This window comes from Streptococcus cristatus (assembly GCF_003944225.1).
GTDB lineage: Bacteria > Bacillota > Bacilli > Lactobacillales > Streptococcaceae > Streptococcus > Streptococcus cristatus_K.
Genome location: NZ_RJPN01000010.1, coordinates 1 through 82053, shown reverse-complemented (window position 1 = coordinate 82053; position 82053 = coordinate 1). Strand labels below are relative to the sequence as shown.

The 82053-nt window shown below is 43.4% G+C and carries 74 protein-coding genes, 4 tRNA genes, 3 pseudogenes and 1 riboswitch; of the genes and pseudogenes, 69 read left to right on the top strand and 12 right to left on the bottom strand.

Annotation, left to right across the window (positions count from 1 at the left end):
- Window position 1: 1 nt before the first annotated feature.
- The 7 genes from D8797_RS09150 to ldcB all read left to right on the top strand — a co-directional run bounded on the left by D8797_RS09150 (window position 2) and on the right by ldcB (window position 4309).
- A tRNA-Gly gene (locus D8797_RS09150) sits at window positions 2–62 on the top strand.
- Between the two features lie 8 nt (window positions 63–70).
- A tRNA-Leu gene (locus D8797_RS09145) sits at window positions 71–156 on the top strand.
- An 18-nt stretch (window positions 157–174) separates the two neighbouring features.
- A tRNA-Arg gene (locus D8797_RS09140) sits at window positions 175–248 on the top strand.
- A gap of 48 nt (window positions 249–296) precedes the next feature.
- Window positions 297–370, top strand: a tRNA-Pro gene (locus D8797_RS09135).
- A 273-nt stretch (window positions 371–643) separates the two neighbouring features.
- Window positions 644–1774, top strand: coding sequence for a DUF6574 domain-containing protein (locus D8797_RS09130; protein ID WP_125380385.1), 1131 nt, complete (start codon window positions 644–646; stop codon window positions 1772–1774).
- A gap of 18 nt (window positions 1775–1792) precedes the next feature.
- Complete coding sequence (locus tag D8797_RS09125) at window positions 1793–3517, top strand: TcaA second domain-containing protein (protein WP_125380382.1); 1725 nt, start codon at window positions 1793–1795, stop codon at window positions 3515–3517.
- 9 nt (window positions 3518–3526) lie between these two features.
- Window positions 3527–4309 carry an LD-carboxypeptidase LdcB/DacB gene (gene ldcB, locus D8797_RS09120; RefSeq protein ID WP_045500990.1) on the top strand — a complete coding sequence of 261 codons (783 nt, stop codon included), beginning with the start codon at window positions 3527–3529 and terminating at the stop codon, window positions 4307–4309.
- A 195-nt stretch (window positions 4310–4504) separates the two neighbouring features.
- Here the strand turns inward: ldcB and D8797_RS09115 are convergent, their stop codons facing one another.
- Both D8797_RS09115 and D8797_RS09110 read right to left on the bottom strand, forming a co-directional pair.
- Complete coding sequence (locus tag D8797_RS09115) at window positions 4505–5299, bottom strand: peptidylprolyl isomerase (RefSeq protein ID WP_125380379.1); 795 nt, start codon at window positions 5297–5299, stop codon at window positions 4505–4507.
- Window positions 5300–5354: 55 nt separating this feature from the next.
- On the bottom strand, window positions 5355–5774 hold the full coding sequence (locus tag D8797_RS09110) for an NUDIX hydrolase (RefSeq protein ID WP_125380377.1): 420 nt from the start codon (window positions 5772–5774) through the stop codon (window positions 5355–5357).
- A gap of 586 nt (window positions 5775–6360) precedes the next feature.
- On the opposite strand from D8797_RS09110, the pseudogene D8797_RS09105 reads away from it, so the two are divergent.
- The 3 genes and pseudogenes from D8797_RS09105 to gloA2 form a co-directional block, all read left to right on the top strand.
- Window positions 6361–6525: pseudogene (locus tag D8797_RS09105) on the top strand (PspC domain-containing protein); the annotation flags it as partial.
- Window positions 6526–6596: 71 nt separating this feature from the next.
- Window positions 6597–8900 carry a DNA translocase FtsK gene (locus D8797_RS09100; protein ID WP_125380372.1) on the top strand — a complete coding sequence of 768 codons (2304 nt, stop codon included), beginning with the start codon at window positions 6597–6599 and terminating at the stop codon, window positions 8898–8900.
- 115 nt (window positions 8901–9015) lie between these two features.
- Window positions 9016–9402 (top strand): SMU1112c/YaeR family gloxylase I-like metalloprotein, encoded by a 387-nt coding sequence (gene gloA2 / locus D8797_RS09095; protein WP_125380370.1) that lies wholly within the window; start codon window positions 9016–9018, stop codon window positions 9400–9402.
- A gap of 106 nt (window positions 9403–9508) precedes the next feature.
- Here the strand turns inward: gloA2 and D8797_RS09090 are convergent, their stop codons facing one another.
- On the bottom strand, window positions 9509–9856 hold the full coding sequence (locus D8797_RS09090) for a DUF3397 domain-containing protein (protein WP_125380369.1): 348 nt from the start codon (window positions 9854–9856) through the stop codon (window positions 9509–9511).
- Between the two features lie 149 nt (window positions 9857–10005).
- On the opposite strand from D8797_RS09090, the gene rplK reads away from it, so the two are divergent.
- The 7 genes from rplK (at window position 10006) to D8797_RS09055 (ending at window position 16136) form a co-directional block, all read left to right on the top strand.
- Complete coding sequence (gene rplK, locus D8797_RS09085) at window positions 10006–10431, top strand: 50S ribosomal protein L11 (RefSeq protein WP_001085808.1); 426 nt, start codon at window positions 10006–10008, stop codon at window positions 10429–10431.
- 97 nt (window positions 10432–10528) lie between these two features.
- Window positions 10529–11218: a 50S ribosomal protein L1 gene (gene rplA / locus D8797_RS09080; RefSeq protein WP_001085675.1), complete on the top strand. Its 690-nt coding sequence runs from the start codon at window positions 10529–10531 to the stop codon at window positions 11216–11218.
- Between the two features lie 131 nt (window positions 11219–11349).
- Window positions 11350–12798 carry an APC family permease gene (locus D8797_RS09075; RefSeq protein ID WP_125373747.1) on the top strand — a complete coding sequence of 483 codons (1449 nt, stop codon included), beginning with the start codon at window positions 11350–11352 and terminating at the stop codon, window positions 12796–12798.
- A 310-nt stretch (window positions 12799–13108) separates the two neighbouring features.
- A complete protein-coding gene (locus tag D8797_RS09070; protein WP_005589432.1) occupies window positions 13109–14044 on the top strand; it encodes a manganese-dependent inorganic pyrophosphatase in 936 nt (311 codons plus the stop codon).
- Between the two features lie 87 nt (window positions 14045–14131).
- Window positions 14132–14644, top strand: a complete 513-nt coding sequence (locus D8797_RS09065) for a YiiX/YebB-like N1pC/P60 family cysteine hydrolase (protein ID WP_125373696.1) — start codon at window positions 14132–14134, stop codon at window positions 14642–14644.
- Window positions 14637–15290 carry a DUF1803 domain-containing protein gene (locus tag D8797_RS09060; RefSeq protein ID WP_125380367.1) on the top strand — a complete coding sequence of 218 codons (654 nt, stop codon included), beginning with the start codon at window positions 14637–14639 and terminating at the stop codon, window positions 15288–15290. Before D8797_RS09065 ends, D8797_RS09060 begins: the two co-directional genes overlap by 8 nt.
- 96 nt (window positions 15291–15386) lie before the next feature.
- Window positions 15387–16136 carry a CPBP family intramembrane glutamic endopeptidase gene (locus tag D8797_RS09055; RefSeq protein WP_125380365.1) on the top strand — a complete coding sequence of 250 codons (750 nt, stop codon included), beginning with the start codon at window positions 15387–15389 and terminating at the stop codon, window positions 16134–16136.
- Window positions 16137–16160: 24 nt separating this feature from the next.
- Here the strand turns inward: D8797_RS09055 and D8797_RS09050 are convergent, their stop codons facing one another.
- Window positions 16161–17606, bottom strand: a complete 1446-nt coding sequence (locus D8797_RS09050; RefSeq protein WP_125380363.1) for a UDP-N-acetylmuramoyl-L-alanyl-D-glutamate--L-lysine ligase — start codon at window positions 17604–17606, stop codon at window positions 16161–16163.
- 86 nt (window positions 17607–17692) lie between these two features.
- Between D8797_RS09050 and D8797_RS09045 the strand changes: the two genes are divergently transcribed.
- The 5 genes from D8797_RS09045 (at window position 17693) to mgtA (ending at window position 25521) form a co-directional block, all read left to right on the top strand.
- Window positions 17693–19321: a putative polysaccharide biosynthesis protein gene (locus tag D8797_RS09045; protein ID WP_125380361.1), complete on the top strand. Its 1629-nt coding sequence runs from the start codon at window positions 17693–17695 to the stop codon at window positions 19319–19321.
- 151 nt (window positions 19322–19472) lie between these two features.
- A complete protein-coding gene (locus D8797_RS09040) occupies window positions 19473–20567 on the top strand; it encodes a cystathionine gamma-synthase (protein ID WP_125380359.1) in 1095 nt (364 codons plus the stop codon).
- 1 nt (window position 20568) lies between these two features.
- The gene (locus tag D8797_RS09035) at window positions 20569–21735 is read left to right on the top strand and encodes a MalY/PatB family protein (RefSeq protein ID WP_125380358.1); all 1167 of its coding nucleotides are present in this window, start codon (window positions 20569–20571) and stop codon (window positions 21733–21735) included.
- A 52-nt stretch (window positions 21736–21787) separates the two neighbouring features.
- Window positions 21788–21943: riboswitch (M-box (ykoK) riboswitch) on the top strand.
- A gap of 148 nt (window positions 21944–22091) precedes the next feature.
- Window positions 22092–22703: a glutathione S-transferase family protein gene (locus tag D8797_RS09030; RefSeq protein WP_125380357.1), complete on the top strand. Its 612-nt coding sequence runs from the start codon at window positions 22092–22094 to the stop codon at window positions 22701–22703.
- Between the two features lie 157 nt (window positions 22704–22860).
- On the top strand, window positions 22861–25521 hold the full coding sequence (gene mgtA, locus D8797_RS09025) for a magnesium-translocating P-type ATPase (protein ID WP_125380355.1): 2661 nt from the start codon (window positions 22861–22863) through the stop codon (window positions 25519–25521).
- 68 nt (window positions 25522–25589) lie between these two features.
- Here mgtA and zwf read toward each other — a convergent pair whose 3' ends face one another.
- The 5 genes from zwf to D8797_RS09000 all read right to left on the bottom strand — a co-directional run bounded on the left by zwf (window position 25590) and on the right by D8797_RS09000 (window position 30584).
- Window positions 25590–27053, bottom strand: coding sequence for a glucose-6-phosphate dehydrogenase (gene zwf, locus D8797_RS09020; protein WP_125380353.1), 1464 nt, complete (start codon window positions 27051–27053; stop codon window positions 25590–25592).
- A 121-nt stretch (window positions 27054–27174) separates the two neighbouring features.
- Window positions 27175–28539, bottom strand: a complete 1365-nt coding sequence (locus D8797_RS09015) for an MFS transporter (protein ID WP_125380351.1) — start codon at window positions 28537–28539, stop codon at window positions 27175–27177.
- 193 nt (window positions 28540–28732) lie between these two features.
- On the bottom strand, window positions 28733–29548 hold the full coding sequence (locus D8797_RS09010) for a TIGR03943 family putative permease subunit (protein ID WP_125380349.1): 816 nt from the start codon (window positions 29546–29548) through the stop codon (window positions 28733–28735).
- Entirely contained in the window at window positions 29545–30450 is a 906-nt protein-coding gene (locus tag D8797_RS09005) for a permease (protein ID WP_125380347.1), read from the bottom strand. Before D8797_RS09005 ends, D8797_RS09010 begins: the two co-directional genes overlap by 4 nt.
- Window positions 30447–30584 (bottom strand): SPJ_0845 family protein, encoded by a 138-nt coding sequence (locus D8797_RS09000; RefSeq protein ID WP_125380345.1) that lies wholly within the window; start codon window positions 30582–30584, stop codon window positions 30447–30449. The genes D8797_RS09005 and D8797_RS09000 overlap by 4 nt, the downstream gene beginning before the upstream one ends.
- A 171-nt stretch (window positions 30585–30755) precedes the next feature.
- On the opposite strand from D8797_RS09000, the gene D8797_RS08995 reads away from it, so the two are divergent.
- The 9 genes from D8797_RS08995 (at window position 30756) to D8797_RS08955 (ending at window position 37973) form a co-directional block, all read left to right on the top strand.
- Entirely contained in the window at window positions 30756–32888 is a 2133-nt protein-coding gene (locus D8797_RS08995; RefSeq protein ID WP_125380343.1) for a Tex family protein, read from the top strand.
- Window positions 32875–33333, top strand: coding sequence for a SprT family protein (locus tag D8797_RS08990; RefSeq protein WP_125380341.1), 459 nt, complete (start codon window positions 32875–32877; stop codon window positions 33331–33333). The genes D8797_RS08995 and D8797_RS08990 overlap by 14 nt, the downstream gene beginning before the upstream one ends.
- Window positions 33334–33426: 93 nt before the next feature.
- Window positions 33427–33699 (top strand): PspC domain-containing protein, encoded by a 273-nt coding sequence (locus tag D8797_RS08985; RefSeq protein WP_015605217.1) that lies wholly within the window; start codon window positions 33427–33429, stop codon window positions 33697–33699.
- A 141-nt stretch (window positions 33700–33840) separates the two neighbouring features.
- Window positions 33841–34332 (top strand): NUDIX hydrolase, encoded by a 492-nt coding sequence (locus D8797_RS08980; RefSeq protein WP_125380339.1) that lies wholly within the window; start codon window positions 33841–33843, stop codon window positions 34330–34332.
- A gap of 143 nt (window positions 34333–34475) precedes the next feature.
- Complete coding sequence (gene hprK / locus D8797_RS08975; protein WP_015605214.1) at window positions 34476–35411, top strand: HPr(Ser) kinase/phosphatase; 936 nt, start codon at window positions 34476–34478, stop codon at window positions 35409–35411.
- On the top strand, window positions 35404–36183 hold the full coding sequence (gene lgt, locus D8797_RS08970) for a prolipoprotein diacylglyceryl transferase (RefSeq protein ID WP_125380337.1): 780 nt from the start codon (window positions 35404–35406) through the stop codon (window positions 36181–36183). The genes hprK and lgt overlap by 8 nt, the downstream gene beginning before the upstream one ends.
- Before the next feature lie 12 nt (window positions 36184–36195).
- Complete coding sequence (locus D8797_RS08965; RefSeq protein WP_061910099.1) at window positions 36196–36591, top strand: DUF948 domain-containing protein; 396 nt, start codon at window positions 36196–36198, stop codon at window positions 36589–36591.
- Between the two features lie 15 nt (window positions 36592–36606).
- The gene (locus tag D8797_RS08960; RefSeq protein ID WP_061423198.1) at window positions 36607–37050 is read left to right on the top strand and encodes a YtxH domain-containing protein; all 444 of its coding nucleotides are present in this window, start codon (window positions 36607–36609) and stop codon (window positions 37048–37050) included.
- Between the two features lie 80 nt (window positions 37051–37130).
- A complete protein-coding gene (locus D8797_RS08955; RefSeq protein ID WP_125380335.1) occupies window positions 37131–37973 on the top strand; it encodes a C39 family peptidase in 843 nt (280 codons plus the stop codon).
- Between the two features lie 51 nt (window positions 37974–38024).
- Here the strand turns inward: D8797_RS08955 and D8797_RS08950 are convergent, their stop codons facing one another.
- Window positions 38025–38312: a DUF3270 family protein gene (locus tag D8797_RS08950; RefSeq protein WP_061910092.1), complete on the bottom strand. Its 288-nt coding sequence runs from the start codon at window positions 38310–38312 to the stop codon at window positions 38025–38027.
- 129 nt (window positions 38313–38441) lie between these two features.
- Between D8797_RS08950 and D8797_RS08945 the strand changes: the two genes are divergently transcribed.
- Entirely contained in the window at window positions 38442–39371 is a 930-nt protein-coding gene (locus D8797_RS08945; protein ID WP_125380333.1) for a peptidase U32 family protein, read from the top strand.
- Between the two features lie 130 nt (window positions 39372–39501).
- On the opposite strand, the gene D8797_RS08940 is transcribed toward D8797_RS08945, so the two are convergent.
- Window positions 39502–40065, bottom strand: coding sequence for a TetR/AcrR family transcriptional regulator (locus tag D8797_RS08940; RefSeq protein ID WP_125380331.1), 564 nt, complete (start codon window positions 40063–40065; stop codon window positions 39502–39504).
- A 142-nt stretch (window positions 40066–40207) separates the two neighbouring features.
- Between D8797_RS08940 and D8797_RS08935 the strand changes: the two genes are divergently transcribed.
- The 7 genes from D8797_RS08935 to D8797_RS08905 all read left to right on the top strand — a co-directional run bounded on the left by D8797_RS08935 (window position 40208) and on the right by D8797_RS08905 (window position 47296).
- The gene (locus D8797_RS08935) at window positions 40208–40909 is read left to right on the top strand and encodes an ABC transporter ATP-binding protein (RefSeq protein ID WP_125380329.1); all 702 of its coding nucleotides are present in this window, start codon (window positions 40208–40210) and stop codon (window positions 40907–40909) included.
- 1 nt (window position 40910) lies between these two features.
- Window positions 40911–43634 carry an FtsX-like permease family protein gene (locus tag D8797_RS08930; protein WP_125380327.1) on the top strand — a complete coding sequence of 908 codons (2724 nt, stop codon included), beginning with the start codon at window positions 40911–40913 and terminating at the stop codon, window positions 43632–43634.
- Between the two features lie 94 nt (window positions 43635–43728).
- Window positions 43729–44577: a metallophosphoesterase family protein gene (locus D8797_RS08925; protein WP_125380325.1), complete on the top strand. Its 849-nt coding sequence runs from the start codon at window positions 43729–43731 to the stop codon at window positions 44575–44577.
- 56 nt (window positions 44578–44633) lie between these two features.
- Window positions 44634–45086: an Rrf2 family transcriptional regulator gene (locus D8797_RS08920; protein ID WP_125380323.1), complete on the top strand. Its 453-nt coding sequence runs from the start codon at window positions 44634–44636 to the stop codon at window positions 45084–45086.
- Between the two features lie 124 nt (window positions 45087–45210).
- A complete protein-coding gene (locus D8797_RS08915; RefSeq protein ID WP_125380321.1) occupies window positions 45211–45840 on the top strand; it encodes an NAD(P)-dependent oxidoreductase in 630 nt (209 codons plus the stop codon).
- A gap of 56 nt (window positions 45841–45896) precedes the next feature.
- Window positions 45897–46754 (top strand): VOC family protein, encoded by an 858-nt coding sequence (locus D8797_RS08910; RefSeq protein WP_125380319.1) that lies wholly within the window; start codon window positions 45897–45899, stop codon window positions 46752–46754.
- Between the two features lie 35 nt (window positions 46755–46789).
- On the top strand, window positions 46790–47296 hold the full coding sequence (locus D8797_RS08905) for a methylated-DNA--[protein]-cysteine S-methyltransferase (RefSeq protein WP_125380317.1): 507 nt from the start codon (window positions 46790–46792) through the stop codon (window positions 47294–47296).
- Window positions 47297–47347: 51 nt separating this feature from the next.
- Here the strand turns inward: D8797_RS08905 and D8797_RS08900 are convergent, their stop codons facing one another.
- On the bottom strand, window positions 47348–48430 hold the full coding sequence (locus D8797_RS08900) for a M24 family metallopeptidase (protein ID WP_125373724.1): 1083 nt from the start codon (window positions 48428–48430) through the stop codon (window positions 47348–47350).
- A gap of 262 nt (window positions 48431–48692) precedes the next feature.
- Here D8797_RS08900 and yycF point away from each other — a divergent pair, with 262 nt between their 5' ends.
- The 30 genes and pseudogenes from yycF to D8797_RS08735 all read left to right on the top strand — a co-directional run.
- Window positions 48693–49394 carry a response regulator YycF gene (gene yycF, locus D8797_RS08890; protein WP_005589489.1) on the top strand — a complete coding sequence of 234 codons (702 nt, stop codon included), beginning with the start codon at window positions 48693–48695 and terminating at the stop codon, window positions 49392–49394.
- On the top strand, window positions 49387–50751 hold the full coding sequence (gene vicK, locus D8797_RS08885; protein WP_125373726.1) for a cell wall metabolism sensor histidine kinase VicK: 1365 nt from the start codon (window positions 49387–49389) through the stop codon (window positions 50749–50751). Before yycF ends, vicK begins: the two co-directional genes overlap by 8 nt.
- Window positions 50744–51544, top strand: a complete 801-nt coding sequence (gene walJ / locus D8797_RS08880) for an exodeoxyribonuclease WalJ (RefSeq protein ID WP_048763295.1) — start codon at window positions 50744–50746, stop codon at window positions 51542–51544. Before vicK ends, walJ begins: the two co-directional genes overlap by 8 nt.
- Window positions 51545–51869: 325 nt before the next feature.
- On the top strand, window positions 51870–52229 hold the full coding sequence (locus D8797_RS08870) for a YbaN family protein (RefSeq protein WP_125373727.1): 360 nt from the start codon (window positions 51870–51872) through the stop codon (window positions 52227–52229).
- A 145-nt stretch (window positions 52230–52374) separates the two neighbouring features.
- The gene (gene rnc / locus D8797_RS08865; protein ID WP_125373728.1) at window positions 52375–53064 is read left to right on the top strand and encodes a ribonuclease III; all 690 of its coding nucleotides are present in this window, start codon (window positions 52375–52377) and stop codon (window positions 53062–53064) included.
- Window positions 53064–56600 (top strand): chromosome segregation protein SMC, encoded by a 3537-nt coding sequence (gene smc / locus D8797_RS08860; RefSeq protein WP_125380315.1) that lies wholly within the window; start codon window positions 53064–53066, stop codon window positions 56598–56600. The genes rnc and smc overlap by 1 nt, the downstream gene beginning before the upstream one ends.
- Before the next feature lie 366 nt (window positions 56601–56966).
- Window positions 56967–57651 (top strand): annotated as a pseudogene (locus tag D8797_RS08855) (AI-2E family transporter); the annotation flags it as partial.
- The gene (locus D8797_RS08850) at window positions 57638–58933 is read left to right on the top strand and encodes a hypothetical protein (protein ID WP_015605191.1); all 1296 of its coding nucleotides are present in this window, start codon (window positions 57638–57640) and stop codon (window positions 58931–58933) included. The pseudogene D8797_RS08855 and the gene D8797_RS08850, both read left to right, overlap by 14 nt.
- A gap of 4 nt (window positions 58934–58937) precedes the next feature.
- Window positions 58938–59165, top strand: a pseudogene (locus D8797_RS08845) (nucleoside deaminase); the annotation flags it as partial.
- Window positions 59166–59497: 332 nt separating this feature from the next.
- Window positions 59498–60289 (top strand): Cof-type HAD-IIB family hydrolase, encoded by a 792-nt coding sequence (locus D8797_RS08840; protein WP_015605189.1) that lies wholly within the window; start codon window positions 59498–59500, stop codon window positions 60287–60289.
- Window positions 60289–61107 carry a Cof-type HAD-IIB family hydrolase gene (locus D8797_RS08835; protein ID WP_015605188.1) on the top strand — a complete coding sequence of 273 codons (819 nt, stop codon included), beginning with the start codon at window positions 60289–60291 and terminating at the stop codon, window positions 61105–61107. The genes D8797_RS08840 and D8797_RS08835 overlap by 1 nt, the downstream gene beginning before the upstream one ends.
- Before the next feature lie 3 nt (window positions 61108–61110).
- Window positions 61111–62619 carry a signal recognition particle-docking protein FtsY gene (ftsY, locus tag D8797_RS08830; protein ID WP_125380310.1) on the top strand — a complete coding sequence of 503 codons (1509 nt, stop codon included), beginning with the start codon at window positions 61111–61113 and terminating at the stop codon, window positions 62617–62619.
- A 144-nt stretch (window positions 62620–62763) separates the two neighbouring features.
- On the top strand, window positions 62764–63393 hold the full coding sequence (upp, locus tag D8797_RS08820; protein WP_015605186.1) for a uracil phosphoribosyltransferase: 630 nt from the start codon (window positions 62764–62766) through the stop codon (window positions 63391–63393).
- Window positions 63394–63564: 171 nt separating this feature from the next.
- Window positions 63565–64155, top strand: a complete 591-nt coding sequence (locus D8797_RS08815; RefSeq protein WP_125380307.1) for an ATP-dependent Clp protease proteolytic subunit — start codon at window positions 63565–63567, stop codon at window positions 64153–64155.
- Between the two features lie 87 nt (window positions 64156–64242).
- Window positions 64243–64512 (top strand): DUF2129 domain-containing protein, encoded by a 270-nt coding sequence (locus D8797_RS08810; protein ID WP_015605184.1) that lies wholly within the window; start codon window positions 64243–64245, stop codon window positions 64510–64512.
- Window positions 64513–64611: 99 nt separating this feature from the next.
- Window positions 64612–65772 (top strand): ABC transporter substrate-binding protein, encoded by a 1161-nt coding sequence (locus tag D8797_RS08805; RefSeq protein ID WP_061911462.1) that lies wholly within the window; start codon window positions 64612–64614, stop codon window positions 65770–65772.
- 139 nt (window positions 65773–65911) lie between these two features.
- Window positions 65912–66793, top strand: coding sequence for a branched-chain amino acid ABC transporter permease (locus D8797_RS08800; RefSeq protein ID WP_005589506.1), 882 nt, complete (start codon window positions 65912–65914; stop codon window positions 66791–66793).
- 3 nt (window positions 66794–66796) lie between these two features.
- Window positions 66797–67750 carry a branched-chain amino acid ABC transporter permease gene (locus tag D8797_RS08795; RefSeq protein ID WP_125380304.1) on the top strand — a complete coding sequence of 318 codons (954 nt, stop codon included), beginning with the start codon at window positions 66797–66799 and terminating at the stop codon, window positions 67748–67750.
- Window positions 67750–68514 (top strand): ABC transporter ATP-binding protein, encoded by a 765-nt coding sequence (locus tag D8797_RS08790; protein WP_005589509.1) that lies wholly within the window; start codon window positions 67750–67752, stop codon window positions 68512–68514. The genes D8797_RS08795 and D8797_RS08790 overlap by 1 nt, the downstream gene beginning before the upstream one ends.
- A complete protein-coding gene (locus D8797_RS08785; RefSeq protein WP_005589511.1) occupies window positions 68514–69224 on the top strand; it encodes an ABC transporter ATP-binding protein in 711 nt (236 codons plus the stop codon). Before D8797_RS08790 ends, D8797_RS08785 begins: the two co-directional genes overlap by 1 nt.
- Window positions 69225–70155: 931 nt before the next feature.
- The gene (locus tag D8797_RS08780; protein ID WP_125380301.1) at window positions 70156–70998 is read left to right on the top strand and encodes an NAD(P)H-hydrate dehydratase; all 843 of its coding nucleotides are present in this window, start codon (window positions 70156–70158) and stop codon (window positions 70996–70998) included.
- Window positions 70999–71220: 222 nt separating this feature from the next.
- Window positions 71221–71445 carry a helix-turn-helix domain-containing protein gene (locus D8797_RS08775; protein WP_125373738.1) on the top strand — a complete coding sequence of 75 codons (225 nt, stop codon included), beginning with the start codon at window positions 71221–71223 and terminating at the stop codon, window positions 71443–71445.
- Between the two features lie 100 nt (window positions 71446–71545).
- Window positions 71546–72886 (top strand): exodeoxyribonuclease VII large subunit, encoded by a 1341-nt coding sequence (gene xseA / locus D8797_RS08770; RefSeq protein ID WP_125380298.1) that lies wholly within the window; start codon window positions 71546–71548, stop codon window positions 72884–72886.
- Window positions 72864–73076 carry an exodeoxyribonuclease VII small subunit gene (locus D8797_RS08765; protein ID WP_125373740.1) on the top strand — a complete coding sequence of 71 codons (213 nt, stop codon included), beginning with the start codon at window positions 72864–72866 and terminating at the stop codon, window positions 73074–73076. Before xseA ends, D8797_RS08765 begins: the two co-directional genes overlap by 23 nt.
- Window positions 73073–73948: a polyprenyl synthetase family protein gene (locus tag D8797_RS08760; RefSeq protein ID WP_125380296.1), complete on the top strand. Its 876-nt coding sequence runs from the start codon at window positions 73073–73075 to the stop codon at window positions 73946–73948. Before D8797_RS08765 ends, D8797_RS08760 begins: the two co-directional genes overlap by 4 nt.
- Entirely contained in the window at window positions 73941–74765 is an 825-nt protein-coding gene (locus D8797_RS08755; protein WP_061911448.1) for a TlyA family RNA methyltransferase, read from the top strand. The genes D8797_RS08760 and D8797_RS08755 overlap by 8 nt, the downstream gene beginning before the upstream one ends.
- Window positions 74749–75180: an arginine repressor gene (locus D8797_RS08750; RefSeq protein ID WP_061911447.1), complete on the top strand. Its 432-nt coding sequence runs from the start codon at window positions 74749–74751 to the stop codon at window positions 75178–75180. Before D8797_RS08755 ends, D8797_RS08750 begins: the two co-directional genes overlap by 17 nt.
- A gap of 8 nt (window positions 75181–75188) precedes the next feature.
- Window positions 75189–76847, top strand: coding sequence for a DNA repair protein RecN (gene recN / locus D8797_RS08745; RefSeq protein WP_125380293.1), 1659 nt, complete (start codon window positions 75189–75191; stop codon window positions 76845–76847).
- Window positions 76848–76899: 52 nt separating this feature from the next.
- A complete protein-coding gene (locus D8797_RS08740) occupies window positions 76900–77628 on the top strand; it encodes a metallophosphoesterase (protein ID WP_125380290.1) in 729 nt (242 codons plus the stop codon).
- 288 nt (window positions 77629–77916) lie between these two features.
- Window positions 77917–82053 (top strand): SHIRT domain-containing protein (locus D8797_RS08735; protein ID WP_125380287.1); only part of this gene is annotated, 4137 nt, incomplete at its 3' end.

Sequence of the window (82053 nt, the reverse complement as noted above, 5' to 3'; positions counted from 1 at the left end):
TAGTTCAGTGGTAGAACACCACCTTGCCAAGGTGGGGGTCGCGGGTTCGAATCCCGTCGTTCGCTTTGAGGCCGGGGTGGCGGAACTGGCAGACGCACAGGACTTAAAATCCTGCGATTGGTAACGATCGTACCGGTTCGATTCCGGTCCTCGGCATAGCGGATATGCGACAGGGCACCCTTAGCTCAACTGGATAGAGTACCTGACTACGAATCAGGCGGTTAGAGGTTCGACTCCTCTAGGGTGCATGAAGGGAAACGAGGTCATATGACTCCGTTTTACTTATGACTTATGATCGGGAAGTAGCTCAGCTTGGTAGAGTACTTGGTTTGGGACCAAGGTGTCGCAGGTTCGAATCCTGTCTTCCCGATATGCTAATTCATAAAAGACAACGGCTATATGCTGTTGTTTTTTATTTTATGGGTTCTGGTTTTTTGCTTTTCCATAATGTCTCTATAATTTATAAGTTTTCGTAAATTAGATAGTATCCATATAGGATGTGGTCTTTTTACTTTTTGATTAAAGTATTTGGCTTACTTCATATTTTTTGCTATTTATGCGTGCCTATTGCCTTGATTGAATTTTTACCTGATTTTTTGTATACTAATATGAGGATAATCATTTATTGATGGGAGACTTTTATATGTTAAAGCAAGATTGGCTCGAATATTTTGAAGCTGTGAATGGTCGTTCAGCAACGGATACAGAAATTTCTCAAGCTTTGCTGGCTGGTGAATTTGTGGAACCTGAGGTGACAAGTACGAACCAAGTTGGAAGTGAAACTGGCTCAATCATATCAGACTCTGTTCCAGCACAAGGAGGAGCTTCAAACGGTGAATATTATGTTCAGCCGCAAAATAGTTTTAAGGAACAGAATGGGCAGGCATCGTCCACTCAGCCAACTGGGCAGCAATATCAAGAGCTTCCTCAGCAACAGCTTAACCAAAATCAATTTGCTAATCAAATACAATCATTTGCCCAGCAGAGCCATCCTTATCAACAGCCAAATGGTGGGCAACCTAACCAGTTTGTTGGACAGCCTCAATCTTCTGGTCCGCAAAGCTTTAACCAGCAAGTCTATCAAAACAATCAGCAAAGTCAGTTCAATGGGCAGAATTTTCAGCACGGGTCACAGGCATATTACAGTCAGCAACAGCCGGCGCAACCAAGTGAATTTTCTAAAACAATGAAAGGTTTCTGGGCTTGGCTTGTTTCTGCTTGGAAGTCGCCAACTTCAGAAGTTGAAAGTAATAAATTAAATGGCTATTTTTCCCTAGGATTGACTGTTTTCTTTGCAGCTATTGTGGTGAATTATAATTTTTATAATATTATTTCTTCGGTGAGTTTTGGCTTTTACAGTGGTCCGACTTTTGATTTTAGACTTTTCTTGGTCTCACTGATAGCGGCAGCCCTCGTTCTTTTCTCCATTATTTTAGGAGGCTTTGCTGTAAAACGCATGGTCTATAAGGATGGAAGCTTTAGCTTTAATAAGGCATTTGACTGGTATGGCAGACTCTATGCGATTGTCTTACCTTTTGTGGCTCTTTCTGCTTTATTTAGCTTACTTGGGATTATGTCTGTATCCCTCTTCCTAGCATGGATTGGCTTAGTGTTAATTGGGGTCGGTGCAACCTTTGCTTTGATTTATTCAAAATCTAGCACGTCAATGGATCCTTTTTATAAATATTTACTGGCAATTATTGTCAATAGTGTGATTACATTTATCTTTACTTTCATCGCTTTCTCATTACTGATGAGTCTTATGATGATGTAAAGTTCTGGGAGGTGATTTATGGCAACGAAAGAAAAATGGGTTGAGCTTTTTGAGCAAGTCATTGGTAGAAAGCCAACCGCAGATGAGTTTTTAGAAGGAAAACGTTCTGACTTTGATCCCAAGAAGATTATTTCTATTGCGGCTCCTGCAGGACAAAGTAACGATAGGCTAGCTGAAGAGAAGCAAAGCTCGGTGACTCAGGAACAAAATTTGGGGCAAGAGGAGCCAGCTGTAGAGTTTCTCAAAGAAGAATTTGTTGAGGCTTCTCCTAAAGAAGAAAAGCAAGAGATTTCAGAATCGGATCAATACCAAGAGCAACGGGAAAATTGGCTACAAGCTTTCGAGACGAATATTGGTAGAAAGCCGACTAAAGAGGAATTTTTAGAAGCACGAAATCAAGGTTTTCTTAATCTACCTATTCGCTCTGAATTACTGGATTCGGAATTACCACAGAAAGCAATAAAAAAAGCAGAAAAAAGAATGTCGAAGAAGAAGGCCGTGATGATTGCTTTTCCTCTTATTCTACTTTTTGTTTTGTTGGCAGCCTTTCTTTATTTGAGCTCAGTGACAGGTGTTAAAGTTGTTACGGATGATTTTGCAAAAGCGGTTACTAAAAAAGATTATGATGGAATCGCAGACCTTCTCTCTACGAATTCAGATAAGTGGACACGTGCAGATGCGAGGGCTTTAGTCGAGCACTTAGAGAGTCAAGAAATCAATATTGAGACCGAGCTGGACAACATTGCTAAGTCAAAGGGAAAATCAGCCTATATTGATGACAATCAGAATAAACTTTTAGGTGTAACTGAAAAAAGCAAAAAATTTGGGATTTTTCAGGAATATCAAATAGTGGCCTATCCAGTAGAGGTGAAGGTTAACACGAACTTAGACAATGCGAGCATCAAAGCAGGAGATAAGAAAAGCCTTCCTTTGAGTAATAATGCTGAGACGAATATTGGCAAATATCATTTTATCAAGCAGGAATTTACCCTGAAAGGGAAGACGGAAGTCGGAGAGATTGAGAGTAAGATCCAGCTTGATTTAGCAACTGCTAAGAATAATGAAATTAAATTGGATCTTAAGTCTGAAAAGAAACGATTGAAGGTTACTATGCCAGCAGAAGCTTCAAATGCAACAGACCTTAAAATTGTTGTAAATGGCAAGGAAATTGGTAGTAGCTTAGAAACAGATATTCAAGTTGTACCACATCAAGAACTGGAAGTTTATGCTAAGTTTGTTGTTGCTGATAACACTTTTGTAACCAACAAGGAAAGTATTGTTGTCAAGGGAGACACGCTTGATGTTGCTTTATCTTTACCTAAAGAAGTGACAGATAAGATCAAAGAAAAGGACGAAGAAGCTAAAAAGGTAGAAGCTAACAAGGCAAAAATCACTAATTTCCTTAGCGAATATCGCACGGCTGTTTTCAGATCGGTCTCTAATCGTTCTAATTATTATGCTCAATATTATGACACTTCTAGTCCATCATACAAAGAGATGGTTGAGTGGACTACAGGTGGTGGTGTCAAGAAGGCGAAAATTGATTATTACGATCCAGGAGCTTTGGATATCCGTGAAGTGAGAGAGGAGAACGGCTCTTATATTGTGACGACTTATGAGGACTATACAGTTCACTATATTGATAGTACTCCAAATAGTGTCAATCGAAAAAATAAAACTTACTATTTGAAGCCGACTGGAAATTCCTTTGCAATCTACAATATTGAAGTTTCAGAAAGTTAGTGGAATACAATGAAATATAATAAAGTTATTTTTCTAGCAATGGCAGTCTTGCTTTTAAGTGCTTGCTCAGCAGCCAAAGACAAGACTGAAAGTAGTACAAACAAGCAGGCAAGTAGCTCAAAGGTATCTGTTGAAAAAAAAGAGGCTGAAAAAGACCGGTCATCTAGCCAAGATACAAGGAGTGAATCGGATAGTGCGGAGTCTAAGAAGGAGCAAAAGCAGGACGTAACTGTTGATAAAAATGTTTCTTACAACGGAAGCTACTATAGCGTTCAAGGGAAATATGACGAAATAGTCATCGCCAATAAACACTATCCATTATCAGCTGATTACAATCCAGGTGAGGATCCGACTGCTAAAGCAGAACTACTTAAGTTAATCGCAGATATGCAGTCCAAAGGTTATCCTATCAGCAACCAATATAGCGGTTTTCGTAGCTATCAAACTCAGGTCGGCCTTTATCAAAGTTATGTGAATCGAGATGGACTAGCTGCGGCTGATCGCTATTCGGCAAGACCAGGCTACAGCGAGCACCAAACTGGTTTAGCATTTGATCTGATTGATAGTAGCGGCAATCTGGTTGAAGAAGCTGGAGCTAGTCAGTGGCTCTTGGACAATGCCTATAAATATGGTTTTGTAGTACGCTATCCTGTTGGCAAGGAGGGGTCTACTGGCTATGTGCCTGAAAGTTGGCATTTACGCTATGTAGGAAAAGAGGCCAAGGAAATTTCCGAATCTGGTCTCACACTGGAAGAGTATTATCATTTTACAGGTGGTAATTATGTCCAGTAAAATCTAAGTGCAGACTCAGCGTCTACCTTATTCTCAAAAGTTAGAAGCTACATATCTCACTTTAAAAGTGGAGTTGAGCTGCTGTATGATTAGAAAAATACATAGTAAAACCAGTCCTCTTTTGGGGACTGGTTTTTTGTTTTGTTGACACTAAGACCTAACTCATAAGATGAGAGAACTCGAGTTGACTTTTTCCTATTCTTTTATAATTTCAATCTTTTCGATTTTAATATCTGTTTTGGGTTTATCTTTATCGCCAGTTTCTGTGGCAGCGATTTTGTCTACTACGTCCATTCCTTCAATAACTTGACCAAAGACGGTATAGCCGCCGTCAAGGCTTGGATTTCCGCCGTTTTTGTAAGCTTCAATGATTTTAGCTGGGAAGGTGTCGGTCGGTAATTGTTTGGATAAGTCTTTCTTGCTTTGGTTGATGAAAAATTGACTGCCGTTGGTGTCTTTTCCAGCATTAGCCATGGCTAGTGCACCGCGCAAGTTGTAGAGGTAAGGAGAATATTCATTCTTGAAGCCATTTCCTGAGTCAATAGACTCATTCTTGCCTTTCCAAATGGATTCGCCACCTGTGCCATCTCCTTTAGGATCGCCTGTCTGAATCATGAAATCATTGATAACGCGGTGGAAAATCACACCGTTATAATAGCCTTCCTTAGCATGTGTCAGAAAATTTTCGACAGCTAAAGGAGCGTATTTAGGAAACAGCTTGAGGCGAATGTCTCCTTGTGTTGTGATAATCTTGACTTCAGCTTCATCTTCAGCAACTTCTGTAGATAGTTGTGGGAAGTTGGCATTCTCATTGGTCATGGCATCCTTATACTGTTCACGGAGTTTTTGAGCTTCAGCTGCCTCAGAGCTGGTATCGGTAGCAGAAGACTGCTTAGGAGCGCTGGAGGACTTGGTAGTAGAATCTTCTTTAGCGGAGCAGCCCGTCAGAGCAAGTGCAGATAAAAGACTAAAAAGAATGATTTTTTTCATAAATAACCTTTCTATGCATAAGTTTATGAACTATTGCTATTTTACTATAAGTGCTTTAGTTTTTCAAACTTTCCTGCGTCAGTAATTCCAAGAGTAGAGATTTGAGGCTTTTTGGACGCAGATTGTGGTTGTAAAGTTCTTGCAAGCTGATCCATTCGGGCTGGTAAATGTTTTGGAGACTACTGCGCTCGAGCTCTTCGCCTTGCATGAGGGGAGTCTCAGCCGTACTTAGACTGGTGTAGAAATAATACTCCTCTTTTCCCTGATTGTTAAAGGAAAAAGCTGTGTGCAGCTGGTCAGCAGAAAAGCTAAGATTGACTTCTTCTTTCATTTCCCGTAAGGCGGCTTCTAAAGGTCCTTCTCCAAGTTCGATAGTTCCACCGGGAATCACGAAATACTCTTGCCCATTCTTCCAGCGGTGAATCAGCAAAATCTTGTCCAAGAAAGGATTGTAGACAATCACACCTGCTCGCATACTATTCTCCTTTCCGATATTTTCTTCTAAATAGTCTAGCAAAAATAGCTAAGGATTACCAATTTGAGATATAGAAACACTTTCTTGAAATTTCTGCTTGTTAGAAAAAATATATGTGTTAGAATGAATGTGATACATCAGGAATGGAGCACTTGTGTCTAGAAATTTTTAGGAAGCTATGTTGTTCATCTAGTTTTATAGCGGCCTTTCAAATAGATGTTCTTTTAGTGGGACCATTGGTCAAAGATCTGCTCTTTCGTTTTTTGAAAGATCATCATAAGTGCTGGCAAAATATTGGGGTGCATCCTTGTGAATGGAACGTTATTTGGGAGCTTGGGGAACAAATCTTTTAATGTCTGTTTCCCTTAACATTCTCTTGGTTGGCTCATTCTCGTGTTTTATACTAAGGGTATGTTCAGAAACTTTTCTCGAGTGAAGAAAGGGTCGGAAATTTTGAGGATGATGATGAAATTTCGAAAATTATTTTAGGGAAAATTATGGTAGAATAGGATAAGAATCATTCGTTTAATCTAACAAAAACTTGTAATGTATCTGAAGGGAGTTTGATTATGGTAAGCGTTTAACAAGAAGTGCTGATGATAAAATCATTGCGGGAGTTTGCTCCGGCTTGGCTCGGTATTTTAATATAGATCCGGTCATTATCCGTGTTATCTGGGGAGTTTCCTTTTTTGCTTATGGGATTGGACTTCTTCCCTACCTCATTTTCTGGGTGATTTTGCCAGAAGAATAAAGCAGAAACTAGTTGCAAAAGGCAGCTAGTTTTCTCTTTAGAAGATCTTAAAATATGGTATAATGAAAGTTATGGCAAATAAGAAAAATACAAAAAACAGTCGGACTACGAGACGGCCGACAAAAGCGGAATTAGAAAGACAAAAAGCGATTCGACGAATGATAGTCACCTTTGTTTTGGCTATCGCTTTGTTGTTTGCTGCTTTAAAGCTGGGAGCTTTTGGAGTCACCATTTATAACTTAATTCGGGTTCTAGTAGGGAGTCTGGCTTATGTGGCGATTCTAGCTGCTTTGTTTTATCTCTTTTTCTTTAAGTGGCTGCATAAATATGAAGGAAAGATTTCAGGCTTCATCAGCTTTTTCTTAGGACTCAGCTTAATTTTTCAAGCCTATTTTGTTCATGTTTTGCATTTGAAAGGGCAGGTTTTATCTACAACGCTTACAAGAGTTCTGACAGATTTGTTGGCCTTTAAAGTGTCCTCATTTGCTGGCGGGGGGCTGATTGGGGCGGCTCTTTATGCTCCGATTTCTTTTCTTTTTTCAAATATCGGCTCTTATTTTATCGGGCTGCTCCTGATTTTGCTGGGTGCTCTGCTCATGAGTCCATGGTCGCTTTACGATCTTGCCGAGAAATTTAGCCTGGCTTTCCAAAACTGGAGGGAAAAAGAGGAAGAAAAACGTCAGCTTCGTTTTCTTGAGCAGGAGGAGAAAGCTGCACAGGCAGCTATGCAAGCCATTGAGGTAGAGCAGGCAGAAGCTGAAGTGGATCCTGAAACGGGGGAGATTTTAGATGGTGAGGACTTGTCTTACTCGCCTATGGACTTTGATGAGGCGGACTATGCTGAAGAGGGAGAGTATGATTCTCATGAGCCCCTGGACTTTGACAGCGAAGAGGAAATAGAAGAAGCAGAGGCAGATACAGATGTAGAAGTGGATTTTACAGCTAAAGAAAATCTAGACTATAAACTACCGACTATCAATCTCTTTGCGCCTGACAAGCCCAAAAACCAGTCCAAGGAAAAGAGGATTGTCCGAGAGAATATCAAAATTTTGGAAGAAACCTTTGCTAGCTTTGGGATTAAGGTTACTGTAGAGCGAGCTGAAATCGGGCCTTCTGTCACCAAGTACGAAGTCAAGCCAGCTGTCGGCGTTCGGGTCAATCGGATCTCCAATCTGGCGGATGACTTGGCTTTAGCCTTAGCTGCTAAGGATGTGCGGATTGAAGCGCCGATTCCTGGAAAGTCTCTTGTTGGGATCGAAGTACCCAACTCTGAAATTGCGACCGTGACCTTCCGAGAACTTTGGGAGCAGTCTAAGACCGATGCTAGCAAGCTCCTAGAAATCCCACTCGGTAAAGCTGTCAACGGCTCTGTCCGCTCCTTTGACTTGGCTAAGATGCCTCACCTCTTGGTGGCGGGCTCTACTGGCTCTGGTAAATCTGTGGCCGTCAACGGGATTATCGCCAGCATTCTCATGAAAGCCAGACCAGATGAAGTCAAGTTTATGATGGTGGATCCTAAGATGGTGGAGCTGTCTGTTTATAATGACATTCCCCACTTACTTATCCCAGTCGTGACTAATCCTCGCAAGGCTAGTCGTGCATTGCAGAAGGTCGTGGATGAGATGGAAAACCGCTATGAACTCTTCTCCAAGGTCGGTGCTCGTAATATTGCTGGTTATAATGCTAAGGTCGCTGAGTACAATGCTCAATCTGAGTACAAGCAGGTGCCCCTGCCTTTAATCGTCGTCATCGTGGACGAGCTGGCAGACCTTATGATGGTGGCTAGCAAGGAAGTGGAAGACGCTATTATACGTCTGGGACAAAAAGCGCGTGCGGCTGGGATTCACATGATTCTGGCTACCCAGCGGCCATCTGTAGATGTTATCTCAGGTCTGATTAAGGCCAATGTACCCTCTCGAATTGCCTTTGCTGTATCCAGTGGGACAGACAGTCGGACCATTCTGGATGAAAATGGAGCAGAAAAGCTCTTGGGTCGAGGAGACATGCTCTTTAAGCCTATTGATGAAAACCACCCAGTTCGTCTGCAGGGCTCCTTTATCTCGGATGAAGATGTGGAGCGAATCGTAGCCTTTGTCAAGAATCAAGCTGAAGCTGACTATGACGATAGCTTTGATCCTGGTGAAGTATCTGAAAGTGATATGGAGTCTGGCGGTGGCGACGATGAAGGTGATCCGCTCTTTGAAGAAGCCAAGGCCTTGGTTATCGAGACTCAGAAAGCCAGCGCTTCGATGATCCAGCGGCGACTCTCGGTCGGCTTTAATCGGGCTACTCGTCTTATGGAAGAGCTGGAAGCAGCAGGTGTTATCGGACCAGCCGAAGGAACGAAGCCGAGAAAAGTGTTGCAGACAAGTTAAACATTTTCCCGAGCAGTTGGTTAACAAGAATAATGTCCTGTAATACAAATCTGCCAGCAGTCAGCCGGCAGATTTTCTCTACTGAAGAATGAAAGGAAAAAGTAAGGAAAAAGTTATGAAACTAGATAGCATTCACCATATTGCGATTATTGGCCATGATTATGCCAAGACCAGGGATTTTTATGTGGAAAAGCTGGGCTTTGAACAGCTGGATGAGCACCACCGGCCAGACAAACAGGACATTCTCTTTAATGTCCGCAAAGGAAATCTGACGCTGGAAATTTTCATCAAGGAAGAGGCTCCTAAGCGGCCAGCCCTGCCTGCTCCAGAGCATACTGGTCTGCGGCATCTGGCTTTCCGAGTAACAAATGTTGAAGAAATGCTAGCGGAATTTGACCGATTGGAGATTCCCCATACCGAGCTGCGCTATGACGACTTTGATGGTCGTAAGATGGCTTTCTTCTTTGATCCCGATGGTCTGCCTCTGGAGATTCACGAATAAGACTAAGAGAATCGGAAGATATTTGTTTCTCAGTAAAAACATGACTTGTAAGTTCCGCATACGAAAACCCCATCGGCTATAACCAATGGGGGCGTGTCTTACGTTGTTACAAAAAGAGACCGATGACCATGGCTAGGTACATAAAGAAAGTCAAGATAAAACCAGCTCGCCAGAAGAATTTAAAGAACTTGGGATAGTAGAAAGTCCGTTTTTTCCTGAGAAAATAAGCTGTGATAGCGATAGACAGGCCAGACAAGACGAATAATAGGTGGGGTAAAAGACTATGGTAGAAGGCTTTGTCTGAAATGATATACAACTCTATAGCAAAAAAAGGGAAAGCCAAATCTGCAAAATTCAAGCCAAATTTTCTTAGCTTGAAGACCTTCACCGCGATAATCGATAAGATAAGTGTTAAAAAAATAAATAATACAGAAGCAATTTTTAATAATACCATGTAACCATTTTACCATAAAAATAAGAAAATATAAGAATTTTTCTTGCATTTTGAAAAGATTAGTGTATAATAGAAAAGTATGCAAAAAGCATACTTGTGGGAGGTAAAAATCTCTAATTACCGCCAAAACCACAAAGGAGGATTTAAAAATGGCTAAAAAAGTCGAAAAACTTGTAAAATTGCAAATCCCTGCTGGTAAAGCTACTCCAGCTCCACCGGTTGGACCTGCTCTTGGTCAAGCTGGTATCAACATCATGGGATTCACAAAAGAGTTCAACGCTCGTACAGCTGATCAAGCTGGTATGATCATTCCAGTTGTTATCTCAGTATACGAAGATAAATCATTTACTTTCGTTACAAAGACACCACCAGCTGCTGTTCTTTTGAAAAAAGCTGCAGGTGTTGAAAAAGGATCAGGTACACCTAACAAAACGAAAGTTGCTACAGTTACTCGTGCACAAGTACAAGAAATTGCAGAAACTAAGATGCCAGATTTGAACGCAGCAAACATTGAGTCTGCAATGCGTATGATCGAAGGTACTGCTCGTTCTATGGGATTCACTGTTGTTGACTAATCAATAACACCCCCAATATAACCCGCAAGACTTCATCATTTCGAGGAGTGACGTGGGAGATGAAAATCGATTGAACCACTTACAAGGAGAATAGAAAATGGCTAAAAAAAGCAAACAACTTCGTGCTGCTCTTGAGAAAATCGACAGCACAAAAGCATACAGTGTAGAAGAAGCTGTAGCACTTGCAAAAGAAACTAACTTTGCAAAATTTGACGCAACTGTAGAAGTTGCTTACAACTTGAACATCGACGTTAAAAAAGCTGACCAACAAATCCGTGGCGCAATGGTATTGCCAAACGGTACTGGTAAAACTTCACGCGTTCTTGTTTTCGCACGTGGTGCAAAAGCTGAAGAAGCAAAAGCTGCAGGTGCAGACTTCGTTGGTGAAGATGACCTCGTTGCGAAAATTAACGACGGTTGGTTGGACTTTGATGTAGTTATCGCTACACCTGACATGATGGCTCTTGTTGGACGTCTTGGACGTGTCCTTGGACCACGTAACTTGATGCCAAACCCTAAAACTGGTACTGTAACGATGGATGTTGCTAAAGCAGTTGAAGAGTCTAAAGGTGGTAAGATCACTTACCGTGCTGACCGTGCAGGTAACGTTCAAGCAATCATCGGTAAAGTATCATTTGAAGCTGAAAAATTGGTTGAAAACTTCAAAGCTTTCAATGAAACAATTCAAAAAGCAAAACCAGCTACAGCTAAAGGAACTTACGTAACAAACTTGACAATCACAACTACTCAAGGTGTTGGTATCAAGGTTGACGTGAACTCACTTTAAGAATTGAATTTGAGCTACCTACGGGTAGCTCTTTTTTTTGGACAAAATATGCTGAAGACGGTTACAAAAAATGTAAAAACATGGTATAATTTTATGGAGCTATTTATTTTATATTCAAAGGAGATGAAATGATGAAAAAAGATCAGAACCAGCTGACTTGGCTGATGGTGTCCCTGATTGCCTTTAATATGGTTTGGGGTCTGGGAAATGTGGTCAACAACTACTCCCAACAAGGGATTTCAGTCGTTGTTTCTTGGATTCTTATCCTGGCCATTTACTTTATTCCCTATGCCCTTATCGTGGGGCAGCTAGGCTCGACCTTCAAGGAGAGCGGAGGTGGTGTCAGCGACTGGGTGGAGAAGACCTCTACCAAGCGCTGGGCTTATTTTGCGGCTTGGACTTACTGGGTGGTGCATATTCCCTACTTGGCTCAAAAGCCACAGGGAGTTCTGATTCCTTTAGGATGGGCTATACAAGGAAATGGCGATTTTTTGAGCAGTCTTGATATTCACTGGATTGTTATTCTTAGTTTGCTGATTTTCGGTGCCTTTCTCTACTTATCCACCAAGGGGCTGTCCACACTTAAAGTGATTGGGGGCTTGGCTGGAAGTGCGATGCTGATTATGTCCTTCCTTTTTGTTCTATTAGCGGTCGGTGCGCCTTTTATCAAGCCGGATATGCAGTTCGCAACGGCTAATATGGACAAGCTCAGTACTTATATTCCTAATTTTGATTTTTCATATTTTACGACTATCTCGCTCTTAGTCTTTGCAGTCGGTGGGGCTGAGAAGATTTCGCCTTACGTTAACCAAACTCGCAATCCAGCTAAGGAATTTCCAAAGGGCATGATTATCATGGCTGTAATGGTTGGGGCATCTGCTATTCTAGGCTCTCTAGCCATGGGTATGCTCTTTGACGGTAGCAATATTCCTGAAGATTTGATGCGCAATGGTGCTTATCAAGCCTTCCAAATGCTGGGTAACTACTGGGGTGTAGGTAATGTACTGGTAGTCATCTATGCCCTGACTAATATGGTCGGACAGATTGCAGCCTTGGCCTTCTCAATTGACGCGCCTCTACAAATCTTGCTCAATAATGCAGACGAAGAATTTGTTCCAAGCTGGCTACGTAAGCGGACATCAAAAGGTGTACTGATTAACGGTTATATCCTGACAGGGATTTTGGTAAGTTTCCTGATTGTCCTACCAATCTTTGGAATCAAGGAAATTGACGGTCTGGTTAAATGGATGACTAATCTTAACTCCATCGTTATGCCGATGCGTTATCTTTGGGTATTCGTGGCTTATATGTTGCTCAATAAAGCTTGGAAGAAATACAAGGATGCGGAATACAAACTTACTAAAAATCCAAAATTTGGCTTTATCATCGGAGCTTGGTGCTTCCTTTTCACAGCTTTTGCTTGTATTTTAGGTATGGTTCCCAAAGTAGACTATGCGGTTGATCCAGCTGGTTGGCGCTTCTCTCTGATGACAAATATCTTGACACCGATTGTCTTGATTAGTTTAGGCGTCATCTTGCCTCTATTGGCTAAACGGGAGAAGAGACAGTCACTTAAATAGTAGTGATGATCGCCTCTATCAATAACTTGATAAATTTTTCAGTCCTATCTTATGATAGGGCTATTTTTAGGAAAAAATTCCTTTCACAGGAAATAAAAATGATAAAGCAAGCGTTTCTTCTGGGGGACTTTCATAAGAGATGGTACTTGTATCGACGGTTAAGGTTGGATGATTATTTTGAAGGTTCAGCTTAGCCCTCTATTGCAAAGCTACAATTTTCTCAAGAAAATATCCTTCTCCTTTTGTGAAATACCCATAATTGTGGTAAAATAAGTGGAATAAATATTATTAAAAACAAAGAGGTATTATAATGTCTAAGATTCTAGTATTTGGTCACCAAAATCCAGACTCAGATGCCATCGGGTCATCTGTAGCTTTTGCTTATCTTGCAAAAACAGCTTACGGTTTGGATACAGAAGCAGTAGCTCTTGGGACTCCAAATGAAGAAACAGCCTTTGTATTGAACTATTTTGGTGTAGAAGCACCACGCGTGATCACATCCGCTAAAGCAGAAGGTGCAGAGCAAGTTATCTTGACTGACCACAATGAATTCCAACAATCTGTTTCAGATATTGCTGAAGTGGAAGTTTATGGCGTTGTGGATCACCACCGTGTAGCTAACTTTGAAACTGCAAGCCCACTTTACATGCGTTTGGAACCTGTTGGGTCAGCGTCTTCTATCGTTTATCGTATGTTTAAAGAACACGGTGTGGCAGTTCCTAAAGAGCTTGCTGGTTTGATGTTATCTGGTTTGATTTCAGATACACTTCTCTTGAAATCTCCAACGACACACCCAAGTGATAAGGATATTGCTCCTGAGTTGGCTGAGTTAGCAGGTGTGAACTTGGAAGAATACGGTCTCGCTATGCTGAAGGCTGGTACAAACTTGGCCAGCAAGTCTGCAGAAGAATTGATTGACATTGATGCTAAGACTTTTGAACTCAACGGAAATAATGTCCGTGTAGCGCAAGTCAACACTGTTGATATTGCTGAAGTTTTGGAACGCCAATCAGAAATCGAGGCAGCAATGCAAGCAGCTATTGCAGCAAATGGCTATTCTGACTTTGTTTTGATGATTACAGACATCGTCAACTCAAACTCAGAAATCCTTGCAATTGGCGCAAACATGGACAAGGTAGAAGCAGCTTTCAACTTCAAACTTGAAAATAACCATGCCTTCTTGGCTGGTGCCGTTTCACGTAAGAAACAAGTCGTGCCTCAGTTGACTGAAAGCTTTAATGCTTAATATCTTAAATGACAACTATAAGATAGGAAACACTGGTTTTCCGCACATGTAAAGGAGTTTCGGCTCCTTTTTTGATAGACGAGAGAAATGAAGATTCAAGATTTACAAAATGGTGATCTATTGTTTACAGTTGGGAAATCCGATATGGCAGCAGCGATTCGGACAGCTACGGGCGCCTATAGCCATGTGGGCATCGTTTTTGATGGTGAGATTTACCATGCGACGCAGGAAAAGGGAGTGGCCCATCAGCCCTTGAGCCAGTTTTTGGAAGAAGAGGACAGGTATCATGTCTTTGCTTATCCAGAGATAGATGCCTCTGCTGCCTTCAAAGAAGCCAAATCCCATCTGGGAAAGTCCTATAATGCTAGTTTCTATCCTGAGAGCGAGGGATTTTACTGTTCGGAATATATTGCTCAGATTTTGCCAATTTTTGAGACCATTCCCATGCAGTTTGGAGATGAGGAAAACTTGATTTCTAATTTTTGGCAAGTTTACTATGAGGACTTGGTCTTAGCAGTGCCTGTAGGACATCCTGGAACCAATCCCAGTCAGTTGGCTCAATCAGCCAAGCTTATCTATAAAGGAGAGCTCCATGATTAAAATTCTCAATCCGACTCGGCTGACACGACAGCCCTTATTTGAAAAACTAATCAATTATCTGGATCAGCAGGATGATGTGATTTTAAGAGAAATCAAACGTGAATTTGCGGGCTTTCCCAATCTAGATCGCTTCATGGAGGAATGTATCAAGGCGGGCTATATTCGGCGGGAGAATAAGCGCTATTATCAGCAGGTTCCGCTTTTGGAGAATCTAGAAAATCTATCTTTGGATCAGGAAATCTTTATTCGAGATGATAGTCCGATCTATCAGGAATTGCTGAATTTGCGCTTTGAGACTCAGCTTGCTAATCAGACTAATGCGGCTATTCTGCTGGAAAAGACCAATTTTCAGAGAGATAAACTGACCTTGTCCAATTTTTTTTATAAAATGCAGCGACAGTATCCGCTGTCTGAGGAGCAGGAGCCCCTTTATGCTATTTTAGGAGATGTGAATCCAGAGTATGCCCTCAAGTATATGACGACATTCCTCCTCAAGTATGTCCGTAAGGATGAGCTCCTGCAGAAGCGTCGAGACATTTTTGTCGATAGTCTGGTGATTCTAGGTTACATTCGTCAGAATGAGGCTGGCAAGTATGAGTTGAAGGCTAGCTTTGATAAAGAGCGCCTAGTCTTCCAATTGGACTGATAGTTTTTAGAATGAGGGAAAAATTAGACAGCCCCACCTGTCATTTTGCCATATTCTGTGCTATAGTAGTATATAGAATTTGGGAAAGGAATTAGAATGACAATGTTGAAAAAAATCTATCCCGAGCAACCACTAGAGAACCTTAGGTGGTTCGATATGTTGATTTTAGCAATTATTATGTTTGGTCAATTTATTTACTCCTCAACAATAAATTGGCTGACGATGTCCAGCTCTGTAGGACAAGCAATCGTGCCCAGACCAGAGGATGAAAATTTTGCCTTGCTGAGCAATTTGAAATTGCAAGTTTTCCTGCTGGTGTTGGCACTTGTCTATCTAGGCATCCGTCATTATGATTTCAAACAGCTGAAACTACGCTTGTCTTGGTCTATTCTTTGGGCGCCCTTGATTTTTGCGGTTGTCGGTCTGACTTCTGATGTGATAGCAGCTTTAGTCGGTTCCTATAATTATTTTGACTTAGAAATCTTGCAGCATATCGACTGGACCTTTGTCGAAGTTTTTCGCAAACTAGCTGCACTGGGACCTGTCGTCATTCTTTATTCCCTCTTCAATGGTGTTTATGAGGAATTCTTTTTCTTAGGCTTGCTAACATCAGTAAAAGAAGAGAGCAAATGGTGGGTTTTAGGCTTTTCAACGCTGGTTCGCTTTTCTGTCCATACCTATCAGGGGCTAGTCTCTGCTTTTCTGATTGGCGTGGTCTTCGGTCTATTCTATTATTTCTTTTATAAATACAAGGTTAAAAACTTGTTGCCTTTCTTTTTGGCACACGCCTTTGCTGATATGGTAGGCAGCAGCTTGCTCTACGTCTTAGTGATGTGGAATGGATAATAAAAAGGACTCGAAAGTCCTTTTTTATATGTATTTTTCTGCCAGTGTATAATCACCGGGATAAGGAACCTTTTGGTCATTGATGATTTGGTAGGTATCTGCTCCCTTGCCAGCTAGAATGACTGCATCGCCTTTAGCATTGGTTAGGCTGAGGGCTTTTTTGATAGCTTCTTCGCGGTCAGCAATCATATCCACCTCAAAGGAAATGTAGCTAGCAATTTCTTTTGCGATAGCAATTGGATCTTCGCGATTTGGATCATCTGCGGTCAAAATGACTTTGATTTCAGGATGCTGATTGAGTAGGAGGCCAAAGTCCTTGCGTCGACTTTCTCCCTTATTGCCAGTAGCCCCTAGTACAAGTATAGTCTGTCCTTTTTGATGTTCTTGAACGACAGACAGCAACTTAGCCAAACTGTCGCCGTTGTGGGCGTAGTCCACGAAGACCTTGGCGCCGTTTGACTGGGTCAAGACCTCCATGCGTCCTGGCACTCGTGTCTGGGCAATACCAGCTTGAATATCTTCCAATGAAGCTCCAAGTCGTAGGCAGGCTAGGCCAGCAGCAATGGCATTTTCCTGATTGAAGCGACCAATCAGCTGGACATCGTAGGAACCAGCCAACTTTCCTTGCGCTTCAAAGGAGAAGGCTTGCAATTGCAGGATGCTATTGGCGGAGTCTGCTCCATAGAAGTCGTGGTCGTAGTTGGCCACTTGCTCAGCTAAAACTTGAAAATGATCCATGCCACTATTGACGACAACAGCTCGGCTATTGTCCATCAAGAGTCGCTTGTGGTAGAAGTAGTCTTCAAAAGTCGGATGCTCAATCGGGCCGATATGGTCAGGGCTGATATTGAGGAAGACACCTACATCAAAGGTCAGGCCGTAGACCCTCTTTTTAAGATAGGCTTGGCTGGAGACTTCCATGATGAGATGGGTTCGACCATTGGCTACAGCTTGAGCCATCATCTCAAAGAGGTCTAAGCTTTCAGGAGTGGTCAGGGTTGATTTAAAGAAAGTTTTGCCGTCCAGAGTGGTATTCATAGTAGAAAGCAGGGCTGGTTTGTGGCTTTGTTTTAAAATATTATAAGCGAAATAAGCCGATGTGGTCTTGCCCTTGGTACCAGTGAAGGCCAAAAGTTTGAGTTTTTGCTCTGGGTGACCGTAAAATTCCATAGAAATGAGACTCATGGCTTGTTTAATATCATTGACCAGAAGCACTGGAATTCCGACTTCGAGGTCAGTCTCACTCAGGTAAAACTCTAGTCCAGCTGCTACAGCTTTCTCTAAAAATTCCCGCTTGAAATGCTCGCCCTTGACAAAGAAGAGAGTTCTACTATCTGCCTTGCGACTATCATAGCTAATCTTATCAAAGGTCAAGTCCTGATAGTTGAAGTAGTAGTCTCCATCAGCGATGATTTCACGAAAATTTTGGTCTTTTTTTAAAATATCTAGTATTGATTCAATTTTTATCATATCTCTATTGTAAACCGAAAGGCTATGTTTTACAAGAGGCAAGGAAAAGTTTATAATAAAAGAAGAACAAATAGAAGAGGTTTTCTATGAGCCAAGAAACAACAAGCCAGCAGCAGCAAATGCTAAGAGGGACTGCCTGGCTGACTGCTAGTAATTTTATCAGCCGCCTTCTTGGGGCTGTTTATATCATCCCTTGGTACATCTGGATGGGCCAGCACGGGGCAGAGGCCAATGGTCTTTTTACCATGGGCTATAATATCTATGCTTGGTTCCTTTTGGTTTCCACAGCAGGAGTGCCGGTGGCTGTTGCAAAGCAGGTTGCTAAGTACAATACGATTGACAAGGAGGAACACAGCTTTGCTCTCATTCGAGAGTTTCTCAAGTTCATGCTGGTATTGGGATTGATCTTTGCAGTCATCATGTACTTGATGGCACCGGTTTTTGCCTCAATGTCTGGTGGCGGGGCTGACTTGATTCCAGTCATGCAGAGTTTGTCTTGGGCTGTGCTCATTTTTCCGTCTATGAGTGTCATTCGGGGCTTCTTCCAAGGGTTTAACAATCTGAAACCATATGCCATCAGCCAGATTTCGGAGCAGGTAATTCGGGTGATCTGGATGCTACTGACAGCTTATTTCATTATGAAAATCGGTTCAGGTGACTATGTTGAAGCCGTGACCCAGTCTACCTTTGCTGCTTTTGTCGGGATGCTGGCAAGTATGCTCGTCTTACTTTTCTATCTAGCAAAAACGGGTATGCTACGCTCTATCCTGAGAAAGCCAAAAAAATCTGCGGGAATTAGCGGTCGCTCCCTTCTCTGGGATACGATACGAGAAGCCATTCCCTTTATCATTACAGGCTCTGCTATTCAGCTTTTCCAGATTATTGACCAGGCGACCTTTATCAACATTATGACCCAGATTAGCGATTATACGAAATCAGAGCTCCTAGTGCAATTCGCCTATTTCTCAGCTAATCCGAATAAAATCACCATGATTTTAATTGCGGTGGCAACTTCTATCGGTGGTGTCGGGATTCCTCTCTTGACCGAAAATTATGTCAAGGGTGACTTTCGCTCGGCTGCTCGCCTAGTGCAAGATAATCTTAGCATGTTGCTCTTCTTTATCTTTCCGTCAACAGTGGGAGCAGTTCTGGTGGCTAGTCCGCTCTATACCGTTTTCTATGGTAAGCCAGATAGTCTAGCACTGGGGCTTTTCATCTGCGCTATGTTGCAGACGATCATTCTCAGCACCTATACAGTTCTGGCTCCGATGATTCAAGCTCTGTTCCAAAACAAGAAAGCGATTCTCTACTTCTTTTATGGAGTTCTTGTCAAGCTCAGTCTGCAGGTGCCGATGATCAATCTCTTCCATGCTTATGGTCCCTTGATTTCAACGACCGTCGGCCTTTTACTGCCAATCTTCTTCATGTTTAGAGAAATTCGCAAGGTTGTTGGTTTGAATCCTAAGAACCTCTTGAAGCGTTTGCTGTTGAGTATGATTCTCACAATTGCCATGGTGATCTTGGTTCTGCTTGTCGAGTATCTACTAAGCTTTATCTTCCAGCCAACTAATCGGATGTACAGCTTTATCTATGTCGCTGCCGTTGGAGGAGTCGGAATGCTCGTCTATATCGTACTGTCTCTCAAAGTTCGGCTCATAGACCGTTTTATCGGACAAAAGGCAGATAGTTTGCGCCAACGATTAAGAATGAAATAAGAAACGAAGAGTCGTTCAGCGACTCTTTTTTTATGGATTGTTACTCTATAGTTTCAGACTATAGCTAGCTCTTGAAAAGAAAAAAGCTCAAGACTTTCTTAAGATGTTACAATAGAAAGGTAGAATATTTTTAAAAAAGAGGAACGGTTAAATGGAGAGAGAGCGGAAATTAAATACCTTGTTGGCTCAAGCGGGAGTAAAAACAGACACAACAACGGGTGCCTTAACAACACCCCTGCATTTTTCAACGACCTACCAGCACCCTGAGTTTGGCCAGTCCACAGGATATGACTATACTCGAACCAAGAACCCTACACGGGCTAGCTTGGAAGAGACTCTAGCTGCTATCGAAAGTGCAGATTATGCCCTAGCGACTAGCTCTGGTATGTCGGCTATTGTGCTAGCCTTTAGCGCCTTTCCAGTTGGCAGTAAGGTTTTGGCTGTTCGAGATCTCTATGGTGGCTCTTTCCGCTGGTTTGCTCAGGTCGAAGCGGAAGGACGCTTTAGCTTTACCTATGCTAATACGGAAGAAGAACTCCTGAACAAGCTAACAGAGGATATAGATATTGTCTATATCGAGACACCGACCAATCCTCTTATGGTAGAGTTTGACATTGCCCGCATTTCCCAAGCGGCTCATGAGCGAGGAGTAACTGTCATTGTGGACAATACCTTTTACAGTCCTATTTACCAAAGACCGCTGGAGGATGGAGCTGACCTTGTCCTGCACTCTGCGACCAAGTATCTGGGCGGGCACAATGATGTCTTGGCTGGAGCTATCATGACCAATGATACTGCCATTTATGACAAGCTGTTCTATAATCTCAATACAACTGGAGCAGTCCTGTCTCCATTTGACAGCTATCTGCTTTTGCGTGGTCTCAAGACCTTGGCTCTCCGCATGGAGCGCTCTACTCAGAATGCGCAAGAAGTAGTTGCATTTCTGAAGTCATCTCCTGCAGTAAAAGAAGTTCTCTATCCAGGTAAGGGAGGCATGATTTCCTTTAAAGTTGTTGATGAAAGCAAGATTCCTCATCTCTTAAATAGCCTGAAAGTCTTTACCTTTGCAGAAAGTTTGGGTGGAGTAGAGAGTTTGATTACCTATCCAACGACCCAGACTCATGCAGATATTCCTGTTGCAGTGCGCCATTCCTATGGCTTAACTGATGATTTGCTGCGCCTGTCAATTGGGATAGAAGATAGTCGAGATTTGGTAGACGATTTACGAGCAGCCTTGGAGGACTAATATGGGAAGTTATAACTTTGAAACAGCGCCCAATCGGATTAGTCAGCATACTTATAAATGGAAAGAGGCGGAGAAAGACAGTCAAGTCCTGCCAGCCTGGATTGCGGACATGGATTTTGAAGTCCTGCCTGAAATCCAGCAAGCCGTCCATGACTATGCGGATCAGTTAGTCTATGGCTATACCTATGCTAGTGAGGAGTTGATCAATGCTGTTCTAGCTTGGGAGCGGGATGAGCATGGCTATACCTTTGACAAGGAAGCCTTGGTCTTTATTGAGGGAGTTGTTCCTGCTATTTCGACGGCTATCCAAGCCTTTACCAAGGAAGGTGATGCCGTTCTAATCAATACTCCTGTTTACCCTCCTTTTGCCCGCAGTGTCAAGCTTAATAATCGTCAGCTGATTACTAATTCCTTGATAGAACAGGACGGTCTTTTTCAGATTGACTTTGAACAGCTGGAGCGGGACATCGTAGACAATGAAGTCAAGATTTACGTGCTTTGCAATCCGCATAATCCTGGCGGTCGAGTTTGGGAAGAGGACGTTTTAGACAAGATTGGTCGTCTCTGCCAAAAGTACGGCGTTCTCGTGGTTTCAGATGAGATTCACCAAGATTTGACCCTGTTTGGACATAAACACCAGTCTTTCAATACTGTTTCACCTGACTTTAAGGACTTTAGCCTGATTCTAGCCAGTGCGACTAAGACTTTTAATATTGCTGGGACAAAAAATTCCTATGCAGTGATTGAGAATCCTAGCTTGCGACAAAAGTTTCAAAAGCGCCAACTGGCCAATAACCAGCATGAAATTTCGGGTCTTGGATTTCTAGCGACGGAAGCTGCCTATCGTCATGGCAAAGCTTGGTTGACTGAGCTCAAGGTTGTCTTAGAGGAAAATATTGATTTTGTAGTCGATTATTTTGCTAAGGAAGCACCACGTCTGCGGGTCATGAAACCTCAAGGGACTTATCTGGTTTGGCTGGATTTTTCAGATTATGGGCTGACAGATGACCATCTTTTTCACTTGCTTCGAGAAGAGGCTAAGGTTGTCCTGAATCGGGGAAGTGATTTTGGCCAAGAAGGCAAAGGACATGCTCGTCTCAATACAGCTGCACCGAAGACTATGATCAAAGAGATTTGTCGACGGATTGCGGAAGTTTTACCAAAATAAAATAAAAATAGCTCTCTTTATTGACAATCTTTCTAAAGAGGAGTATAGTAATAGTGTCAATCGGTAGGTGAGGCTACCATAAGGATACGGATGACTACCGCAAAGCAGTGGAGACACTACTCGTTGGTCAACAGTCCTGATCGCAAAGGTCAAGACTAAGCTCATTTCATCGCCTTATGGAGTTAAAGCTTGAACGGTGAATGCTTGTTTTATCTGTGTTTAAAACAATGAAGCGAATAACCTGACATGCAAACGACCCTGTCGAGAATTGGCAGGGTCTTCTTTTTTGCTGAAAATATTTCAAGAGTAGAAATAGTTGATTGCCTGCCTCTTAAGAAAAAGAAGGAGGAATAGTAATGAAATTATGGTATTCTAGTACCAGTCCTTTTGCGCGTAAAGTCTATGCTATAATTTTACACCATCATTTAGAGGAGCAAGTGGATATTCAGAAAGTTCAGGTGGCTTTCGACAAAAATTCACCGCATAATCAAGATAATCCTTTGGGTAGAATTCCTGCTTTTCAAGCTTCCAATGGAGAATGGTTGTATGGTAGTGATTTAATTTCCCAATATTTAGACGAGCTAGGTCAGGAAACTCCGCTTTTTCCTAATGGAATAGAGAAGTGGCACATTTTAAACATACTGTCCGTTGCTGAAGGAATTTTGGAAAACACAATGCCGATGGTTGCGGAAAAAATTTTCCATGAAAAAGAGCATTGGTGGAAAGACAGACATCAGCAAATTGAAGAGAGAAATGTCCGGAGTTTGGCTTTATTAGAGAAACTTGCTACTGAGCAAGGACTTTCTTTGAATATTGCAACAATCCAAGTAGTTGCTCTTGTAGATTGGTGGAATTTACGTGAAGAAGTCATTGGATTTTCTTTGAAAGAAAATTTTCCCGACTTGCAAGAATGGACCCAGAAGATGAATGCTACTTTTGATGTCTTGCAGGCATCTTGGGATTATTAACTACATTTATAAACTAAGAAAGGAGAAGTACGATGCAAATTGACGATCATCCGGAACCGCACATACACAGCCAATCGCTGATTTGTGTCGTTCTGTCCTCATAAAGTGATTGGTCCCTGTGTATGAAAATTATCAATCATACATAAAGGAGAAACCAATGAAAACAGTAAAAGAAAGATTAGTTGCTGCTCTGCAGTTTCCTATAAAAGAAACCCTGGCATTTTACAAGAGTTCCTTTCGGGGCCTGACAGAAGAGCAGGTCGAAGAAAATCGTGATCTCTATGGTGAAAATATCATCACAAAGGGTCAGGAAGACTCTATTTTCAAGAAAATTTACGAGTCCATCATTAACCCCTTTACAGTCATCTTATTGGTGATTGCCCTCGTGTCTTTAGTTACTAATGTCTGGCTGGCTAAGCCTGGTGAGGAAGATCCGACGACTTCCATCATCATTGTTGTTCTGGTGCTGATTTCCGGTGGCATTCGTTTTATTCAGGAACTGCGGAGCGACCGCGCTGCTAGCAATCTGTCTCGGCTGATTGTCAACACAGCTACAGTCATTCGAGAAGGAGTAGAGCAGGAACTGCCCATTGATGAGCTTGTTGTAGGAGATATCATCAAGCTCAGTGCTGGAGACATGATTCCTGCAGATGTGCTGCTGCTGGACTCGCGTGATTTCTTTGTTCAGCAGTCCGGCCTGACAGGGGAAAGTGATGCAGTAGAAAAGATCTGTTTGACCAAGGCGGATGGGCAAAATCTCGATAGCCTTTTAGAAACAGAGTCGCTGGCCTTTATGGGAACCAATGTTATTTCCGGAAGAGCTACAGCTCTGGTGCTGGTGGTTGGCGATGAGACCATGATGGGAGCCATTGAGCAGACGCTTAATACCTATGATGAGCCGACCTCTTTTGAGCGCGAGATGAATAGTATTTCCTGGCTCTTGATTCGTCTGATGCTGGTCATGGTTCCGGTCGTGTTCTTCATCAACGGTCTGACAGACGGCGACTGGCTGGAAGCAGGTGTCTTTGCCCTCAGTGTTGGGGTCGGCCTGACCCCAGAAATGCTGCCTATGATTATCACAGCGAGCTTGGCTAAAGGTTCCATTATTATGGCTCAGGAAAAGGTCGTGATTAAGAAGCTGAACGCTATTCAGGACCTAGGAGCTATTGATATCCTTTGTACGGATAAGACGGGCACACTGACTCAAGACGAGATTGTATTGGAATACCCGCTGGATATTCATGGTGATTTGGACTTGGCAGTGCTCCGTCGTGCTTTTCTCAATTCCTATTATCAAACGGGCCTTAAAAATCTCATGGATCGGGCTATTATCAATCGGACGGAGAAAGAAGCGGAAAAGCATGAGATTGTTCGTGATTTAGACCAAACCTTTAAGAAAATTGATGAGCTGCCCTTTGACTTTGAACGCCGCCGCATGAGTGTCATCGTCAAGGATGATGAGGATGTCATCAGCATGGTAACCAAGGGGGCCTTGGAGGAAATGCTGGCCATCTCTAGCTATGTAGAATACAAAAATCGCATTACAGAACTGACTGAGGAGATTCGTCAGGAAATCCTTGCGGAAGTGGCTCAACTCAATGAGCAGGGGCTGCGCGTGCTTGGTGTTAGCTACAAGTCAGACCTAGAAGAAGATTATGAGTATGAAGTAAAGGATGAGTCCGATATGATTTTGACGGGCTATCTGGCCTTTCTAGATCCACCTAAGTCATCCGCAGCTCCAGCTATTGAAACTTTGGCTGAATACGGTGTTGCCACTAAGATTTTGACGGGTGATAATGATAAGGTAACCCAAGCAGTCTGTGAAAAAGTTGGCTTAGATGTAGACAATATCTTGCTAGGTGTAGAGGTAGATGCTCTATCTAATGAGGAATTGAGTCAGGCAGTGGAGAACACGACAGTCTTTGCCAAGCTCTCACCTGACCAAAAAGCTCGGATCATCCTCCAGCTCAAAGCCAATGGCCACAAGGTTGGCTACATGGGTGATGGCATCAATGATGCGCCTTCTATGAAGGTAGCAGATGTTGGTATTTCTGTTGATACGGCAGTCGATATAGCTAAGGAAACAGCAGATGTCATTTTGCTGGACAAGGATCTCATGGTTCTGGAGAAAGGGCTGGTAGAAGGTCGCAAGGTCTATGCCAACATGACCAAGTATATCAAGATGACGGTCAGTTCCAACTTTGGGAATATCTTTTCTCTTCTTTTTGCCAGTATCTTTTTGCCATTTCTGCCTATGGCACCAGTTCATCTGATTGTCCTCAATCTAGTTTATGATTTGTCTTGTATCGCTCTGCCCTTTGATAATGTAGATAGTGAATTTCTTAAGAAGCCTCATATTTGGTCAGCTAGCTCCATTACCCGTTTTATGGCTTGGATCGGGCCAATCTCATCTGTTTTTGATGTTTTGACTTATCTGGTGCTTTACTTTATCATCGTGCCTATGATCACAGGAGGCAGCTATCAAGCTGGTACTGAACAGGCAGTGACCTTTATCACTCTTTTCCAAACAGGCTGGTTTATTGAGTCTATGTGGACCCAGACCATGGTCATCTACATGCTACGCTCGCCTAAGCTGCCTTTTGTGCAAAGCCGTCCTGCTCTTTCCGTCATTGTGACGACCATGGCGGCTGCGCTCTTTGTTACTTCCTTGCCATATAGCCTCTTTGCGTCAGTTCTGAAGACAGCTCCGCTGAATGTCACCTATTTCCTTTGCCTTTTCTTGATTATCGTGCTTTATATGGTTAGCGTAACCCTTGTGAAAGGCCTTTATATCAAGCGTTACAAGGAATGGCTGTAATAGAAGGGCTAGCAGAGTTTTAAGAGTTAAAAAAAGATTGGAAAATTTTCCAATCTTTTTTGCATGCATTATTCTTTATCAGGTTGCCATTGCCAGTTTGCTCCAAATTGGGCGAGTAACTCGAAGGAGGCTTCTGGTCCCATAGATCCGACAGGATATTCATGGAGTGGTACTTGATTTTGGCTCCAGAGTTCTTCGATGCGATCGATGAGCTCCCAGCTGGCTTTTACTTCGTCCCAATGACTGAAATTAGTTGAGTCGTTATTAAGGACATCAAAAATTAATTTTTCATAAGGGTCTGGAGAAGCTCCTGAAGCTGTGGCATCTGTCCGATAATCCAATGAGATAGGAGCTAGATTAAAGAGTTCTCCAACTTCCTTGCCATTGAGGCTGAGTGAAATCCCCTCAGTTGGCTGGATATAGATGGTTAGGACATTTGGTTTGAGAGGCTCACCAAAGATGGAGTCCATTTGCTTGAAGACGATATTGGCATGGGTTCCTTTTTTGGTGAGGCGCTTCCCTGTTCGGAAGAAGAAGGGAACGTCACGGAAGCGGTCGCTATCAATGAAGAAAGCACCAGAGGCAAAGGTCTCAGTAGTAGACTCAGGATTGACATTTGGTTCGCTACGGTAAGAAATATATTTTCGACCGTTGATTTTGCCAGACTTGTACTGGCCGCGAATGAAGAAACGTTTCAAATCTTCTTCGCTTGGCTGAACGAGGCGCTCAAATACCTTGGCCTTTTCTGCTCGGATATCGTCTTTGGTAAAGCTTTTTGGCTTATCCATGGCCAATAAGGAGAGGAGCTGCAAGGTGTGGTTTTGCACCATATCACGGAGGGCACCGGATTGATCATAGTAGCCACCGCGTTCTTCAACGCCCAACTTTTCAGCAAAGGTAATCTGTACATTATCAATGTATTGGCGGTTCCAGATATTTTCAAACAGCAGATTAGCAAAGCGGATGGCAAAAATCTTTTGAATCATTTCCTTGCCCAGATAGTGGTCGATACGGAAAATCTGTTCCTCGTCAAAGGTTGCCAGTAGATCTTCGTTAAGTTTGCTGGCAGTTGCCAAATCTATCCCAAAGGGTTTTTCGACAATCAGGCGTTCAAATCCCTTTCCATCAACGATTTGCTCAGACTTGAGATGCTTAGCAATGGTTCCGAAAAATTGTGGCGCCATAGAAAGGAAGAAGAGTTTATTATTTTCTGCCTGGTATTGCTCGTTAAGCTTGTTTTGCAACTTGCGCAATTCGATATAATGCTCGGTATCTTGCACGTCATGGCTTTGATAATAAAAGTGGCTGGCGAACTCTTGAGCCTGCTCTGCACTGTCGGCTAGGTCTGAGATTGATTCGACAACGACTGACTCGAAATATTCCTTGCTCCAGGGTCTGCGGGCAGTTCCAATTACGGCAAAATGTTGCGAAAGATTGCCAGATTTATAAAGTCGAAAGAGGGAAGGATAAAGCTTTCTTTGAGCCAAGTCTCCGCTGGCACCAAAAATTGTAATAATAACTTTTGAAGACATGATACTTATTACCTATCTAAATGTGATTGTCTCTATTTTATCACAATTTTCAGAAAAATTGTATTTGAAAAATCTGGATCTGGCCAAAGAAAATATCCCGAGGAGAAGTCGGGATAGAAATTTAGGCTTCTTTCTTCTGATGAATTGCTCGAAATAGGAAATAGTAGAAAATAAAGTTGCCTATTGCGAGAAGGAGAAGTAGGCTAAAGACATTGTGGGCACCGCTTGTCGTATCGGGTGCTTGATTGAGCAGGACGGCTGCGATTGCCGTTCCCAAGGCACCAGCAAAGGTTTGCGCTAGTTGAAAGAGGGCAGTCACATCCGCCGTTTTATCTTTACTGACTTGAGAAGCCGATAAAGCCATAGTATTGTTGAAGGCCATGTTGCGTCCCAGAGTAAAGAGGATATAAAATCCTAAGATTAAAGGCAGATTGAGCCAGCTTGTAAAGAAGCTAAAGACAATCATGACCAGAAAGACTAGGCTATTGCCGCCTAGCAGAGACAATCTAGGGCCTTTGCTATCGTACAATTTTCCCAGAAAAGGCGACATGAAAGCCCCGATCATAGTTCCGGGAAGCAGGGAAAATCCAGCTTGGGCAGTAGAGACATTCTTGACCAGTACGAGAAAGTTGGGAATGAGAAAGTTGCTGGATAGGTTGGAGAATTGGAAGATTAAAAAGGGCAGAATTCCAAAGAAAATCGTTGGTTCTTTCAGGATACGGATGTCCAGAAACGGATCTTGAACTGTCAGACTCCGCCAGATAAAAAAGGAAAAGGAAAGGAGAAAAATAGCTAGATAGAGCCAATTGACACTATCGCCACCTTCCAAACTGGAAATGGTCATCAGAGAAAAGGAAAGAGCCGTTGCGAGCGAGAGAAAGCCTAGCACATCAAAGGGCCGCTTGCTTTTTCCTGCCGAATTTTCCAAGTTAACATAAGCCAGTAAAAAAGAGAGGATGGGAACTGGCATGATAAAGCTGTAGATCATGTGCCAGTCGAAGGAGCCAATCATGAAGCCTCCGTAGGTCGGTCCGATGGCTGGTGCCAGACTGATAACTAGACCACTCAGCCCCATATAAAATCCGATTTTCTGCCGAGGGACCCGCTCCACGATGAGATTAAACATAAGTGGAATGGCAATCCCAGTCGCTCCGCCCTGAAGGATCCGCCCCAGCATAAGGAAAGTAAAGTCTGGGGCAATCATAGAAAGCAGATTCCCAAGGGTAAAGATGGAAAGCGAGGTAAAGAGGATACGACGCTCCGTCCAGTTGTGGGCCAGAGTTGCGCCTAAAGTTATGGTGATAGCGGCAGCCAGTAGATAGCCAGTGGTAATCCATTGTAGTACCCCTAGGCTCAGGCCAAAGACCTGACTCAGGTGGGGAAAGGTCACATTCATACTGGTCTCTGAAAGAATTCCAGCAAAGGTGATTAAGGCTACAGCTAGAATAGAAAGCAAATCTCGCTTACTTACTTTTTCTTGCTTCATAAAAAGAACTCCTTTTCAAATGAGATAGTATTATTGTAGCATGATTTTTCAAGATAAGAGAGAGAAAATTAAAGAGCGAGCTTCATCAAGTCTCTTCTAATTTAGAAAAGTCGGTCAGAGCAACTGAGTAAAGGGTAGAGAATGGCATATAAAAGAAACACCCATGAAAATGGACTTTCATAGGTGTTTGGATTTAAAAGACTCGATAAACGTAAGGATTGTCCGGTTTTTCCACCTTATCAAAGCTCTCAACTTCTAAAGTTGGTAGGCTTTGCCCCAGACTTTTATGGTAGTGCATGGCAAGTTTCCCCTTGGCATGAATCCAGGTATTATTCTCGAAACGCTGGGTATTTCCAGTCGTCAAGAGGCCATAGACACCTGAGTCGGCGATACAATGGATAATACCAAAGCGAAAGAGAAATTGGCTCTTCTGGTCGCTAGGGTCATTGTAGACAAATCCAGTGAACTCCAGCGTTTTGCCCACAAACTCGTCGGGATAGTCATAGATGACCTCCATGACCTCCATGTAGTTCTCAGTGGTGACCTGAATGGTATCTTGCTTGATATACTTCTTGGCAGCTGCCCGCATTTCTTTTTCATAAGCCCCTTTAGTAAAGTAGGTGCTAGTGTCTGGCTTCAGGTATTGGCTGGTTGTGCCTTCGTCCTGCTGGACGGCTGCAGAGTTTCCCTCAGCCAGCGGGAAATGAAATCCTTTGGCCGAAACTGTTGTCGAATCCAAGGTTACGGTTGGAAAGAAAATTCCCACAAAGAGCGGAATGATGAGGAGCAGGATGCTGCCTAACTTGGCCCAGCGAGTACTTAAATGACTGTGGACCTCCATCTTCTTCATCCAGATGATAAGCTGCACGACTGCCAAGATAAAGGACAGAATCATAGACAAGTAGGCCAGATAGGAATAGTGGAGATTGATATATTGGTTTAGCTTGCCCGTCAGCTGTAGATACATGGTGATCTCAAAGTAGCCGACTAAGATTAGAAATCGAATCATAGCACTACCCCCACAAGCCAAGAGTAAAGAAAGACGACGACGGTAACCAGGCTGATAAATTGCCAGATAAAGCGTGTCTTAAAGTAGTTTTTCATCATCAGCAGATTCTTGACATCTAGCATAGGCCCAATGACCAAGAAAGCTAAGACTGGCGATAAGCCGAAACTAGCAATCAAGGAGCTCCCGATGAAAGCATCAGCTTCGCTGCAAAGTGAGAGCAGGAAGGACAGCAGCATGAGCAGGAGAATGGCAACAGCTGGTGTCGAGCTGATAGAAGTCAGGATTCTGGTTGGCACATAGACTTGTACCAGGCTGGCAAAGAGACAGCCAAAGACCAAATAGCGGCCTGTATCGAAAAATTCGTCAATGGCCTGCACAAAGACCTGAAAAACCTTTTGTCCTTTGCTGAGATGTGAAAAGTCATGCTCATGAACAGCCTTGCGATTTTCTTTTTGGATATTACTGTCTGCAAAGAAGCCTAGAAAAATCCCTAAAAGAATAGCTACGACCATAGAACCTAAAGCACGAAGCAGAGCCATTCGGAAGGAATTACCAAAGGCTGAGTAGGTCGCAAAGAGCACGATGGGGTTGATGACTGGAGCTGTCACCAGAAAAGGCACAGCTGTGTAACTTGGAACTTTCTTTTCCAAGAAGCGGTTTATAATGGGAACAATTCCGCACTCGCAGGAAGGAAAGACTATACCGATCAAGCTTCCAAAGAAAATCCGAGCCCATTTGTTCTTGGGCAGGAAACGATAAACCTTGTCTGGCGTGACATACACCTCGATAAAGCCAGAAATAATACTCCCAATCAAGACAAAAGGCAGGGCCTCAATGATGATGGAGAGAAAGATAGCGCCAGCCTGTAAGACGCTGGAAGGAAGGTTAGAAAAGAAACTCATGCTTTTCTAGCCTTTTCTTGCGCTTCTTTTTTCTTTTTGTCATCTGGAAATTCTACTTTTTCAAGCTTTGGCAGGGTCGCAAACTCCTCGAACATCTTGTCTAAATCGTCTGTTTTGGTAAATTTCACAGCCATAGGGCCACCTCATTTCTAAAATAATAATTCTATTATACTACCAAACGAAAAAAAATGATATTTTCAGCCATGATGGATCAGAGAGAGCGGACTCATCCTAGCAAGAAAAAGATGGATTAAACTAGTCTTTATAGATTTTTCAGCTTGATATTATGATATAATAGAAGCGTTATGGAAAATATAAATATTCAAAAAATTGCCCAGAAATTGGGCCTTAAAGAAAGCCAAGTATCACAGGTCCTAGATCTGACTGCTGAGGGAAATACGATTCCTTTTATTGCTCGTTACCGTAAGGAAATGACGGGAAATCTAGACGAGGTCGAGATTAAGGCAATCATTGATTTAGATAAGAGTATGACTGCTTTAGCAGAGCGCAAAGCAACGGTCTTGTCTAAGATTGAGGAGCAGGGCAAACTAACGGATGCTCTTCGCTCTGAGATTGAGGCTGCTGAAAAGCTGGCTGATGTGGAAGAACTTTATCTGCCCTACAAGGAGAAGCGCCGTACCAAGGCTACTATTGCGCGTGAAGCAGGTCTCTTTCCTTTGGCCCGCTTAATCCTTCAGGATGCGCTTAATTTGCAGGAAGAAGCTGAAAAACTGACTAGTGAAGCCTTTCCGACAGCGGAAGCTGCTCTTGCTGGAGCGGTGGATATTCTAACTGAGGCGATTTCCGAAGATACCAAGCTGCGGGCTTGGACCTACCACGAGATGCAGACCAATTCTTCTATCGTATCCAGTCTCAAAGACGGTGATTTGGATGAAAAGCAAGTCTTCCAGATTTATTATGATTTTTCCGAAAAAGTAGCGACCATGCAAGGATACCGGACCCTGGCTCTTAACCGTGGCGAGAAGCTAGGTATTCTCAAGGTTGGTTTTGAGCACAATCTTGAGAAAATCCTGCGCTTCTTTGAAGTTCGTTTCAAGGTGAAAAATGCCTATATTATCGAAGCTGTTCAGCAAGCAGTTAAAAAGAAAATCATTCCAGCCATGGAGCGCCGTATTCGGACCGAGCTGACTGAGACTGCTGAGGATGGAGCGATTCAGCTATTCTCAGATAATCTCCGCCATCTCCTTCTGATTGCTCCTCTCAAAGGTCGCGTAGTACTGGGCTTTGACCCAGCCTTTCGAACAGGAGCCAAGCTAGCTGTTGTTGATGCGACAGGAAAAATGCTGACGACTCATGTCATCTATCCAGTAGCGCCAGCAAAGCCAGCTCAGATTGAAGCTTCTAAGAAGGAGTTGTCAGAGCTGATTGAGCAGTTTGGCGTGGAAATCATTGCCATCGGAAACGGAACTGCCAGCCGAGAAAGCGAAGCCTTTGTAGCAGAAGTTTTGAAATCTCATCCAAATGTCAGCTATGTTATCGTCAATGAGAGCGGGGCGTCTGTCTACTCAGCTAGTGAACTGGCTCGTCATGAGTTTCCAGATTTGACTGTTGAAAAGCGCTCAGCTATTTCCATTGCCCGCCGTCTGCAAGATCCTTTGGCTGAGCTGGTCAAGATTGATCCTAAGTCCATCGGGGTTGGCCAGTACCAGCATGATGTTAGCCAGAAAAAGCTGTCTGAAAGTCTTGACTTTGTCGTTGATACCGTGGTTAACCAAGTCGGAGTCAATATCAACACTGCCAGTCCTGCCCTGCTGGCCCATGTAGCTGGTCTTAATAAAACGATCTCAGAAAATATCGTCAAGTATCGGGAAACAGAAGGCTTGATTCGGTCTCGTGAGGCCATCAAGAAAGTACCACGTCTGGGCGCAAAAGCCTTTGAACAGGCAGCTGGCTTTTTGCGTATTCCTGAAAGTGATAACCTGCTAGACAATACAGGAGTTCACCCAGAGTCCTATAAGGCAGTGGAAGAACTCTTTAAGCGTCTGGGAATCAGCAGTTTGGATGAAGCAGCCCAAGCCAAGTTAAAGGCTGTTCAGATTGCTAGTTTGGCTGCAGAGCTAGGCTTGGGAGAAGAAACCCTCAAAGACATTATTGCGGATTTGCTCAAGCCTGGCCGGGATTTGCGTGATTCCTTTGACGCGCCAGTTCTGCGGCAGGATGTCTTGGATATCAAGGACCTACGCATCGGTCAAAAGCTGGAAGGTGTCGTCCGCAATGTCGTCGATTTCGGAGCCTTTGTGGATATCGGTATCCACGAAGACGGACTTATCCATATTTCTAAAATCAGTAAAAACTTTATCAAGCATCCAAGTCAAGTCCTGTCTGTTGGCGATTTAGTTACTGTCTGGGTGGATAAGCTAGATGTGGAGCGGGAGAAGGTCAATCTCTCTCTGATAGCGCCAAATGAACCTAACTAACTATGTTAAGCAGGTTTCGCTGGAAGATTTTGGCTGGGAATTTCACCACCAAGCTTATTGGAACAAGCGTCTCCGCACGACTGGAGGACGCTTCTTTCCAAAAGATGGTCATCTGGATTTCAATCCGAAAATCTATGAAACTTTTGGGCTTAAAACTTTTCGAAAAATTGTCCGTCATGAGCTAGTCCACTATCATCTCTATTATCAGGGCAAAGGTTACCGCCATGGAGATAGAGATTTTAAAGACCTCCTTAAGCAAGTTGACGGTCTCCGCTACGCTCCATCCTTGTCAAACTCGCAAACCTTTCTCATTTATGAATGCTTGAGCTGCGGAGCACTTATCCGCCGCAGACGCAGAGTCAATCTTCAAAAATATCGTTGCGGTCGTTGTAGAGGAAAACTATCCTTCCTACAAGAGAAAACGAACAGAGACTCAGCGAACTAAAAACGAATAGTTGCAGAATCAGCCTTGGGGCTGATTTTTTTGTCCTACCACTATGGTAAAATGAAATAAAGAATGAGAGTTGAGGTCATCATCATGAAAACTAAGTTTTATAAATTAAGAAGAAACCGAGTAATTTCTGGGGTTTTGTCGGGACTGGCCGATAAATTTAACTTTGATCTTGGCTTGTTACGCTTTTTATTCATCATCTTTACAGTTTTCAATTTTGGCTTAGGAATTTTGATTTATATTTTGCTGGCTGTCGTGATGCCTTACAAGGAAGATGTGGAAGCGGAAATGTATGGGACCGGCCCTCGTAAAATGAAAGATGCCGAGCCAATCAATGACAATGACGGTTGGTTTTGGTAAAGTAACAAATATAAAATTCGGGAGTATGCCCGAATTTTTGCTAGATGTGGAAGAGACGAAAAGAGAGAATCTAGGGAAGTGTAGCTGGCTGAATCTGGAAACTGCTACCGAAAGATGAATGACTTTATCCAAGGAGGAAATATGACAGAGGTTTGGAATGCCTATGACTCGAATCGAAATCAGCTCCTGCATCTCCTAGTTCGAGGAGAAAAAATTCCTGAAGGGCAGTTTCATCTCTGTGTCAATGTCTTGGTTCGCCATCAGGATGGTGATATTCTCTTTATGCGGCGGTCAGCAAATAAAAGTCTCTATCCTGGCTACTACGAGTTTGGAGCAGGAGGCAGTGTATTGGCAGGAGAGGATAGTCAGACAGCCGCCTTGCGGGAATTGGAAGAAGAAACAGGCCTGGTTCCCGACAGTATCAGACTGTTGGAGCAGGTGTGCTCTGTCGAAGACCAGTGCCATTTTGACTTCTATGAAGCAGTGGTGTCTGGGGACAAGAGCCAAGTTCGCTATCAGGCAGGCGAAACCGATGCCCATCTCTGGCTACCTCTAAATAAAATACCAGTCTTTATCGAGAGCCATCCTTGTTTTCAAAATCAAAAAAGAATTCTCAAAAAATGGATTGGCTAGTTATTTTGACTGGCCTTTTTGCTGGTTGGGAGATGTTTTTACAAGCATATAGGGAAAAATCCTGCTTAATTTCCAATCTTAAAAACTCTTTTAGGGTAAAAATTTGCTATAATAGAGAAAGATAAATTTGAAGGGAGCAGGGAATGTCTGTAAAGGTCAAAGATTTGATTGAAAAAGTCCGTTTACGCATCGTTTACGGCAGTGATGACCTCTTAGAAAAGGAGATTTCGACATCGGATATTTCGCGGCCGGGCCTTGAAATGACCGGCTATTTTGACTACTACACACCAGAACGGATTCAGCTGATTGGGATGAAGGAGTGGTCTTATCTGATGAAGATGACGTCCCACAACCGTCATCAAGTCCTTCTGAAAATGTTTCAGCCAGAAACGCCAGTTGTCATTGTGGCGCGCAATTTGGAGATTCCTGAAGAAATGCGGCGAGCAGCCGAAGAAAAGCAAATCGCGATTCTTACCAGTCGCACATCAACCAGCCGTCTATCAGGGGAAATTTCTAGTTTCCTTGACTCGCGTTTGGCGGTCAGAACCAGTGTCCATGGCGTATTGATGGACATCTACGGGATGGGCGTGCTGATTCAAGGGGACAGTGGTATCGGTAAAAGTGAAACTGGTCTTGAGTTAGTCAAGCGGGGCCATCGTTTAGTGGCGGATGACCGGGTCGATATCTTTGCCAAGGATGAAATGACTCTCTGGGGAGAGCCTGCTGAGATTCTTCGCCATCTCTTAGAAATTCGCGGTGTCGGCATTATTGATGTGATGAGCCTTTACGGAGCCAGTGCGGTCAAGGATTCTTCACAGGTACAGATTGCCGTCTATTTGGAAAATTATGATACCAATAAGACCTTTGACCGTCTGGGCAATAATGCAGAAGAACTGGAAGTTTCTGGTGTCAGAATTCCTCGGATTCGCATCCCAGTTAAGACAGGACGCAATATCTCTGTAGTGATTGAAGCCGCAGCCATGAACTATCGGGCTAAGGAAATGGGATTTGATGCCACCAAGATTTTTGAAGAACGACTGACTAATCTGATTAGTCAGAATGAGGTGAAAGATGCTTGATCCAGTAGCTTTTTCAGTCGGTCCCTTTAGTATTCGTTGGTATGCGATCTGCATTGTCACCGGCTTGATTTTAGCCGTCTATTTAGCCATGAAGGAAGCACCACGCAAAAGAATGATTCCAGATGATATTCTTGATTTCATTCTGATTGCCTTTCCCTTGGCCATCCTTGGAGCGCGGCTTTACTATGTAATTTTTGAATGGTCTTATTATGGCAAGCACTCTCTGATTGAGATTTTTCAGATTTGGAATGGTGGTTTAGCCATTTACGGCGGTTTGATCACTGGTGCCCTTGTCCTCTATTTCTTTTCACAAAGAAGGCTGATCAATCCTGTTGATTTCTTGGATATTGCAGCACCTAGCGTCTTGATCGCTCAGAGTATCGGCCGTTGGGGCAATTTCTTTAACCAAGAAGCCTATGGAGCGGTGGTCAAAAATCTTAATTATCTACCGTCCTTCATCCGCAACAATATGTACATAGATGGTGCTTATCGCCAGCCAACTTTCTTATACGAATCCCTTTGGAATTTACTTGGCTTTGCCCTACTGCTGATTTTACGACGCCGCCCTAAATTCTTCCGTCAGGGAGAATTGGCAGCCTTTTACCTGATTTGGTACGGCTTTGGCCGGATGATTATCGAGGGTATGCGGACCGATAGTCTCATGTTCTTGGGTGTTCGTGTATCCCAGTGGCTGTCTGCAGCCTTTATTTTACTAGGCATCGGCATTATGATTTACCAAAGAAAAAAACAAGCCCCCTATTATCAAGAATGAGAGGAGAATATTATGCTTGAAATTGCTTATACTTTAGTTGCTGTCGCTTTGATTGTCTTTCTAATCTACATGACCCTCACTGTCAAAACTCTCGGTGATAAGGCTGCAAAAATGCTGGATGAGACAGAAAATACGATCAAAGTGTTGACTTCTGATGTCAATGTCACCCTACATCAAACCAATGATTTGATTGCCAAAGTCAATGTGTTGACAGATGATATCAACCACAAAGTAGCAACGATTGATCCGCTTTTCAATGCGGTGGCAGACCTATCCGAATCAGTCTCTGATTTAAATGATCAGGCGCGTGTTTTAGGAAAGAAAGCAGTCGCAGCAGGAAGCACGACAGCCAAAACAACAGCAGGCTTGACTGCCCTTCGTTTGTTTACAAAATTATTCAAAAAATAAGAAAGTAGGTTTACTATGGGAAAAATTTCATCACTTTTATTAGGTGCTGTGTCTGGAGCAGCTGCAGCGTACTTTCTAACCAGCAAAAAAGGTAAAGAAATCACTGAAAAAGTTCAAGACTTTGTCGTCGACTATCGTGAAGATCCAGACAAGACTCACGAAGCCGTTGTCCAATCAGTAAAGGACTTTTCAGATCAGGCTGTCAAGGCCATCAACCAAACCAAGGAAAAGGTTGAAAATGGCGAAATTACTGCTGAAACAGTATTGGAGTCTGTAAAGGATACGACCAAGTCAGTAGTAGACTATTCGCAGGATAAATTCCAAGAAATCAAAGAAAAGTTTGAAAAAGAAGAGGAAATTCTTGAAGAAGAAATTTCTGATATCGTGGTGGAAGAAGGAGAAAAAGCCCCTTCAGAAGAAATCATCATTGATTTAGAAACAGAAGAACTTGAAAAATAAAAAATTAGGCTAGCATTTGCTAGCCTATCTTGATTTTCAAAGAAGAAAGCGTTATCATATAAATAAAAGGGGGTGTTGCTATGAAAAATTTAAAAGTACTTGCCTTGCTTGGTTTAGGCTGCTGCTTACTAGCTTGTTCTCGGCAGAAAGCTTCAGAGTCTCCTCAGTCTAGAAATTCTGACTCTTCTTCTAAGGCTTCGAGCACAAGTCAAGCCCGCTCGAAAACAGCTAGCAGTAGTCAATCTAGTGCAAATCAATCTGGCCCTAGTCAGAGTTCGACTTCTACGGAGTCAGAAAGCTCTAGTCAGACCAGTGAAAAGGTCAGAGAGGAGGAGACGCAGGCTTCTAGCAAAGAAGCGCCTTCTCCAATCAGAAAACGCCTGGAAGTTCCCATGCAGATCCAGCGAGCTTGGAATACTTGCGCACCGACCTCTGTCAGTATGATTCTAGCTTACAGGGGCGTTCAGGCTAGTCAGGAAGAATTGGCACGAGCGATGGAGACCGATGAGACTTTCGGCACCCATAATGTCAATGCAATCCGTGTTTTAAATCAATATTTATTTGGTTATGCGGAAGTGCCGGCAGGCCAAGCGGGCTACCATCTTGCTACAGTGACTAGTAGCGCCCCGAATTCTGAAGATATGCGTCTTTTTAAAGGGCGCCTGCGCAAGAATATTGATGATGGCTATCCGCTATATTATACGATTGATAATGCCTCCATCTACCCAGGCCATAAGGGTGAACACAATGTTGTGGGTACGGGCTATGAATTATCAGCAGACGGCAGTGATGTCCTTGCAGTTTATTACATTGATCCGTCCTACACCGTTCAGGATCCAAACTATGGAGGGCTGAAAAAGGTAACTCCGGAAGAATTATTGGCAGCTATGCGTGCTTGTCAGGAACCAAATTACGCTTGGTAAAGAAAAGAAAAACGAGATCTTTCGATCTCGTTTGATTTAATTCGTAGATAATCAATGTTTCTTTCTCCGAACAGTGCGATAGCCTTGAATAACCATGAGACTCAGGACTACAGCAAGTGAGAAAGATAGAAAGGTGCTCATTTTTGCAGACAAAAAAATAAAGCTAAAAAAGACTGTCAAAATACAGAATAAAGCGATATTTATAAAGAAAAATAGCTCACGTAATTGTGATGCTGATTCTGCTTGGGGCAGGTATTCTTGATAGGATATTTCCTTAGTTTGTTCTGTCGAATCATGCAGTGGCGCTGATTCAAATTGTTTAAAATCTCTTACAGCCATTGTCTCTCTCCTAGTAGTACCTTATCATTCTATCATGTTTCTATGATTAGATATGTTACAAGATAGTTACAAAACGAATAAAATCGAATTAAGAAATCATAAATCCTATTTTTTTGGTATAATAATGATATGAAAAAGATAATTATTACAGCAACAGCTGAAAGTATAGAACAAGTTCAAGCCTTATTGGAAGCAGGAGTAGATCGTATTTATGTTGGTGAGGAAAAATACGGTCTTCGTTTACCGCATAACTTCACTTATGACGAATTAAATCGTATTTCTCAAATGGTTCATCAGGCAGGAAAAGAAATGACTGTTGCCGTCAATGCTTTGATGCATCAGGACATGATGGACCAGATCAAGCCTTATTTGGATTTTCTTCAGGAGATTGAAGTGGACTATATCACCGTTGGGGATGCAGGTGTATTCTACGTCTTGCAGCGGGATGGTTATAAGTTAAAAACGATTTATGATGCTTCAACCATGGTTACTAGCAGCCGTCAGATTAATTTTTGGGGCAAGAATGCTGGGGTGTCAGAAGCTGTTTTGGCACGAGAAATTCCATCGGCAGAACTCTTTAAAATGCCAGAAATTCTTGAGATTCCAGCAGAAGTCTTAGTTTATGGTGCGAGCGTTATCCACCACTCTAAACGTCCACTTTTGCAAAATTATTATAACTTTACACACATCGATGATGCGAAATCAAGAGAGAGGGATCTCTTTCTTGCGGAACCGAGCGATCCTCAGAGCCATTATTCGATCTTTGAGGACAAGCATGGGACTCACATTTTTGCCAATAATGACTTGGACTTGATGACCAAGTTGACAGAATTGGTTGACCACGGCTTTACTCATTGGAAATTGGAAGGTCTCTATACTCCTGGTCAGAATTTTGTTGAGATTGCCAAGCTCTTTGTTCAGGCAAGGGATTTGATTGAAAAAGGTGAATTTAGCCATGACCAAGCTTTCTTGCTAGATGAGCTGCTTCACAAATTGCATCCGAAGAATCGTTTCCTTGATACAGGATTCTATGATTACGACCCAGACATGGTGAAATAGACAGGATTTTGTTGCCTTTATCTAAGTGGGCATCACCAAAAAAACTATTTGCTCACCAGAAACGTTTTAAGAAAAGGCACAGATTACTCTGCGCCTTTTTGAGTTTTCATCTATAAAAGTGGAGTGCTGGTTATGACTTCCAATAATCATAATTGTAGGTAGCTAGGATCATTTGCGTAATTTCTTCGGGTTCTTCCTGAGCTCCGCCGGCTATCCAAAGAGAAACAATTCCCTCAACACTGGATAGGAAGATTTCCAAGGCGTATTTCTGTGGGATCTGAAAGTTCTCCTCTAAAAAACGCTGGGTAGCAGCCTTTTGATCATCACTCAGAATGATACTGGTTATGAATTCACGAATAGCTCCACGAAAGTCAATATAATGGCTTCTGGTCAGGGCATTGATCAGACGTTCATTAGCACGGAGTATATGAAATTTGGCTATCATGAACCGTTTGGAATATTCGCCTTCTTCTTTAAACAAACTATAACTATAAAGTTGAGAAATGATGTCGCTTTTGAGGCTATCAATCATCTGATACTTATCTTGGTAGTGGAGGTAGAAGGTGCCGCGATTAATCCCTGCCCGTTTGCAGAGTTTGCTGATGGATATAGTATCGAACCTTTCCTCAGATAGTAGCTGAATCAAGGCTTCTTTGATGTCTTCCTTGGTACTAGTTTTTCGTTTCTGGACCATTTTTTCTTCCTTTTTGCTTAAATCAACACTTTGTTGATTTTTGATTATTGCTTTTTATCTAAGCTCATTATATAATATCTGTGATTTAGAATCAACACCTTGTCGATTTAAGGGAATGGGATTTGAAAAGGAGAGAAGCGACATGGCTTATATTGAAATGAAACATAGCTTTAAACGTTATCAGGTAGGTGACACAGAAATTGTCGCTAACAATGATATTTCTTTTGAGATTGAAAAGGGGGAACTGGTCATTATCCTAGGCGCTTCTGGTGCTGGTAAGTCTACGGTGCTCAATATCCTCGGAGGGATGGATACCAATGATGAGGGAAATATCCTGATAGACGGTCAGAATATTGCTGACTACAATTCCCACCAGCTGACGGACTATCGCCGCAATGATGTGGGCTTCGTCTTTCAGTTTTACAATTTGGTGCCCAACCTGACGGCCAAGGAAAATGTCGAATTGGCTTCTGAAATCGTCAAAGATGCTCAAGATCCTGTTGCCGTTTTAACTGCGGTTGGTATGAAAAATCGCCTCAATAATTTTCCAGCCCAGCTATCAGGAGGGGAGCAGCAGCGGGTGTCTATCGCTCGGGCTGTGGCTAAGAATCCCAAGATTTTGCTCTGCGATGAGCCGACAGGAGCTTTGGACTACAATACTGGCAAGCAAGTGCTGCAAATCTTACAGGATATGTCCCGCAATCAAGGAGCGACAGTGATTATCGTGACCCACAATGCTGCCTTGGCTCCCATTGCTGACCGGGTCATCCGTATGCACGACGCGAGAGTCAAAAGTATTACAGTCAATGAAGAGCCACAGGATATAAGTACATTGGAGTATTGATATGAAGAGAAAGATTTATTGGAAAGATATTCTGCGCTCCTTCACTAGCTCTAAAGGACGTTTCCTATCTATTTTAATCCTCATGATGCTGGGTTCTCTAGCTCTCGTGGGGCTCAAGGTCGCTCCACCCAATATGCGCAGAACAGCAACAGATTACTTGAAAGAGCAGCGAACCATGGACTTGGCTGTTATGGCGGACTATGGTTTGGATAAGGCGGATCAGAAAGAGCTGGAAGCTATCAAGGGAGCTGATGTCGAGTTTGGCTATCTGACAGATGTCACCGTGGACGAGGAGGCCCTCCGAGTATTCTCAGATACCAAGGATATTTCAAACTTTCAAGTGACCTCCGGTCGTCTTCCTAAGAAAGAGCAAGAAATTGCCCTAGCTAGCTTTTGGTCTAAGAAATATAAAATTGGCCAGGAGATTGATCTGACCGAAAAAGCCGGCAGCCGGTCAGTTCTGAAAAACAAGACCTATAAGATTGTGGGATTTGTCAACTCAGCAGAGCTCTGGTCTGATAGAAATCTGGGCAATGCGAATAGTGGTAGCGGGGCTTTATCAGCCTATGCTGTAGTCAGCCCTAAGGCCTTTGATACAGATGTTTACAGTATTGCCCGCCTGCGCTATCATGATTTAGAAAAGCTGGCTCCCTTCTCTGAAAGCTATCAGGAGCGTTTGGAGCAGCACCAGACTGCTTTGGATAAGAGCCTGGAAGATAACGGAGTGGCCCGGTTTAAGCGATTAGAGGCAGATGTTAAAAGCACGATTCAAGAGGGTGAAGATAAGATTGGTCAGGCTGAGAATGAGCTGACCCAAGGGAAAAAACAGTTAGAGCAAGCTCAGAGTCGGCTGGACCAGCAAAAAAGTCAGCTAGCAGCAGTCCAAGCTGCTTCTATCCTCCCTCCTGTACAGCTCAGCCATAGCCAGCAGCAGATTCAGGAAGCTGAATCCCAGCTCAATCAGAAAAAAACAGAGCTAGCAAAGGCAGAGAAAGACTTATCAGCTAGCAAGGACAAGCTAGCTGATGCTAAGGCAAACCTGAGTCGTTTGAAAGAGCCGGCCTATCATAGCTATGACCGCAAGTCTCTGCCAGGTGGGAATGGCTATCATATGTATAAAAACTCCATGAATAGTATTGCGTTGATTGGTAATATTTTCCCAGTGGTGCTCTATTTGGTGGCAGCTATAGTGACCTTTACCACCATGACTCGCTTTGTCGATGAGGAGCGAACAAATGCAGGCGTCTTCAAGGCTCTAGGCTATCATAGCCGAGATATCATTCTCAAGTTTGCTCTTTACGGTTTGGTGGCGGGGAGTCTAGGTACTTTCATAGGGATTCTGCTGGGACATTATTTCTTGTCGGGGGTGATTTCTTCTATTATTACTAGAGGAATGGTACTTTCTGCCCCTCATGCATATTTTTATGTTTCCTATAGTTTACTGGCCCTTGGGCTTTCCCTTCTTTCCAGCGTTCTCCCTGCCTATTTGGTGGCAAGAAGGGAGCTGATAGAGGAAGCAGCTCACTTGCTTTTGCCAAAGCCACCAGTCAAGGGCTCCAAGATTTTCTTGGAAAGACTGTCCTTTATCTGGCGACGTCTTAGCTTTACTCAGAAAGTCACAGCTCGAAATATCTGTCGCTATAAGCAGCGGATGTTTATGACCATCTTTGGTGTGGCGGGTTCTGTTGCCCTGCTCTTTGCCGGTCTAGGACTCCAATCTTCTATTGGTGGTATTCCAAAACGTCAGTTTGAGGAGATTCTGCGATACGACTTGATTGTTGCTGTCAATCCTGGGGAGAATCAAGCCGAACAAGATGATCTGAAAAAGATGTTGGCAGATGACTCGATTGCTACCTATCAGGAAATACACAGTGAAACCCTAACAGAAAAATACAAAGGGAAAAAAGAAACAGAGTCAGTCACTTTGATGGTTACGGACAAGGAAAATTTTGAACCTTTTATTTCGCTGGAAAGTCCTGACAACCAGCAAAAGCTGACTCTCAAGGACGGTATAGTTGTTTCGGATAAATTGGCACGTATAGCTGGAGTTAGCCCCGGTGGTAGTATAGAGCTGGGTGGCAAGTCCGTCAAGCTCGCAGCAGTCAATGAGAATCATTTTGGCCATTTTGCCTTTATGAAGGCGACTGACTACCAGAAGATTTACGGCAAAAAGCCCGAGAAAAACGCTTATCTAGTGCGACTCAAGAACCCTTCTAGTAAGAATATTGTGGACAAGGCCAATGAATTTATGAGCCTCAAGTCTGTCAAGAGTGTCTCCCAAAATGCAAGCATGGTGAAGCAGTTCAACGTCCTAGCTAATTCTCTTAATAATACGATGCTGGTTTTGGTACTGATTTCCATTCTTTTAGCAGTCGTCATTCTCTATAATCTGACAAATATCAATGTGGCCGAGCGGATTCGCGAGCTGTCCACCATCAAGGTTTTGGGCTTCCATAATAAGGAAGTGACCCTCTATATCTATCGAGAGACCATTATTCTTTCAGTGATTGGGATGGCAGTTGGGCTTCTAGGCGGTTTCTTCCTGCATCGTTTTTTGATTGAGAAGGTTGCGCCTAGTATTATCAGCTTAAACCCTCAAGTAAGTCCCTCCGTCTATCTGTTTCCTCTAACAGCGGTGACTCTTATTCTGACCTTGCTTGGCTTCTTTGTCAACTACCGCCTCAGAAGGGTGGATATGCTGGAAGCACTCAAGTCTGTTGATTGATAAAAAACATTTTAAAACTTTCACTCACTTGATGGGTGGAAGTTTTTTTGAACTTTGATATAATATTCCTTGTAAAGAAAGAGAAAGATATACGATGACACGAAAAATTGCCTTATTATCCGATGTGCATGGGAATAGCACAGCCTTGGAAGCAGTACTGGCGGATGCGGAAAGCCAGCAGGTGACAGACTATTGGTTTTTGGGAGACTTGCTCCTGCCAGGAACCGGTCGCAGAAATATCTTGGATAGGATGGAGCAGCTGTCCATCAGCCTCCAGGTCAGAGGAAATTGGGAAGACAGCCTCTGGCATGCCTTGCATCAAAAACTGGATTTGGATCGTCCTAGCCATCTCTATCTGACCCGGCTCTGTCATTTTGTCCTAGAGGAAATCCGTCCAGAAGAGATTGACCGCATGCAGGAACTTCCTCTGCAGATCTTGACAGAAGTAGAGGGATTGAAGATTGCGGTCAGCCACCATCTGCCAGATAAGAATTGGGGGCGGGAGCTGATTCATATTGGCGAGCAGAGCGATTTCGATCGACTTTTTGAGGGGAATGACTGCGCTATCGCTGTTTATGGGCATATTCACCAGCAGTTTCTCCGTTACGGGACTCAGGGACAGTTGATCATCAATCCCGGCTCTATTGGTCAGCCGTTCTTTCTAGATTCAGCTTTGCGTCAGGACTTGCGAGCCCAGTATGCCATTTTAGAGATAGATGCGACGGGTCTGGCTGATGTCGACCTTCGGCGCGTGGCCTACGATGTGGAGCAGGAACTACGATTGGCTCGGGAGCTCCACTTGCCTTACTATGAGATTTATCGAGAAAGTTTGGTCAATGGTATCCACCATACCCACAATCACGACCTGCTGCGAGAAATCAGTGAGCGGGAAGGCTATGCAGATGAGATTGCAGCTTTCTTAAAGTCTGGTCGTAACTCTTGAAGTTACACCATTTTTGATATATAATAGTAAGAGAAGATGATGAGGGAGGAGAAAAAATGCAGATTTCTAGCCGTTTTACCATTGCCACCCATATGTTGATTGTCCTGGCTTTGGAGGGAAAAAAACAAAAACTGACAAGTGATATCCTTGCTGGCAGTGTCGGAGTCAATCCAGTTATTATCCGCAAGACCCTGTCCCAGCTCAAGAATGCCGGGATGATTACCGTTGCTCGTGGGACTGGAGGAGCAGAGATTGCCAAAGATTTGAAAGACATTAGCCTTTTGGACGTCTATAGCGCAGTTGAGTGTCTGGGCAAGAGCGGCCAGCTCTTTAGTTTTCATGATAAGCCCAATCCAGACTGTCCTATCGGCAAGAACATTCACAATGTCTTAGATGACCGCTTGGCGGCTATTCAGGCAGCCATGGAAGCTGAATTGGCTCAGACCAGCCTCGACGAGGTCGTCGCAGCAACCGAAAAAGAAATTAAAGAACAATCTGTTTCCTGGTGAGCAGATTGTTTTTTTACTTAAAATTTTCTGAGATGTAATCATTGACGTTACATTGAGACGTGTTATACTAATAGATATAATAAAAACAATTACAATATAAAATTAACTATCGGAGGATAAGACTATGAAAATCGCAGTAATTGGAGCAAATGGAAAAGCTGGCAGCCTCATCGTGAATGAAGCAGTTAAACGGGGGCATGATGTAACGGCCATCGTTCGGTCATCTAATAAAAGTGAGGCCCAGCATGAATTGATTAAAGATTTGTTTGACTTGACTAAGAAAGACTTGCTTGAGTTTGATGTAGTCGTATCAGCTTTTGGAGCTTTTGCACCAGATAACCTGCCCCAACATACAAGTTCCTTAGAACATCTAGCAATGCTTTTGGCAGATACAAAGACTCGATTGTTGGTTGTCGGTGGCGCAGGCAGCCTCTATATGGATCTAGAAATGACCATCCAGCTGTCAGATACACCAGATTTTCCAGCGGATTACAAGCCTTTGGCTAAAGCTATGGCGGAAGGGCTGGCTCATTTGCGTCAGTTTGATAATGTTCTATGGACTTACATCAGTCCCGCAGCAGATTTTGATGCAGATGGTGCTAAGACGGGCGATTATATCTTAGCTGGCGAAGTCTTTACTGTCAATGAAGCCGGTCAAAGTCGAATTGGCTATGCAGATTATGCTGTGGCTATGCTGGATGAGATTGAAAAGGGCAGCCACATCAAGAAACGTATTTCTGTTCTGGGAAAATGAAAAAAGATTTGGCAGGAGCGCTGCTGAAATTTTAAATTAAAGAGAGGAGAAAGTACATGACTTTTGAATATCAAAGCAAGATTTATCTAGGAGAGGTGGCACTTTATGTTGCCGATTTAGCAAGACAAAAGGACTTTTATCAGCGTGTTTTAGGGCTGGAGCTTTTGGAAGAGCAGGACGGACAGGTGGCTTTGGGCAGGGATGGACAAGCGTTAGTGAGACTTTTAGAGACTAGCGACCGACAGTCCGTTAAGTCGGCTTACGGTCTTTATCATCTGGCAATCTTGCTTCCAAGCCGTCAAGCCTTAGCGGATATCCTGAAGCATTTATCCGAAAATAAAGTTCCTATGGTTGGAGGGGCGGACCACGGTTATAGTGAAGCCATTTATCTGGAGGACCCAGAAGGCAATGGCATTGAGCTTTATCGGGACAAGCCTCAGGAGGATTGGGATATTCGAGAAGACGGCCGCATTATCGGAGTGACGGAAGCACTTGCGGCTCAAGAAATCTATGAATTAGGTCAGGAAGTCCAACCGTTTAGTATTGCTGCAGGCACTCGTATGGGCCATGTCCACCTATCTGTGAAAAATAGCAGAGCAGCCAGTCATTTTTACCAAAAGCTTCTAGGCTTGGAGGACAAATTTTCTGTACCTTCTGCTAGCTGGCTGGCCTCCGGAAACTATCATCATCATTTAGCGGTTAATGAATGGGGAGGTTCTCGCTTGAATCATCGCCAACCGCAACAACAGGGATTGACCTATTTTGAGGCGCAAGTAGAAGGAAAAGAAGACCTAGTAGCTATTTATGAAAATGCTCTGGACTTGCAGGCGCCAGTCCGATGGATTAGCTCCCAAGAGCTAGAAGTTACAGACCCAGATGGGATTGTGGCAAAAGTTAAGACAAGAGTGGTATAATAAGGCATATCAAGAAGTTAAAAGAAAGAAAAAATATGTACAAGACTTATTATGCATCACCGATTGGCCGGATTCTCATCTTGACAGACGCACATGCCTTGCTGGGACTTTGGCTTGAGGACCAGAAATATTTTGGGGCAGGCTATGATTTGGAGCAAGTGCAGGAGGAGGAGACAGAAGTTAGCCAGCGTGTTGCTGCTTGGTTGGACGCTTATTTTAAGGGAGAAAATCCCGCAATAGATGAAATTCCATTGGCACCTCAAGTGACGGAGTTCAGAAGCAAGGTTCTGACAGTACTGCAGAAGATTCCCTATGGACAAACGGCTACCTATTCAGATATTTTGCGGGAATTGCAGGCTGAGTATGGAAAAATTGGCTCTGCTAGAGCGGTTGGTGGCGCCATTGGTCATAACCCCATTTCCCTTCTGATTCCCTGTCATCGGATTGTTGGAAGCGACGGCAAATTAACCGGTTATGCCGGTGGCCTTGATAAAAAAGCCTTCTTACTGGAGTTGGAGGCTGGGGAGAAGACAACAGGATAAATAAAACTATTGATAAGCTAAAAAAGCACCGAACGGTGCTTTTCTGTTATTCTATTCAAAATACAACAAGTCCTTGCTAGTCTCGGTGAAGATTTCAAAACCATTCTTAGTGACATGGCCGCAGTCTTCGATACGGACACCGACCTTGCCAGGGATGTAGATGCCAGGCTCAACAGAGAAGCACATGCCTTCTTCGATGACCATGTCGTTGCCCTCCATGATGGATGGAAATTCGTGGACATCCATACCGATACCGTGTCCAAGGCGGTGGTTAAAGTATTCGCCATAACCAGCTTTTTCGATGACTTCACGGGCGGCGCGGTCTACTTCATGAGCTGTGACGCCTGGTTTGATAAAATCAAGCGCTGCTTGCTGGGCTTCCAATGTCAGATAGTAGATATCTTTTTTGAACTGATCTGGCTGGCCGACAGCAACGGTCCGTGTCATATCGCTGGCATAGCCATTGACCATGCAGCCAAGGTCAAAGAGAAGAAGGGCATTGTTTTCGATCTTATTGGCTCCGGGAATGCCGTGCGGATTGGCTGCGTTATTGCCTGTCAGAACCATAGTTTCAAAGCTCATTTCGTAGCCTTCTCGCTTGATGGCGAAGTCGATTTGAGCGATGATGTCTGTTTCAGTATTTTCTAGTGAAATATTGTCAAAACCGATGTTGACAGCCTTGTCAGCATACTTGCCGGCTACTAGCATTTTCTGGATTTCATCGGCTGACTTGATCAAGCGCAAGCGGTTGATGTAAGGAGTCAAATTGACAAATTCAGCCCCATCAAAAACGGTACGCAGGCCGTGGTACTTGGTTAAAATCAGATTGTCAAACTCGACCGCTACTTGTTTGAAGGTGTGAGATGGTAGGGAAGCCTTGATTTTTTCCCAAGGATTTTCAGAATCGACATAGCCCACAACCTGAAAGTCTACGGTAGAAGAAGCACGCTCAACTTCCAGTGCTGGTACGAAAAGAAGTGGCTCATGGTCAGTGTAGACGAATAGGAACATCTGGCGTTCATGTGGATCGCTGTAAAAGCCTGTTAGGTAATGAATGGTTACAGGATCGGAGATTACAGCTACATCCTGCTTTTCATTTTCAAGATAAGTGATGATTTGATTGATTTTTGTCATAGTTCAACCTTCTTTCTATGCCTCTATTTTTGCAGAAAAAGTGAAAAAAATCAAGGATTTTAGTGAGGATTCCTCATCCTTGATTGAGATTTTTGGGAGAAAGAAAGATAGGGTAAAATTTTTACAAGAATGTTGGAATATAGTGTGCGAAAATAGTATTTTTTAAGGAAAATTTGATATAATAGTGCTTATGGAGCAGTAGGACAAGTACAAAAACAATAGATGTCTAAGCTTAAAAATCGTATAGATATGAAGGTAAAAAATGAAAAAAATATTAGTTGTAGATGACGAGAAGCCAATCTCGGACATTATAAAGTTTAACATGGCTAAGGAAGGCTATGAAGTACTGACAGCCTTTGATGGTAAAGAAGCTCTAGAAATGTTTGAAGCAGAGCAGCCGGATATCTTAATTCTGGATTTGATGTTGCCAGAAGTGGATGGACTGGATGTTGCTCGGACCATCCGCAAGACCAGCAATGTGCCGATTATTGTACTTTCGGCCAAAGATAGCGAATTTGATAAGGTAATCGGTCTGGAAATCGGTGCCGATGACTATGTGACCAAGCCCTTTTCAAATCGTGAATTACTGGCTCGGGTCAAGGCCTTGTTGCGCCGTTCTGAATTAATCCCAGATAGTCATGTGGACGAGAGCAGTCCAAAGGAATTGTTTATTGGGGATTTGCAGATTCTTCCAGATGCTTTTGTGGTGAAAAAACATGGGAAAGAATTGGAATTGACCCATCGTGAATTTGAACTCTTGCACCATTTGGCTACTCATGTTGGTCAGGTTATGACGCGTGAGCACTTGCTGGAAACCGTCTGGGGCTATGATTACTTTGGAGATGTGCGGACAGTCGATGTGACCATTCGTCGTCTGCGCGAAAAAATCGAAGATACTCCAAGCCGTCCAGAGTACATCTTGACTCGCCGCGGTGTCGGTTATTACATAAGAAATAATGATTGAAACGCTAAAAGAATTTGTGCTTTCTCCTGACTTTGTCTTTTCACTGATTGTTGTCGGATTTATCATCGTTGTGGCTCTTTTGCTGCTGGAAAATCGACGAGATACTCAAAAGCTGGTGCAGTTAAATCAAAAGATCAAGGGATTGATTGCAGGAGATTATTCAGAAGTTTTAGATATGCAGGGCAGTCCTGAAATCACGGACATGACCAATTCCATTAATGATCTTTCTGAAGTGATTCGCCTGACGCATGAAAATTTGGAGCAAGAGACCAAGCGTCTATCCAGCATCTTGTCTTATATGACGGATGGTGTGCTTGCGACCAATCGTCGAGGGCAGATTATTACCATCAATGATATGGCAACCAAGCAATTGGGGGTCAAACGTGATGATGTGCTTAATACCAGTATTTTAGATTTGCTGGATATTGCCGATGAGTACGATCTACGCGAATTGATTACCAATGTTCCAGAATTGACCATTGATTCTCAAGACGAAAACGGCGAATACGTAAGCTTGCGGGTTCGATTTGCCTTGATCAGACGGGAGTCAGGTTTTATATCAGGGTTGGTAGCAGTGTTGCACGATACAACGGAGCAAGACAAGGAAGAACGGGAGCGTCGGCTTTTCGTTTCCAATGTTAGCCATGAATTGCGGACGCCTCTAACCAGTGTAAAATCCTATCTGGAGGCTTTAGACGATGGCGCTCTGTCAGAGCCTGTTGCACCGGAATTTGTCAAAGTCTCACTAACTGAGACAAATCGGATGATGCGGATGGTGACGGACTTGCTTAGCTTATCGCGGATTGATAATAATACCAGCCATCTGGACGTTGAGCTGACCAATTTTACGGCCTTTATCACCTATATCCTCAACCGTTTTGATAAGATAAAAAATCAGGATGAGACCAAAAAATATGAGATTATCAGGGATTATTCAATTACGCCGATTTGGGTAGAGATTGATACGGATAAGATGACTCAGGTTATTGATAATATCATGAACAATGCCATCAAGTATTCACCTGATGGTGGGACGATTACGGTTTCTGTGAGGACAACAGATGTTCAGTTGATTCTTTCAATTTCGGATGAAGGTTTGGGCATTCCCAAGCAGGATCTGCCAAAGATTTTTGATCGTTTCTATCGGGTGGATAAGGCCCGCAGTCGAGCCCAGGGAGGAACGGGCTTGGGTCTGGCTATTGCTAAAGAAATTATCAAGCAGCATCATGGCTTTATCTGGGCCAAAAGTGAGTACGGAAAGGGCTCTACCTTTACTATCGTCCTTCCATATGATAACGATGCTGTCCGTGTAGATGACTGGGAAAATGAAGAGAATGTAGAAAGTGAACATGACTAAGGGATTTCAATATAGTATTCTAGCATCAGGCTCGAGTGGTAATTGCTTTTATCTGGAAACAGACCAAAAACGCCTACTTGTCGATGCTGGTCTATCAGGGAAAAAAATTACCAGCCTTTTGAGTGAAATTGATCGCAAACCAGAAGATTTAGATGCTATTTTGGTCACCCATGAGCACAAGGATCACATACATGGTGTAGGAGTTTTGGCGCGTAAGTACAATCTAGATATTTATGCCAACGAAGCAACCTGGCGAGCGATGGAAAAGGACTTGGGCAAGCTGGATGCCAGTCAGAAGCATATCTTTGAAATGGGTAAGATGAAGACCTTCGGTGACCTCGATATCGAAAGTTTTGGAGTGAGCCATGATGCGGCTGCTCCTCAGTTTTACCGCTTTATGAAGGATGACAAGAGCTTTGTCATGCTGACGGATACGGGCTATGTTAGCGACCGCATGGCTGGAGTGATTGAGAATGCAGATGCTTATTTGATCGAGAGCAATCATGATATCGAGATTCTCCGGAGCGGTGCTTATCCGTGGAGTCTGAAACAGCGCATCCTGTCTGACTTGGGGCATTTATCCAACGAAGACGGTGCAGAGACCATGATTCGCACACTTGGCAATCGCACCAAGCGCATTTATCTGGGGCATTTGAGCAAGGAAAATAATATCAAGGAGCTGGCTCATATGACTATGGTCAATCAACTGGCTCAAGCTGACTTGCCAGTGGGTCATGATTTCCAAGTCTTTGATACTTCTCCTGACACTGCAACGCCTTTGGTAAATATCTAATCATCAGTCGCTCAGAAAGAGAGTGGGACGGAAATCGGTAATTCGTTAGAATTCGATTTCGTCGTCCCACCTCCGCACAGTTGAATAGGGCTGTAAAAGCTGATGAAATCAGCGTAGTAGAACCCACTCAACCACTGCGTCTTGCTCGACAATCCAAAGACAATTGAGGGGCTAGGACTTTTGTCCCAACCTCTTTTTTAGGATTGACAAGAATTATTATTTATGGGAAACTAGTTTTATATTTTTTAGCTTGTTTTTTATACTAGAAAGGAAGCTAAAGAATTGAAATGAAGAACGACTATGAAAATCTACGTGAGGAAACCAAATGCGCTTGATTTATTTTGTGATTGCCTGTCTATCTTTGGCCTTAGGAGTGCTGGGGATTTTTCTGCCCCTTCTTCCTACGACCCCATTTTTGCTTTTGTCTATTGCTTGCTTTTCGCGTAGCTCCAAGCGGATTGAGAATTGGCTTTATCACACCAAAATGTATCAAATCTATGTCGCAGATTTTCGGGAGACTGGCTCGATTGCCAAAGAGCGCAAGAAAAAGATTATCGTGTCCATCTATATCTTGATGGGAATTTCTATTACTTTCGCGCCCATTATTTGGGTGAAAATTTTCTTGTTCGCCCTGACAATCTTTATTACTTATTACCTTTTCAAGGTCATCCCAGATAAGGAATAGACCGGGAATTACGCTAAGAAGACAAGTAAACAAGTGCGTTGACACTTGTTTTTTGGTATAATGGTAGATAGTTCACAAAGAACATCATTTTAGAAAGGACGGATTGGACTCATGCTCTGCCTTGGCCTAGCATGAAAAAGAAACTATGGAACATTTAAAAGATGCACTGCTGGAGCAGTTTGGACTGGTGTTTGAAGACAGCAGTCTGCTAGAGACCGCTTTTACTCACACCAGCTATGCCAATGAGCACCGCCTCTTAAAAATTTCACACAATGAACGCCTGGAATTTTTAGGAGACGCTGTTCTGCAGCTGATTATTTCTGAGTATTTATATAAAAAATACCCCAAAAAACCAGAAGGAGATTTGTCAAAACTACGCTCTATGATTGTTCGGGAGGAGAGTTTAGCTGGCTTTGCACGGGACTGTCAGTTTGATCAGTTTATCAAGCTGGGTCGCGGTGAGGAAAAGTCCGGAGGCCGCAATCGCGATACCATTCTGGGTGACTTATTTGAGGCCTTTTTGGGTGCCCTTCTTTTGGATAAGGATGTGGAGACTGTTAAGGACTTTATTTATCAAGTCATGATTCCCAAGGTGGAAGCAGGAGACTTTGAGCAGGTGACTGACTATAAGACCAAGCTGCAGGAACTTCTGCAGGTTAATGGCGATGTGGAGATTGTCTATCAGGTTACAGATGAGACAGGGCCAGCCCATGCTAAGAATTTTGCTGTGGCTGTATTGATTAATGGTCAGAAAGCAGGTCAGGGACAAGGCCGTTCTAAGAAACTGGCTGAGCAGGAAGCTGCCAAGGATGCATTTGAAAAGGAAAGTCACTAATGTTTTTAAAGGAAATTGAAATTCAGGGCTTCAAGTCATTTGCAGACAAGACCAAGGTGGTTTTTGACCAAGGGGTGACTGCTGTTGTTGGTCCCAATGGCTCAGGCAAGTCCAACATTACAGAGAGCCTGCGCTGGGCTCTGGGTGAGTCGAGCGTCAAGAGTCTGCGGGGCGGTAAGATGCCCGATGTCATTTTTGCAGGGACGGAGAACCGCAAGCCACTCAACTATGCTTCGGTCGTTGTGGTTTTGGATAATCAGGACCAGTTTATCAAGCAAGCAGGCAAGGAAATTCGTGTCGAGCGCCATATCTATCGCAGTGGTGATAGCGAGTACAAGATTGACGGCAAAAAGGTCCGTCTGCGCGATGTCCATGACCTTTTCATGGACACAGGGCTAGGACGGGATTCTTTCTCCATCATTTCCCAAGGGAAGGTAGAGGAAATCTTTAACAGCAAACCAGAAGAGCGTCGGGCTATCTTTGAAGAAGCTGCTGGAGTGCTCAAATATAAGACCCGTCGCAAGGAAACAGAAAGCAAGCTAGCGCAGACAAAAGACAATCTGGATCGCTTGGAAGATATTATCTACGAGCTGGATAGTCAAGTCAAGCCACTGGAAAAGCAGGCTGAGACGGCCAAGCGCTTTTTAGAACTGGATCAAGAGCGTCAGGAGCTTTATCTGGATGTCTTGGTGGCTCAAATCAAGGCGAATAAAAGTGATTTGACGGCGGCAGAAGCTGATTTGGAAGCGATCAAGCAGGAGCTGGCGGCCTATTATACGAAACGGGATGAATTGGAACGTGAAAACCAAGAAATCAAGGTCAAACGTCAGGAAGTGAATCAAAAACTGTCTGACGATCAGGCCAGTCTTTTGGAACTGACTCGTTTAATCAGTGATTTGGAGCGCCAGATAGACCTAGCCAAGTTGGAATCGAGTCAGGCAGCTAGCAGCCGTTTGGAAAATGAAGAACGCTTGGCTGGACTGAAAGAAAAAAGCCAGCAGTTGACGGCTGATATTTCCTCCAAGGAAGCTCATCTAGCTGATTTAGCAGTCCAGTTGACTGAAAATCAAGAGGCCATGAGCCAGTTGGAAGCAGAGTTGGCGGACTTTTCAGATGACCCAGACCAGCTGATTGAAAATCTGCGGGATCGTTACGTCAAGCTCATGCAAGAAGAAGCGGACTTGTCCAACGACTTGACCTCGCTAGAAAATCGACTGGAGAATGAGCGAAGCCAAGCTGCCAGTAAACAGGCAGAGTTTAGCAAACTACAGGCTGATTTAAAGGCTGGTAGGCAAGAAGAAGCGGCTCGACAGGCGGAGTTAGAAGAAGCTCAGACTGCCCTCAGAGCCTTGCTAGGTCAGTATCAGGAGCAGCAGGGGCAGGTCGAGAAGTTGGCGACTGCTTATCAAAATGAGCAAACCAGCATGTTTGCCCTGCTGGATGATTTGAAAAATAAAAAAGCCCGTGCAGCCAGTTTAGAAGCTATTCTTAAAAATCATAGTAATTTCTATGCAGGTGTAAAAAGTGTCCTGCAGGAAGCTGATCGTCTGGGTGGTATTGTCGGGGCAGTCAGCGAGAAATTGAGCTTCGATCCTCATTACCAGACCGCTTTAGAAATTGCGCTCGGAGCAAGCAGCCAGCATATCATCGTTGAGGACGAAGGGGCAGCGACCAGAGCCATCGATTTTCTTAAGAAAAATCGGGCTGGTCGGGCTACCTTCCTACCTCTGACGACCATCAAGGCTCGTCAACTCCCCGAGCAAAATCGATCTCGAATTGAGGCCAGCCCGGGCTTCCTAGGTTTGGCTTCGGAGCTTGTGACCTATGAGGCAGATTTGGAGAATATTTTCCAAAATCTGCTGGGAACAACCGCTATTTTTGATACGATTGAGCATGCGCGTGCGGCTGCCCGTCAGGTTCGTTACCAAGTCAGAATTGTAACGCTGGACGGAACGGAACTGCGCACAGGCGGTTCTTACGCCGGAGGAGCCAATCGCAATAATAACACAATCTTTATCAAGCCTGAACTGGACAGCCTGCTTGGAGAAATGGAGCAGCAGTCCCAGAAGCTGAAAGCTCAGGAGCAGCAAGTCGAAAGCTTGCAGTCTCAGCTATCAGAGGCCAAGCAAGCCTTGGAAGCCATCAAGTCTGAGGGTGAGCAAGCCCGCTTGACGGAGCAAAGAGTCAAGTTGGCCTACGAACAGATTGCAGAGCGGGTTGCGGAACTCAGCCAGCTGGAGCAACTCCAGGAGCAAGATTTGGCTAATCAGACTGAAGCAGCAGGCCTTGCTGAAAAGAAAAAAATGGAAGAGCGGCTGTCGGCTATCGAGGCTTCCAAAGTAGCCATTACTGCTGAAATCGAGCAAGTCAAGTCGAATAAAAACGCTGTTCAGGATCGTTTCGATCAGCTATCGGCTAACTTGTCAGAACTGAAATTGAAGAGCACGGAGCTGACTTCTAGCCAGCGCTTTGAGAAGAATGATTTGTCGCGTTTGCTAGAGGAGAAGGCTGCTCTGGACAAGGAAGTCGTTACTTTGCAGCTTTTGATAGAGCAAAAGGAAGAAGCGGTCAGCCAGAAGGTGGATATTTCCGTCTTGGAAGAGCAGCTTAAGACTGCCCAAGAGAAAAAGACAGACTTGGATCAGAGCCTCATCCGACTCAAATTTGAGCTGGACGACTTAGAGGGCCAGTCTGAGGATATTCTAGGGAACTTAGATCAAGCCCGTCAGCAAAACGAAAGTCTGATTCGCCGTCAGGCCAAGGCAGAGGCTGAAAAAGAGAAATTTTCAGATGCCTTGCGTCGTCTGCTGACTAATCTGACGGATAATTACCAGATCAGCTTTGAAGAGGCTGATCAAAGAGCGCGTTCTTTGGAAAATCTTGCAGCTGCAGAAGCCCAAGTCAAAGACTTAGAAAAGGCTATTCGTGCTTTGGGACCGGTCAATCTGGAAGCAGTAGAACAATTTGAAGAAGTCAGCAACCGACTGAATTTCCTCAAAAGTCAGCGGGACGATGTCCTCTCAGCCAAAAATCTTCTCTTGGAAACCATTGAAGAGATGAATGACGAAGTCAAGGAACGTTTCCAAACAACCTTTGAAGCCATTCGTGAAAGCTTCAAGCTGACCTTTAGCCAGATGTTTGGCGGCGGTTCAGCTGACCTGATCTTGACAGAAGGCGACCTGCTGACAGCTGGGGTAGAGATTTCGGTTCAGCCTCCGGGCAAGAAAATCCAATCTCTCAATCTTATGAGTGGTGGAGAAAAAGCCCTGTCAGCCTTAGCCCTTCTCTTCTCCATCATCCGCGTCAAGACCATTCCGTTTGTTATCTTGGATGAAGTTGAGGCAGCTCTGGATGAGGCCAATGTCAAGCGCTTTGGGGATTATCTCAATCGCTTTGACAAAGAAAGCCAGTTTATCGTTGTGACCCACCGTAAGGGAACCATGTCTGCGGCAGATTCCATCTATGGAGTAACCATGCAGGAGTCAGGAGTTTCCAAGATTGTGTCGGTCAAGTTAAAAGATTTAGAAAGTTTATAGTATGAGTATAAAATTAGTAGCAACAGAAATCGGAATAAGGTAATTGATACAATAGAATACTAAGAAAGCCTTTGAATAAGTTGTTTCAAGGCTTTTTACTGTCTATAGATAGAAGGAAATGGGTATCAGAAATACTTTGATTCTGTGGAGACACCCTTGATTTGTTAAACGTTAAATTGCATGTTTCGAAAGTCAATCATCTTGAGGCAGTATAACTGCATAATAACATTTCTTTCGTCAATAGAAAGTAGGAGTTATAGTAAATTGTGAGAATTCTTGGTATAATGAGGATAATAAATAAAAAATAATTTGAAGGCACAGGTATGTTGATGGAAATAAACTAGGTTATAGATAATACAAAAGCGTATATCGTCTGTCATTACATTCCTTGGCGGATTTACAACGAATATTATAGGCTCTTCTCAAATGTGTTCTCTGTGATTATGGGGATTTTCTTCATGATTAATATTCTCGTAAGTAAGGAAATACTCGCACGTTTAACGCTTCGCATTCTCAATGTGGTGTTGCTAAAAGACAAAATTGAGCACATTCTTATGTCGGGGAAGTCATCGTGGATACGTATGACCGTTTCTTGATGAGTCAAATCATCGAGGCGGGAATTGTTGGGGTTATGATTTTTGCCGCATACTCTCTTGTAGGGTTGCCATATGCAGGACTTGTTGGGGTGCTGGTCGGAGTATTCTCGTTCATTCCGAATATCGGGCCGTTTATGGCGTGCGGAATCGTAATGCTCTTCATCTTTACAGAAAGCCCAATTCAAGCACTCATTTCGGTTGTCGTCTTTATGGTCGTTCAAACAGTGGAAGGCAATGTCGTCTATCCTAGGGTTGTCGGCAGTTCCGTAGGGTTGCCAACGGCTCTAACCCTTGCTACTACGTTAATCGGTGGAAATCTCTTTGGTTTAGTAGGAATGATTTTCTTCACACCAATCTTTGCCGTGATTTACCGTCTCGTGAAAGAATGGATGGAGAAACATGAACAAGCTGCTCCAGTGGTAGCTGTAGGAGGTATTATTGATGAAGAAAATTAGCGACTTAGGGATTACGGGGAAAAAGCTCCTCTTTGAAGGGATTGCGTTCCTTGTTGCTGGGATATTGCTCCTTATATTCGGACCAAGCTTCCCAGAATTGATGTTACGTCTGTTTTTAACATTCTTATGGGCCCGTGAACTATGGAATTTCTTATTCCGTTGGTTTAGTAAAGCGGCATCTAAAGACCCGTTATGGCTGAATATAGGGAAATTTTCCCTTTACGGATTTTTAGCAGGAAATCAATTCTTCCTGTCATTGCCGATTGCGATTGTAAGCATCTTGATGGGACTCAATGAAGTGATGAAGGCGGGAATTAGTGGTGTGACATACTATATTTATGTCAAAGATGATATTCGCCCGCGATTTCGCTTGCTCTTTGATACCATTTGGCTTTCAGTTGTCGGGGTAGCCACTTTAATTTCTCTTGGGGGCGACGGCAATTTGCAAATGTTCTTCCTTTCGCTCTATTTTATCGGGTATGGGATTAGCAATATTCGGGACGGCTGGTTCTTCGAGGCCGAAGTTGGAAAGAAAGTCCTTCGCAGACGCTTGCGTCGTGGGATGCCGCTTGTATTTGCTGCACTGATTCCTCGAGTAACCTTACAAAAAATTAATGATGCGTTGGAACTTGGAGAAGGCGAAACGGCTTCAGAAATTTACGACCGTGCCAAAGAAAATGCAGAACCAAACTTAGAGATGTTTATTCATGTCACAAAAGACGGGTTTGGAGCCATCGGGCATGTCGACCTGTGTTATAAGGGCCGCATTATTTCATTCGGAAACTACGATACGAATTCGGAGCGCCTCTTTGGAACGATGGGGGACGGGGTACTTTTCAGTGCCGACCGTGAAAAATACATCGAATTTTGTAAACGCGAAAATCATAAGACCCTACTGGGATATGGTCTTGCCTTGTCTCCAGAACAACTCGCGGCCATCGATAAGGAAATCGCCAAATTGATGTCGCTGACAGTGCCTTGGGATCCACCGAAAATGGTGAAACCTAAGCATCCTGGAATCGACAAAGAAGAACCAATGTATGCCTACAAGCTCAAACAAGAAGCAGATGCACTCTTGTATAAATTTACCTCTTCAAAATTCAAGACGTATTTTGTGATGAGTACCAACTGTGTATTGCTAGCCGATACGATTGTCGGGACAGCAGGCACCGATATTTTAAGCGCCCGAGGATTTATTTCACCAGGAACGTACCAAGATTACTTAGATAAGGAGTTTGAGAGACCGCATAGTCTAGTCGTGACGAAGCGCGTCTATCAGTAAGAACATGGAACTTCATGAAAAAGAATTCTTTATGAGGGAAGCGTTGAAGGAAGCGCAGAAAGCCTATGACCAAGCGGAAGTGCCAATCGGGGCTGTCGTGGTCTTGAATGGTGAAATTATTGGGCGTGGTCATAACTTACGTGAAAAGGAACAAGACGCCACGCTGCACGCCGAAATCAAAGCCATTCGCCAGGCAAACCAACACCTTGGAAGCTGGCGACTCGAAGACTGCTAAGTCAGTTTGTAGACCACGCTTCGCCAGAACGTATTTGCCAAATAGCAAAACATAAATTGAATTTAGGATAACTAAATATATAAAAAGTTTATGTGATGTTATTTTATAAAATAAAAAAGTAAATAGATATAGTATAAACAATATCAAAAACGGTCAGGTCATAGAAATATGATCTGACTGTTTTTCATCTGTGGAATGAAGTGTTAGTTTTATGATATAATATAAAGGATTAACAGAGATGAGAAATGATGGGGGTTGCCTAAATCCTTAAAAGATGCATACCCTAAATGCCCTTTGCACACCCCTAATTCAAAAAAGGAGATAATTGTATGATAAGACTCATTGCCACAGATATGGACGGGACTTTTTTAGATGACAAGGGTCAGTTTGATATGGAGCGGCTCAAGCACCTGCTAGCTCAGTTTAGAGAAAAGGGCATCTACTTTGCTGTTGCCAGTGGTCGAGGGATTCTCTCTCTTGAGAAGCTCTTTCATGAAGTTCGGGATGATATTATCTTTATCGCAGAAAATGGTAGCCTAGTAGAGTTTCAAGGAAAAGATCTATACGAAGCAACCATGCCAAGAGAATTTTATCTAAAGGTATTTGACAAGCTTAAGGAGTCGCCTTTTGTCAATATCAATGAGTTGCTTCTGACAGGGAAAAAAGGCTGTTATGTGCTAGAGACAGTAGATCCGACTTATCTCTCTTTCAGCGCTAATTATAATGAAAATATCCAAAAAGTTGCTGATTTTAGTGAGATTACAGACGAGATTTTTAAATTCACGACCAATTTCAGCGAAGAAACAGTGGCCGACGGCGAAGCCTGGGTCAATGAAAATGTCGCAGGTGTCAAGGCGATGACAACAGGCTATAAGTCGATTGATATCGTGCTGGACTATGTGGATAAAGGCGTGGCTCTTGTCGAGCTAGCTAAGAAGCTAGGCCTAGAAATGGACCAGGTCATGGCTTTTGGCGATAACCTCAATGACCTGCATATGATGCAGGTGGTGGGGCACCCGATTGCACCAGAAAATGCACGGCCGGAAATTTTGGCAGTTGCGAAAGAAGTGATTGGCCACCATGCGGCCCAATCTGTTATGACCTACATGGAGGGCTTATAATGGCTGATATTAAATTGATCGCTTTGGACTTGGACGGGACGCTTTTGACTACGGATAAAAAGATTTCTCAAGGGAATCTGGCAGCGCTCAAAGCGGCTCAGCAGCAAGGTGTCAAAGTTGTATTGACCACAGGGCGTCCGCTTAAGGCTATGGAATTTTTCCTGCATGAGCTGGGCACTGATGGTCAGGCAGATGAATACACCATTACCTTTAATGGTGGTCTAGTTCAGCGCAATACAGGCGAAATTTTGGATAAAACAGTTTTTGCCTACGATGATGTAGCTAGAATTTATGAAGAGACTGAGAAATTGGGTCTGCCTCTGGATGCGATTGATGGGGGCTTGGTTTATCAGATTCAATCAGACCAAGTATCGCTCTATGCGGAGTTTAATCCAGCTCTGAACTTTGAATCCATTGCTTTTGAAGACCTTTCTAGCCAAATTACCTACAATAAGTGCGTCACAGCCTTTGCTCAGGAACCGCTGGATGCAGCCATTCCTCATATTGCGCCCGAACTGTTTGACCAGTATGAGATTTTCAAATCACGGGAAATGCTGCTGGAATGGTCACCGAAAAATGTCCACAAGGCGACTGGTTTGGAGAAACTGATTGCCCACTTGGGAATTGATAAAAGCCAAGTTATGGCCTGCGGTGACGAAGCCAATGATCTGTCAATGATTGCTTGGGCTGGGCTAGGAGTTGCCATGCAAAATGCTGTGCCAGAAGTCAAGGAAGTCGCAGAAGTTGTCACTCCGATGACCAATGATGAAGATGCAGTTGCTTGGGCCATTCGGAAATATGTATTGAAGGAGAACTAAAGAATGGGATTATTTGACCGTCTTTTTGGACGTAAAAAAGAGGAACTTGAAGAAAAGCCCCAGTTAGAGGAGCAGGCAGAGGAGAGTTATCAGACTACAGAGACTGAAGTCCCATTTGAGGCAGAATCCCAGCCTCTTGCTGCTTCCAATGAAGAAACAGCGGAAACTCCGGTAGTAGAGTCTGTGTTAGAAGAGAAGATAGAGTCTACAGATTCAGCAATTTCTGAGCAGGAATTTGCCCCAACTACTCAACAAGCTGACTTATCTGAACCAGTGCTTGAAGACGAGGAAAGTCCTGAACAAGTTTTGGCTGAGGCAGAAGAGCAGTCTGAAACTTCAGCAAATCAAGCGTTGGAAAGTAGTAGCGAATCAGAAGCGGCGACTGAAAGCAGAGATTATTACCAAGAATTACAGGAACGTTTGGCTGCAGCGAGAGAGCAAATTAACTACGAATCAGAGCAAGAAGTATCTAGTGAGCAGGAAGCAAGCACTTCTTCAAAAGTAGACTCGACCGAGTATGGAGAAGAGGCAGAGGAAGAACTGACTCCCGCAGAAACATCTGAGAGTTCTACTGAATACCAAGAAGAGAGTGTTCAAGACAAGTATGACCGCAGTCTAAAAAAGACGCGGACTGGCTTTGGTGCTCGTCTCAATGCCTTCTTTGCTAATTTCCGCTCAGTTGACGAAGATTTCTTTGAAGACTTGGAAGAATTGCTGATTACCAGTGATGTCGGTGTGCAGGTAGCTTCCAATCTAACTGAGGACTTGCGCTATGAAGCACGCCTGGAAAATGCTAAGAAACCAGAAGCCTTGCGCCAACTAATCATTGAAAAATTGGTCGATATCTATGAGAAAGATGGCCGCTTTAATGAAAAAATCAATTTCCAAAACGGTTTGACTGTCATGCTCTTTGTCGGAGTAAATGGCGTAGGCAAGACGACCTCAATCGGTAAATTGGCCTATAAATACAAGCAAGAAGGTAAAAAAGTGATGCTGGTGGCAGCAGATACCTTCCGAGCTGGAGCAGTTGCCCAGCTGGCTGAGTGGGGTCGCCGAGTCGATGTGCCTGTTGTGACTGGTCCAGAAAAGAGCGATCCAGCCAGTGTCGTGTTTGACGGTTTAGAAAGGGCCAAGGCTGAAAATGTCGATATTCTCATGATTGATACAGCAGGTCGCTTGCAAAATAAGGACAATCTCATGGCAGAGCTGGAAAAAATCGGTCGCATTATCAAGCGGGTGGATCCAGCAGCGCCGCACGAAACCTTCCTAGCTTTGGATGCTTCCACTGGTCAAAATGCGCTGGTTCAGGCCAAAGAATTTTCAAAAATTACGCCTGTGACAGGTATTGTCCTGACTAAGATTGACGGAACTGCGCGCGGTGGTGTTGTGCTTGCCATTCGTCAGGAACTGGATATTCCAGTGAAGCTGATTGGTTTTGGCGAGAAAATTGACGATATCGGCGAGTTTAACTCTGAGAACTTTATGAGAGGTCTCCTAGAAGGTTTGGTGTAATAGTCTATCAATAAAGCCTAAATTGAAATCAAACTCTTCTATCAAAAAGTAATCAAAATAGATGAAAAGGTTTGCTTGTTGCAAGCCTTTTTTCTTCTTTTTTGATATAATAAGAAGAATAAAATGAAAGAAGGAAATCCAATCATGGGAAAACTTGAAGTTATTGCTCATCCACTAATTCAGCATAAATTGTCTATCTTGCGTCGTACAGATACCTCTACTAAAGCTTTTCGTGAATTGGTAGATGAAATCGCAATGCTGATGGGATACGAAGTTTTGCGCGATTTACCACTTGAAGATGTAGAAATTGAAACACCAATTACGAAAACAGTTCAAAAGCAGATTGCAGGGAAAAAATTGGCGATTGTCCCAATCTTGCGGGCTGGTATCGGTATGGTAGATGGTCTCCTGAGCTTGGTTCCTGCTGCTAAAGTCGGCCACATTGGAATGTACCGTGACGAAGAAACCTTGAAGCCAGTTGAATATTTGGTAAAATTGCCAGAAGACATTGACCAACGTCAAATCTTTGTTGTCGATCCAATGTTGGCTACGGGTGGATCTGCTATTTTGGCTGTAGATTCTCTGAAGAAACGTGGCGCAAGCAACATCACCTTTGTCTGCTTAGTGTCTGCTCCAGAAGGTGTTAAAGCCTTGCAGGATGCTCATCCTGATGTAGATATTTTCACTGCTGCCCTTGATGATCATCTTAATGAGCACGGCTACATCGTTCCAGGTCTCGGAGATGCTGGTGACCGCCTCTTTGGTACAAAATAATAGCTAGAAGTTACAAAAAGGAAAGTTCTGCCAAACCGGTGGATTTGTGCTTTCTAAACCAAAGATAATCTCAGCGCTGCTTTCTGTCATCCGACAGAGAAAGCAAATATTTGACCTTTTTTGACCAAAAAGATATAATAATGAATAGATCGAATGAAGGAGAAAATATTCATGATTCCTGTAGTTATTGAACAAACCAGCCGTGGTGAGCGTTCTTATGACATTTACTCACGCCTTTTAAAAGACCGTATTATCATGCTGACAGGTCCTGTTGAGGACAATATGGCTAATTCTGTTATTGCGCAATTGCTTTTCCTAGATGCACAAGACAGCACCAAGGACATCTATCTTTATGTTAATACTCCGGGTGGCTCTGTGTCAGCGGGATTGGCGATTGTAGATACTATGAACTTCATTAAGTCTGATGTGCAGACGATTGTCATGGGAATGGCAGCTAGCATGGGAACTATCATTGCTTCTAGCGGTGCTAAGGGCAAACGATTCATGCTTCCAAACGCAGAGTATATGATCCACCAGCCAATGGGTGGTACTGGTGGCGGTACTCAGCAAACAGATATGGCCATTGCAGCAGAGNATTTGCTCAAGACTCGTAAGACCTTGGAGCAAATTCTTGCTGATAATTCTGGTAAATCGGTTGAGCAAATTCACGCAGATGCCGAACGTGATTACTGGATGAGTGCTCAAGAAACCTTGGAATATGGTTTCATCGATGAAATCATGGCTAATAATAATCTTAGCTAGTTTTCATTTATAACTAGGAAAAAATGCCCCATTTGCGGGCTTTTTTTGATATAATCAATAGAGTACAAATGACCAGAGAGGATTGTCATGTTTAAAAAAGAGGAACGAATGGGTTTCATCATTCATCTATACTATAATCGCGATGCAAAGAAGCTGGCTCATGTTGGAGATATTATTTATCATTCTAAGAAACACCGTTATTTGCAGCTTTATGTGGCAAAAGATCAGGCGGATTCTCTGAAGGAGAGCCTGTCAAAAGAGTCCTATATCAAAAAAATCCAGACTTGCGAGATCCAAAATCTGGATACGAATTTTGTTGGAAGTTTATTTAGAAACCAAGAAAACGCTATTATTTAAAAAAATGGCTTCTTTGGGTTGACAATTGTCAGATAATTCGGTATATTCTTACTATATCATTTGCAAACATAGCAAAAAACAAAATAGAGGAGATTATTCATGAAGAAAAAATTTGCACTTTCGCTTGTAGCTTTTGCTAGTGCTGCGCTTCTAGCAGCCTGTGGGGAAGTTTCTACAAACAACTCATCTGCTACTGGAACAGAAATCGGTAAAACACTTAAATTCGGTTTCAACTTTGAAGAAACTGGCGCTGTAGCGGCTTACGGTACTGCAGAACAACACGGTGCCCAACTTGCTGTTGATGAAATCAACGCAGCTGGTGGTGTGGACGGCAAAAAGATCGAAGTAACTGATAAAGACAACAAATCAGAAACTGCAGAAGCCGCAACTATTACTACAAGCTTGGTAACTCAAGACAAAGTTAACACAATCATTGGTCCTGCAACTTCAGGTGCCGTAGCTGCCGCAATTGCAAATGCTGGTAAAGCAGGAGTTCCTTTGGTAACACCAAGTGCAACACAAGATGATTTGACAAATAAACAAGATTATTTGTACCGTGCAACCTTTACCGATGGTTACCAAGGTAAAATCATTTCTAAATATGTAACAGATACTTTGAAAGCTAAAAAAGTCGTTCTTTACTATGATAATTCAAGCGATTATGCAAAAGGAATGGCAGAAGCTTTCAAGAAAGAATATAAGGGTGAAATCGTTGCGACAGAAACTTTCGCTTCTGGTGACTCAGACTTCCAAGCTGCTTTGACAAAAATCAAAGGTAAAGACTTTGATGCACTGATTGTGCCAGGTTATTACACAGAAGCTGGTAAACTGGTGAACCAAGCGCGTGGTTTGGGAATTAACCAAACAATCGTTGGACCTGATGGATTTAGCGATGCCAAGTTTGTTGAGCAAGCAACTCCAGCAGCGGCAACTAATGTTTATTATGTATCTGGTTTCTCAACTTCAGGTGACATGACAGATAAAGCGAAGAAATTCGTTGCAGCTTACAAAGCTAAATATAACGAAGAACCTTCAATGTTTGCAGCCCTTTCATATGACGCAGTTTATATGGCAGCAGAAGCATCTAAGGGTGCAAAAACATCTGTAGATATTAAAGATAACCTTGCTAAGTTAAAAGACTTTGAAGGAGTTACTGGATCTATTACCATCGATAAAGATCACAATCCTGTGAAGACAGCCTTGATGATTGGTTTGAAAGATGGTAAAGTAGAAACTGTTGAAACAGTTAAACCTGAATAAAGGGTCTGAGGCTGGGGACAAACCCAGTCTTTGACTTGTTTCTTACTTGCTTATGATGTTTGAGTAGAGACGGCAAGACAAGGCTTCGTCTGAGATTGTTGTTTCTGCTCTTATTTTATATTAGAAAGAGTGGTGTGGAATGCTCGAACAATTTCTTCAGCAATTGGCTAATGGATTGATTTTGGGGAGTGTTTATGCGCTTCTAGCCTTGGGTTATACCATGGTTTATGGAATTATCAAACTGATTAATTTCGCGCATGGAGACATTTATATGATTGGTGCTTTTATGGGATATTACCTGATTAACACCCTTCACCTAAACTTCTTTGTAGCCCTTATTTTATCTATGGTTGGAACAGCGATCCTTGGTGTAGTGATTGAGTTCTTAGCCTATCGCCCTTTGCGCAATTCAACACGGATTGCAGCTTTGATCACAGCAATTGGGGTTTCTTTCCTCTTGGAGTACGGGATGGTCTTCTTTGTAGGTGCCAATACTCGTTCCTTCCCTCAAGTGATTAAAACAGTGCGTTATACGCTTGGGCCAATTTCAATTTCCAATATTCAACTAATGATTTTGGGAATTTCTATTTTACTCATGGTTGGTTTGCAGTTTATTGTGCAAAAGACGAAAATGGGTAAAGCCATGCGGGCCGTTTCCGTGGATAGCGATGCTGCCCAGCTGATGGGGATTAATGTCAATCGTACGATCAGCTTTACTTTTGCTTTGGGTTCAGCCTTGGCTGGAGCAGCAGGGGTGCTGATTGCTCTTTACTACAACTCACTTGAACCACTGATGGGAATGACACCAGGTATCAAGTCCTTCGTTGCGGCAGTTTTGGGAGGAATTGGTATCATCCCAGGGGCAGCTTTGGGTGGTTTTGTAATCGGTCTCTTGGAAACTTTTGCAACAGCAGTTGGACTGTCAGATTTCCGTGATGCGATTGTATATGCGATCTTGATTATCATTCTATTGGTTCGTCCAGCTGGTATTCTAGGTAAAAATGTGAAAGAGAAGGTGTAATGTATGAAAAATAATTTAAAAGTAAATGCGTTATGGCTTGCTCTGATCCTCTTTGGCTATCTATTGATGACAGTGCTTGCTAGCACAGGTATTCTCAATCCTTTCTATCTGCAAATCTTTGAGCAGATTGGGATTAATATTATCTTGGCCGTTGGTCTCAATCTTATCGTTGGTTTTTCTGGGCAATTCTCTCTTGGGCATGCTGGCTTTATGGCCATTGGTGCCTATGCAGTAGCTATCATGGGCTCTAAGTCTCCAAACTATGGGACTTTCTTTATTGCTATGTTGGTTGGCGCTGTGATTGCAGGTGCAGTAGCTCTGCTTGTTGGTATCCCAACCCTGCGCTTAAAGGGAGACTATTTGGCAATTGCGACGCTGGGTGTTTCTGAAATTATCCGGATTTTGATTGTCAATGGAGGTGACCTGACTAATGGTGCGGCAGGTATCCTATCCATTCCTAACTTTACCTCTTGGCAGTTGGTTTATGTCTTTGTCGTAATTACAACTATTTTGACTCTTAACTTCCTCCGCAGTCCTATCGGACGTAGCACCTTGTCTGTTCGCGAGGACGAGATTGCGGCAGAGTCTGTCGGTGTCAATACAACAAAAATTAAAGTCATTGCTTTCGTTTTTGGAGCCATTACAGCTTCTATTGCAGGTTCTTTGCAGGCTGGATTTGTCGGTTCTGTTGTACCAAAAGACTATTCCTTTATCAATACAATCAATGTCTTGATTATCGTTGTTTTTGGTGGTCTTGGATCAATGACTGGAGCAATCGTTGCGGCAGTGGTATTGGGTATCCTCAATATGCTTTTACAAGATATCTCAAGCGTTCGGATGATCGTTTATTCACTTGCCTTAATCTTGGTGATGATTTTCCGTCCAGGCGGCTTGCTGGGTACTTGGGAACTGAGCCTGTCTAAGCTCTTTAAAAAGAATAAGGAGGTCAAAGAATAATGGCACTTCTTGATGTAAAAAAATTAACCAAAAATTTTGGAGGACTAACAGCTGTTAGTGACGTAACTCTGGAATTAAACGAAGGGGAACTGGTCGGTCTTATCGGGCCTAACGGTGCTGGAAAAACAACTCTTTTCAACCTTTTGACAGGTGTTTATGAACCGAGTGAGGGAACGGTTACTTTGGATGGTCATTTGCTGAATGGCAAAACACCTTACAAAATTGCAACACTGGGTCTCAGCCGGACTTTCCAAAATATCCGTCTTTTTAAAGATTTGACAGTCTTGGACAATGTGTTGATTGCTTTTGGTAATCACCATAAACCTCATGTGCTGGCTTCTTTCTTCCGCCTTCCAGCATTTTATAAAAATGAAGAGGAATTGAAAGCAAAAGCTCTGGAATTGCTGGCTATCTTTGACTTGGATAAGGAAGCAGAAACCTTGGCTAAAAATTTGGCTTATGGTCAACAGCGCCGTCTGGAGATTGTCCGAGCGCTTGCTACAGAGCCAAAGATTCTCTTCTTGGATGAGCCAGCTGCTGGGATGAATCCACAGGAAACTGCTGAGCTGACTGCCCTGATCCGTCGGATTAAAAATGAATTTAACATTACCATCATGCTGATTGAGCATGATATGAGTCTGGTTATGGAAGTAACTGAGCGCATCTACGTACTAGAATACGGTCGCTTGATTGCCCACGGCACACCAGATGAGATTAAGAATGACAAACGCGTTATTGAAGCTTATCTAGGAGGTGAAGCCTAATGTCTATGCTCAAAGTTGAAAATCTATCTGTCCACTATGGCATGATTCAGGCTGTCCGTGATGTCAGCTTTGAAGTCAACGAAGGAGAAGTAGTTTCCCTTATCGGTGCCAATGGTGCTGGGAAAACGACTATCCTCCGCACGATCTCTGGTTTGGTTCGCCCAAGTGCTGGGAAGATTGAATTTTTAGGTAATGAAATTCAAAAAGTGCCTGCTCAAAAGATTGTGGCTGCGGGGCTTTCACAGGTTCCAGAAGGGCGCCATATTTTCCCAGGTTTGACTGTCTTGGAGAACCTTGAAATGGGAGCTTTTCTTAAGAAAAATCGTGAAGAAAATCAAGCCAATCTCAAAAAGGTCTTCTCTCGTTTCCCACGCTTGGAAGAGCGTAAAAACCAAGATGCTGCAACCCTTTCAGGTGGTGAGCAGCAGATGTTGGCTATGGGTCGAGCGCTCATGTCTACTCCTAAGCTCTTGCTCTTGGATGAGCCATCAATGGGGCTGGCTCCAATCTTCATTCAAGAAATCTTTGATATCATTCAAGATATCCAAAAGCAGGGGACAACTGTGCTTTTGATTGAGCAAAATGCCAATAAAGCACTATCCATCGCAGACCGTGGTTATGTTCTTGAAACTGGAAAAATCGTTCTATCTGGAACAGGTCAAGAGCTTCTCGCTTCTGACGAAGTCCGCAAAGCATATCTAGGTGGTTAAAAAGGTCCAGTGGACCTTTTTAAGTTGCAGATAAAGAAAACAGAGTTTTCTTCAAAATGTCTGGGAGACATTTTTAGGTTGTTGATAGAAAGTTATGATAGTAACTTAACATTTAGAAAAGGTCCAGTGGACCTTTTTAAGTTGCGGATAAAGAAAACGAGGTTTTCGTCAAAATGTCTGGGAGACATTTTTAGGTTGTTGATAGAAAGTTATGATAGTAACTTAACATTTAGAAAAGGTCCAGTGGACCTTTTTAAGTTGCGGATAAAGAAAACGAGGTTTTCGTCAAAATCTGAGAGATTGTTTCAGGCTGCAGATGGGAACTCTCGGCAGCGAGTTTTCGCTTATTAAGGTCCAGTGGACCTTTTTTGTTTTCAAGATAAATTTATTTGTTTGGATAAGCCGATAGCCGTTTTTGGTTACAACTAAAAAGTTACATTAGCAGTTGCATGTTTTTAAAAATCCGCTGGGGCTTTTTAGATGAGACTAGAGTTTCGTGGTATAGTTTTCTTTGGTGGAAGTTTTTATTTTTTAATCGCTATGCTAGTAACCGATGCAACGGTTCTACATGGCCTTTTCTCTGAATTTATTTCTTCATTTTAAGTATCGAGCGAAAATATGGTAAAATATGGGAGAAGAAAATTGCTCGGGTCGAAATAAAGATTGGAAATTTCGGAAATAATTTGTCAAAGTATAGGATATGCTTATTGGGATAACTGGTGAGATGGAGGGTCATTTTAGCTTTTGATTTTGAAGTGACAAAAGATAATGCTTTTTGTTCGGTTCGGCACCTTTCTCTTATGCAACTAGAATTTAATAAAGATATGCGCTTATCAGGAATAGAAAATAGCAATCGAATTTCTTTGCCTGATGTGCTTGGGCGGCTAATATTGGTTTTTGAAAACATTTAAATAATTATAGAGGATAAAAGATGAAACTAGTCAGTGACAGGCTTTTGAAAAAGGTTATTATAAATCGATCGCCAGACAGCCATAAAGGCGACTATGGTCGCCTGCTCTTGATTGGCGGGACCTATCCCTATGGAGGAGCTATTATCATGGCTACTTTGGCCGCAGTAAGGAGCGGAGCTGGTTTGGTGACTGTTGCAACTGAACGGGAAAATATTCCCGCTCTCCATGCTCATTTGCCAGAGGCTATGGCCTTTGATTTGCGGGAACAAGAGCGGCTGATGGAGCAGATCCGCAAGGCTACTGTTATTTTAATCGGACCGGGTTTTGCTGAAAATTCTTTAGAGAAATCGGTTCTGAAGCTGGTTTTACAGCTTGTAAACAAGCAACAAATCTTGATTATGGATGGGGGCGCTATCTCGCTTTTTGCCAAACAAGCTCTGCCTTTTCCAAACTCCCAGACAATTTTTACCCCTCACCAGAAAGAATGGGAAAGCTTGTCTGGCCTGCCCATCGAGTCGCAGGACGAGAAATCTAGCCAAAAGGCTGTTGATCAATTTCCTAAGGGAACTCTAGTTGTACAGAAAAGGAATGGGACACGAGTTTTTCAGAGTGGGGAAAAGGATGTTTATCAACTGCAGGTTGGTGGCCCCTATCAAGCAACTGGCGGTATGGGAGATACCTTGGCAGGAATGATTGCCGGCTTTGCCGGTCAATTTGAGCAGGTTTCACTTTTTGAAAGAGTAACAGCTGCGACCTACTTGCATTCAGCCATTGCGGATGAATTAGCCAAAGAGGTTTATGTGGTATTACCGACAGAATTGAGTCAACGAATTCCAACTTGGATGAAGAATTTGAGTCAATAAATCTTGGGAGACTTGGAAAAATTCGAGTCTCTTTTTGTGATTTTGGAAATCTTGTCGTGACTGGGGAAAACTAGGATTTTTCTTCTTTTTCACATGATCTATTTTTTCAATATATATAAAAAAAGTTAATATGATAGAACCCTTTTTTGTGCTATAATAATAATAAAGTATGAGAGTTAATATTATACAATTTAGCAGAAATGGATAAGTGCAAAAAGTGTTATGTCAGAGTTAAGGATAGCAATTGGAAAAAAAATTAGAGAATTAAGGGAACAACGTAAAATGACAAGGGAATTGCTGTGTGAAGATGAGACTCGTTTGACAGTCAGACAGCTTGCTAGGATCGAGGCAGGCGATTCGATTCCTAGTTTACTAACCTTAGAATTCATTGCGCAACAGTTGCACATCGAAATGTATCAAATTATCAAAGAAAGTACCAAGCGATAGTGATTTTATGATGAAAATCAGGAACTTGGAATCACTGACTTCCTCCATTTTTTGGTATAATAAAAGTTACGCGAATACTAGAAAATAGAAAGGGAGCGACATGCCAGATTATTTATCGGTTTCGACCTTGACCCGTTATCTGAAGATGAAGTTTGACCGTGATCCTTATTTGGAGCGGGTTTATCTGACAGGTCAGGTCTCTAATTTTCGCAAGCGCCCCAATCACCAGTATTTTTCCCTCAAGGATGAGAAGGCAGTTATTCAGGCGAATATTTGGTCAGGTGTTTATAAAAAGCTTGGTTTTGAACTAGAAGAGGGCATGAAGGTCAATGTCATTGGCCGTGTCCAGCTCTATGAGCCAAGTGGGTCATATTCGATTGTCATTGAAAAGGCTGAGCCAGACGGCATTGGCGCCTTGGCTGTTCAGTTCGAGCAACTCAAGAAAAAACTGGGAGAAGAAGGTCTTTTCCAAGATAAGTTTAAACAAGCCTTGCCTCAGTTTCCTAAGAAAATTGGGGTGGTGACCAGTCCTAGCGGAGCTGTTATCCGAGATATTATCACGACAGTCAGCCGTCGTTTTCCAGGCGTGGATATCCTGCTTTATCCGACCAAGGTTCAGGGAGAGGGAGCTGCCGCCGAGGTGGCGGCTAATATCCGTCGAGCCAATGAGCGAGAAGATTTGGATGTTTTGATTATTGGTCGGGGCGGCGGGTCCATCGAGGATCTTTGGGCTTTTAATGAGGAAATTGTCGTACGAGCCATATTTGAGTCTCGGATTCCGATCATTTCCAGTGTGGGGCATGAAACGGACACGACTCTTGCTGACTTTGTGGCGGACCGACGAGCAGCAACTCCCACAGCCGCTGCTGAATTGGCGACGCCAGTCACAAAGCTGGATCTTCTGGGGCATTTGAGCCAGCAGCAAAATCGTCTGTCCAATGCAGCTGCAAATCGTCTGGCTTACCAGCGAGAACGCTTGCACAAGCTGGCTGCCTCTGTTATTTTTCGGCAGCCAGAGCGACTTTATGATGGCTATCTGCAAAAGTTAGACCAGCTCAATCTGCGTTTAAAGCAAAAAATTCGCGAATATTATAATGAAGAAGTCCAGCAGGTCAAGATTCTCTGTCACCGCTTAGATTCTCTGTCACCTCTGCGGCAGGTGCAGCGCTATCAGGAGCAGGTTCGTCAGCAAGAACGCTTGTTGCGTAGCAATATGGCGGTTATCTATGACCATAAGGTGGCTGAAGTTAAGCGGCTGTCGGATGCGCTACTCATGCTGGATACCAGTCGAATCGTGGCGCGGGGCTACGCTATTATCCAAAAAAATGAAACAGTAATCGAGTCCAGTCAGGATATTAAGGAGAAGGACCAGCTGACCATTCTCATGCGGGATGGTCAGGTCCAAGTTGAGGTAAAAGATGTCAAAAGACAAAAAATTTGAAGAAAACTTAGCTGATTTGGAAGCTATTGTCCAGAAGCTGGAAAATGGGGATGTGGCCTTGGAAGAGGCCATCGCTGAATTCCAGAAGGGCATGCAGCTGTCTAAAGACTTGCAAAAGACGCTGGATCAGGCAGAGAAGACCTTGGTCAAGGTCATGCAGGCGGATGGCACGGAAACGGATATGGCATGACAAGAGAGTTTAAAATCAGGCAAATTGGCCTGACGATTCAAGATTTTTATCAAAACAAGGAAGTGTCAGCGGATTTGACTGAGACCATTCTCTATTCTGCCGAGGCTGGTGGCAAGCGGATCCGCCCTCTCTTGCTTTTGGAGTTGCTGGAGGGCTTTGGTCTGGAATTAACTCCCGCTCACTTTCAGGTGGCAGCAGCTCTGGAGATGATTCACACTGGCAGCCTGATCCATGATGATTTGCCAGCTATGGATAATGATGACTATCGCCGAGGCCGTCTGACCAGCCACAAGAAATTTGGGGAGGATATGGCCATTTTGGCGGGAGATTCTCTCTTTTTGGATCCTTATGGTTTGGTGGCAATGTCAGAGCTACCTAGTCAGGTCAAGGTGGATCTGATAGCAGAGCTGTCTTTGGCGGCTGGATCTTTTGGCATGGTAGCTGGACAGGTTTTGGACATGCAGGGCGAAGGTCGCAAGTTGACCATGGATCAGCTCCAGACCATCCATGCCAATAAGACAGGCAAGCTCTTGGCCTATCCTTTTGTAGCGGCGGGGATCATTGCTCAGGCTGGTCAATCCGTCCTAGGGAAGCTCCGTCAAGCGGGAGAGTTCTTGGGTTTGGCTTTTCAGGTGCGGGATGATATTTTAGATGTGACGGCTAGTTTTGAGCAGATCGGTAAGACACCGCAGAAGGATCTGGCGGCTGAGAAATCAACCTATCCAGCTTTACTAGGTTTGGATGGAGCTAGAGCTTTTTTCGATGAAACACTGGAACAAGCGAAAAGTCTACTGGAGCAACTAGAAAAAGAAAGTGATTTTTCAGCTAAAGAAATTCAAAAAATAATAGAAAGTTTGAGACTGGATGGCTAAGGAAAGAGTGGATGTACTGGCTTATCGACAAGGACTCTTTGAGACTCGAGAACAGGCCAAGCGTGGAGTAATGGCTGGTCTGGTCGTGTCACTTGCGAATGGAGAGCGCTTTGATAAGCCGGGTGAAAAAATCGATGATGGAACAGAGCTCAAGCTCAAGGGAGAAAAACTCAAGTATGTCAGTCGGGGCGGCCTAAAATTAGAAAAGGCTTTGCAAGTGTTTGGCCTTTCAGTGGCAGACCGAGTGGCCTTGGATATCGGAGCTTCAACTGGAGGATTTACCGATGTCATGTTGCAGGCGGGAGCACGACTAGTCTATGCTGTTGATGTCGGCACCAACCAGTTAGCCTGGAAACTCCGCCAAGACGAACGGGTTGTCAGCATGGAGCAGTTCAATTTTCGCTATGCGGAGCCAGCTGATTTTGACTTTCGGCCCAGCTTTGCCAGCATTGATGTTAGCTTTATCTCGCTTAGCTTGATTTTGCCGGCCCTCTATCAGATTTTAGAAGAGGGAGGTCAGGTCGTGGCTTTGATCAAGCCTCAGTTTGAGGCTGGCCGCGAGCAGATTGGTAAGAAGGGGATTATCAAGGACAAGAAAGTTCATTTGGCGGTGTTGGAAACTGTGACAGCCTTTATGCTGGAAGCAGGTTTTTCAGTAAAAGGTTTGGATTTTTCTCCAATTCAAGGCGGGCATGGCAATGTTGAATTTTTAGCCTTTTTGGAGAAAAGTGAACAGCCGAAAAATGAGCTGGAGCAAGACTTAGTTGCTGTCGTAGAGGCAGCCCACAGGGAATTTAAAGATGAAGAAGAAGGATAGATTAGAGAAAATCAGACGATTTGTCAGCGAGTTTGAGATTGGCACCCAAGAGGAAATTGTAGAACATCTCAGGGAGTCTGGGATTACAGCGACACAGGCAACGGTTTCACGAGATATCAAGGAGCTAGGGATCGTAAAAATCCCTTTTAAAGATAATACCTATATCTATGAGCTTCCCAAAACAGCTACCAATAGTCTGAAGTTAGCAGAAAATAATATTTTGTCCTGTCAAAATCTAGGAAATATGCTCAATCTTAACCTAGTACCGGGTAGTGCAGCGGTGGTCAAACGCCACCTGAGTAAAGAATTTGCTGAGGAAATTTTCAGCATCATTGCGGATAATGACAGTATCTTAGTCGTTGCAGTGAGTGAAAGTGCAGCCCAAAAAGTCACGGCTGAAATCAATAATTGGTAGGAAAGTCTATGTTATTAGAAATTTCGATTAAAAATTTTGCCATTATTGAGGAGATTTCCCTTAATTTTGAGCAGGGTATGACCGTGTTGACCGGGGAAACCGGAGCCGGCAAGTCTATCATTATTGACGCGATGAACATGATGCTGGGCAGCCGTGCTACGACGGATGTTATTCGTCATGGGGCACCCAAAGCTGAGATAGAGGGACTTTTTTCGCTGGAAAATAGCAGAGCTTTGCGGGAGATTTTTGAGGAGCAAGGCTGGGAGCTGACCGATGAGCTGATTATCCGTCGGGAAATTCTACAAAACGGCCGCAGTGTCAGCCGTATCAATGGTCAGATGGTTAATTTATCTGTTCTAAAGGCTGTCGGTCAGCATTTGGTGGATATTCATGGTCAGCACGATCAAGAAGAGCTGATGAGATCTCAGCTTCATATTGCCATGCTAGATGAGTTTGGATCAGCAGACTTTTTGCATCTCAAAGGCCGCTATCAGGAAACCTTTGACCGCTATCGAAGCCTGCGCAAGCAAGTCCTGACTCTGCAGAAAAACCAGCAGGAGCATAAGGCCAGAATTGAGATGCTGGAGTTCCAGATGGCGGAGATCGAAAGTGCAGCCCTAAAAAGCGGTGAAGATACTGCCTTGAATCAGGAACGAGATCGTTTGCTCAACCACAAGCTCATTGCTGATACGCTGACCAACGCCTATACCATGCTGGATAATGAAGATTTTTCCAGTCTGACCAATGTCCGCTCAGCTATGAATGACCTTGAGTCTATCGAGGATTACGATCCAGCCTACAAGGAGCTTTCCGGCAGCTTGTCAGAGACTTATTATGTCTTGGAAGATGTCAGCAAGCGCCTAGAGGATATTTTGGATGGACTGGACTTTGACGGAGATCGTTTGCTGCAGGTGGAGAGTCGCCTAGACTTGATTAACAGTATCACCCGTAAATACGGTGGCCAAGTAGATGATGTGCTAGAATACTTTGCTCAGATTTCCAAAGAATACAGCCTTTTAACTGGTAGCAACTTGTCCTCAGAGGATATGGACCGAGAGCTGAAAGCCTTGGAGAGAGAGCTGGTAGAGCTGGCCCAGGAGCTGAGTCAGGCTCGTCACGGCCTAGCAGTCCAGCTGGAAGCAGAAATCAAGCAAGAGCTGCAGGACCTCTACATGGAAAAGGCGCGCTTTAAAGTGCAGTTCACTAAGGGCAAGTTCAACCGTGAAGGCAATGAGCAAGTAGAGTTTTACATCTCAGCCAATCCTGGCGAGGATTTCAAACCTCTGGTGAAGGTTGCGTCTGGTGGGGAGCTCTCCCGTCTCATGTTGGCGATCAAATCGGCCTTTTCTCGTAAGGAAGGCAAGACCAGCATTGTCTTTGACGAAGTGGATACGGGTGTTTCTGGCCGAGTGGCTCAGGCTATTGCTCAGAAGATTCACAAGATTGGCTCCAATGGACAAGTATTGGCCATTTCCCATTTGCCGCAGGTCATTGCGATTGCCGATTATCAGTTCTTTATTGAGAAGATTTCGGATGAGAATTCGACCGTCTCAACGGTTCGCCTGCTGACGGCTGACGAGCGTGTTCAGGAAGTTGCTAAGATGCTGGCTGGCGAAGATGTGACGGAGGCTGCTTTGACTCAAGCCAAAGAATTATTAAAGAAATAAACAAGCGAGACTGAGACACTAGTGTTTCGGTCTCCTTTAGAAGGTGGCGCGTATGACAGAATATTTTGCAATCGGTGATGTCCATGGCAAGGCTGGTATGCTTGATGAATTACTCCAGCACTGGGACGGTCGCAGCCAACTAGTCTTTCTAGGCGATTTGATCGATCGTGGCGAGGACAGCCGAGCAGTTTTGGAGCGGGTCAAGGATCTAGTGAAGCAGAAAGGAGCTATCTGTCTTTCTGGCAATCATGAGTATATGTTTCTGACTTGGCTGGACAATCCTGAAAAGTCTTATGAACACTACCGACGCAATGGCGGGGATACGACGATCAATTCGCTTTTAGGTCGACCTCTCAATGCTCCTGTAGATGGACTAGCAGACGCGGAACGTGTCAAGACGGAGGCGGTAGATTTAGTAGATTTTATTCGCCAGATGCCTTTCCTATTGGAGACAGAGCAGTACATTTTTGTCCATGCTGGCCTAGATTTGGAACTGAAAGACTGGCGAGAGACCAGTGATTATCAAAAGGTTTGGATTCGCGCGCCTTTTCACGAAGGCAGCAATCAGACTGGCAAAAGGATTGTCTTTGGTCATACACCGACATTTTATCTCTTGCATGAAGCGTCGGGAACTGATCAGCTATGGATGACTGAGGATGGCAAGATTGGCATGGATGGCGGAGCTGTTTATGGTGGAGTCCTCCATGGTATTCTTTTTGGTGATAATGGCATCATAGAGCAGTATGCCATCAAAAATGATGGTTTTGCTGCGGAGGACTGAGAAGGTATCTACAAATGCCAAAATAGTTTAACTTACTAGCGTCTCGAATATTCCCTGCCAATAGAAAGAAATCAAAAAGATTGAAGAAGCGTAGCCTAGCTATCTTTTTCAATTTTTTTGTTTGGATGAGATAATTTTTGCTGAAAAAAATAGGCCAATGCATATAGTTATATAGGTTAAATTTCCTATCCTATAAGTAATCATAAACCCTTAAATAATAATTCAAAATATATGCAATTCCTCTTCTTTATGCTATAATAGTTATCGAAAAACAAAAAGGAGGAAAAGATGTTTTTTCAGGATAGAAAGATAAAGTATTCAATCCGCAAATTATCAGTTGCTACTGTATCACTTGCGATTGGATTTTTGTTTGCACCCGCAGCGATTGGAGCGGGTCAAGTTGCCCATGCGGATGAGCTTGTGGCTACAGCTCAAGTGGAACACAAGTCAGAAAAACAAGTCTCGGTGGGAACTTCTGAACCAGCGAAAACAGAAACTCAAGAGACTGTCTCAGTAACGCCTTCTGCACCCGTGCAAGTAGAAAGTAAAGAGGCTATCACAACAACAGTTCCTGCGCCAGCACAGACAGAAACGCAAGGGGATAACCAAGCCTCATTGAAATCTGCTACGCCTGCTGAGACAGAGGCAAGTCAAGCGACAGATTCGACTATTTTTAAAAATGCTCAGCCAGCTACAGGCACAAGCCAACCAGCTGCAGCCACTGCTCAACCTGCTTCAGCAAATGCAAGTCTAAACAAGAGCGCTTTAGAGAACTACCTCAAAAACTTGCGCAGCAAGGACTTTTCAAGTAAGACAGACGATAGTCTAGAAATCTTGAATGGCGTAATGATGGCTGCTGATGGTGTGCTTCAAACTGCAACAAAGCAAGAAGAAATTGATAAAGTTTATCGCAATCTCGTGAACTTTGTCAATTCTGGTCTTCGTGATAAAAATCCAAAGTTCATCCCAGATCAGGATAAAACTCCTCGCTCAGCACTTTATGAGTTTGAAAGTGCTACACCAGGAAAAACAACTCCGCTTACTCTGAACTACTTGAAGCCAGAAGACACAAAAATCTACAAAAAGGGCGATAAAGTAAAGGCCATCCAGCCAACTGAAACAACTTATGTAGAGTATGATGGAAGTGGTAGATGGACCTTTAAGGGCTATGACCATGATAGTCAGGTGATTGACAAAGATGATGTTTTCTTCACAGGTAAGTGGGAATATACACCAACACCATACAAGGCTACCTATAGATCGGTTAATGGATCACCTGGGAAAACTCCGCCATCTTATGTTGCAAATTGGAGCCCAGAAGATAAAAGAAGATTTGCTGAGGGTGAAGTAGTAAAAGCACAAGAATTTCACTATGTTTTTTATACTTCAGAAGAATATCCTAACCGAAAAGGCTATTGGGCTTTGACTGGCTTTGATGCTCCAAGTAAAGTGGCAAACAATGGCGATGTAGAGTTCGTAGGAACTTGGAAATACTTTGAGGATGTCACTGTATCCTACAAGCCTATGAACCAGCACGATTTTGAGAATTTTTATCATTTACCAAGTAGTCCTAAGACCTCACGTGACGAATATAGATTACCTCTTCCTAAGGAGATAAAAGATCTAGAAAGTAAGCTATACGATTACAAACTTTCTCTCAATCAGTTTGATAAACGTGATGAGTATTTACCTAAAGATATACTGGATACGCGAGCAGCCTTGCTTCGCTACGATGAAGTTCAAGGTGTCTACAAACCCTTTTATGATGCGGAAAATGAAGGAAATTGGACCTTTGAGGAAGATGTAGTAGATTTAACCTTCAGTCGTGAACTAGAGCGGGCGGCTACATATGGGGAAATACCAAAAGTTACAATACCATTGATGTTTAAATTTACACCAGTTCCTCGGAAACCGACTTATGAGTTTGTCAGTGGAACGGCTGGCAAAGAACTACCTGCTGAGATTAATAATCTGAAGCCTGTTTATATGGATGAGTGGGCGTATGCAGATAGAAAGAAATACCCGAAAGGCAAGGATATAGTTCAGTCTGTTAGACCAATTCAAGAAACCTATGAAGATAAGGACAAGAAGGGGACTTGGCACTTTAAAGGCTACGATTTTACTAAAAAACCAGTGAGCGACTGGGAGCACGATGGATGGAATCTCAAGTTCACAGGTACTTGGACATTTGAAGAGAAAAAGTACCCAGAAAACTATGAGTATGTCAGCAAAGACCCTAGCCTAGCTCTACCAGATGGACTCAGAACCTTCCCGCCAATCAGCACAGAGACATATGTTGATGGTGCTACTGTTCAGGCAAAAAAACCTGAGAAGACGACTTACATGGACTTTGAGAATAAAGGTACTTGGAAATTTGAAGGCTATGACAAGGATGAAAAGGTAGTCAATAAAGCTGGCGTCCTCTTTACAGGTAGCTGGTCCTTCACACCACACAGAGATAAGACAGTTTCCTTTGACTTTGTGAGTGATACTCCAGGGAAGACCATTCCTGATGATTTGAAGGCACAAATCCCTGCTCCTATCACGACTTCTCCATCAGATTATTCTGCCAATGTCTTTAATGAAATTCAATATCTCAGTTCATACGTCGATAATGAAAATGATGGTACATGGGTTGCTCAGCAGATTCCTCAGCAAAAGGAGGAAGTTGAGAAGCCAGCTGACGATGAGGATTCTACCTACACGGTTCATTGGAAATTTTTACCGACCAAGCATAGTGTTTACTATGACTTCTATACAGATTCAAAAGATGATTCTGGTCAAACGATCTATCCGCCATCAACTTTGTATAATCTAATCACTTACGAAAGAGAATTTGTCAAGGGTGAAAAAGCTCGCGTTAAAATGCCATCTAAAACAAGATTTGAGGATCCTGATGGCAGAGGAACTTGGGTCTTTGATGACTACTATGAAGATGATAATACGACTATTTCTCCACGTGTGAAAACCGTCGAGGCAGGAGACGTTATCTTTAGAGGGAAATGGATTTTGGTTCCTACCAATCAGTCTGATACGATCTATAGGGTAGAGTATAAATTTACTAACTCGACTCCTGCTTATCCTCTTCCAAATAAGATTCGCGAGATGCTTCCAGCTGGCACTGATTTCGTTGGACGAGCTGACGATTACAAAGATGCAAGCAAACTCGACATATCTACAGTAACTGTTCCGACAGGTACATGGACCTTCCATGGTTTTGATGCGGATAAATACGGAAAAGCTATTGCAGGTACGAAAGTGAAGACCATCACAGGAGCTTGGACCTTTACGCCAAATGGTATAGACTATCAGTTCCAATCAACTAATCCTGATTTCGTATTACCAGATCATATCACCAAGTTGACTCCGAAAAACCCAATTGATTATAAGATGGGCGGTCTGTTCCTTACAGAAGTAGATGCTGAGCAACCAAGTGAAACGACTTATGTTGATACAGCAAACAAGGTAACTTGGACATTTGCAGGATACGATAAAGAAAAAATCGTTGTAGCAAAAGGCAGACAGACTTTCCTTGGAAGCTGGGTGCCTACTCCAAATCCAGAATATGTATTCAAATCTTCTGACGCGCGTGTTCCATTGCCACAAAATATTTTGGGAATGCTGCCAAGTGATGAGGCTTCTTATAAGGTTGGAGACACCATTGTAGCCAAACAACCTGCTAAAGAATCAGTAGTTGAAGAAGAAAAAGACTATGTCTGGACCTTCAAAGGTTACGATCAGAAGAATGCGACCTATAATGGCAAGCGCGTGACATTTACAGGTATCTGGGAAGCAACGCCTAGACCGCATCATGTAAGCTATACTTTTGAAAGCGAAACGGCTGGTGTTGATTTGCCTGAATTTATCCAGAAGAAAGCACCAAAAGACAGCTCAACTTACTTTAATGGGACGAGAGTTTTTGCAGAAGAGCCGACAACAAAGACTCACAAAGATGATGTGAACGACGGTACTTGGACCTTCAAGGGCTATGACGCAGCTAGCGCCGTTGTCAACAAGGCCGATGTTGAGTTTGTAGGAAAATGGACCTTTGAAGCTAACAAGTATCAAGCTACTTACCGCTTCGAGAGTGAGACAGCAGGTAAGTCTCTTCCAGCAGCCATCGCAGCATTGACACCAAGCGACAGTGCAACATATGTGAATGGTGCCTCTGTTTCNGCTCAACAACCATCTCAAACCACCTACACAGACCCAGTGAATGATGGCACTTGGACTTTCAAGGGTTATGACGCAGCTAATGCAGTTGTCAACAAGTCCGATGTAGCTTTCGTCGGTAAGTGGGCCTTTGAAGCCAAGAAGTATCAAGCCACTTATCGTTTCGAGAGCGAGACAGCAGATAAAGCTCTTCCAGCAGCCATCGCAGCATTGACACCAAGCGACAGTGCAACATATGTGAATGGTGCCTCT

Excerpts from the sequence above, each read along its gene's own strand:
- D8797_RS09130 (WP_125380385.1), top strand. The coding sequence starts at position 644 with ATGTTAAAGCAAGATTGGCTCGAATATTTTGAAGCTGTGAATGGTCGT.
- D8797_RS09125 (WP_125380382.1), top strand. The coding sequence starts at position 1,793 with ATGGCAACGAAAGAAAAATGGGTTGAGCTTTTTGAGCAAGTCATTGGT.
- ldcB (WP_045500990.1), top strand. The coding sequence starts at position 3,527 with ATGAAATATAATAAAGTTATTTTTCTAGCAATGGCAGTCTTGCTTTTA.
- D8797_RS09115 (WP_125380379.1), bottom strand. The coding sequence starts at position 5,299 with ATGAAAAAAATCATTCTTTTTAGTCTTTTATCTGCACTTGCTCTGACG.
- D8797_RS09110 (WP_125380377.1), bottom strand. The coding sequence starts at position 5,774 with ATGCGAGCAGGTGTGATTGTCTACAATCCTTTCTTGGACAAGATTTTG.
- D8797_RS09100 (WP_125380372.1), top strand. The coding sequence starts at position 6,597 with ATGGCAAATAAGAAAAATACAAAAAACAGTCGGACTACGAGACGGCCG.
- gloA2 (WP_125380370.1), top strand. The coding sequence starts at position 9,016 with ATGAAACTAGATAGCATTCACCATATTGCGATTATTGGCCATGATTAT.
- D8797_RS09090 (WP_125380369.1), bottom strand. The coding sequence starts at position 9,856 with ATGGTATTATTAAAAATTGCTTCTGTATTATTTATTTTTTTAACACTT.
- rplK (WP_001085808.1), top strand. The coding sequence starts at position 10,006 with ATGGCTAAAAAAGTCGAAAAACTTGTAAAATTGCAAATCCCTGCTGGT.
- rplA (WP_001085675.1), top strand. The coding sequence starts at position 10,529 with ATGGCTAAAAAAAGCAAACAACTTCGTGCTGCTCTTGAGAAAATCGAC.
- D8797_RS09075 (WP_125373747.1), top strand. The coding sequence starts at position 11,350 with ATGAAAAAAGATCAGAACCAGCTGACTTGGCTGATGGTGTCCCTGATT.
- D8797_RS09070 (WP_005589432.1), top strand. The coding sequence starts at position 13,109 with ATGTCTAAGATTCTAGTATTTGGTCACCAAAATCCAGACTCAGATGCC.
- D8797_RS09065 (WP_125373696.1), top strand. The coding sequence starts at position 14,132 with ATGAAGATTCAAGATTTACAAAATGGTGATCTATTGTTTACAGTTGGG.
- D8797_RS09060 (WP_125380367.1), top strand. The coding sequence starts at position 14,637 with ATGATTAAAATTCTCAATCCGACTCGGCTGACACGACAGCCCTTATTT.
- D8797_RS09055 (WP_125380365.1), top strand. The coding sequence starts at position 15,387 with ATGACAATGTTGAAAAAAATCTATCCCGAGCAACCACTAGAGAACCTT.
- D8797_RS09050 (WP_125380363.1), bottom strand. The coding sequence starts at position 17,606 with ATGATAAAAATTGAATCAATACTAGATATTTTAAAAAAAGACCAAAAT.
- D8797_RS09045 (WP_125380361.1), top strand. The coding sequence starts at position 17,693 with ATGAGCCAAGAAACAACAAGCCAGCAGCAGCAAATGCTAAGAGGGACT.
- D8797_RS09040 (WP_125380359.1), top strand. The coding sequence starts at position 19,473 with ATGGAGAGAGAGCGGAAATTAAATACCTTGTTGGCTCAAGCGGGAGTA.
- D8797_RS09035 (WP_125380358.1), top strand. The coding sequence starts at position 20,569 with ATGGGAAGTTATAACTTTGAAACAGCGCCCAATCGGATTAGTCAGCAT.
- D8797_RS09030 (WP_125380357.1), top strand. The coding sequence starts at position 22,092 with ATGAAATTATGGTATTCTAGTACCAGTCCTTTTGCGCGTAAAGTCTAT.
- mgtA (WP_125380355.1), top strand. The coding sequence starts at position 22,861 with ATGAAAACAGTAAAAGAAAGATTAGTTGCTGCTCTGCAGTTTCCTATA.
- zwf (WP_125380353.1), bottom strand. The coding sequence starts at position 27,053 with ATGTCTTCAAAAGTTATTATTACAATTTTTGGTGCCAGCGGAGACTTG.
- D8797_RS09015 (WP_125380351.1), bottom strand. The coding sequence starts at position 28,539 with ATGAAGCAAGAAAAAGTAAGTAAGCGAGATTTGCTTTCTATTCTAGCT.
- D8797_RS09010 (WP_125380349.1), bottom strand. The coding sequence starts at position 29,548 with ATGATTCGATTTCTAATCTTAGTCGGCTACTTTGAGATCACCATGTAT.
- D8797_RS09005 (WP_125380347.1), bottom strand. The coding sequence starts at position 30,450 with ATGAGTTTCTTTTCTAACCTTCCTTCCAGCGTCTTACAGGCTGGCGCT.
- D8797_RS09000 (WP_125380345.1), bottom strand. The coding sequence starts at position 30,584 with ATGGCTGTGAAATTTACCAAAACAGACGATTTAGACAAGATGTTCGAG.
- D8797_RS08995 (WP_125380343.1), top strand. The coding sequence starts at position 30,756 with ATGGAAAATATAAATATTCAAAAAATTGCCCAGAAATTGGGCCTTAAA.
- D8797_RS08990 (WP_125380341.1), top strand. The coding sequence starts at position 32,875 with ATGAACCTAACTAACTATGTTAAGCAGGTTTCGCTGGAAGATTTTGGC.
- D8797_RS08985 (WP_015605217.1), top strand. The coding sequence starts at position 33,427 with ATGAAAACTAAGTTTTATAAATTAAGAAGAAACCGAGTAATTTCTGGG.
- D8797_RS08980 (WP_125380339.1), top strand. The coding sequence starts at position 33,841 with ATGACAGAGGTTTGGAATGCCTATGACTCGAATCGAAATCAGCTCCTG.
- hprK (WP_015605214.1), top strand. The coding sequence starts at position 34,476 with ATGTCTGTAAAGGTCAAAGATTTGATTGAAAAAGTCCGTTTACGCATC.
- lgt (WP_125380337.1), top strand. The coding sequence starts at position 35,404 with ATGCTTGATCCAGTAGCTTTTTCAGTCGGTCCCTTTAGTATTCGTTGG.
- D8797_RS08965 (WP_061910099.1), top strand. The coding sequence starts at position 36,196 with ATGCTTGAAATTGCTTATACTTTAGTTGCTGTCGCTTTGATTGTCTTT.
- D8797_RS08960 (WP_061423198.1), top strand. The coding sequence starts at position 36,607 with ATGGGAAAAATTTCATCACTTTTATTAGGTGCTGTGTCTGGAGCAGCT.
- D8797_RS08955 (WP_125380335.1), top strand. The coding sequence starts at position 37,131 with ATGAAAAATTTAAAAGTACTTGCCTTGCTTGGTTTAGGCTGCTGCTTA.
- D8797_RS08950 (WP_061910092.1), bottom strand. The coding sequence starts at position 38,312 with ATGGCTGTAAGAGATTTTAAACAATTTGAATCAGCGCCACTGCATGAT.
- D8797_RS08945 (WP_125380333.1), top strand. The coding sequence starts at position 38,442 with ATGAAAAAGATAATTATTACAGCAACAGCTGAAAGTATAGAACAAGTT.
- D8797_RS08940 (WP_125380331.1), bottom strand. The coding sequence starts at position 40,065 with ATGGTCCAGAAACGAAAAACTAGTACCAAGGAAGACATCAAAGAAGCC.
- D8797_RS08935 (WP_125380329.1), top strand. The coding sequence starts at position 40,208 with ATGGCTTATATTGAAATGAAACATAGCTTTAAACGTTATCAGGTAGGT.
- D8797_RS08930 (WP_125380327.1), top strand. The coding sequence starts at position 40,911 with ATGAAGAGAAAGATTTATTGGAAAGATATTCTGCGCTCCTTCACTAGC.
- D8797_RS08925 (WP_125380325.1), top strand. The coding sequence starts at position 43,729 with ATGACACGAAAAATTGCCTTATTATCCGATGTGCATGGGAATAGCACA.
- D8797_RS08920 (WP_125380323.1), top strand. The coding sequence starts at position 44,634 with ATGCAGATTTCTAGCCGTTTTACCATTGCCACCCATATGTTGATTGTC.
- D8797_RS08915 (WP_125380321.1), top strand. The coding sequence starts at position 45,211 with ATGAAAATCGCAGTAATTGGAGCAAATGGAAAAGCTGGCAGCCTCATC.
- D8797_RS08910 (WP_125380319.1), top strand. The coding sequence starts at position 45,897 with ATGACTTTTGAATATCAAAGCAAGATTTATCTAGGAGAGGTGGCACTT.
- D8797_RS08905 (WP_125380317.1), top strand. The coding sequence starts at position 46,790 with ATGTACAAGACTTATTATGCATCACCGATTGGCCGGATTCTCATCTTG.
- D8797_RS08900 (WP_125373724.1), bottom strand. The coding sequence starts at position 48,430 with ATGACAAAAATCAATCAAATCATCACTTATCTTGAAAATGAAAAGCAG.
- yycF (WP_005589489.1), top strand. The coding sequence starts at position 48,693 with ATGAAAAAAATATTAGTTGTAGATGACGAGAAGCCAATCTCGGACATT.
- vicK (WP_125373726.1), top strand. The coding sequence starts at position 49,387 with ATGATTGAAACGCTAAAAGAATTTGTGCTTTCTCCTGACTTTGTCTTT.
- walJ (WP_048763295.1), top strand. The coding sequence starts at position 50,744 with ATGACTAAGGGATTTCAATATAGTATTCTAGCATCAGGCTCGAGTGGT.
- D8797_RS08870 (WP_125373727.1), top strand. The coding sequence starts at position 51,870 with ATGCGCTTGATTTATTTTGTGATTGCCTGTCTATCTTTGGCCTTAGGA.
- rnc (WP_125373728.1), top strand. The coding sequence starts at position 52,375 with ATGGAACATTTAAAAGATGCACTGCTGGAGCAGTTTGGACTGGTGTTT.
- smc (WP_125380315.1), top strand. The coding sequence starts at position 53,064 with ATGTTTTTAAAGGAAATTGAAATTCAGGGCTTCAAGTCATTTGCAGAC.
- D8797_RS08850 (WP_015605191.1), top strand. The coding sequence starts at position 57,638 with ATGAAGAAAATTAGCGACTTAGGGATTACGGGGAAAAAGCTCCTCTTT.
- D8797_RS08840 (WP_015605189.1), top strand. The coding sequence starts at position 59,498 with ATGATAAGACTCATTGCCACAGATATGGACGGGACTTTTTTAGATGAC.
- D8797_RS08835 (WP_015605188.1), top strand. The coding sequence starts at position 60,289 with ATGGCTGATATTAAATTGATCGCTTTGGACTTGGACGGGACGCTTTTG.
- ftsY (WP_125380310.1), top strand. The coding sequence starts at position 61,111 with ATGGGATTATTTGACCGTCTTTTTGGACGTAAAAAAGAGGAACTTGAA.
- upp (WP_015605186.1), top strand. The coding sequence starts at position 62,764 with ATGGGAAAACTTGAAGTTATTGCTCATCCACTAATTCAGCATAAATTG.
- D8797_RS08810 (WP_015605184.1), top strand. The coding sequence starts at position 64,243 with ATGTTTAAAAAAGAGGAACGAATGGGTTTCATCATTCATCTATACTAT.
- D8797_RS08805 (WP_061911462.1), top strand. The coding sequence starts at position 64,612 with ATGAAGAAAAAATTTGCACTTTCGCTTGTAGCTTTTGCTAGTGCTGCG.
- D8797_RS08800 (WP_005589506.1), top strand. The coding sequence starts at position 65,912 with ATGCTCGAACAATTTCTTCAGCAATTGGCTAATGGATTGATTTTGGGG.
- D8797_RS08795 (WP_125380304.1), top strand. The coding sequence starts at position 66,797 with ATGAAAAATAATTTAAAAGTAAATGCGTTATGGCTTGCTCTGATCCTC.
- D8797_RS08790 (WP_005589509.1), top strand. The coding sequence starts at position 67,750 with ATGGCACTTCTTGATGTAAAAAAATTAACCAAAAATTTTGGAGGACTA.
- D8797_RS08785 (WP_005589511.1), top strand. The coding sequence starts at position 68,514 with ATGTCTATGCTCAAAGTTGAAAATCTATCTGTCCACTATGGCATGATT.
- D8797_RS08780 (WP_125380301.1), top strand. The coding sequence starts at position 70,156 with ATGAAACTAGTCAGTGACAGGCTTTTGAAAAAGGTTATTATAAATCGA.
- D8797_RS08775 (WP_125373738.1), top strand. The coding sequence starts at position 71,221 with ATGTCAGAGTTAAGGATAGCAATTGGAAAAAAAATTAGAGAATTAAGG.
- xseA (WP_125380298.1), top strand. The coding sequence starts at position 71,546 with ATGCCAGATTATTTATCGGTTTCGACCTTGACCCGTTATCTGAAGATG.
- D8797_RS08765 (WP_125373740.1), top strand. The coding sequence starts at position 72,864 with ATGTCAAAAGACAAAAAATTTGAAGAAAACTTAGCTGATTTGGAAGCT.
- D8797_RS08760 (WP_125380296.1), top strand. The coding sequence starts at position 73,073 with ATGACAAGAGAGTTTAAAATCAGGCAAATTGGCCTGACGATTCAAGAT.
- D8797_RS08755 (WP_061911448.1), top strand. The coding sequence starts at position 73,941 with ATGGCTAAGGAAAGAGTGGATGTACTGGCTTATCGACAAGGACTCTTT.
- D8797_RS08750 (WP_061911447.1), top strand. The coding sequence starts at position 74,749 with ATGAAGAAGAAGGATAGATTAGAGAAAATCAGACGATTTGTCAGCGAG.
- recN (WP_125380293.1), top strand. The coding sequence starts at position 75,189 with ATGTTATTAGAAATTTCGATTAAAAATTTTGCCATTATTGAGGAGATT.
- D8797_RS08740 (WP_125380290.1), top strand. The coding sequence starts at position 76,900 with ATGACAGAATATTTTGCAATCGGTGATGTCCATGGCAAGGCTGGTATG.